At 37.9% G+C, this 115,343-nt stretch carries 101 protein-coding genes; 62 read left to right on the forward strand and 39 right to left on the reverse strand.

All coding sequences use genetic code 11. From position 1 onward, the window contains the following. Nucleotides 1-44 precede the first annotated feature (44 nt). The 7 genes from H6607_11090 (at nucleotide 45) to H6607_11120 (ending at nucleotide 6,895) form a co-directional block, all read left to right on the forward strand. Nucleotides 45-1,805, forward strand: a complete 1,761-nt coding sequence (locus tag H6607_11090) for a hypothetical protein (protein MCB9262907.1) — start codon at nucleotides 45-47, stop codon at nucleotides 1,803-1,805. Continuing rightward, a complete protein-coding gene (locus H6607_11095; GenBank protein ID MCB9262908.1) occupies nucleotides 1,802-2,356 on the forward strand; it encodes a sigma-70 family RNA polymerase sigma factor in 555 nt (184 codons plus the stop codon). The genes H6607_11090 and H6607_11095 overlap by 4 nt, the downstream gene beginning before the upstream one ends. Further along, nucleotides 2,353-3,609, forward strand: coding sequence for a hypothetical protein (locus H6607_11100; GenBank protein MCB9262909.1), 1,257 nt, complete (start codon nucleotides 2,353-2,355; stop codon nucleotides 3,607-3,609). The genes H6607_11095 and H6607_11100 overlap by 4 nt, the downstream gene beginning before the upstream one ends. Nucleotides 3,610-3,689: 80 nt before the next feature. Continuing rightward, the gene (locus H6607_11105) at nucleotides 3,690-4,748 is read left to right on the forward strand and encodes an endonuclease/exonuclease/phosphatase family protein (GenBank protein MCB9262910.1); all 1,059 of its coding nucleotides are present in this window, start codon (nucleotides 3,690-3,692) and stop codon (nucleotides 4,746-4,748) included. Then, nucleotides 4,749-5,558, forward strand: coding sequence for a VanW family protein (locus tag H6607_11110; GenBank protein ID MCB9262911.1), 810 nt, complete (start codon nucleotides 4,749-4,751; stop codon nucleotides 5,556-5,558). A gap of 61 nt (nucleotides 5,559-5,619) precedes the next feature. Further along, the gene (locus H6607_11115; GenBank protein MCB9262912.1) at nucleotides 5,620-6,006 is read left to right on the forward strand and encodes a hypothetical protein; all 387 of its coding nucleotides are present in this window, start codon (nucleotides 5,620-5,622) and stop codon (nucleotides 6,004-6,006) included. A 52-nt stretch (nucleotides 6,007-6,058) separates the two neighbouring features. Beyond that, complete coding sequence (locus H6607_11120; GenBank protein ID MCB9262913.1) at nucleotides 6,059-6,895, forward strand: rhomboid family intramembrane serine protease; 837 nt, start codon at nucleotides 6,059-6,061, stop codon at nucleotides 6,893-6,895. Here the strand turns inward: H6607_11120 and H6607_11125 are convergent. Both H6607_11125 and H6607_11130 read right to left on the reverse strand, forming a co-directional pair. Next, nucleotides 6,892-7,413: a hypothetical protein gene (locus tag H6607_11125; GenBank protein MCB9262914.1), complete on the reverse strand. Its 522-nt coding sequence runs from the start codon at nucleotides 7,411-7,413 to the stop codon at nucleotides 6,892-6,894. The genes H6607_11120 and H6607_11125 overlap by 4 nt on opposite strands. Nucleotides 7,414-7,442: 29 nt before the next feature. Then, complete coding sequence (locus tag H6607_11130; protein MCB9262915.1) at nucleotides 7,443-7,940, reverse strand: nucleoside deaminase; 498 nt, start codon at nucleotides 7,938-7,940, stop codon at nucleotides 7,443-7,445. Between the two features lie 74 nt (nucleotides 7,941-8,014). Here H6607_11130 and H6607_11135 point away from each other — a divergent pair, with 74 nt between their 5' ends. From H6607_11135 to H6607_11145, 3 genes are all read left to right on the forward strand, one after another. After that, nucleotides 8,015-8,401 (forward strand): group III truncated hemoglobin, encoded by a 387-nt coding sequence (locus H6607_11135; GenBank protein MCB9262916.1) that lies wholly within the window; start codon nucleotides 8,015-8,017, stop codon nucleotides 8,399-8,401. A gap of 68 nt (nucleotides 8,402-8,469) precedes the next feature. Next, nucleotides 8,470-8,940: a DinB family protein gene (locus H6607_11140; GenBank protein MCB9262917.1), complete on the forward strand. Its 471-nt coding sequence runs from the start codon at nucleotides 8,470-8,472 to the stop codon at nucleotides 8,938-8,940. After that, the gene (locus H6607_11145) at nucleotides 8,940-9,128 is read left to right on the forward strand and encodes an RNA-binding protein (protein MCB9262918.1); all 189 of its coding nucleotides are present in this window, start codon (nucleotides 8,940-8,942) and stop codon (nucleotides 9,126-9,128) included. The genes H6607_11140 and H6607_11145 overlap by 1 nt, the downstream gene beginning before the upstream one ends. Before the next feature lies 1 nt (nucleotide 9,129). Here the strand turns inward: H6607_11145 and H6607_11150 are convergent, their stop codons facing one another. Then, nucleotides 9,130-10,119: a hypothetical protein gene (locus H6607_11150; GenBank protein ID MCB9262919.1), complete on the reverse strand. Its 990-nt coding sequence runs from the start codon at nucleotides 10,117-10,119 to the stop codon at nucleotides 9,130-9,132. A gap of 220 nt (nucleotides 10,120-10,339) precedes the next feature. On the opposite strand from H6607_11150, the gene H6607_11155 reads away from it, so the two are divergent. From H6607_11155 to H6607_11210, 12 genes are all read left to right on the forward strand, one after another. Then, nucleotides 10,340-10,984 (forward strand): outer membrane beta-barrel protein, encoded by a 645-nt coding sequence (locus H6607_11155; protein MCB9262920.1) that lies wholly within the window; start codon nucleotides 10,340-10,342, stop codon nucleotides 10,982-10,984. A gap of 18 nt (nucleotides 10,985-11,002) precedes the next feature. After that, the gene (locus H6607_11160) at nucleotides 11,003-11,572 is read left to right on the forward strand and encodes a CDP-alcohol phosphatidyltransferase family protein (GenBank protein ID MCB9262921.1); all 570 of its coding nucleotides are present in this window, start codon (nucleotides 11,003-11,005) and stop codon (nucleotides 11,570-11,572) included. 16 nt (nucleotides 11,573-11,588) lie between these two features. Beyond that, entirely contained in the window at nucleotides 11,589-12,278 is a 690-nt protein-coding gene (locus tag H6607_11165) for a phosphatidate cytidylyltransferase (protein MCB9262922.1), read from the forward strand. A 9-nt stretch (nucleotides 12,279-12,287) separates the two neighbouring features. Continuing rightward, nucleotides 12,288-13,550 carry a hydroxymethylglutaryl-CoA reductase gene (locus tag H6607_11170; GenBank protein MCB9262923.1) on the forward strand — a complete coding sequence of 421 codons (1,263 nt, stop codon included), beginning with the start codon at nucleotides 12,288-12,290 and terminating at the stop codon, nucleotides 13,548-13,550. Beyond that, nucleotides 13,547-14,443, forward strand: coding sequence for a UbiA family prenyltransferase (locus H6607_11175; protein ID MCB9262924.1), 897 nt, complete (start codon nucleotides 13,547-13,549; stop codon nucleotides 14,441-14,443). Before H6607_11170 ends, H6607_11175 begins: the two co-directional genes overlap by 4 nt. Further along, nucleotides 14,443-16,878 (forward strand): phosphoenolpyruvate synthase, encoded by a 2,436-nt coding sequence (locus H6607_11180; GenBank protein MCB9262925.1) that lies wholly within the window; start codon nucleotides 14,443-14,445, stop codon nucleotides 16,876-16,878. The genes H6607_11175 and H6607_11180 overlap by 1 nt, the downstream gene beginning before the upstream one ends. Beyond that, a complete protein-coding gene (locus H6607_11185) occupies nucleotides 16,875-17,918 on the forward strand; it encodes a DUF3419 family protein (protein ID MCB9262926.1) in 1,044 nt (347 codons plus the stop codon). Before H6607_11180 ends, H6607_11185 begins: the two co-directional genes overlap by 4 nt. Next, nucleotides 17,915-18,556, forward strand: coding sequence for a phosphatidate cytidylyltransferase (locus H6607_11190; protein MCB9262927.1), 642 nt, complete (start codon nucleotides 17,915-17,917; stop codon nucleotides 18,554-18,556). Before H6607_11185 ends, H6607_11190 begins: the two co-directional genes overlap by 4 nt. Further along, complete coding sequence (locus tag H6607_11195) at nucleotides 18,557-19,120, forward strand: SRPBCC family protein (protein ID MCB9262928.1); 564 nt, start codon at nucleotides 18,557-18,559, stop codon at nucleotides 19,118-19,120. Next, on the forward strand, nucleotides 19,117-20,082 hold the full coding sequence (locus tag H6607_11200) for a hypothetical protein (protein MCB9262929.1): 966 nt from the start codon (nucleotides 19,117-19,119) through the stop codon (nucleotides 20,080-20,082). Before H6607_11195 ends, H6607_11200 begins: the two co-directional genes overlap by 4 nt. Then, nucleotides 20,079-21,515: an AMP-binding protein gene (locus tag H6607_11205; protein MCB9262930.1), complete on the forward strand. Its 1,437-nt coding sequence runs from the start codon at nucleotides 20,079-20,081 to the stop codon at nucleotides 21,513-21,515. Before H6607_11200 ends, H6607_11205 begins: the two co-directional genes overlap by 4 nt. 539 nt (nucleotides 21,516-22,054) lie before the next feature. Then, complete coding sequence (locus H6607_11210) at nucleotides 22,055-25,651, forward strand: T9SS type A sorting domain-containing protein (protein MCB9262931.1); 3,597 nt, start codon at nucleotides 22,055-22,057, stop codon at nucleotides 25,649-25,651. Between the two features lie 103 nt (nucleotides 25,652-25,754). On the opposite strand, the gene H6607_11215 is transcribed toward H6607_11210, so the two are convergent. Continuing rightward, a complete protein-coding gene (locus H6607_11215; GenBank protein ID MCB9262932.1) occupies nucleotides 25,755-26,516 on the reverse strand; it encodes a response regulator transcription factor in 762 nt (253 codons plus the stop codon). Nucleotides 26,517-26,521: 5 nt separating this feature from the next. Here H6607_11215 and H6607_11220 point away from each other — a divergent pair, with 5 nt between their 5' ends. Continuing rightward, complete coding sequence (locus H6607_11220; protein MCB9262933.1) at nucleotides 26,522-28,348, forward strand: histidine kinase; 1,827 nt, start codon at nucleotides 26,522-26,524, stop codon at nucleotides 28,346-28,348. Between the two features lie 260 nt (nucleotides 28,349-28,608). Here H6607_11220 and H6607_11225 read toward each other — a convergent pair whose 3' ends face one another. From H6607_11225 to H6607_11240, 4 genes are read right to left on the reverse strand one after another with little or no spacing between them, the layout of a single operon-like run. Then, complete coding sequence (locus H6607_11225; protein MCB9262934.1) at nucleotides 28,609-32,091, reverse strand: efflux RND transporter permease subunit; 3,483 nt, start codon at nucleotides 32,089-32,091, stop codon at nucleotides 28,609-28,611. 37 nt (nucleotides 32,092-32,128) lie between these two features. Then, nucleotides 32,129-33,286 carry an efflux RND transporter periplasmic adaptor subunit gene (locus H6607_11230; GenBank protein ID MCB9262935.1) on the reverse strand — a complete coding sequence of 386 codons (1,158 nt, stop codon included), beginning with the start codon at nucleotides 33,284-33,286 and terminating at the stop codon, nucleotides 32,129-32,131. Nucleotides 33,287-33,308: 22 nt separating this feature from the next. Continuing rightward, entirely contained in the window at nucleotides 33,309-34,676 is a 1,368-nt protein-coding gene (locus H6607_11235; GenBank protein ID MCB9262936.1) for a TolC family protein, read from the reverse strand. A 1-nt stretch (nucleotide 34,677) separates the two neighbouring features. Beyond that, nucleotides 34,678-35,289 (reverse strand): TetR/AcrR family transcriptional regulator, encoded by a 612-nt coding sequence (locus H6607_11240; protein ID MCB9262937.1) that lies wholly within the window; start codon nucleotides 35,287-35,289, stop codon nucleotides 34,678-34,680. A gap of 170 nt (nucleotides 35,290-35,459) precedes the next feature. Between H6607_11240 and H6607_11245 the strand changes: the two genes are divergently transcribed. Next, the gene (locus tag H6607_11245) at nucleotides 35,460-36,086 is read left to right on the forward strand and encodes an AAA family ATPase (GenBank protein ID MCB9262938.1); all 627 of its coding nucleotides are present in this window, start codon (nucleotides 35,460-35,462) and stop codon (nucleotides 36,084-36,086) included. A 91-nt stretch (nucleotides 36,087-36,177) separates the two neighbouring features. Continuing rightward, nucleotides 36,178-39,189: a protein translocase subunit SecDF gene (gene secDF, locus H6607_11250; protein ID MCB9262939.1), complete on the forward strand. Its 3,012-nt coding sequence runs from the start codon at nucleotides 36,178-36,180 to the stop codon at nucleotides 39,187-39,189. Between the two features lie 48 nt (nucleotides 39,190-39,237). Here secDF and H6607_11255 read toward each other — a convergent pair whose 3' ends face one another. The 7 genes from H6607_11255 to H6607_11285 form a co-directional block, all read right to left on the reverse strand. Next, on the reverse strand, nucleotides 39,238-39,915 hold the full coding sequence (locus tag H6607_11255; protein MCB9262940.1) for a TrkA family potassium uptake protein: 678 nt from the start codon (nucleotides 39,913-39,915) through the stop codon (nucleotides 39,238-39,240). A gap of 6 nt (nucleotides 39,916-39,921) precedes the next feature. Further along, nucleotides 39,922-41,601, reverse strand: a complete 1,680-nt coding sequence (locus H6607_11260; GenBank protein MCB9262941.1) for an ATPase — start codon at nucleotides 41,599-41,601, stop codon at nucleotides 39,922-39,924. 90 nt (nucleotides 41,602-41,691) lie between these two features. Next, nucleotides 41,692-42,531, reverse strand: a complete 840-nt coding sequence (locus H6607_11265) for a hypothetical protein (GenBank protein MCB9262942.1) — start codon at nucleotides 42,529-42,531, stop codon at nucleotides 41,692-41,694. Nucleotides 42,532-42,658: 127 nt separating this feature from the next. Next, the gene (gene dnaA, locus H6607_11270; protein ID MCB9262943.1) at nucleotides 42,659-44,101 is read right to left on the reverse strand and encodes a chromosomal replication initiator protein DnaA; all 1,443 of its coding nucleotides are present in this window, start codon (nucleotides 44,099-44,101) and stop codon (nucleotides 42,659-42,661) included. 118 nt (nucleotides 44,102-44,219) lie between these two features. Then, nucleotides 44,220-45,143 (reverse strand): metallophosphatase, encoded by a 924-nt coding sequence (locus H6607_11275; protein MCB9262944.1) that lies wholly within the window; start codon nucleotides 45,141-45,143, stop codon nucleotides 44,220-44,222. Between the two features lie 2 nt (nucleotides 45,144-45,145). Beyond that, a complete protein-coding gene (locus H6607_11280) occupies nucleotides 45,146-45,907 on the reverse strand; it encodes a 5'-nucleotidase C-terminal domain-containing protein (GenBank protein ID MCB9262945.1) in 762 nt (253 codons plus the stop codon). Beyond that, nucleotides 45,897-46,451, reverse strand: a complete 555-nt coding sequence (locus tag H6607_11285) for a hypothetical protein (protein MCB9262946.1) — start codon at nucleotides 46,449-46,451, stop codon at nucleotides 45,897-45,899. Before H6607_11285 ends, H6607_11280 begins: the two co-directional genes overlap by 11 nt. A gap of 79 nt (nucleotides 46,452-46,530) precedes the next feature. On the opposite strand from H6607_11285, the gene H6607_11290 reads away from it, so the two are divergent. Together H6607_11290 and H6607_11295 are read left to right on the forward strand one after the other, a co-directional pair. Further along, nucleotides 46,531-46,872, forward strand: coding sequence for an iron-sulfur cluster assembly accessory protein (locus H6607_11290; protein MCB9262947.1), 342 nt, complete (start codon nucleotides 46,531-46,533; stop codon nucleotides 46,870-46,872). A 139-nt stretch (nucleotides 46,873-47,011) separates the two neighbouring features. Then, a complete protein-coding gene (locus H6607_11295) occupies nucleotides 47,012-48,922 on the forward strand; it encodes a hypothetical protein (protein MCB9262948.1) in 1,911 nt (636 codons plus the stop codon). Nucleotides 48,923-49,000: 78 nt separating this feature from the next. On the opposite strand, the gene H6607_11300 is transcribed toward H6607_11295, so the two are convergent. The 3 genes from H6607_11300 to H6607_11310 are packed head-to-tail and all read right to left on the reverse strand — an operon-like array spanning nucleotide 49,001 to nucleotide 50,112. Then, complete coding sequence (locus H6607_11300) at nucleotides 49,001-49,444, reverse strand: 50S ribosomal protein L9 (GenBank protein MCB9262949.1); 444 nt, start codon at nucleotides 49,442-49,444, stop codon at nucleotides 49,001-49,003. Nucleotides 49,445-49,471: 27 nt separating this feature from the next. Continuing rightward, nucleotides 49,472-49,741, reverse strand: coding sequence for a 30S ribosomal protein S18 (locus H6607_11305; protein MCB9262950.1), 270 nt, complete (start codon nucleotides 49,739-49,741; stop codon nucleotides 49,472-49,474). Then, a complete protein-coding gene (locus H6607_11310; protein MCB9262951.1) occupies nucleotides 49,738-50,112 on the reverse strand; it encodes a 30S ribosomal protein S6 in 375 nt (124 codons plus the stop codon). Before H6607_11310 ends, H6607_11305 begins: the two co-directional genes overlap by 4 nt. Nucleotides 50,113-50,342: 230 nt before the next feature. On the opposite strand from H6607_11310, the gene tnpA reads away from it, so the two are divergent. Then, nucleotides 50,343-50,798 carry an IS200/IS605 family transposase gene (gene tnpA / locus H6607_11315; protein MCB9262952.1) on the forward strand — a complete coding sequence of 152 codons (456 nt, stop codon included), beginning with the start codon at nucleotides 50,343-50,345 and terminating at the stop codon, nucleotides 50,796-50,798. A gap of 200 nt (nucleotides 50,799-50,998) precedes the next feature. On the opposite strand, the gene ung is transcribed toward tnpA, so the two are convergent. Together ung and H6607_11325 are read right to left on the reverse strand one after the other, a co-directional pair. After that, nucleotides 50,999-51,676 (reverse strand): uracil-DNA glycosylase, encoded by a 678-nt coding sequence (ung, locus tag H6607_11320; protein MCB9262953.1) that lies wholly within the window; start codon nucleotides 51,674-51,676, stop codon nucleotides 50,999-51,001. A gap of 184 nt (nucleotides 51,677-51,860) precedes the next feature. After that, entirely contained in the window at nucleotides 51,861-53,936 is a 2,076-nt protein-coding gene (locus H6607_11325; protein MCB9262954.1) for a dihydrofolate reductase, read from the reverse strand. A gap of 150 nt (nucleotides 53,937-54,086) precedes the next feature. Here H6607_11325 and H6607_11330 point away from each other — a divergent pair, with 150 nt between their 5' ends. After that, on the forward strand, nucleotides 54,087-55,355 hold the full coding sequence (locus H6607_11330) for a 1-acyl-sn-glycerol-3-phosphate acyltransferase (protein MCB9262955.1): 1,269 nt from the start codon (nucleotides 54,087-54,089) through the stop codon (nucleotides 55,353-55,355). On the opposite strand, the gene H6607_11335 is transcribed toward H6607_11330, so the two are convergent. Genes H6607_11335 through H6607_11350 form a run of 4 tightly spaced genes read right to left on the reverse strand, consistent with a single transcriptional unit; the run spans nucleotide 55,324 to nucleotide 59,198 of the window. Further along, nucleotides 55,324-56,205, reverse strand: a complete 882-nt coding sequence (locus H6607_11335; GenBank protein MCB9262956.1) for a metal ABC transporter permease — start codon at nucleotides 56,203-56,205, stop codon at nucleotides 55,324-55,326. The genes H6607_11330 and H6607_11335 overlap by 32 nt on opposite strands. Further along, the gene (locus H6607_11340; protein MCB9262957.1) at nucleotides 56,205-57,503 is read right to left on the reverse strand and encodes a metal ABC transporter permease; all 1,299 of its coding nucleotides are present in this window, start codon (nucleotides 57,501-57,503) and stop codon (nucleotides 56,205-56,207) included. The genes H6607_11335 and H6607_11340 overlap by 1 nt, the downstream gene beginning before the upstream one ends. After that, the gene (locus H6607_11345; GenBank protein MCB9262958.1) at nucleotides 57,500-58,273 is read right to left on the reverse strand and encodes a metal ABC transporter ATP-binding protein; all 774 of its coding nucleotides are present in this window, start codon (nucleotides 58,271-58,273) and stop codon (nucleotides 57,500-57,502) included. Before H6607_11345 ends, H6607_11340 begins: the two co-directional genes overlap by 4 nt. A gap of 4 nt (nucleotides 58,274-58,277) precedes the next feature. After that, on the reverse strand, nucleotides 58,278-59,198 hold the full coding sequence (locus H6607_11350; GenBank protein ID MCB9262959.1) for a zinc ABC transporter substrate-binding protein: 921 nt from the start codon (nucleotides 59,196-59,198) through the stop codon (nucleotides 58,278-58,280). Nucleotides 59,199-59,481: 283 nt separating this feature from the next. On the opposite strand from H6607_11350, the gene H6607_11355 reads away from it, so the two are divergent. Beyond that, nucleotides 59,482-60,036: a hypothetical protein gene (locus H6607_11355; GenBank protein ID MCB9262960.1), complete on the forward strand. Its 555-nt coding sequence runs from the start codon at nucleotides 59,482-59,484 to the stop codon at nucleotides 60,034-60,036. 2 nt (nucleotides 60,037-60,038) lie between these two features. Here the strand turns inward: H6607_11355 and H6607_11360 are convergent, their stop codons facing one another. Beyond that, nucleotides 60,039-60,269 carry a hypothetical protein gene (locus tag H6607_11360; GenBank protein MCB9262961.1) on the reverse strand — a complete coding sequence of 77 codons (231 nt, stop codon included), beginning with the start codon at nucleotides 60,267-60,269 and terminating at the stop codon, nucleotides 60,039-60,041. 79 nt (nucleotides 60,270-60,348) lie between these two features. On the opposite strand from H6607_11360, the gene H6607_11365 reads away from it, so the two are divergent. Beyond that, a complete protein-coding gene (locus H6607_11365; GenBank protein MCB9262962.1) occupies nucleotides 60,349-61,683 on the forward strand; it encodes a peptidoglycan synthetase in 1,335 nt (444 codons plus the stop codon). Here H6607_11365 and H6607_11370 read toward each other — a convergent pair whose 3' ends face one another. Then, nucleotides 61,684-62,631: a PhoH family protein gene (locus H6607_11370; protein ID MCB9262963.1), complete on the reverse strand. Its 948-nt coding sequence runs from the start codon at nucleotides 62,629-62,631 to the stop codon at nucleotides 61,684-61,686. 66 nt (nucleotides 62,632-62,697) lie between these two features. Between H6607_11370 and H6607_11375 the strand changes: the two genes are divergently transcribed. From H6607_11375 to H6607_11400, 6 genes are all read left to right on the forward strand, one after another. After that, entirely contained in the window at nucleotides 62,698-63,474 is a 777-nt protein-coding gene (locus H6607_11375) for an SAM-dependent chlorinase/fluorinase (GenBank protein ID MCB9262964.1), read from the forward strand. After that, nucleotides 63,471-63,776 (forward strand): antibiotic biosynthesis monooxygenase, encoded by a 306-nt coding sequence (locus H6607_11380; protein MCB9262965.1) that lies wholly within the window; start codon nucleotides 63,471-63,473, stop codon nucleotides 63,774-63,776. Before H6607_11375 ends, H6607_11380 begins: the two co-directional genes overlap by 4 nt. Nucleotides 63,777-63,830: 54 nt before the next feature. Further along, nucleotides 63,831-66,128 (forward strand): CAP domain-containing protein, encoded by a 2,298-nt coding sequence (locus H6607_11385; protein ID MCB9262966.1) that lies wholly within the window; start codon nucleotides 63,831-63,833, stop codon nucleotides 66,126-66,128. A gap of 76 nt (nucleotides 66,129-66,204) precedes the next feature. Then, nucleotides 66,205-69,930, forward strand: coding sequence for a gliding motility-associated C-terminal domain-containing protein (locus H6607_11390; GenBank protein MCB9262967.1), 3,726 nt, complete (start codon nucleotides 66,205-66,207; stop codon nucleotides 69,928-69,930). 111 nt (nucleotides 69,931-70,041) lie between these two features. After that, a complete protein-coding gene (locus H6607_11395) occupies nucleotides 70,042-71,955 on the forward strand; it encodes a polysaccharide biosynthesis protein (GenBank protein MCB9262968.1) in 1,914 nt (637 codons plus the stop codon). A gap of 42 nt (nucleotides 71,956-71,997) precedes the next feature. Continuing rightward, nucleotides 71,998-72,789, forward strand: a complete 792-nt coding sequence (locus H6607_11400; protein ID MCB9262969.1) for a methyltransferase domain-containing protein — start codon at nucleotides 71,998-72,000, stop codon at nucleotides 72,787-72,789. Here H6607_11400 and H6607_11405 read toward each other — a convergent pair whose 3' ends face one another. From H6607_11405 to H6607_11415, 3 genes are all read right to left on the reverse strand, one after another. Beyond that, nucleotides 72,790-73,428, reverse strand: coding sequence for an SIMPL domain-containing protein (locus H6607_11405; GenBank protein MCB9262970.1), 639 nt, complete (start codon nucleotides 73,426-73,428; stop codon nucleotides 72,790-72,792). A gap of 139 nt (nucleotides 73,429-73,567) precedes the next feature. Further along, nucleotides 73,568-75,358: an elongation factor 4 gene (gene lepA, locus H6607_11410; protein ID MCB9262971.1), complete on the reverse strand. Its 1,791-nt coding sequence runs from the start codon at nucleotides 75,356-75,358 to the stop codon at nucleotides 73,568-73,570. 83 nt (nucleotides 75,359-75,441) lie between these two features. Continuing rightward, nucleotides 75,442-76,542 carry a Glu/Leu/Phe/Val dehydrogenase gene (locus H6607_11415; GenBank protein MCB9262972.1) on the reverse strand — a complete coding sequence of 367 codons (1,101 nt, stop codon included), beginning with the start codon at nucleotides 76,540-76,542 and terminating at the stop codon, nucleotides 75,442-75,444. 85 nt (nucleotides 76,543-76,627) lie between these two features. Between H6607_11415 and H6607_11420 the strand changes: the two genes are divergently transcribed. From H6607_11420 to H6607_11450, 7 genes are all read left to right on the forward strand, one after another. Further along, a complete protein-coding gene (locus H6607_11420; protein ID MCB9262973.1) occupies nucleotides 76,628-78,403 on the forward strand; it encodes an ABC transporter ATP-binding protein in 1,776 nt (591 codons plus the stop codon). Between the two features lie 62 nt (nucleotides 78,404-78,465). After that, nucleotides 78,466-78,750, forward strand: a complete 285-nt coding sequence (locus tag H6607_11425) for a DUF3276 family protein (protein ID MCB9262974.1) — start codon at nucleotides 78,466-78,468, stop codon at nucleotides 78,748-78,750. Between the two features lie 26 nt (nucleotides 78,751-78,776). Continuing rightward, nucleotides 78,777-79,286 carry a DUF4199 domain-containing protein gene (locus H6607_11430; protein ID MCB9262975.1) on the forward strand — a complete coding sequence of 170 codons (510 nt, stop codon included), beginning with the start codon at nucleotides 78,777-78,779 and terminating at the stop codon, nucleotides 79,284-79,286. 10 nt (nucleotides 79,287-79,296) lie between these two features. Continuing rightward, a complete protein-coding gene (locus H6607_11435) occupies nucleotides 79,297-79,707 on the forward strand; it encodes a hypothetical protein (protein MCB9262976.1) in 411 nt (136 codons plus the stop codon). 9 nt (nucleotides 79,708-79,716) lie between these two features. Next, nucleotides 79,717-80,475: a 1-acyl-sn-glycerol-3-phosphate acyltransferase gene (locus H6607_11440; protein ID MCB9262977.1), complete on the forward strand. Its 759-nt coding sequence runs from the start codon at nucleotides 79,717-79,719 to the stop codon at nucleotides 80,473-80,475. Continuing rightward, nucleotides 80,459-80,749: an Asp-tRNA(Asn)/Glu-tRNA(Gln) amidotransferase subunit GatC gene (gene gatC / locus H6607_11445; GenBank protein ID MCB9262978.1), complete on the forward strand. Its 291-nt coding sequence runs from the start codon at nucleotides 80,459-80,461 to the stop codon at nucleotides 80,747-80,749. The genes H6607_11440 and gatC overlap by 17 nt, the downstream gene beginning before the upstream one ends. After that, nucleotides 80,746-81,300 carry a cob(I)yrinic acid a,c-diamide adenosyltransferase gene (locus H6607_11450; GenBank protein MCB9262979.1) on the forward strand — a complete coding sequence of 185 codons (555 nt, stop codon included), beginning with the start codon at nucleotides 80,746-80,748 and terminating at the stop codon, nucleotides 81,298-81,300. Before gatC ends, H6607_11450 begins: the two co-directional genes overlap by 4 nt. Nucleotides 81,301-81,303: 3 nt before the next feature. Here the strand turns inward: H6607_11450 and H6607_11455 are convergent, their stop codons facing one another. Continuing rightward, nucleotides 81,304-82,122, reverse strand: coding sequence for a hypothetical protein (locus H6607_11455; GenBank protein ID MCB9262980.1), 819 nt, complete (start codon nucleotides 82,120-82,122; stop codon nucleotides 81,304-81,306). A 155-nt stretch (nucleotides 82,123-82,277) separates the two neighbouring features. On the opposite strand from H6607_11455, the gene H6607_11460 reads away from it, so the two are divergent. From H6607_11460 to H6607_11480, 5 genes are all read left to right on the forward strand, one after another. After that, nucleotides 82,278-87,107: a gliding motility-associated C-terminal domain-containing protein gene (locus H6607_11460; GenBank protein MCB9262981.1), complete on the forward strand. Its 4,830-nt coding sequence runs from the start codon at nucleotides 82,278-82,280 to the stop codon at nucleotides 87,105-87,107. 76 nt (nucleotides 87,108-87,183) lie between these two features. Next, the gene (ffh, locus tag H6607_11465; protein MCB9262982.1) at nucleotides 87,184-88,512 is read left to right on the forward strand and encodes a signal recognition particle protein; all 1,329 of its coding nucleotides are present in this window, start codon (nucleotides 87,184-87,186) and stop codon (nucleotides 88,510-88,512) included. Then, on the forward strand, nucleotides 88,512-89,141 hold the full coding sequence (pdxH, locus tag H6607_11470) for a pyridoxamine 5'-phosphate oxidase (protein ID MCB9262983.1): 630 nt from the start codon (nucleotides 88,512-88,514) through the stop codon (nucleotides 89,139-89,141). The genes ffh and pdxH overlap by 1 nt, the downstream gene beginning before the upstream one ends. Further along, nucleotides 89,138-90,274 (forward strand): glycosyltransferase, encoded by a 1,137-nt coding sequence (locus H6607_11475; GenBank protein ID MCB9262984.1) that lies wholly within the window; start codon nucleotides 89,138-89,140, stop codon nucleotides 90,272-90,274. Before pdxH ends, H6607_11475 begins: the two co-directional genes overlap by 4 nt. A gap of 48 nt (nucleotides 90,275-90,322) precedes the next feature. Continuing rightward, the gene (locus H6607_11480) at nucleotides 90,323-91,276 is read left to right on the forward strand and encodes a Fic family protein (GenBank protein MCB9262985.1); all 954 of its coding nucleotides are present in this window, start codon (nucleotides 90,323-90,325) and stop codon (nucleotides 91,274-91,276) included. Between the two features lie 37 nt (nucleotides 91,277-91,313). Here the strand turns inward: H6607_11480 and yidC are convergent, their stop codons facing one another. The 3 genes from yidC to pckA all read right to left on the reverse strand — a co-directional run bounded on the left by yidC (nucleotide 91,314) and on the right by pckA (nucleotide 95,443). Continuing rightward, nucleotides 91,314-93,134 carry a membrane protein insertase YidC gene (yidC, locus tag H6607_11485; protein ID MCB9262986.1) on the reverse strand — a complete coding sequence of 607 codons (1,821 nt, stop codon included), beginning with the start codon at nucleotides 93,132-93,134 and terminating at the stop codon, nucleotides 91,314-91,316. Between the two features lie 91 nt (nucleotides 93,135-93,225). Beyond that, on the reverse strand, nucleotides 93,226-93,756 hold the full coding sequence (locus tag H6607_11490; GenBank protein MCB9262987.1) for a hypothetical protein: 531 nt from the start codon (nucleotides 93,754-93,756) through the stop codon (nucleotides 93,226-93,228). A gap of 94 nt (nucleotides 93,757-93,850) precedes the next feature. Continuing rightward, entirely contained in the window at nucleotides 93,851-95,443 is a 1,593-nt protein-coding gene (gene pckA, locus H6607_11495; protein MCB9262988.1) for a phosphoenolpyruvate carboxykinase (ATP), read from the reverse strand. A gap of 197 nt (nucleotides 95,444-95,640) precedes the next feature. Between pckA and H6607_11500 the strand changes: the two genes are divergently transcribed. After that, nucleotides 95,641-96,735 carry a hypothetical protein gene (locus H6607_11500; protein ID MCB9262989.1) on the forward strand — a complete coding sequence of 365 codons (1,095 nt, stop codon included), beginning with the start codon at nucleotides 95,641-95,643 and terminating at the stop codon, nucleotides 96,733-96,735. A 197-nt stretch (nucleotides 96,736-96,932) separates the two neighbouring features. Here H6607_11500 and H6607_11505 read toward each other — a convergent pair whose 3' ends face one another. After that, nucleotides 96,933-97,289, reverse strand: a complete 357-nt coding sequence (locus H6607_11505; GenBank protein MCB9262990.1) for a translation initiation factor — start codon at nucleotides 97,287-97,289, stop codon at nucleotides 96,933-96,935. Then, on the reverse strand, nucleotides 97,289-98,068 hold the full coding sequence (gene folP, locus H6607_11510; GenBank protein ID MCB9262991.1) for a dihydropteroate synthase: 780 nt from the start codon (nucleotides 98,066-98,068) through the stop codon (nucleotides 97,289-97,291). Before folP ends, H6607_11505 begins: the two co-directional genes overlap by 1 nt. A 209-nt stretch (nucleotides 98,069-98,277) precedes the next feature. On the opposite strand from folP, the gene H6607_11515 reads away from it, so the two are divergent. The 4 genes from H6607_11515 to H6607_11530 all read left to right on the forward strand — a co-directional run bounded on the left by H6607_11515 (nucleotide 98,278) and on the right by H6607_11530 (nucleotide 101,771). Beyond that, complete coding sequence (locus tag H6607_11515; protein ID MCB9262992.1) at nucleotides 98,278-99,807, forward strand: DoxX family protein; 1,530 nt, start codon at nucleotides 98,278-98,280, stop codon at nucleotides 99,805-99,807. Continuing rightward, a complete protein-coding gene (locus tag H6607_11520; GenBank protein ID MCB9262993.1) occupies nucleotides 99,804-100,850 on the forward strand; it encodes an ABC transporter permease in 1,047 nt (348 codons plus the stop codon). The genes H6607_11515 and H6607_11520 overlap by 4 nt, the downstream gene beginning before the upstream one ends. Further along, nucleotides 100,847-101,392 (forward strand): shikimate kinase, encoded by a 546-nt coding sequence (locus tag H6607_11525; GenBank protein ID MCB9262994.1) that lies wholly within the window; start codon nucleotides 100,847-100,849, stop codon nucleotides 101,390-101,392. The genes H6607_11520 and H6607_11525 overlap by 4 nt, the downstream gene beginning before the upstream one ends. Nucleotides 101,393-101,498: 106 nt before the next feature. Next, a complete protein-coding gene (locus H6607_11530; GenBank protein MCB9262995.1) occupies nucleotides 101,499-101,771 on the forward strand; it encodes an HU family DNA-binding protein in 273 nt (90 codons plus the stop codon). A 68-nt stretch (nucleotides 101,772-101,839) separates the two neighbouring features. On the opposite strand, the gene H6607_11535 is transcribed toward H6607_11530, so the two are convergent. Then, nucleotides 101,840-102,418: a PorT family protein gene (locus tag H6607_11535; GenBank protein MCB9262996.1), complete on the reverse strand. Its 579-nt coding sequence runs from the start codon at nucleotides 102,416-102,418 to the stop codon at nucleotides 101,840-101,842. A 764-nt stretch (nucleotides 102,419-103,182) separates the two neighbouring features. On the opposite strand from H6607_11535, the gene H6607_11540 reads away from it, so the two are divergent. The 8 genes from H6607_11540 to gwsS (H6607_11575) all read left to right on the forward strand — a co-directional run bounded on the left by H6607_11540 (nucleotide 103,183) and on the right by gwsS (H6607_11575) (nucleotide 111,719). Continuing rightward, a complete protein-coding gene (locus H6607_11540; protein ID MCB9262997.1) occupies nucleotides 103,183-103,371 on the forward strand; it encodes a hypothetical protein in 189 nt (62 codons plus the stop codon). 98 nt (nucleotides 103,372-103,469) lie between these two features. Beyond that, a complete protein-coding gene (gene gwsG, locus H6607_11545) occupies nucleotides 103,470-104,429 on the forward strand; it encodes a grasp-with-spasm system ATP-grasp peptide maturase (GenBank protein ID MCB9262998.1) in 960 nt (319 codons plus the stop codon). Between the two features lie 203 nt (nucleotides 104,430-104,632). Then, on the forward strand, nucleotides 104,633-105,670 hold the full coding sequence (gene gwsS, locus H6607_11550; protein MCB9262999.1) for a grasp-with-spasm system SPASM domain peptide maturase: 1,038 nt from the start codon (nucleotides 104,633-104,635) through the stop codon (nucleotides 105,668-105,670). Next, nucleotides 105,667-107,853 carry a peptidase domain-containing ABC transporter gene (locus tag H6607_11555; protein ID MCB9263000.1) on the forward strand — a complete coding sequence of 729 codons (2,187 nt, stop codon included), beginning with the start codon at nucleotides 105,667-105,669 and terminating at the stop codon, nucleotides 107,851-107,853. Before gwsS (H6607_11550) ends, H6607_11555 begins: the two co-directional genes overlap by 4 nt. After that, nucleotides 107,853-109,142 carry an HlyD family efflux transporter periplasmic adaptor subunit gene (locus tag H6607_11560; protein ID MCB9263001.1) on the forward strand — a complete coding sequence of 430 codons (1,290 nt, stop codon included), beginning with the start codon at nucleotides 107,853-107,855 and terminating at the stop codon, nucleotides 109,140-109,142. Before H6607_11555 ends, H6607_11560 begins: the two co-directional genes overlap by 1 nt. A gap of 125 nt (nucleotides 109,143-109,267) precedes the next feature. Then, a complete protein-coding gene (locus tag H6607_11565; GenBank protein ID MCB9263002.1) occupies nucleotides 109,268-109,504 on the forward strand; it encodes a hypothetical protein in 237 nt (78 codons plus the stop codon). An 11-nt stretch (nucleotides 109,505-109,515) separates the two neighbouring features. Further along, nucleotides 109,516-110,478 carry a grasp-with-spasm system ATP-grasp peptide maturase gene (gene gwsG, locus H6607_11570; GenBank protein MCB9263003.1) on the forward strand — a complete coding sequence of 321 codons (963 nt, stop codon included), beginning with the start codon at nucleotides 109,516-109,518 and terminating at the stop codon, nucleotides 110,476-110,478. Between the two features lie 224 nt (nucleotides 110,479-110,702). Next, entirely contained in the window at nucleotides 110,703-111,719 is a 1,017-nt protein-coding gene (gene gwsS, locus H6607_11575; GenBank protein ID MCB9263004.1) for a grasp-with-spasm system SPASM domain peptide maturase, read from the forward strand. 31 nt (nucleotides 111,720-111,750) lie between these two features. On the opposite strand, the gene H6607_11580 is transcribed toward gwsS (H6607_11575), so the two are convergent. The 3 genes from H6607_11580 to H6607_11590 all read right to left on the reverse strand — a co-directional run bounded on the left by H6607_11580 (nucleotide 111,751) and on the right by H6607_11590 (nucleotide 115,316). Continuing rightward, on the reverse strand, nucleotides 111,751-112,119 hold the full coding sequence (locus tag H6607_11580) for a hypothetical protein (protein ID MCB9263005.1): 369 nt from the start codon (nucleotides 112,117-112,119) through the stop codon (nucleotides 111,751-111,753). A gap of 81 nt (nucleotides 112,120-112,200) precedes the next feature. Further along, the gene (locus H6607_11585; protein MCB9263006.1) at nucleotides 112,201-112,707 is read right to left on the reverse strand and encodes a hypothetical protein; all 507 of its coding nucleotides are present in this window, start codon (nucleotides 112,705-112,707) and stop codon (nucleotides 112,201-112,203) included. A 2-nt stretch (nucleotides 112,708-112,709) separates the two neighbouring features. Continuing rightward, a complete protein-coding gene (locus H6607_11590; GenBank protein ID MCB9263007.1) occupies nucleotides 112,710-115,316 on the reverse strand; it encodes a T9SS type A sorting domain-containing protein in 2,607 nt (868 codons plus the stop codon). Nucleotides 115,317-115,343 lie beyond the last annotated feature (27 nt).

A 115,343-nucleotide genomic window follows, 5' to 3' on the forward strand; every position in this document is an offset into this window, starting at 1 on the left:
AGAACATACGTTCACTCACTCATAAGAAAAAAAAGACAAAAATTATGAGTTCAAAAATAAAATATAGCGTTTCAATCTGGTTGCTTTTGGTGCTATTGGTAGCAGGATGTAAAAAAGATACTGAAGAGTTTATTTATGATGATGAAACAAAGTACAGCACCACGATTAGAGGTGTGGTGCTCGACAATCAAAACAATCCGATTATGGGTGCAGTTGCCTCTTTTAATGGCAAGAAAGCTTCAACCGACGAATACGGAGTATATGAATTTGCCAATGAAAAGGTGGGTAGTCAACACAATTTTATTACAATAAATAAGGCGGGGTATTTTGAAACCTGTCGGACTTTTAGAACAGATAAAACGGGTGTAATAAATCTGCAGACAAAATTAATCCAGGCTTTTTTCAACAACAGCTTTGTGGCCACCAACTCATCAACGCTGACGGCGGGTGCAGTAACCCTTGATTTTCCGGCAAATGCTATTGTTACCGAAAACGACAATCAACCATATAGCGGAACAGTGCTGGTGGCCATTGCACATATAGACCCAACCACCATAGATGGCACGTATCAAATGCCCGGCGATTTGTCTGGGTTGAATGCCAATGACCAACTGTTGGCACTAAACAGTTATGGAATGGTGTATGTTGAAATGCAAACCCCGCAAGGTTTAAAACTCCAAATAAAACCCGGCTCCACCGTAAAAATGACTACCGAAATTCCACCATTAGCACTTGGCGAAGCACCATCAAATGTGCCTATGTGGCATTTTGATATGTCTGCTGGCCTTTGGAAACAAGAAGGTGAAGCCACAAAAAATGGCACCTCTTATAGTGCCGAAATTCCGCACTTTAGCTGTTGGAATTATGATGCCCGAGAAGAATCGGTTGTGGTATGTGGCCGCTTGGTAGATGAAAACGGCAACCCTATAACCGGTATTCACTTATTGCTTTCTGCCATTGATGCCAATTGGGGAGGTCACGGTTTTGTTAATGCCGATGGAACCTTTTGCGGAAGAGTTACCAAAGGTAAAGTGTTGAATGTAAAAATTCAGGAATCAACCATCTGCTCGGGTGGTAAAGGTTTTGAAATTTTTGGTCAAATTGGCCCATTTTATTCAGAAACAAAGTTGGGCGATATAGTAATAAAACTGCAAGGTACTTCTATAAAAAAGCTAAAAGTAAAAGCCCAATTTGAGGATTGTAATGGCAACAAGGTAACAAATGGTTATGCTTTAATAAATCATGAATTGGTATGGATAAATCAAAATGGTGAGGCAAATGCCATAATCCAGTATTGCATTAACAGACCAAGTCAAATAACATTATATGCCTTAGACAGAGGCAATAAAAAATATGTTCGCGATTCGTTTGCTGTTACATCTGACGATATAGATTTAGGGTTAATCACAATTTGCCAAGACATTGTCGATTTTATTGAAATAAAAAGTTCGGGTTTAAATACAGATACCGTTGCCTACGACGAAATGTATGCATCTAACAAAGACACCAACATTATCCTGAGCGGGTACATTTTTCATTCAAAAACATACATTAATTTCAGTTTTAACCCCGGTACCAACACCAGTGGCACGTTCCCGATTGGTCGCACAAACATTGCCATAGATTCCAGCCAAAGCAATGCTTCTACCAATTTATTCTTCTCTGCCAACCCCATTGGTTCGGTAACCTTTACAAATAATACAACAAAAAAATACTATTCCGGAAATTATTCTGTAACATTGAGTACGGAGAACAACTCCCGAACTGAAACCTTTACAGGAAATTTTAAGGTATCGTATAAGTGACAATAGATGAATGCCTTTCAGGGTGTATCAAGCACGACATAAAGAGTCAGAAATTTCTTTATGAAACCTACCGCAGGCAAATGCATGGCATTTGCCTGCGGTATTGTAAGAATGAAGATGATGCCGCAGATGTTTTGCAGGAAGGATTTATAAAAGTTTTTAAAAATATCGGACAATACCGAAACGATGGAGAACTTGCAGCTTGGATTAGAATGATTATGATACGAACTGCATTGGCATCGCTCAAAAAACAAAAGGACTTTTTGCCTATTGAGGAACACATAAAAGAAGCCGGAGAATATGAAATGAACATAAATTTTGATTCATTTACATTCGACAAATTGGTTTTGCATTTAAGGTCTTTGCCCACCGGCTATCAAGCTGTTTTCAACCTTTTTGTTTTTGAAGAACTTAATCATCAGGAAATAGCAGACATATTAAACTGCTCGGAAGCCACTTCAAGATCTCAACTATTTAAAGCCCGCAAAGCCATGCAAAAACTGATAATGCACGACCAACAATTAAACAAATTAGTAGCACACAGGTTATGAAAAACAAACACACAGACAATCGTTTTCGTCAAGTAGCAGAATCATACAGCGGTAATTCTCCCGAATTTGTGTGGGACAACATTGAGGCACAATTACAACCTGCCCGAAAAAAAACTATCTTTTTTTGGCTTTTCGCCTCAATTTCGATTTTGGGCATTGCCGGTTTTTTCTTTTTTAAAGGAGCAAAAAATCAGGAAACGGAAGTTGCCAAATCGGAGACAGAATGGAGCAGTTACAACAATCAAATGCCAATAAAACCAACTAAAAATACCGAGAAAACGGTAACAACCGAATCCGCCAATATTGGTTCATTTACAAAATCGGCACAACTCATTCTTGAGCCAAAACCATTATCTCCCGAAGAAAAACCATTATCATCCGGTTCGTTGAAAATTGAAAGTGACAAGCCAGAACGATTTATTGAAAAGGAGAAAAATGAAGATTACCCGATTGAATCATTAAGCTCTGCTGATGATTCAAAAACATTGATGATTGAAGAGGAAGAAGCAGAAAATATAAATGACTTTAAAAAATCTGATGAAGAATGTCCCGTTTTTACAAAAAAGAGAAAGGCCAGATTCTTTGTCGGACTCTCAGGATTAGCTGGACTTCATAACACGACCATGACGGGCGGAGAACTGGCGGAAGTAAGAAATTCGACCGAAAATGAATGGTACACTTGGGGTGTGAGAGGCAAAATAGGTATTATGATTACCAATTCCTTTTACACGGGAGTTGGGGCAAATTTTATACAACAAAAAGACAAATTTTATTACGCACAAGAGGCCGTAACAAGACTCATTGTTGACATTGACCCAGTAACAGGAGAACCAACAAACAGCTACACCGTAAGCGGAAAATTTGTAAGCGAAGGAGAAATAAAATACAAAACATTCGACCTCGGCATTTTTGCCGGATACCGAAAGGCCATCAATGCCAACCTAAACAAACCCTGGTATATTGGCATTGAACCCATGTTGGTTTTTAACACAAAACTTGGCGTAAACGGAAAAACGATGGCCACAAATGGCGAAATATCAAGAGCAGAAAACAACACCAATATGTATAAAAAATCGCTCGGATTTGGTGCTTTTTTAAAATTATCTCTCGAAAAACAACTTACAAACAAATTGAGTTTTATGGCATCTCCATACTACCGAACCTATTTTAAAAATTGGAATGCTTCAGGCTATCCGGTATCTATAAATTCATCCGGATTTGGTATTGAATTGGGGGTTAGAAAAATTTTGTAAGACATACAAATATTAAAAATATCTTCACCATTGAAAGGATAATGGGTTACTTTTGAGAAGATTCTCTCAAAAAAACGCCGATGCCCGATTATTCAAAACTCAGAAAAACGAATAATGATACCAACGACCAGTTGAAACACAAAAAGCGGGTTTTGCAGAATATTCAACATTTAAGAACCCAACTTGATGATGTTCCGCAAAGCAAGCTCAACTACAACCTTCTCATTGCCACTTGGAATATTCGCGAATTTGACTCACCAAAATATGGCGACCGCATTGAAGAAGCCAACTATTACATTGCGGAAATAATCGAACGTTTTGACGTGGTGGCCATTCAGGAAGTACACCGAAATTTGGAAGGCTTGAACCGAGTGCTGAACCTGATGGGCAGCCATTGGAAATACATCGTTTCCGACACCAACGAGGGGTCGCCCGGAAATGATGAACGCATAGCCTTTGTTTACAATTCTCGCAAAATTGAGTTTGGCGGATTGGCCGGAGAGTTGGTCATTCCTCCAAAAGAAGAAAAAATAAAGGTTAATGGTAAAAACAAAACCATTTACAAACCCGTAAATCAGCTTTGGAGAACACCACTAATTGGCGGTTTTAAAGCCGGATGGGCCAAGTTCATGCTTTGCAGTGTTCATATTCAATGGGGCGAAAGTGAACTATCCCGAAAGGAAGAAATAGATTATTTGGCCGAATTTCTTAAAAAGAGGACGGAAGACCCCGCATCGTGGGCTCGAAAACTAATTTTGATTGGCGATTTTAACATCGAAAAAGTAAGTAGTCCACATTACAAAATGCTTGATGAAGCGGGCTACAGAAGTCACCCGGCACATGATAAAATAACCACTACTACCAGCAACAAAAAAGCACAATACGACCGCATGTTTATTAGAGAGAGAGATGAAGGCTTTAAAGTGCTAAGTGGTGGCACCATTGAATTGTTCAAACACCTCTTTACCGATGCCGACGAGCAGACATACAAACCCTTTATGAAACTGCAAAGTGGCGTTGCTGCAAAAAACTATAATGATTGGAGAACATACCAACTCTCCGACCACCAGCCGCTTTGGATGGAATTTAGGATTGAGTATGACGACGAGTTTTTGACCAAAATTTCGAATGAGTTTTGAATGAAAGAAAGAAAACTGCTATCACAAAGACACCCTATTTTCTACTTTTTGTCTGTATGGGAAAAACGCATTCGCAGAACGGCATATTGGCATTTTTCCGGAATAAAATATACCAAAACAAAAAGCATTGAAAAACTTCCGTATCGGGTTTTTAAACATCAATCAAAACTGCTGAAAAAATTGGGCGAGAGTGACATGATTTTGCAATACAACAAAATTGAGAACCTGAAACTGGTAGTCGAAAAAATTAACGGAACCCTGCTTCATCCCGGTGAGTCGTTTTCTTTTTGCAAAACGGTTGGCAGACCCACAAAACGAAAAGGTTTCAAGCTGGGTATGGAACTTTCTTTTGGCGAAGCCCGAGCGGGCATTGGAGGAGGTATCTGCCAGAGCAGTAATCTTTTGCATTGGCTTGCCCTACATTCTCCACTCACCGTTTTAGAAAGACATCATCATAGTTTTGACCCATTTCCTGACGATGGGAGAATACTGCCATTTGCCAGTGGAGCCACCGTTTTTTACAACTATCTCGATTTTCAATTGACCAATAACACACCGTGGACTTTCCAAATAAACTTGTGGATGACAGATAAATTGCTGGAAGGTGAGTTGCGAATTGACACCGAGCTTGATTTCAATTACCATGTATTCGAAAAAAAACACGCATTCATAAAAGACGACGAAAAATATTTCAGAACCAATGAGATTTGGAGAACCAAAAATGCCAAATTTAAAGCCGGGGCTTTGATAGAAGAAGAATTTTTATTTAAGAATTATTGTAAGGTTAAATATACTCCACAAGAATTATGATATACTTAGAGTCAAAAAAAAAATAAAAACGTTTACCTTCGATTTCCGTTAACAAAACTGTATGAATTCATTTAAGACTGTATTCCTTCCCATCGTTTTAACAACTCTCTGGATAAGTATTTCAGAGTTTATACGCAATACTTTTTTGATTCACGACCACTGGGTAAATCATTACACCTCGTTGGGTCAAGTTTTTCCTGAACAACCCGCTAATGGGGTAGTTTGGGGCATTTGGTCACTTTGTTTTGCTGTGATTATTTTTATTATTTCAAAAAAGTTCAATTTTCTTCAAACAGCTCTTTTATCTTGGTTTATAGGTTTTGTTTTGATGTGGTTGGTCATTGGCAACATGGGCGTGATGCCGTTTGGAATTTTGCCTTTGGCCATACCCTTAAGTTTGTTAGAGACCTTTTTTGCGAGCTATATTGTGCATCGATTGAAATCCTAAAAAATCATTTTTTGCAAAATCATCTATCAAAAAATAATCTCATTTTTGCCAAATGTCGGATATTGGAGTGGTTGGCTTAGTGCTTATTCTGGCCAACGGAATTATAAGTTACAAAGGTTTTGAGGATTACGATTGGTTTAACAGTCTCAAATTTGAGGTAGAACCAATTTTGGGTCAAAAAGACTACAAAAGGCTTATAAGTTCTGGCTTTTTGCACGTCAATTGGACGCATCTTCTGTTCAACATGTTTTCGCTGTATGCCTTTGCAGGAATGTTGGAACACGGCTTAGGCAGCCTAAATTTTGCCATCATCTATTTTGCCAGTTTAATAGGCGGAAATTTATTAGCTCTTTACATCCACCGACATCATGGCCGATATAGTGCCGTTGGAGCATCTGGGGCGGTATCAGGAATCATTTTCGCGTCCATAGCTCTGATGCCTGGCATGAATCTCTTTTTAATGTTTATCCCTATACCCATTCCAAGCTGGATTTTCGGTTTGGCGTATGTAGGCTACTCTATATACGGCATACGCTCAAACCACGACAACATTGGCCATGAGGCTCATTTGGGTGGAGCTATTATAGGTATGCTCATCAGCATTTTGCTCTACCCCCAAAGTGTAACCGTTAATTATTTGCCCATTTTGGCTACTGCCATTCCCACAGTCATTTTCATCTATTTGATACTGTACAAACCGCATGTGCTAAACATCGAAAATCCGTACAAACTTGAACAAAGAAATCATTTAACCCTCGATGATAGATACAACGAACGCCGAGCTGAAAGGCAAAAAGAACTGAACGAGCTATTGGAAAAAGTGAAGAGGCATGGGCTTGATAGTCTGTCTGAGTACGAACGAAAAAGGCTGGAAGATTTGTCGAATTAATTCGTTTTGGTTCTTATCCATTGCTTATTGGGCGTGGTGCAATCATACACCTCCACATCAAGGTAATTCCCTATGGCTAAAGCCTTTTCCACACCTTCTTCCGAATCATACATAAAAATTCGCTCTGGCTTTCGGGAGTTTACAAAAACAAATTGCAAATAGCATGTTCCTCGATGTTTGTTGTCTGAAATATTCATGGCTCCCATTATAGTAGGTACACGCAAATTACTTCCACGAACCACGCCCACCACTGAGATATAATCCAGATTTTCCAACGATTGCCAATCGCCCGATTTCCAACCTAAAAATGAACGGACATACCGCCATTTTAATCGTTTGCCATCTATTTCATAGCCATACCTAAACAATGCTAAAAAAATGGAAAATGCCATCAGGATCAAACCAAAAGTAACCGCATGATTGTAAAAAGCCAATAAACCAAAAATGCCAAGCAACCCAGCCACAAGCATGGTGGATTGTTTCCATTCTGTTTCGCAAAAAGTGATTGATTTTTCCATATTCTTCATACATCTGAGCTATTTATTTGTTACTGTTTATTACGAACATTGCTACCGAACATCCAAAAAATAGTTTTTTCCATAACGGCTTTGGCCTCCTTTTCTAAAAAACCACCAACCACAATAGGCGGTTTTCCAAAGAAAGGCCTAAACCGTTCCAGTTCATCATCTTGCAGTATTGGCCATTTTGTATGGCCGCCCATAAATGGCGAGGGCAATGCATAAACCACACGGCTTATTTTATACTCACGAATCATAAAAGAACACATGGGGCAAGGTTCGCAACTGGTATAAAGTGTGCAGCCACTCAAATCAGAAGTGCCCAAATGCTGGTGGGCGTTGTGCAATGCAATCACCTCTGCATGTTCAGATACCTTACTTTGAGCATCGTTTAAACCTTCAGCAATTAAATCATTGCCTTTGGCCACCAAACTTCCAAATGGGGCATCACCCCTATCCACACTTTGCTGTGCCAATTCTATGCATCGAAGCATAAAGCCTTTGTCTAATTCTTCTGTATTATGCATTAAGCAAAACAACGTATTTTTTTGATTTTATTTTTTAGCTTCGCAGCCGCTTATTTTTAGCTAAAAAATAACACATGAAATATGATATAAATACTTCTCAAGACGTTAAAAAACTGGTTGATTCGTTTTATGACAAGGTTAAAACCGATGATTTAATTGGTCATATCTTCACAAAAGTTGCCAGCGTAAACTGGGAAGTTCATTTACCCAGAATGTACACTTTTTGGGAAGCGATGGTTTTAGGAACCATAGCCTACACCGGAAACGCAATGGATCAACATTATATTTTGAGCAAAAAAACACCCCTCGAAAAAGAGCATTTTGATCGTTGGATGCACCTTTGGATTGATAATGCCAACAATCTTTTTTTTGGTCCAAACACCGACAAAGCCATCGAAAAAGCTCAGCAAGTTGCCGACTTAATGGTTTTTAAAATAGCTCAAATCAATTCAAAGCCTTAGCTTTGTTCAAAGATTGTATAAAGTGTTTTCCTCTTATTTGTGTCTAAATTTTCATTTCTTTGTTTAAGATGGCCTTAGCCCCTCAGCTTGCCCATAGATTTCGTGAGGTAATTTTGGATGGAACATGGATTGCTAACACCAATTTTAAACACCAAATTTCTGAACTTAGCGTCGTGCAAGCCACCACAAAAATTGGCAACTTCAACACCATTGCTTTACTCACTTTTCATGTAAATTATTATACATCTGGTTTGGTTCAAGTGTTTAAAGGCGGAACGTTAGATATTCGGGACAAATTCAGCTTTGATGCCCCCGAATTAAAATCGGAAAATGATTGGATAGAGTTGAAAGAAACACTTTTTAAAAATGCGGAAAGATTTGCTGAATTTGTCGAACAAATGACTGATAATGAATTAAATGCAGATTTTATTGACCCAAAATACGGCAGCTATTATCGCAATATTGAGGCTCTGATTGAGCATGCCTATTATCACTTAGGGCAAGTGTCGTTATTGAAAAAAATGATTGTTAACTCTTAATGGAGATGGTCATACAGAAATTAAAAGATGGTGCATTTTGCAATGTTATTGGTGGAACGCATAAAGGAAAAAGTGGAATTGTTCGAGATATCAATACCAGCAAAGCCGGGCATATTACCATTACAGTTGTTCAGGAAAGTGGGGTTCGTTTTAAAACTTTAGCCGAAAACATTGAAATAATAAGCTAAATCAACGACCCAATGAAGTTTCTTGAATCACCATCAATTTTTTGCGGAGCGACTGAAAAAATTGGTATCGCAATTTTTCCGACACCTCGCTGAGCAAAATAGACTTTAAACGAATTTGCTCAATCCAGCGGTCGCACTCTTCCGAAAAATGGGGGGTAAAGGTCATGAGTGAGTTGAATGAATTGAAGCTGACATACGTAAATGTTTTGTCCTCCCGATGAGCCTGAATGAGGTTGTTGCTCAAAAAAATATCGGATTGATACATGGCCAACGTACTTGAAATGACCCCGTCCGGTGTCTGAATCAATTTTCTTCCGGTCTCTGCCTCTCGTTCCAATTTATTGAGCAATGCAAACAAATCTTCCATAATCATTTCAAAAGTTTCGTTATCAACAAAAAGTCCCGAATCTATGTAATATTGAATTTGCTTTATGGTGCTGTCCAATGTTTCTGGTGCCCAAATTTCGGTAGAAGCTACCCCATGATAGTTTTTATAAATTCGTTCGGTAATTTCCTCATATTCAGATATTTCTTCATTAGCATCAAACCTTTTGAGACGATATTCCTCCAAATTTAGCACCGAGCGTTGCCAAAAAAACAGTTTAAACCTTCGTAAACTTTTAAACCCAAATTGTCTAAAATAGGGCAAGTCCATGGCCGTAATGGTCATTTTAGAATGGGGAACTTTCGATATTTCTTTTAACTCAAATTCGATGGTTTTCAGATATTCCACAATGCGAAATTTGTCCTGAAACATGGCATTGAATTGAAATGGCACCAATCGGCCACCATATTGAATGACCGAATCAAACGAAATATTGAAATGCAAGCAAATTTTCCGTATCTCGTCAAAAGTCAATGCAGTGGTGCCACGCATTCGTCTGTAGGCCGCATCAACGTTTACACCAAGTAATTCGGCCAATTCATTTGCCAAATTTTTCTCTCCCACCCCTTCTCTGCACTGCTCAATCAAGTCAATCTGCTCAGTCATTATTTTATTTTAATAAATAAAAACACAATTTTAACAATAAATATTATTTTACACTAATAACTTGCTCCATATTAAACATAAATAACACATATTAATTTAATATTTCAACAAAATTATTTAATTATTATACAAAATACTCAAAAACAGGAATGTTCCAAAATATTAAATTATTTATACCTAAAAGAACAATACAACTTTGCTTCAACAAAAAATCATTTTTATGAAAAAGTTCATTATATCCATGGTCATTTCTTCACTTAGTGTGTTGCAGGTTTATGCTCAAAGTGGTTCATTTTATTCCAACATTGCAGTATTGCAAACCAACCCAAAAGTGGAAGATTTAAAAGGAAAGTTTATCGACAAATCACTATCGGGTGTTGGTTTGATTGTTGGTTACGAGCTAAATGTAAACGAAAAGACACAACCTTATTTTGAATATCGACAAATGCGAACAGGGCATCAATTCTATTCCCATTCTTCTGGTGGAGCCCCGATATTACTTTGGCTTTTGGGCTTTGATGCAGATTATTCTCCCAAAGTAACAACCGAGATTAGTGCCATAAATCAATCAAATGCCGTATGTTTTGGTTTACGAACCGATTTGGGCAAAAAACCGGATGCCGGACTTTTCCTCAATTATGGCATGGGGGTTAGATTTGACAAAGTGCAGCAAACCACCACCAAACGCACCGATGGAAACCCAACCGAAATAAAAACGAAGGAATACGCTAACTCCAACTTTTTCTTTCAATTTTCCATAGGTAGCAGAATAAAACTCAACGAACAGATTGGGCTGAATGGAGAATTGGGCATATCAAACATGCCATTTGTTGTCGGGCTTGATTATAAACTCAATAAAAAATAATCGAAATTGCATCAAAAAATGATACAAAGAGAACACATAAACGTACCCAATTTGCTGTCGGGCTACCGATTGGTCCTGTTTCCGGTATTGGTTTATCTGTTGCTTACCGACAACTACAAACCGTTTCAAATCTTATTCATTATCAATCTGATAACTGATATTTTGGACGGATTTATTGCCCGCAGGTTTAATCTACAAACGGCTTTTGGAGCCCGGCTCGACTCGCTGGCCGATATGGGAAGTTATGCGGTGGCCATTGCCGCCATGTTTTTGTGGTATTTCGATTCATTCGGCAATTTGCTTTGGTTGTTTATTTTTTTCCTTGCCGCTTATGCTGCGGCCATGCTTTTCTCTATGGTCAAATTTGGTCAATTTCCGAGTTTGCATTTGTATAGTTGCAAAACTGCCGGCTATGTGCAAGGCATCTTCTTTTTCGTTTTATTTACCTACGGGTTTGTTCGTTGGCTGTTTATTTTGGGCATGATTGTGGGCTGTTTGGCATATCTCGAAGAGTTGGCGGTTTTGATAAAATTATCCGAATTAAAATCGAATGTAAAATCCATCTTCAAGTTAAAAAACAATGCCTAACCATTTGAAAACCATATTGATATTATATCCAACATTTTTGTTGGTAGCTCTGATTTTGCAACAAAAATTGCATATCAAAAACAAAGAAAACCCAGCCATTGGTTGGAAAAAATTTTTGTTTTTCAACCTTATTATGCTGTCTGCCATTTGTTTGATGACACTTTTTTCTCCGTCTGTTATTTTGCTGCACGCCATCATTTCCGTTGTGGGTTTTATAGAAATATGTCGTCACTCCAGCAAGTTGGCAACCAATCAAAAATTATGGATTTTGGCATTGATGCCATTCATTTTTGGAACATTTATTTACGCCTCCCTGGTGTTGAAGCAAGCCCTTATTATACCGCTGGTGGCCACCGCCATTTTTGATGGGTTTTCGCAGCTTACCGGCAAAATGTTTGGCATCAAAAAAATTGTGCCAACCATTAGTCCAAACAAAACTGTTGCAGGTTTTGCAGGTGGTTTGGCGTTTTGCTGGCTGTTTTGCGTACTGTATATCCAATTTTTCAACACTTCTTCAAAGCCAAATGTTTCCCTATTTTTTATCCCTATTCTTGCCTTTGCAGGCGATATATTTTTCTCAAAATTGAAACGAGTAATGCACATTAAAGATTTTGCAGACAGCCTTCCGGGGCAGGGCGGCATTCTGGATCGTTTCGACAGTTATATTTTTACAGCCATTGGGCTGCTATTGCTCCATCAATTTTAAAAAAAAGTTATGTCTATCAACATCGATAAAGCAAAAAAAATATTTGAAAACCTCAATGAAATAACGGGGTTAGAAAAGCTTATTTCTAATTTAAGTCCTAATTTTTCTAACATCGATTTTGGATTGCCAAAAGATAATTCTGTGACCTCCACCAACATCCGATTGGAATATTTAAAAAACAATACCAATCTCGGAAGCAATGCTTCTATATCAGAAATAAATCTTTCTGATATAGAAAAACTGGATGGAAGCATAGAAAATTTTATTGGCTTTGCCACTATTCCAATGGGTGTAGCCGGTCCGCTTCGTGTAAATGGCTCGGAAGCAAAAGGCGAATTTTTTATACCGTTGGCCACCACCGAAGGTGCGTTGGTTGCATCCTACCATAGAGGAGCCAAAGCAGTGAGCCTGAGCGGAGGCGTGACCAGTATTTGCCTGACCGAAGGTGTTCGGCGAAGTCCACTTTTTGGTTTTGAGGATATGCAGAAAGCTATTAATTTCCTGATTTGGGTAACAGAGCAAAAAGAAAAATTTAAGGAAATAGCCAAAAGCAAAACCAACCACGGTAGGCTGATTGATGTGCAGTTGAACATGGAAGGAAACCACGTTATTTTGACCTTCGAATATTACACAGGTGATGCTTCCGGCCAAAATATGGTAACCATTTGCACCGATGCCATTTGCCAATATATTGAGCAAACCTGCCCCATTACAGCCAAATATTGGTATGTTGAGGGCAACTATTCGGGTGATAAAAAGGCCAGTGCCATATCCTTTACCACGGTGAGAGGCAAAAAAGTGACCGCAGAATGTGTGGTAAAAGCAAATGTGTTAGCGTCGGTATTAAAAACTACGGCCAACGCCGTTGAAACTTACTGGCGAAGCAGCACCGTATCGGTTATTCAGAGCGGCAGTATTGGTGCACAAGGGCATTTTGCCAATGGCTTGGCAGCACTATTTTTAGCCACGGGTCAAGATGTGGCATGTGTTGCCGAGGCCGCGGTGGGGGTTACACGTATGGAGGTTGTAAACGAAAGTGATTTGTATGTTTCGGTTACTCTTCCAAACCTCATTGTGGGTACTGTGGGTGGTGGAACCAAATTTTCCAGCCAACAAAACTGCCTACAAATGATGGATTGCTCCGGCCAAGGTAAAGCCCGAAAACTCGCTGAAATTGCAGGTGCATTGTTGCTTTGTGGCGAATTGTCGATAGCCTCCGCTTTGGCAGAAGGACATTTCACATCCGCACATCAAAATTTGGGAAGAAAATGAAATACTTAACCTATTTAAACGAACGATTTCCGTTGCAATCGCATGTTCCGCTGATTGCAGCTTTCTCCTTTTCGGCCATCTGTTTTTCGCTATCTGCCAGTGGCGAAACCCAATTTATTGATTGGAAAAACTATGCCGCAGCATTCTATTTGGTCATAACCACTTTCTTTTTACTGAGAATTTCGGACGAATTTAAAGACCATGAGGATGACATGAAATATCGAAAATACCTGCCTGTTCCAAGAGGTTTAATCTCATTGGCAGAGCTACGAAACATTGGCATTGTAGTATTCGTCACCCAAATAATAACCCTTTGGTTTTTCCCGCATTTTGGTTGGATATATGCCGTGGCCATGTTATACATGGCACTGATGTTTAAAGAATTTTTTATGGCTGATTGGCTAAAAAAACACCAATTGGCCTATGTATTTTCGCACATGGCCATTATACCGTTGGTAGATTTAGTGGCCAGTGCCGCCCATTGGTCGTTTGCCGAAATAATGCCCCCAAAGGCATTGCTTTGGTTCTTTTTTGTCTCCTTTTTTAACGGAATGGTTTTAGAATTTGGCCGAAAAATAAAAACACCCGCCATGGAGGAAGAAGGTGTGGTATCCTACACAAAACTCTATGGAGTGACGGGAGGAACTTGGCTTTGGCTGGGCATTTTAACCATTACCTACATACTGGCGTTGTTTGCCTCAGCCCATATCAATAGCCCCGTTTGGGTATATATTGTTTTGACTATTTTTTTTGTGGCGGCCTTTATTTCCGGTATTCTTTTTCTAAAAAATCCCACAAAAAAAAGCAGCAAAATGATTGAAATTTTCAGTGGGATTTGGACTATGGGCATGTATTTAAACATCGGAGCTCTACCTTTTCTTTTGAGCAATTAATGGCGACAAAAACTCATATCGGTGGCAAAGCAACCTCGTTGCATTTTTTAACCAAAAATGGTTTTAACGTACCGCCATTTGTGGTTTTCAATGAAACCGAAATAAAGAATCTTACCGAACAAAAGCTGAACGAAAAAATGGTTTCAATGCATTCTGTTGAGCATTTTGCCGTTCGTTCATCCGCCAATGTGGAAGATGGTTTGCGGCATAGTTTTGCCGGTCAATTTGAGACTAAATTGTATGTAAAAAGAACTGACTTATTAAAAACCATTCAGGAAGTTCATCAATCCAAATTTTCAGAGAGAGTTCAAACCTATTTGGCCAAAACAGACATTAGTACGAAGGATTTGGAGTTGGCAATTATTGTTCAAGAAATGATTGAGTCCGACTTTAGCGGTGTTGGCTTCAGCAAAAATCCCACAAAACCGTATAAAAATGAGCAGGTCATTTCAAGTGTTTTTGGACTTGGTGAAGGCCTTGTTTCGGGTGCTTTGGCTGCTGACACCTTTATAAGGAAAAACAATGGCCATTGGCAAAAAACCATTGCCCATAAAAACGAAATGTTCATCATTCTCAACCATGAGGTTGCTCATTTTTCAGTGCCAGATGAAATGAGAGATAAAAGTAGCATGAACGATACTGAATTGAATGAGGTATCGGCTATTCTGTCGAAACTCGAAAAACTATATGGCTGCCCGCAAGACATAGAATTTTGCTACCAAAACAACCAACTTTATCTGCTTCAAAGCCGCCCCATAACGACCATCGACAAAAACAAGCAACACATTATTTGGGATAACAGCAACATTGTTGAGTCATATCCGGGCATTACATTGCCCTTCACGTTCTCGTTTATTTTGGAAATTTACGAGTCGGTTTATTTCAATTTTGGCAAAATGCTCGGAGTTCCTAAAACGCAGTTAGAGGCCAACAAAGAAGTATTTGCCGAGATGTTAGGACACATAAAAGGCCGCGTTTATTATCATCTTATCAATTGGTATAAGGCATTGGCCATGCTGCCAGCCTATCAATTAAATGCCCAATATATGGAAAAAATGATGGGCGTTTCAGAGCCTTTGGGTGTTGAATTTACGCTAAAGAAGCAACCAACCAAAGCTCAGTCCTATCTCCATTTGGCAAAAATGGTTTTCAATTTATTGAAGACAAATTGGCAGTTGCCAAAACGAAAAAAGGAGTTTACAAAAAAGATAAACCATATAATTTCTGACTACAAAAAACAAGATTACGGCAAAAAAAAGGCATCTGAAATTTGGGCGGATTATGGTCAGTTCAAAAAACTTTTGGTCAACGAGTGGACACCTCCATTGGCCAATGATTTATTTGCCATGATTTATTTTGGTACGCTCGAAAAATTATCGGACAAGTGGCTGCACCAACCGGGTTTGCACACAGATTTGGTTATTGGCAAATACCCATTAAAATCAGTAGAACCGGCCAAAATGGTCAATCAGATTATTGAAACGGCAATTGACGAGGACAAACTAAATCAATTAAAAACCTCCTCAGAAAAAGCTATTTGGTTGCTTTGTCAAACAGGGCAATTTGGCCAGACAGGTACTTTAATAATGGAGTACATTCAGCAATATGGCGACCGCAGCATTGGCGAGTTAAAACTTGAAAATGAAACCTTTACACAAAATCCTGAATCGTTTATTGCTGTATTAAAATCGTACAACAAAGCCGCAGAAGGGCAAAAAGTGGTTGCACAAAATGCCGAGGAAGTTTCGAAACACCTTCCTTTTTGGAAACGAAAAATATTCTGCTATGTAGCAAACAAAGCCGCCGAAACAGTAAGTGACCGAGAAAATTTGAGATTTGACCGGACATTTGGTTTTGGCACCGTTCGCATGTTTCTTTGGGAGATGGGCAAAAAATGGCAAGAACAAGAAATTTTGAATCATCACTCGGATATTTTTTATCTTTCAGAAAAAGAAATTGATTTGTTTTTGGGGGATAAATTGACCACAGTAAGGCTGCAAAAAACAATATCCGACCGCAAAAAAGAATTTGCCGAATATTCTAAAATCGAATCACTTCCTGCCAGAATCCATGAGTATGGGGAGGAGTTTGATTTGGATGATGACAGCAACTCAACCGAGGGGCAATTGCACGGAATACCCTGCTGTGCCGGAGAGTTAGAAGCCGCTGTAAGCATTTTGAGCCAGCCAAACGAAGTGAAAAGTTTGAACGGAAATATTTTGGTAACCACCAGCACCGACCCGGGTTGGATAACCATTTTTCAATCTGCATCCGGCATTGTAGTAGAACGGGGCAGCACCCTAAGCCATGCTGCCATTGTAAGCCGCGAGTTGGGCATACCGTGCATTGTTGGGGTAAAAGGCATAACCAAATTGCTAAAAAACGGCGATTTGATAAAAATGAATGGAAAAACGGGAGTTATAGAGCAAAAATGAACAATCCGTTGAAATACAGCAACTGTTGGGAAGATGCCTTTTTGTTGGGCAACCACCTCAATGTGCATGCCGAAAGCAGGGTTATGTCTGTGGCTTCGGGTGGAGACAACAGTCTTTATCTCTTACAGTATGCTCCCGCCGAGATGTTGTGCATCGACCTGAATGAAATTCAACTGTTTGTAACCCAATTCAAAGAATCGGCCATACGAATGTTGGAATATTCAGATTTTTTGGCTCTTCTGGGATTTGTAGAACACCCAAACCGTCAGGCACTCTATCAAAAAATAAAACCAGATTTGCCACAAAAAGCACAAGATTTTTTTGAGAGCCATTTTTACTTGATAGACAACAAAATCATACATCAAGGCAAGTTTGAGCATTACTTTCAACTGTTTTCAGGCCGAATTTTGCCATTGATACACAACTCAAAAAAAGTGGCACAACTATTTAAAAACAAATCAGAACAAGAGCAAAACGATTTTTATAAAAACCTTTGGGATACATGGCGTTGGCGGCTGCTTTTTAAGATTTTTTTCAGTCGGTTTGTAATGGGCAAATGGGGAAGAGAACCTGAAAAATTGAAACATGTAAAAGGAACTGTTGGCAACAAAATATACCAAATGGCCGGAAGACATTTGGCCGACAGACATTGTCAGCACAACTACATTTTAACCTACTGCCTTACCGGGAATTTTGGCAACAATTTACCTCCTTATGCAAGACCTGAAATATTCGAAAAAACAAAAAATTGGCTGTCTGAAAACCGCATAAAATACAGTCTTTGCTCATTGCAAGAGGCTGTTGCCAATTATCCAAACTACACCCGATTTAACCTATCAAATATTTTTGAATATATGACAGATGATGAGTTCAATCAAAATATCCAAACACTGACTAAACATTCGGCAAGCGGCTCTATTATTTGTTATTGGAATCTAATGGTAGAGCGGATTATCTCTCATACTGAATGGAAGGAAAAAGAACATTTGGGCAACGATTTAGGCTTTTTTTATCAAAAATTTAATGTGTTCGAAAAATGAAAGAAATTGTCATTTATTCTGGTATCTACTTGGCTCTGTTTGGTATAACGGAGTGGCTCTATCACAAACAAAAATTTCAGGCTGAAACCACTCGAAAAATTGTACACATCTGCACCGGAATCATTGCCTTGACCTTTCCTTCCTACCTTCTACATTTATGGCAAACCGCCCTTTTGTGCGGGTCATTTCTATTGCTCATGTTTGTCAGCGAACGCTATCGATGGTTCAAGTCCATCACTGCCGTTGAGCGAAAATCGTATGGAAGTTGGCTGTTTGCCGTGGTGGTTTTGCTCTGCTTTTTCATCCAACAAAAGTTAGATAATACCACCCTGTATTTTGCACCCATTTTAGTGCTTTCTCTGGCCGACCCAATGGCAGCTTTTATTGGCAAAAAGCTGCATTTCAAACCATTTACCGTGTGGGGTCAAACAAAAACCCTGGGTGGCACTCTGGCATTTATGGCCACCTGTTTTGTTATTTTGTTGATTTTGAATACTGGAGAAATAACTTTTAGTAAACTTTTGAAACTACTGCTTATTTCAGGTATTACTGCCGTTGTAGAGGCCATTTCTACCAAAGGTTGGGATAATTTGACCATACCTATTTCGATAATTGTTTTACTTTATTTTTTTAATTAGATGAAAAAAGTCAGGGTTATACTCCTAGTTTTATTGGCTGTCCTATTGGTATTGGTCATTTTTAGCCCATTCAAAAAAAACGCTGCAACCAACGAATATAGGCTCGAAACAAAGGTAACTATTCATGCACCTGTCGAGAAAACTTTCGGCTATTTGGGCAACTCCGACAACGCAAAAAAGTGGTCTGTTTATGTTGACCACATTACTTCGCTAAACCCCGAAAAACACCCTGATGGGACGCTGCTTTCTACCCGAAGATGCTTTAAAAATGCCAACGAAAAAGGGATTCAATGGGATGAAGACATTGTAAAAATCGAACCAAATGTGATGCGAGAATTGACTATTTACAACATGAAGAATTTCCCTCTCAAAACTGACAACCTTGTTACCCGACAGCTATACAAACCCGCTGATAGCCAAACCACTGAGTTGATTTTTGGGCTATATAAAAATGTCGAAAAATGCACCTTTTGGGATATTATAAAAATGAAATTGACCGGATATGTGGTTGCTAAGATTTTTAAAGGAAATCTAAAAAACATCAAACAGGAGGTGGAAAAATGAAGGTTGAAATCATTGCCCCCAATCCAAAAATTTTGGATGAATTAAACACATTTTGTGGGATGTTGTATCAACCTCGGCAACATGTTCAAGTTGGCAATTGGAAAAATGTAGAGCACGTTATTCTTGTTCGGAAAAACCATGAATTGATGGGATTTCTAACCACTTTTAGCAATCCTTATTTGTCAAAATACCTGATTGCGGGAAACTATCAATGTGTTCCGAACCCCGAAGTTTCAACTCAACTTTTTGATGCACTAAAATCACTCGCAATCCAAACAGACATAACTTCCATTATTGGCCCAATGAATGGCTCTACATGGCACAGCTATCGGTATAGCAATTACATTTCTAATCCATTTTTCATGGAATATGTGCATAAAGATTATTACGTAGAACAATGGAAAAATGCAGGCTTTTTGGTGTGCGAAACGTATTGTTCAAACACCGAACAGTTTGACCCTCTAAAACAATTTTTGGGTATGGACGAGTTTTTGACTGAAAAAGAATTGACAACCAAAAAATTTGGTCAAGAGCAACTCATAGATATACATGGCTTTTGCAACCAGGTTTTCTCAAAGAATCCGCTGTTTTCTCCAATTTCTTTGAATGAGTTTTTGGAACTATACACCCCCCTTTTACCTTATTTCGACCCCAATTTAATTGACTTAATATACGATCAAAATCAATTGGTTGGCCTGTTGCTGGCCATTGCCGACCCAAAAGACCCATCGACTGTTATTGTAAAAACCATTGCCCGACACCCCGATAAAAAGTACAACGGGTTGGCCACCGTTTTGTCCAATCGATTTTACAAAAAGGCCGTTGAAATGCACTTTCAAACTATGATACACGCCTATATGCACCTTGAAAACAGTTCCACTTTTGTCTCGAAAAAATATGGTGGTTCGGTATTTAAAGAACATATTTTGTTTGAATACGACCTAAAAAGAATTGAACCATGAATATTGTAAACCACTTTTTTGAAGCTGCAAAGCAGCACCCATTGGCCACAGCCATGGTAGAAAAACAAAGGGTTTTGAGCTTCTCGGACATGCAAAAACAAGTGGAACAAACGGCTTTCTCGCTTTCTAAAAAGGGAATAAAATCCAACCAAAATATACTGGTAATGATGCCCGTGGGAATTGACCTTTACGTGCACATTTTGGCTATTTTCCAAATAGGTGCCCGTGTGGTGCTGGTGGATCAAATTTTTCCAAAAAAAGGAGTGTTATATGCTTTCAAAAAAGCTGAGTGTACGGCCATCGTAACGAATCATTTCTTATCCGTTTTTAGATTGTTCTTTTTCAGTTCAGGTTTGTTTGGCAACGTTTTTTCCATCAAAAAAAACCCTGAACGATTAAAACAAATTTCACAAAAAACGAGGGATGATGAAGCCTTAATCACTTTTACAAGTGGCAGCACCGGAAATGCCAAAGCTGCCAACCGAACCCATGGCTTTTTGGATATACAATTGCAAACCATTATTCAAAAAACAGGGCTTTCACCCGGCGATTGTCATCTCACTTCGTTTCCGGTGGTAACGATGTGCAATTTGGCCGTAGGAGCCACCTCTGTAATGTTTGCCAAACGATTGAATTTAAAAGATCGACAACTTATAAAAAATCATTTTTGCCCCAATATTGTATCTGCCTCGGTAGAATATTTCAATCAGTTTTCGGCAATTATTGACCACTCAAAATTGAAAAAACTCGTTGTCGGCGGCTCTACCCTTTTACCACATCTGGTGGCCAAATGCACGGCCAAATTTGACCCCAAAAAGACCGAATTAGTCTATGGTAGCACAGAGGCTGAACCTATTGCAACCCTTACAGCTGCCAAATATTTCGATATATATTCAACAGAGGAAAAAGGAATTCCGGTGGGTGTAAAACACCCGAATATTGAGGTAAAAATTATTCAGCCAAATACCGACAAAGTAATAGAATGTAGCGAATCATACATTGGTGAAATCATCGTATCGGGCAATCATGTTTTAAAAACATATTACAAAGACGAAAATGCTTACCGTGAAAACAAAATGGAATGGCAACAAACCATTTGGCACCGCACCGGAGATGCGGGATATATCAAACATGGCATACTCTATTTTTTTGGTAGAATGAAGTGGTGTTGGCAGGAAAATGGCGAGTGGTTTTCTCCTGTGACATGCGAAAAATTCTGTTCTGAAAACAATTTGGCTTTGGAGGCTACCTGGCTGCGAATTGAAAATGAAAATATGCTATTTTATTCCGGGAAAAAGGCAGCGAAAAACGACTTATTACAGAGTTTCCCTCACACAGTTTCCAAAATCATTTCACTGAAAAAATTGCCAAAAGACAAGCGACATGCCAGCAGAATAGACTATGAGAAACTGATTGGATTGGGATTGAAATAAATATCCATAAATTTACCTCTACCTCCAAATATTTTTCAGAAGTCCTTCTAACCCCTTATTAATTCGCACGTTGACCTCTCACGTTCAAATGTCTAAAATTTAGAATAAATACATACCAAATTCTCAAATACCAAAACCTCATGAGTAAATTCAAATCTCTTCGACCAAATTATCATACACAAGTAGAATGATGGGGATATAATTACATCTCATTATCAATGACTTCCATCTACAATTAGAATTTTTTTTTCCAAAAATGGGAAAATATCTATACCAAATTATCATTAATATTTTACAGGAATTTCGGTTTGATAATTGAAAAACTATTTTCATACTTCAGAAGTCCATTTTGGTTTAATCAACCTGTCTTTGGTATTGCGTTTGAAGTTTTGGAGTTAAAATTATGAATTTCACTTATGAAGCATTTTACAACACAAATTCGATTATTTAACCCAGTAAATAGGCAAATAATAATAAGGAAGCCACGATTATATTTTCTTTTACTAATCATTTTGGGCAGTCAATTGGCAGAAGGAAAGATGTATATATATGACGGGCAAACACACGATGCCAATGCCTCCCTCCTTTCAACATGGCTGTCGGATATAAATGACGGCGGAAGTGCGGATTATTTTTTAAACTTTGATGGATACAGTTCTTATCCTCAAAATATAAATGGGGTAACCCAAGCAGGAGGTTTAAAAATAACTAGGAACCCTACCAATGCCACCGTGAGCGACATAACCTCGAAAATGGATCCTGAATCAAGCAGATATGGTTTATATGCCTCAGGCGACAATCAAGAATATATTTTTGACTTTAGTTCTGCCACCATTAATTATTTTTCCATCTACCTTACAGACATGGACCAAGCCCCATCTGCCGAAAAAAATGTTACAGTTACTATAACTTTTGATGATAATAGTACGGAAACATATATCACAGATTATACCAAAGGGGGTACATCAAACGACAATGAATTTTTTGGAATAATCAGTTGGGATAAAAAAATCAAAAAAGTATCAATAAAACCAGAGAAAGGTAGTGAACATGGTTATGATAACTTGCGATACGGTTCAAGTTCTCAACCATCAGGTTGTTTTATTGGAGTACGCTCCGTTACACCTCCAACTTGTTCCTATGTTAGCAACGATATAGGATATTATGACCTCTCGGTTCGAGTATCTTATCAAAACATCTCATCCGGATCAACCATAAACATCAATGGCACTAATTTTACAGCTAACGGTTCGGGCGATCAAACATTTGTATTAACCAATTTGCCAATTACCGGTAACGGCCCAGATTATGTAGATGTTGTCATCACAACATCCTCTTGTTCAAAAACTATCTCGGAAGCATACGTAAAACCCGCTTGGGTAAGTTTTAGTAGTTACCTCTTATCGAATTGTTATCAGGTATCAGGTAATGATGTGGTTGACATTTCAATGACCGTAAAATACCACTCTACCGTGGTGGATAACGGATACATTCTTTCTGGAGATTATTCAGGTTCATCTGATGTAAACGTTAAGACGTGGAATGTGAGTGCCGTACCCGCCAATGGCAGTTTGTTTGAAGTTTTTGCAAAGGTTGATAAATACGCGACACGGGCTTGCTACGATACCCTTTCCCTTAACCCTTCTTGCACACCACCTGATTCTTCAACAATATGCGGTGATGTTTTTTTCGATGAAAATGGCAATGGAGTTTTTGATGGCACCGATGCCTATCAAGCAAACATTGGAATAGAAATTTATGAAGATGACAATTGTAATGGCGTTATAGATGCCTCGGATGCACTCCTGACAACTGAGTTAACCGGGGTGAGTGGGGCGTTTAGCACTAAAGTTCCCTATATATCTGGCACTCAATGTTATACGGGCAAAATTAAAACTTCTGCTTTGCCAAGTTCGTTTATCTTGACACTTCCTGCTACTGATACGGTTCAAATAAAAATGAAAAATGAAAGTCGATGCGTATTGCATTTTGCCTACGACACTTTGTTGGTAAACAAATTATGCGGAAAACTTTTTGAAGACCTCAATCAAAATACTGTTTTTGATAGCTCTGATATGGGATTGGGCAATGTAACCGTTAAATTATTCCGTGATGCCGATTGCAATTCATCAACCTCTGGATCAAACGACACATTAATTGCATCGACACTAACAAATTCGGCGGGAGACTATGAGTTTTTCACTCAATATCTTGGTGGAACGCAATGTTATAAAATAACCTATGACACCACTCAACTACCGAGTTCAGCTATTCCCACAAGTTCAACGAAACTATTTGTTAGCCTTTCATCTGGAGGCAATGTAAACTGCGACAACAACTTTACATACGAAAAAACAGATTGTAGTGGATTGAGCAGCATTACCGGAACAGTTTTTATTGATGCAAACGTGGATGGAACCATGCAACCAAACGAAAATGGCCAATACAATGTGTTGGTTAATCTATACGAGGACGTAAACAAAAATGGCTCTTTCGATGCAGGTACAGATACTTTCTTGAATTCGACAAGAACAGATGCAAACGGGGAATATGCATTTTATCCATACTTCAATCCTGTGCAAGCAACTTCCGACTGCTACATGGTTTCCAGTTCTACTGACGATGCAGAAGAAACATCGAGTGGCTCAATGGATTTGACAAGTAACCAGCTACAGGTGGCCAACAAATGGTGCTCAATGAGATTTCAGAATGTGGCCATTGCCAAAGGAACTACCATAGACAGTGCCACTATAAAATTCTCAGCTTATGCCAGCGATGCCACCTCCATTTCGGTAAATATTTTTGGTGAAGACACCGCAAATTCTTTAACATACACAAGTACAAACGGCAACATTTCTGTAAGAAATTTAACCTCAAACTCCGTTAGTTGGACACCCACAGCTTGGACAACAGATGACATACATTACACACCAAATATTGGAACTGTTTTGACAGAAATTCTTTCAAATAGTTCTTGGTCGAGCGGAAATTCTTTAAGCATTATTATGGAAAGAATGGGTACGACAGATCAGCGGCAAGCCAGAACCTACGACAACAGCACCACTCTGGCTCCAGAGCTTTGCCTGTATTACAATCAAAATTCTGAAAAACGATACTTAATTATTGTTGACTCCACCACCATGCCCGCCGGAAAAACAATGACTACTTCGGCAGTACAGACTGCAACGTTTACGTGCAAAAATCAGGTGGATTCGTTGAATAATTTCGGTTTCAAATTAGACACTTCAGGCATTAATATGATAATTGGAAATGTATTTGAAGATGCCAACAACAATGGTGTGAATAACAGTGGAGAAGATTCCGTATCAAACATTAGAATCTACCTTTATGCTGACAATAATTGCGATGGAGTAATTGACAATTTGGCCACGCCACTCGACAGCTCTATTACCGACAAAGATGGTATGTTCAGATTTTATCTTGGTAATGGTGTTTTAGGTTGCTTTATATCCGCACTTGATTATACAACCTTGCCCCCAAGCTATACGGTAACAACCCAGGATACATCCAGATTTCAATTTTCTACCTATGGAAATATCAAGACATACCCATCTTATGGCATCTATACCCCACCGCTACCAGTAACTTTTATTTTCGTACATGCCTCAATCATACAAAACAATGGTTGTGAGGTTTCTTGGGCAACAGCAATGGAGGAGAATACACAATATTTTGAGATTCAAAGAGCTATTGAATCTGATGAATTTGAAATAGTGAACACCATAGGTGCTTCATTTTACTCCACCCAACTTACGAATTATTCTTACTTGGATGAAACAATACCGCCTTTTGCAAAAAACATCAGCTATAGAATTTGTGCTGTTGATGTGGACGGTTCTGTTATGTATAGCAATATTGTGTATGCATCTGTTTCTAACAAAAACGACAATATAAAAATATGGCCGAATCCGGTTACTGATTATATAATGATAGAACCTGGGAACAAGCGAAGAGGTACTCTTGAAATCGTTGATTTATCGGGAAGAATAATCGCAAAATATACTATTGAAAATAGCTTCAACACACTTGATTTAACTTCCCTCCCAACCGGAAGTTATACAGCAAGTTTTATTGACAATTTTGGAAATCAACAAACTTTTAAATTCATAAAGTAATTATCATTAATTTTTTTTTCGAGAAGAGGGGAGTTTTGCTCCCCTTTTCTTGTTTGGGTAAATCCGAGGTCAGAAAATCGTTTTGGCTCTAAACCCATTTTTTTTACGAAGATTTATCTATACCAAGCAATACTTCCAACGCATGTCTCTTGTTTGTAGAAACAGGAATTCGTTCATCGTCAATCATAATGAGAGAACAAGATGCTTTAATCTCCAGCTCACTTACATAATTCAAATTGACAATATGTGATTTATGCACTCTTAAAAAATTGGATAAAAATTCCTTCGACTCAAAATAACCAAGGTTCTTGGATGAAACAATTAGTTTTCCATCTCTAAGGTGAATATTTGAATAATTGCGATCAGCACTAATCCTTACAACGTCATTTTGATTTAAGAAAACAAATCCGCTAATGGCTGGTACGGCAAGTTTATCATTGACAAAATTGGATTGGTTCAATTTTGGATTCTCTTTATTTATCGTTTCAATTATGGCCGAACAAAGCTGCGTTTCGGAAAAAGGTTTCAGTAAATAATCGGACACTTTATGCTTATAAGCATCCGAGGCATAGTTGTTATAAGCTGAAGTAATGATTGTTTTACTACCCACATCAGGTTTTACATTGAGCAACGAAATACCGTTTTGTTTACCCAATTGAATGTCTAAAAAAATCAAATCATAATCGACTTGCAACAGATTGGCACAGGCACTTTCAATATTGTCCGAAATATCAACATCGGCCGGACTAAAACCAAAACCAACGAGTCTAGTTTTTAACGACTCCGAGGCATTTATCTCATCTTCAACAATTAAAACTTTTAAAGTATTGGCCTGAATTAGATTTTTATTAATATTGGAGTTCATACAGTATGTTGTGCAAATATATGGGTTATTCGCTCTATCGAAGAATTGCTTTTATCCTATTGCTAAGCTTTTTTAACATTGCTTGTAATAATTCTGCCTCAGATTCAACAGAATTGGAGGTTTTACCTAAAAAGTATTTTGGCAATGGAGATAGTGCATCTTTTAACACATTAGATTCATTAAAACGGAGCTTCATAATACAAGGAAAAACGAAGTATCTGATAGAAACCTATTTGGTTTTGGCCAACAATTATTTCTTGGTAGGTAGGGTATATGATGCTTTGGAGCAATTGCACACTTTGGAGGATTTTTACTTCAATGAGATGAATGACGAACAAATGTCAAAGCTGTATATGCTGCACTCTTTATGTACCGCAAACTTGGTGGATTTGGAAATGGATAATTACTGTACTGCACTTGACTATGCAACCAAGAGTGTGAGTTATCTCAAAAAAAGTGGCAAACCTATAAACCCCAATGAGGCAAGCAAACAATATACAGTGGCCATCAGTGCAGCACTTAAATGTGATTTGGCAAAAGCTGAATCTCTATTGGAAGAAGCAAGAAAAAGATGCTATAAAACAGAGGGTGTTTGGTGTTATTTGGAGGCTCTTATAGAACGAGAAAGGAAAAATTATGCTCGGGAAAAAGATTTAATGTTTCGAGCAATTGAACTTTCAGATGAAAACTATAAAAAAGATTTAAAACATGAACTTTCGGTAACCTATAGAAAGCTCAAAGAATTTGAGAAATCGGATAGTTTGATTTTAGAATATCGGAACGAGAACGCTGAAAACAGAACAAAGTATTGGATTATCCCGAACATTAATTTAGGCAACAATGCCTTTGAGCAGCAGAACTTTGAAAAAGCTACGAAATACTATGACATAGTTTTAAACGAATGCTATAGGCTCAAGATAAATAGACTTGCCTCCGAAATTTTTACAAATTATCAAGTTGCACTTCAAAAACTATCTCAAAACGAAAAACTTATTGATTTGCAAAGAGTTCATCTCGACTTTATCAAGTCGGAGCTAAAAACAAAAAAAAATGCCGAGGTTTTGTGGCATCAAAAAAACTTAAAAATTTTTAATTTGGACAACCAGTTGCGAATGGAGCATTTTAAACGTAAAAACAACTTTCAACTTTTTGCACTGGCCATTTTAATTCTCATTATCATTTTTGGCTTGCTTTTCTACAGGCAAAAGAAAAAAAACTATTCGCTTAAAATAGAGCAAAGTCAAACCAAAATTCAAATGTTAAACAGCCAATTTACCCCTCACTTTACCTTTAATGCCCTCAACACCATTGTAAGCCTTATAACCCTAAAAAAATATGACCAAGCCATTGACTGTACGGAGAAATTTGCCAACCTAACGAGAACATTTTTACACAACATCCAGTTTCAGTTTGTTGACCTTGATTCGGAAATTAACTCAATAAAAAATTACTATAATATCGAAAAAATAAGACTTGGATTTAAATCTGATTTGATTGTTAAAGGCATTGAAACACCGGAAATAAAAAACTGGCTCGTGCCTCCAGGTATATTCCAACCAATTGTTGAAAATAGTGTTCTTCATTCCCTTCCCCAAAACTTAGAAACTCAAATAAGCGTAGAATGTTTAAATCATGGTTCATACCTTGAAGTAACTATTTCCGATAATGGCGAGGGGTTTGATTTGCAACACGCAAAATATGGATTAGGTATTAATATGGTTAAGAATAAAATGCAGCAATATGCCAAATTATATCATTTGCCGTATGATTTTAGAGTTACATCCGAAATTTCAAATGGAACTAAAGCGATTTTTAAATTTCCAAAAAAATAGATGCTTCCTGAATTGGAGATATGATAATCTGTTGAACTGAATTGATATACCCCTGCTTGATAGAAGTTCGCAAATAATAAACATCAACAACTTTTAGGAACAAAAATACCCAACGGATACCAGCCAAAGCCATCATCGAATCCAACAAACAAAAGCCTAACACTCCTATTTATGTCTCGAATTCAGCAAAGTGAATTTCATTCTTTCCAAAAAATGCACAAAGCCAAAAAAGACCCATTTGTCTTTTTTATCAAACTTCTTTATTCCGAAATCAAAGACTCCGAATCGTCTTTAGCATAGTCGGCTGTCTTTAAATCTTTGCCAAACATTTGTTTAAACTTAATAGTAGCACTATCACTCAAATAGTACATAACCGGAACGATAATAAGTGTTAAGAACGTGGCGAAAACCAAACCAAATATGATTGTCCAAGCCATTGGAGCCCAAAAGTCGGCATTTTGACCACCTAAATAAAACTGTGGGTCAAAGGTGGTGAGCAATGATTGAAAATCAATGTTCATACCAACGGCTAATGGAATTAGACCTAAAACCGTTGTGATTGCCGTTAACAACACAGGGCGAAGCCTTGTTCTTCCACCTTCTACAATCGTTTCTACAATATCCTCTTTCGACAGCAATTCGTTTGGCCCGATGCCATAGGCTGCACGTTTTCTCTCTCTTAAAAGTATGGTGTAATCTACTAAAACGATGGCGTTGTTTACCACAATTCCGGCCAACGAAACAATACCAATTCCACTCATAAGAATACTAAATGGCATGTGTGTAAGGCCAAAACCGAGGAAAACCCCAATGGTGCTAAAAAGAACCGAGAACATGATAATGGCCGGCCCAATGATGGAGTTGAACTGCGTAACAATAATCAAGAAGATTAAGAAAACCGCCAACAACAACGCACCCACCAAAAAGCTCGAAGTATCCTCCTGCTCCGCCTGCTGACCTGTAAATTTGTAGGTATATCCTTCGGGCATGTCGTAATCAGCCAACAGTTTTTCAAATTCGGCCACAATTTCGTTGGCATTTGCACCCTCCTCTACCTCCGAGAAAATGGAGATTACTCGTCGGGTGTCTTTTCGCTTAACCGAACCATAGGTAGAATTATAGCTGATGTTGGCCACCGCCGAAATAGGAACCTGCACAATTTTTCCATCCGCCATGTTTCGGAAAGTGATTTTGGTGTTCATCAAATCACCCAAATTGTATCTATAATCTTCCGTAAATCTCAGGTTTATTTCAAAATCGTCTTCTCCATCTTTGTATTTGCTGATTTCTTTTCCCAAAAGAGCTGTACGGATGGTTCCGGCAATGTTGTATGTACTCAAGCCAAAACGACGGGCAGCCTCGCGGTCTATATGCACTTCGAGCATGGGTTTGCCCAACTCCAAATCGGTCTGCAACTGGTCAACACCTTTTATGTCCTCATCTTCCATCCGCTTTTTCACATCTTCCACCAGTTCAATAAGTTTAAGGTAATCATTGCCCATAATTTCTAAGTTAATGGGTTTACCCATTGGTGGCCCGTTGGCATCTTTGGCAAAAGTCAACCGCACTTCAGGAGGATTTCCGCACGCATCTTTTATTATTTTCATCAATTCGCTTGAGCTTGGAATATCTTTCATGAATACACGATTTTTAAACTCAATAAAAGACACCACAATTTTTGCTTTGTGTGGCGATGGTCCCATTTCGGGTGAGCCACTGTTGGGGTCGCTGGTTTTTTCACCAACTTGTGCCAAAACAGCTTCTACACCTGCCCGATAGGGTTTTAATGCTTCCGATACTTTATGTTCTAAAATTTTGGTAATCGAATCTGTTTTTTCGATGTCTGTACCCAGTGGTGCTTCAATAAAAATGTTTACATACCGAGGTTGATTATCCGGAAAGAATACAATTTGGGGATTGCTCATTCCAAAAAATATTATTGAAAGAATCATCAGAAAACATGTTCCTAAAAAGAAAAACACTGGGTTTCGTTTTCTCAATGCAAATCGGGCAGACCGGGCATAAAAATCTTCCAACCGCGGCATAATATTGGCCATAAAATAATCGCCCCCGGGTTTTAACACATATCGGTTTAACACAGAAAGCACAAATCCGGTAATGAAAAGCCCACCAATAAGCCTTGATTTTGGCGATAATGCGAATAAAATTCCCAACACCAAAATAACGGCCATTCTTATCCAGAATTTCTTTTCAGTTCCTTTTTTTCCGGGTGTGTTGTCTTTCATCAAATTGGCCGTAAGCACTGGGTTAATAACCAATGCCACAAACAAGGATGAAGCCAATACAATGATGAGTGTTAGGGGCAAAAACTTCATAAACTCGCCCATCATGCCAGGCCATATCAGCAATGGCAAAAACGCTGCAAGCGTGGTGGCAGTAGAGGCTATGATTGGAATAGCCACCTCTCCTACCCCTCTTACAGAGGCCGTTTCGTTGTCTTTTCCTTCTTCGGTTCGCAAACGATAGATGTTCTCAACCACCACAATGCCGTTATCCACCAACATACCCAAAGCCAGAATGAGCGAGAAAAGAACCATCATATTGAGCGTATTACCCCCAAAATTGAGAATGGCTATACCCAAAAGCATGGAAATAGGTATAGCTATCCCCACAAACATTGAGTTTCGCAAACCGAGGAAAAATATAAGAACCAACACCACCAAAATAACCCCCATTATAATGCTGTTTTCTAACTCGCTAACCAATGAGCGGGTATCTTTCGATTGGTCATTTGTTACCGTTACCTTTAAATCAGAAGGAAACGAATGTTTCATGTTATGCTTTATAATGGCATTTATTTTATCAGCTGCCGAAAGCAAGTTTGCCCCATTGGCTTTTACCACATCGAGCGTCACTACTGGGTTTCCGTCCAAACGTGCATAACTCGTTGGCTCTTTTTGTCCAAAACTTACCTCGCCAATATCTCGGAGGTAAACAATGTTCTGAAATTCATTTTTAATTATAACATCCTTAATTTCATTCCAGCTTTTAAACTCGCCATCAATACGAATGTTTCTACGTGTCCTATCATCCCCGCTAATGCTTAGAATATCGCCACCACTCATGGTTACATTCTCACCCCGTATGGCATTTTCCACATCTCCCAGCGTTATTTCCAGAGCTTCCATTTTAACTCTGTCAATAGAAATTTGCACTTCCTCGTCGGTCAATCCGGTCAAATCTACTTTGGAAACTTCGGGGATATTTTCTATATCATCCTGCAATTTTTCGGCATATTCCTTTAACTCTTCTTGCGAATAATTTCCAGAAACGTTGACATTCATAACTGGGAAATCGGAGAAATTCAACTCCATAACATTCGGGTCGGCTGGCAAATCGCTGGGCAACTCGGCTTTCGCTCTATCCACAGCATCTTTTACTTTTTGCAATGCCTCCGACGATTCGATATCAAAATTGAACTCAGCAATGATGATGGAAAAATCCTGTATCGAGGTGGAGGTAAGTTTTGTTATACCATTGATACCATTCACTTCCTTTTCAATGGGTCTGGTCACGAGGTTTTCCATATCCAGCGGCGAGTTGCCAGGATATGCCACGTTGATATACATAGTGGGGAGTTTAACTTCCGGAAAACTCTCTTTGGGCATAGTTTTGTAGGCCACCATACCCAACACCACCACAATAACCACCATTACATAAACGCTGATTTTGTTTTTAACCGACCATGTCGATAGTTTAAACTCTTTTGCTACTTCACTCATTTTTAATTCATTATGAATTTTTTGACTCAAAAAAGTCTCACTTAGTTCCGTTGGCAACTTTCACTTCATCGCCCTCTATCACGTTGCTGAATCCTTCTACAATTATTTCATCGCCATCGGCCAAGCCTTCGGTAACAACGGTTTTTGCAGCATCTTGCAACCCAATTTTTATCGCACGTTTTTCAACCGTTTTTTTGCTTCCGTTTGATTTAACCACCATTATGTAATCGCCTTTTCCATCGTTTCGTATCAATTTTGTTGGCACGCTTATCACGTTGCTTTGTTGTTTGTTTGAAACGGTAAGCATGGATAACAAATTGGGGCGTAATTGATTTTGATATTTCGTTGGTTTCACAATGACCGTAAACGTTCTATTGTTGGGGTCAACCACGTTTCCAATCGACGATATTTTTTCTTTCCAAGTAAGATTTAACGATGGAAAATTTACTTCAATTTCTTGACCTACTTTCAAATCTGTAACATACACCTCCGAAACTTTGGCAATAATTTTCACATCACTCAAGTCAACAATTCTGGCTATTGGCCCACCAGTCATGCTACCGGCTAACTCGCCTTCGTTGGCCATAATTTGATCAACGGTTCCATTAATGGGAGATCGCAGGGTAAACTTGGCCAATTGAGCATTGGCTGTGGCCAAGCTTTTCTGCAAGTTTTCGTATTGATTTTTTGCCTGCAAATACTGCATTTCGCTACCTATTTTTTGGCTCCACAATCGTTGTTGCTTCTCAAAATTAATTTTAGCCAAACTCATGGCATTTTCCAATTCTGCAATTTGCGAATGTGCCGTAGAAGCATCTAATGTGGCAATTGCTTGCCCTTTTGAAACACGTTGCCCCTCTTTAACATAAATTTTTGTGATGTTGCCTGGCACCTCGGCACTTACAAACACATCGTGGTTGCTCTCTACCAAGCCTTGCACTTTAAACGCCTCGTTATAGCTGCCTTTGCCCACGGCTGATACAGTAACGGCAATGGCCTTGTCTTTGGCCGTAGTATCAAGTTTTTCAATTTCCTGTTTTAAGGTGGAAATTTCACCCTTTAGAGTCATCAATTCCTTTTCCTTTTTGGATAATTCCGCTCTCTTTTTGTCTAAATCCGTTGAGGCTTTTTTTCCGCAAGAAACTACTGCCATGGCCATTGCCAAAAGCAACGCAATATTTTTTAACAATTTCATTTTTAAACGATTACACTAAATTTTATTTATTAATTCCCAACGCAGTTTGCAATTCTATCTTAGCTACAACCAACTCATAAAGAGCCTGAGTGTAGGCCATATCTGCCCTAATTTTATCGTTTTCGGCACTTATTAACTCAAAGGACGAACCGATTCCTTCGTCAAATTTTATTTTAATGGTATGGTAAATGGAAGCTGCCAAATCCTTGTTTTTCTTTTGATTATCAAGATTTAGCGATTTCATTTCCAGATTCATTTTGGCCTGTTCTACCTGAAATTTCAATTGATTTTGCACATTTTGAAACGAGTTTTGATCTTGCATCAACTGAATTTTAGCCTGCTCCATTTTGGCCTTTTTATAAAATCCATCAAAAACAGGGATATTCAGGTTAAAACCATACATAGTTCCCGGATTCCATGAGCTGCCCAGCCCTTTAAAAGCCGCCTCGTTGGCAAACGAATTTTGCTGGTGCGATGCATTAAAAGTTAAAGACGGATAATAACCGACCTTATATCTCTTTATCTGCATACTATCCAGCACAAGTTGCTGAGCCATAATCTTAGTTTCTATTCTATTGGCCACATTACTGTTGAAATTGCCAATTTCGACAACGGGTGATATTAAATCGCCCAAAAGTTCGAGTTCGGTTTCTATGGGCATTCCCATAGCCACTTTTAAAACATACACCAAAATATCTTGTTGGGTAGTTAAATTATTTATTTGTGTTTGCAAATTGGATTTTGCAAAAACCAACCTATCAACATCGAGTTTTTCGGCAAATCCGGTGTTATACAATTCGGTGGTTTCTTGCAAAGTTTTATCCAAATTGACCAAGCTCGAGTTCAATAATTTGGCATTTTCTTGAGCCATAAGTGCTGCATAAAATGCCTTTTGAACATTTTCTACGGCAGCAATTTCGCTACTTTCGGCCATTAGTTCAGAAACCCGAACGTATTGTTTAGCAGCCTTTAAGCCCAAAAGATACGTGCCGTCAAAAACCAATTGATTCACACGAACCGACCCCGTGAGAGAGCTTGGTGCCCCAAAAGCCACTGTTTGCGGCTGTCCTGCTCTAAATTTATCGGCACTTAGCAAACCCTCCTGAATAAGCACTCCATAAATAGCCGGAGATAAAAAATCGGGCATTTGCATGGCGGCAATTTGCACGTTGTGCGTAAAATTGCCGTTTACCGAAACCTGCGGCAAACCACTGGCTACAACGCTTTTTACCTCCTGCCGACTTTCGTCTATGGCAAGTTTTGCGTTTTGAATTTCGGTATTATGCTGTTTTGCATAATCAATGGCCTGATCAAGAGTTAAACTTTGTTTTTGTTGGCCAATGGCAAAATTTGCCCAAAAACAGAGTAGTAAAATTGTGATTTGTCTCATTTTATGTCAACAAAGTTTTTTTGTGTATTTCGTAATATTCACGGCCTTTATCGCTCATAATGGCATGCAGGTGGTAGGCCATAATTTGCATATACACATCCACCTGATTAAATAATTTTGACGGAAAAGTCTGCAAGTTTACTGAAGCATCTATCAATGAAATGTATATGCGTGAAACCATTTCGGGGTTAATTTCTTTGCGGTATAAACCTGACTTTATGCCTCTTTCTAAATTTCTTGAAACCTGATTTAAAATGAATCCTTCTCGGTGTTCGTGAAACAATTTCCAGCAAGAAGGGTAATATTTTTGAATGTCATAGATGGTGCTTGGGTTCAGTTCTTTAAAATGCATGGCCAAATGCCGAGCCAAATCCAACAGTTGCTGAATGGCATTTTCGGTAGATTCCATTACGCTGCTGCATACTTCCGAATCAGATTCTAAATGATGCTGCAAAGACAACCTCACCAACTCCTTTTTGTCTGCAACATATTGATATAGCGTCTTTTTACTGATACCCAATTCTTGCGAAATATCATCCATGCTAACGCTCTTAATGCCAAATCGCATAAACATTTGCAGTGATTTTTCGACTATTTGAGTTTTTACATCCATTCGCTAAAACGGGGCAAAAATATTTTGGAAACTTTAATAGTTCTCTAAGTTTCCAAAGTTTTTTATCGAAAGAAATATGCGATTAATGGATACTGTAGAACATTTTTTTGATGAAATAAAGCAAAAGGTTTGTAGAATCTGGTTTCGGCATCCACTATTTTTGTCGCCCAATGGGGTTTCAAAAACCATATATAATAGGCATTGCCGGAGGAAGTGCATCGGGCAAAACAACCTTTATCAAAAATCTTCAGAAAAAATATGGAGAAAAAGAGATTTGTGTCATCTCGCAAGATCACTATTACAGGCCACTGAGCGAACAAATTGTGGACGACAATGGAGAAATCAATTTTGATGTGCCCGAGGGCATAGACTTTGGAAGATTAATCAAAGATTTGAAGACTTTGCAAAAAGGCAAGAATGTAAAAATAGTTGAATATACCTTTAACAACCCCAATGTTTTTCCAAAACAAATCATTTTTAAACCTGCTCCTATTGTGGTGGTTGAAGGTCTTTTTATTTATTGGGCAGCAAAACTGGCACAGCTCTTTGATTTAAAGGTATATATAGACGCAAACCCCGAGATAATGTTGAAACGCAGACTAAACAGAGACAAAACCGAGCGAGGCATGACCACGGCTCAAATAGAATATCAGTGGAAAGAACATGTGATGCCCGCGTATGAAAACTATTTGCTACCGCACCGAGACAATGTAGATATTGTGGTAATAAACAACACCCATTTTAAGAAAAGTTTTGAAGTGTTATCGCACCATTTCGACCGAATATTAAACCCTTAAAAAGCCGTTTTGAGAATAAAAGAAAACCGTTACTTTTGCAGACTTCAAAAAATTGAAGCAGAAAATAACAAAAATTATTGATTTATAACGAATGAAAAACAAAAGTCTTGTTCAGGTTTTAGTGTGGGTGTTGGTGATTGTTTGTCTTTATCAGTTGTCGTTTACGGTGGTTAGCCGAAGGACGGAGAGCAAACTTCACACTCAGGCAGAAACAATTGCAAAGAGAGACAACAAATCAGAGAGTGCTGTTTACAAGCAACTTATTGATTCTATCAGACATTTGGAGATTTATCCAGTTTTAGGATATAGCTACCAAAAATGTAAAGAACGATCAATAGATCTTGGTCTTGACCTTCAGGGTGGTATGAACATCACACTGGAAATTTCTTCTGCCAAAATGATAATGGCCTTGGCCAACGATAAAGATGATGCAAAACTAAATGAGGCTTTAACCAAAGCTCAAAAATCATTTTTAGGACAGGGCAGTTTCATCGATTATTTTGCTGATGAGTATGAAAAACTGAGTGCTAACACTGGTTTAGGTTTGTTATTTTACAACGATGCACATTCAGACGATTTGCCAAAACGCATGAATTCTACGAACAAAGACGTTTATGCTTGGTTAAAGAAACAAGAAAAATCAAAAATTGATGAGAATTTTAAGGTTTTAAGCACCCGTATCGACCAATTCAACGTTACACAACCAAATATTCAAAAACTCGACAATGGTCGTATTTTGGTTGAATTGCCTGGTGTTGACGACCCCAAACGTGCTACCGACTTGATTACAAAGTCAGCTAAATTAGAATTTTGGGAAGTTTATAGAAACGACGAGGTGTTAAAAACCTTTTATGAGGCAGATAGCTTATTGGGACTAAAACTGAATGGCGACATCACAGCAGAAGCGGCAAAAGCGGATTCGAACAGTACATCTTTAAAAAGTGTAGATGTAAACAATGCTTTGAAACCAGCAACAGCCAATCCTGATTCGAGTAGTTTGGCTCTACTTGATTCAAACAAAAACAAAGATTCGGCTGCCGACAAAAACCAGCTTACTCAAGAGCAATTGACACTAAAATATCCGTTGATGGCTGGTGGAAAATTCATACCTCCATTTGACCAAAGCGGAAAATTATACACCAACACTGCCGTTGGTTATGCCAATGAAAAAAACAAAGCCTTTATTGATGAAAAATTTTTAGGTGACAAAGATATTATGTCCACCTTCCCATCGGATATGGTTTTCCGATGGTCGCACAAAGGCGATGAAAATGGCAACTACACCCTTTACGCCTTGAGAGCCTCTGGAGATGGTCCCGTTTTGGATGGCGATGGAGTGGAATCGGCAAGAAAAGACATCGGCCAAAATGGTCAGTTTGAAGTTACCATGAAAATGAACATTGACGCATCCAATGAGTGGGAACAAATAACCCAAGCTGCTTCAAACAAAACAGATGGAAGCCCAAAAGATGCGATTGCCATTGTGCTTGACGACAGAGTTTATAGTGCTCCTGTGGTACAAAATACTATTCCAAACGGAATTTCAAACATTACCGGAAACTTTACCTCAGAAGAAGCCGAAGACTTAGCAAACGTATTGAACGCCGGTAGATTGCAGGTGCCAATGGCCGTAGCAGAAAACACCGTTGTTGGACCTACTTTGGGTAAAAAATCCATTAAATCAGGTTTAACCTCATTGGTTATTGGATTTCTTTCGGTTATCGCCTTTATGGTGGCCTACTACAGCCGTGCCGGTGTATATGCGGTTATTGCGTTGCTTGCCAACTTATTCTTTATTCTTGGCGTTCTTGCAGGTATGGGCACTGCTCTAACCCTTCCGGGTATGGCAGGTTTGGTACTTACCATTGGTATGGCGGTTGATGCAAACGTGCTGATATTTGAACGTGTCAAGGAAGAATTGAAAGAAGGTAAAACCTTTAAAGCGGCTATTAAAAACGGTTATAATGCCGCTCTTTCTTCTATTATTGATGCCAACGTTACCACATTGATTGCAGCTATATTGCTTTACAGCTTGGGTAAAGGTCCTGTTGCCGGATTTGGTATCATCCTTTTGATTGGTATTCTTTCTTCCTTGTTCACATCCATTTTGTTGACACGATTGTTTGTTGAAAGAGATATTGCCAAAGGAAGAGAAACTTCATTCTTTACCTCATTCTCTAAAGACAAATTGAGCGGATTCAATTACAATTTTATTGAAAACAGAAAAAAATTCTATGTTATTTCAGGTGCGGTAATCATTTTAGGTATAGCATCGTTTTTTGTGAATGGATTTAGCTCTGGTGTAGATTTTAAAGGTGGTTGGAGCTACGTTGTTGACATTGAAGGTGCATCAAACACACAAGAAATTAAAAATGCTATTGCAGCCAACCTAAAAGATAAAAGTAGTGTTGAGGTTAAAACCTATGGCGAGGTTAACCGATACAGAATAACAACTGCTTATAGAATTAATGACCGCGACTCAGGAATTGAAAATGAAGTGCGAAATACAGTAATTGGAGCTTTGGGCAATAAATACAAAGTTGACATTCAATCAGAAAGCAAAATTGGTCCCACAATAGCCGAAGATACTAAACGTGCGTCCACTTCAGCCATTATTTTATCACTCATTGGTATGTTTATTTACATTGCCATCCGATTTAGAAAATGGGTATATGGTTTGGGTGCCACCGTGGCTCTTTTCCATGACGTGCTAATTGTTTTTGCTATTTACTCTATCTTCTATAAAATATCTCCATTTGCCATGGATATTGACCAGGCATTTATTGCCGCCATTTTGACTGTTGTGGGTTATTCTATCAACGACACGGTGGTGGTGTTTGACAGGGTACGGGAGTTTTTGGGTAGCCACAAATACGAAACCAATACCGCGGGAGTAATTAATGATGCTATCAATCAAACGTTGAGTAGAACATTGGTAACATCGTTCACTACTTGGATTGTGGTTTTGATTCTTTTCCTAATTGGTGGAGAAGGCTTGAAAGGTTTCACATTTGCATTGTTGGTGGGTATTGGAGTAGGAACCTACTCTTCTATTTGCATTGCAACACCTATTGTGGTTGACTTTTTGAAAAGAAATAAATAGAGAATAAAAAAGATTCGTAAAAAAAGGCCGGAAATTCCGGCCTTTTTTTTATTGTTTTCCGGCAAACTTCTTTAAATCTTTGTTTGCACCATACATAACAAGAATATCCCCTTTTTGTAATATCATTTTACCATGAGCCACACCTTGCACTTTCGATGAACCTTTGATTTTGGAAGCATCATTTTCTGCTCTTATACATGTCAAAATCATTACGTTATATCTCGACTCTAAGTTGGTTTCTTCAATAGTTTTGTTTTCAAACTCCACAGGCAAAACAACTTCCACAATGCTGTAATCGTCTCCAATATCAAAAGACTCAACCAAACCTTTTAAAGAAAGTTTTTTTGCCCATCTTTCGGCAGTTTCTTCTTCTGGATGTATAATATCATCCAACCCAATAGCCATCAAAACCTTTTCATGCACCGGATTTAAGGCACGTCCAATCAATCGTTTTACATTCAAATTTTTGAATATGGCCGTGGCCATAACATTGGCTCCCTGGTTTTCTCCAATAGCAATAATAACTACATCCGTATCTCTCAATGGCAAACCTGCCACCGTGTATTCATCTGTGGCATCCATACAAATAGTATGAGAAATTTTCTCTTTCAAGGCATCCACTTTATTCATTCGATTATCGATGCCAATTACCTCATTACCTTGTATGGTTAATCGCTCTGCTAATGATGCCCCAAAACTCCCTAAGCCGGCAATAATGTATTTCATATCCTATTAATTAATTGTAACTTCTTCGCTTGGATACCTATAATTCTTGTATTTCTCTCTTCTAAATATGGCGGCCAGAACCGAGAGAACGCTCACCCTTCCAATAAACATTAGAAAGATAATTACCACTTTGGCCGTTGCACTTAATTGGGATGTTAAACCCAAACTAAGCCCCACTGTGCTATATGCAGAAAAACACTCGAACGTAATTTTCAAAACGTCTAAATCTTTATCAGAAATAGAAATTATAACAATGCCGCACCCTATCGTGAATAAGGATAAAGTAATAACCGCAAACGCACGCCCAACCGATAAGTTTGAAATCTCTCTGCGATAAACCTCAATTCTATTTTTTCCCTTTGCCAAACTAAAAATATTGAGAACAGCTACGGCAATGGTACTCGTTTTTATTCCCCCTCCGGTTGAAGCAGGTGAAGCCCCAATCCACATTAAAATAATTGTTACTAAAATGGCCGGAAAACTCAACTGCAACATATCAATAGTATTGAATCCGGCGGTTCGTGGTGTTGTCGCCTCAAACAACGCAGTTACTATTTTACCAAAATTATTGTGTGGTTTTAGGGTGGTGTTATATTCTAATAAGAAGAATACAACGAAACCAAAAACAATCAAAACCAAAGTGGTAATAAGGGTTATTCGGCTATTAATATTTAAAACCCAGGGCTGATATTTCTTCCTTTTTTGGTTGAAGGTAAACGTTCGGATTAGTGAATATTTGAAGAAATTTACCAAATTTACAACAATTGGAAAACCTAAACCACCCAATACCAATGTAAAAATAATGATTAATTGTAAACCGTAATTGAATTGGAAACCCTCTTCATACAAGCCATTGCTCAACGTAGAAAACCCTGCATTGCAAAATGCCGAAACAGCATGAAAAACAGAAAAGAAAACTCGGTCGTATAAGCTTTGGAAGGAGCCTGAATTTAGAGTCGAAAAAATGGAAATGGCAGATATTGTTTCGATAAGAAAGGTAATAATAAGGATGTTTTTGAGTGTAGAAAATACCTCCCCCAATTTTCCGGTACTTGTCATATCTCCCATCGTTATTTGATTTTCGTAGGTAACTTCGCCTTTAAAGAAATAACTGAAATAGGTTGCAAATGTGAGTATTCCGATACCCCCAATTTGAATAAGAATTAAAATTAAACCTTGACCAAAAGGTGTAAAGTATGTTGCCGTGTCAACCACTATTAGCCCTGTTACGCAAACTGCACTGGTTGAAGTGAAGAGTGCATCAATTATTCCGATTCCGTCATGACTTGAATTTGGGAGCATTAAACCTAACATTCCCAAAAAAATAATGGTCAGGAAACTCAAGATAAAAAACTGAGCCGGGTTCAGCACTTTTCTTTTTAAAACAAGTTTTCTCTCGGAAAATTCTCGGATAAACGAAATTGTTAAGGACAGTTTGACCAAACCAAAACTATGGTAGTCATCAAAATTTGGGCAGGTAAAGAAATAGTAAATAGCCCAAACAGCCAACAAAAAACTGAGTGCATCAAAGAATAATACTTTGGGTCGGAAGCTTTTTTTTCGGAGGAAATACCTAATGATGGTATTGGCGACACCAAAAAGAAGTGCCACAAAATATACAAGGCTTATCCAAATATGACTGTTGACCGAATGACTGAACCCAAAATCTATCAGAAGACTCATCATTCCAATTAAATTGAATGCAAAACCTAATTTGAAGAGTCGGTCAAAATTTTTACTCAACTTTTTGAAAAATAAAGGCAAAAGTAAATTGATTTATTTTTGATTCATCCGAGAATTTCTTTTTTGTTTTTGCACCAAACGGCCATGTTTAAAAACCAGTTCAATTACAATATACTCGGCAGGTTTATAAAAACCCGTTTCCTCATTAAAGGCATACTGTTTGTAGGTAATTGACTTCTTTTTCTCATCGAAATAAAACCATAAATCCATGCCTCTGTTTCCGAAATTGACTAGCTTAGAATGATTCGGATAAGCATCAAAAACTTCGACCAATGAATCATTTTGAGGGGTAAAAATTCGGACGATACGATGACTACCCATGCCACATGTCAATCCAGAACCAAAAAGAAAATAGTAGGTTTTTCGATTTGACTTAATCATTTCTATTTGATGATAGCCAAACATGACATCATCAAATTCCATATTTTTTAGGAAATTGATATACCTTCCTTTAGAATTTTTGTACACAGCATAGTTGAAACTTACATGATTGCATCCGCCATTAAACCCGTCCCAAGAATACAGTTTAACCCTTTCTTCAGCAGACATATTTAGGGTAATTGGCGAGGTTGATTTATATCTATTAAATGTTCTTAGACTATCTACCGGATTGTATTCATGCCAAACGAAATGATAATATTTTGCGGTATCTATTGGTGATGAGTGAAACTCTTGAATTAATAAAAGATTAGTCCAAGCTGAGTCGAAAAGTTTAAAAACAGAATCCCGCTTTTCAGTAAAATAGTTTTCAACCCTAAGCTGTTGAAAGTCATGAACTCTATGTGTGAGAGAATCAATGTTTTGGGCAAACATAAATGTATAGCAACTTGTAAATAATAGAAGCAGCGAGAATCGAAGTCTAATGTAATTCATTTTGTAAAGATTAGAAAAATAAACACCAATCATCAAATTTTAGTACCACTGAAGGTCATCAACAACAAAAAAAAAGCCTTCCGCTGTAGTGGAAGGCTTTGAAAACATTGAATCAAATGCGACTTGATTAAAATGTATTGATCTTTATTCTTTTTGAAATTTCTTCCACATCGCTTTTAAATTTTCTATCGGTATCCATCAAATCGCTTACCGTTTGGCAGGCATGAATAACCGTTGAGTGGTCGCGGCCACCAAAGTGCATACCAATTTTTTTGAGTGGTGCTTTTGTAAGTTGCTTTGCAAAATACATCGATATTTGACGGGCTTGAACAATTTCTCTTTTTCTGGTTTTCGACTTCAACTGGTCGATAGACAATGAGTAAAAATCGGAAACCAATTTCTGGATGTACTCAATTGAAATTTCTCTCGAAGCATTTTTAACAAAGTTTTTAACCATTTTCTTGGCCAAATCCAAGTCAATATCTTTTCTGTTAAGCGACGCTTGTGCCAATAATGAAATCAAGGCACCTTCCAATTCTCTGATATTCGAATCAATATTGTGAGCCACATATTCAACAACTTCTGGATTTAATCGAATACCGTCTTCATACATTTTATGCTCCAAAATAGACATTCTTGTTTCCAAATCTGGGGTCTGCAAATCAGCCGACAATCCCCATTTGAAACGAGAAAGCAATCGTTCGTCAACATCTTTTAAATCTCTTGGAGCTCTATCAGATGTCAAGATAATTTGTTTTCCGTTTTGATGAAGGTGGTTAAAAATCTGAAAGAAAATTTCTTGGGTTTTTTCTTTTTTGGCAAAAAACTGTACATCATCAACAATCAAAACATCTAACAACTGATAAAAATTAAGAAAATCGTTGTTGTTACCGTTTTTGCATGAGTCAACGTATTGGTTCACAAACTTTTCGCTGCTCACAAAAAGCACCGATTTATTTGGCGAAACCTCCTTAATGCGGTTGCCAATGGCATGCACCAAATGGGTTTTTCCTAAACCTACAGATCCAAAAATCATGAGCGGATTAAAGGCAGTGCCGCCCGGTTTGTTGGCCACGGCATATCCTGCCGAACGAGCCAAACGGTTACATTCGCCCTCTATGTAATTATCGAATGTGTAATTTGGATTTAATTGGCTATCAATGTTCAGTTTTTTCAACCCGGGAATGATAAACGGATTGTGAATATTTGCGTTTACATTGAGCGGAATACCCACTTCATTTTTATTGTTATACCCAGCATTTCGGGTTGGCATATTTATGGTGTATGCGTGCGGATTTCGCGTATTGTGATTGCTATTATCAACAATAATGCTGTATTCTAATTTGGCTCCAACTCCTAACTCTTTTTCTAAGGCCTTTTTCAACAATGTCACATAATGTTCCTCTAACCATTCATAAAAAAACTGGCTAGGAACCTGTATGGTTAACACATTGTCTTCCACCTTTAATGGCTTTATTGGCTCAAACCACGTTTTAAAACTTTGTGGATTAACATTGTCTTTAATCAATGTTAGACAATTCTTCCATACCAATTCACACTCTGCTGTCATTACAAGTTTTTAGTTATGTATCAATTAAACGAACCGACCAATAAAAAGCACATCGGCTTCAAATCGGGTGTAAAATTGTTTAATTTTTTTTTAGAAAAAAAACTTAAAAAACTTGGTTTTAAGAAATTTTTAGCAGGCAATTTTTAGATTGGGAGGTCATCAAATTGCTATCTTGTTCATAATCAATTTTTCCCAAATTTATCCCCGCCCAACCTGTTTGTAAAATGTTAACAACTACATCTCTTTTGTTGATAACCCTAACTGGTGTTTCTAAAAAGGTGTGGGTATGCCCTCCCAAGATTAAATCAATATTTTCAGATTGTTTTGCCAATGTTATGTCAGAAACCTTATCATTGCTATATTCATACCCTAAATGCGAGAGACAAATTATCAAATCGCATCGTTCTTTTTCTTTCAGAATTTTGGCTGTTTGGTTTGCTGTCACAATTGGGTCATTATACACAATTCCTCCGTATAACTTATCAGATACCAAGCCTTTAAGTTCAATACCAACACCTAAAACTCCGATACGGGTTCCGCCCTTTTTAAAAATTTTATAGGGTGCTATTTTATTTTTTAAAATGGTTGACGAAAAATCGTAGTTACAATTTATAAATGGAAATTTTGCATGCGGCATTTGCTTTACCAAACCGTCAATGCCATTATCAAAATCATGGTTGCCAAGAGTTGCGGCATCATAGCCCATTTCGGTCATGAGTTTAAACTCCAATTCGCCACCAAAAAAATTAAAATAAGGTGTCCCCTGAAAAATATCGCCCGAATCGAGCAAAAGCACATTTTTGTTTTCGTTTCTTATTTTGGCAATTGCGGCGGCTCTTTTGGCCGCTCCGCCAAGTCCCTGATATTTACCTCCATCCATTGGAAAAGGTTCGATGCGGCTATGCCAGTCGTTTGTAAACAAAACAGATAGAGAAGCTCGATTTTTGCCAACTGCTATCATTGGTGTTGAGACCAAAGCCACGCCAGTCAAGGCTTTGACACTTGTAAGCAGAAAACTTCGTCTATTTAAATTGTTCTCCATTTTTATTGATTCAAAATTACTTTACCTTCAATTTTTGCTTCCAATGGTTTGCTTTCAGACGAATACGTTTGAAAACCAAAAATTAAAGCATCTCTTATCAACACATTCAATTCTGTTCGTTGGGTGGCCTTGGTCAAAACTTCATATCCATCTCCACCATTGGCCAAATAATCAGAAGTCAGGATTTTAATATGACTTCGCTTGGCATACATATCTGAAGCAAACGAAAATTTAGCCTCGTTCCCTTCTTGTATCAGCTGCACTTTTTCAAATCCACAAAATGGTTCACCCCCCTTATTCAATATGTGTTTTGCCAAATTTGGAAGTTCAGCATAAGGTAAATCTACAACAACCAGCATATTATCAAAAGGCATCAACTCAAAAATTTTTCCCTTCGTAATAGCCCCTTTTGGCAATGGGGTTCGCAGCCCACCATTATTCATAATACACAAATCGGCACCCACCCCAAGTTCATCTTTAGCATAATCCAAAAGCAATTTTGAAACTGCATTGCCAAGCAAGCCTTCGGGTTTCGCTTTATCCATTTCTAAAGCTGTAAATCCAACAACCACGGCCATTTGACTGTCTATTTGCATCTTATATGGGTTTATCAACTCATTTATTTTCGAGCTGGTTTCGGTGGTGGTTGAGTCAAATTTTGTAAGGCCAGCCGTTTTAAGCTGATTAAACGGAGAACGGTAGCATGAGGCAAGAAGCAGCAGACCAACCCAAAACGCGAAAGGTTTAATTCTCTTAAAAAACAAGGTCAATTTCTTTTTTTAGAAACGCAATTGACAATAACGTATAATCTGCTTTTTGAGCCGACACTTCTTCTAAAATGGCCTTACCCAAATCTGTGGCCTTAGCAAATTCGGACAGTTCATTATAGCTATTGTTAATGATGTTAAGTGTATTCTCTTTGGCGGCCTTAATCATGTTCCAAGCTTGGTCGCTTACATAAATTTGCTGCGATACGTTGTGATTAAATTCGTCATTTACTGTTTGTATGAGTACATGTTTAAATTCGGTGGCAGAAAGCGATGGAGATACGGTACGCATTACTAAATTATCCATTTTAATGCGTTCTAACAGAATGGTTAATCGTTCGTAGGCCTGCAACTTGGTGGGCAAAATTGCATTGTTCAATTTCGATTTTACGCTAAGCTCTTTTCTTTTAAAATCTTCGTCAAGCATTTTTTTCATGGTAAAATAGGATACCCAAAAAACAATTACTGAAGGCAACAAAATTTGAACAAACTGAACAAACATTTGCCAAGAATCTACTGCTAAAAACAATTTGTAAATCATAAAACTGGGTGTAAAATTAATGGTAAAACGAAGTTTGATGAATTTTTGATGTTAAAAATTAGATATTTTTGCTTGCAACATGGAAACATTAACCCCCAATCCTGTAAGATTTTCAAAAGGAGCCATTCAAAAACTTGAGGAGATACGAAAAGAAAACAAAGGAAAAAGCCCTTTTTTGAGAATTGGCGTAAAAGGCGGCGGTTGCTCTGGCTTATCATATCTTTTGGCCTTTGATGAAAAAACTGACAAAGACAATGTTTATGCAATAGACGGTTTCAAAATTATCATCAACAAGGCTCATGTAATGTATGTTTTGGGCATGGAAATAGATTATGAACATGGCCTTAAATCGAGAGGTTTTACATTTAACAATCCAAATGCAAAAGAAACCTGTGGCTGCGGAGAGAGTTTTTCGACCTAAAACCGCTACATAATGTGACACTGGGGCGACAAATGTTTGACACAAACAATCCAAAAGCAATGTAGCTTCGTGTGAACGTTGGCTCTATTCCCCGTTGTTTTTTATGAAATACATTTTACTTTTTGCCCCTTTGTTTTTATTGAGTTTATTATCGGATGCACAATGCACTGGCACGTTTAACTCACATTTGGCTTTTTCTGATTCTTGCAACAAGTATCAATTTGAGGTAACTCATACTGTTGACACTTGCAATAAGCATGATATTAAGGTGTTTAAAAATGGTTCTACTACCCCCTATTACACAACCACCAGCAGAAATTTTAAGGTAACATTTGCCGATACTGGTACTTACATTGTTCGGGTTTCGATAAAAAATACCTGCACAAAATGCGACACTTTATTTTATAACACCATTCACGTTACGTGTGGTTCATCAAGTTCATCTACAAGCTGTAATTGGAGCAAAGCCAAAATTCAATATTCCGCAAAATGCAAGAATTACACCTTCGAAATGGGTTCTATTGATACGTGCCTGCAATACACAACGGCAGTCATTAAAGCCGGAACCTCCACTTGGGACACCGTTTCGCACAACCGTGTTTTTAACTACACTTTTGCTTCGACAGGTTTGTATTATATTAAAACAACATTTTACAACAAATGCCACCAATGCGATACGTTTATTGCCCAACCAATCAATGTGACTTGCGATACTACCAAAACGTGCAATTGGAGCAAGGCCAAAATTCAATACTCGGCAAAATGCAAGAATTACACTTTTGAAATGGGTTCTATTGATACATGCCTGCAATACACAACTACGGTTATTAAAGCCGGAACTTCCACTTGGGACACCATTTCGCATAGCAGAGTTTTTAACTACACCTTTGCCAGCACGGGTTTGTATTACATAAAAACAAAGTTTTACAACAAATGCCATCAATGCGATACGGCCATCGTTCAATCAATAAACGTAACCTGCGATACCACCAAAACATGCGATTGGAGCAAAGCCAAAATTCAATACTCGGCAAAATGCAGGAATTACACCTTCGAAATGGGTTCTATTGATACATGCCTGCAATACACAACTACGGTCATCAAAGCCGGAACTTCTACTTGGGATACCATTTCGCACAATAGAGTTTTTAACTACACCTTTGCCAGCACGGGCTTGTATTACATAAAAACAAAGTTTTACAACAAATGCCACCAATGCGATACGGCCATCGTTCAATCGCTAAACGTAACCTGTGACACCACCAAAACGTGCGATTGGAGCAAAGCCAAAATTCAATTTTCGGCAAAATGCAAGAATTACACCTTCGAAATGGGCGGTTATATAGATACCTGTGTTAAATATACAACTGCTACCATTAAGGCCGGAAGCTCCACTTATGATACAATTTCCAACAGTCGTGTATTTAATTACACCTTCCCTTCGACCGGTTTGTATTATGTTGTTACCCATTTCTACAACAAGTGCCATAATTGCGATACCGTAATCTATCGTCCGATTCAGGTAAACTGCGACTCCACCTATTCCTGCAATTTTAGCAAGGCAAAAATTCAATATTCAGCAAAATGCAATAAATATACCTTCGAAATGGGTTCTATAGACACTTGTTTGCAGTATTCAACAGTTTTATATACACCTGGTACAAATCAATTTACCACTTTGTCGAGCAGCAGGGTTTTTAGCTATACATTTCCATCGAAAGGAACTTACCAAATAGCTACTTTGTTTCACGACAAATGCCATAATTGCGACACGCTGCTTTACACTCAAATAAATGTTTCATGCGACAGTATTAGCGGGATTTACCAACCGAATATGGCCAATTTTTATGTGGTTCCGAATCCTGCCGACAATTATTTAAGGGTTGATTTTGCCGGAAGTACTACCGAAATTGTGTTGCAAGATTTAAAGGGCGTTGTTATATACCGAGGCAACACGATCAATCCGGTTATCAATACCTCCGAAATACAAAATGGTATTTACTTTTTGAGAATCGGGTTTCAAACCGCCAGAGTAGAGATTATTCATTAGATGCAGTTTTGAAAAAAAACAGCTTAAATAAAAAGCCCCGCTGATTGGCGGGGCTTTTTATTTATTCAGTTTTTTAATTTATTCACTGATAACGCTAAGGTTGATGGCGGCTTCAACACCTCTGTGCAAATATACTTTTGCGGTGTAGTCGCCCAATTCCTTAATGTCGTTGGCAATAGCAATTTTCTTTCTATCAATGTCATGACCTTTTTCTTTCAAAGCATGTGCAATTTGAATGGTAGTAACCGATCCAAAAATTTTGCCATTGCTTCCGGCTTTAGTTCCAATAGTCAATGTCATTCCTTCAAGAGCTTTTGCTGTATCCTCGGCGGCAGCCAAAATAGCAGCTTGTTTACGCTGAGTTTGTTTGATGTTTTCAGCCAAAACTTTCAAGTTTGAACTGGTTGCCAAAACAGCTATTCCCTGTGGAATAAGGTAGTTTCGACCGTAGCCATTTCTTACCTCAACCACCTCGTTTTTATATCCGAGTTTTGATACGTCTTCTTTTAAAATTACTTTCATTTCTTGTGTTTTAAAATTTGATTAGACTTATTTTAAACCATCGGCAACGAATGGAAGAACTGCAATATGACGAGCTCTTTTAACTGCCTGAGCTATTTTTCGTTGATACTTCAACGAAGTTCCTGTAAGACGACGAGGTAAAATTTTACCTTGCTCATTTACAAATTTCAACAAAAACTCAGGGTTTTTATAGTCAATGTATTTTATGCCGCTTTTCTTAAATCGACAGTATTTCTTTTGTCCTTGATTGATTGGACGGTTAGAAAACACGAAATTTTTTGCTCCTTTTTTGCTCATGCTGTTACTTCTTTTTCGGTTTCAACTGCTTTTTTCTTAAAATCACCGTTTCTTCTTCGGTCGTTATACTTGATTGCGTGTTTGTTTAACGCAGTTGTCAGATAACGCATTACTTGCTCATCACGTCTGTAAGCCAACTCCAATTTGGCAACCAAATCGCCAGGAGCTTTAAACTCAAAAATGTGATAAAAGCCTGTAACTTTCTTTTGAATCGGGTACGCAAGTTTGGTGAGTCCCCAATTTTCTTCGTGGACAATCTCACCATCGTTTTCTGTGATTAACTGTCTGAAACTTGCGATAGCATCTTCCATTTGCTTATCAGACAGCACGGGTGTTAAAATAATCACAGATTCATACTGTTTCTTTTCCATTTTTTTAACTAAAAAAGTGCTTTTTAAATTTAAAAGTCGGCAAAGGTAAGATTTATGATGTAAAATAAAAAGTGAATAGTGCAGAAATGTGACTGTTTGAGCCGCCCCGAAGGGGCAGCTCAAAGATACCCGCGGCAACGCCTCGGGCAGCATAAAGTAAATCAAAACCTTGCAACTAGCTCAAAAACAAAAAAATAGGAAGATTATCAATATTTCGTTTCATTTGTATTATGTCTCAATCACTAACAAAACTATACGTTCACATTATTTTTCATACCAAGTACAGTCAACCCCTTATTCGTAAACAAGACAAAGAAAAATTATACGCCTACATTGGTTCGGTCCTGAATACAAATAAATCAACACCTATTAAAATTAATGGCATCGAAAACCACATTCATATTTTTTGCCTACTGTCAAAAAATATTGCCTTATCCAAATTAGTTGAAGAAATAAAACGACACAGCAGCAGATGGATAAAAACCATTGACCCTCATTATAAGAACTTTGCTTGGCAGGGTGGATACGGTGCATTTTCGGTATGTCCATCAAAATTTGATGCAGTAAAAAAATACATCGAAAATCAAGAAGAACACCATAAGAAAAAAGATGCCAGAAAAGAATACATTCAATTCCTTGAAAAACACCAAATCGAATTTGACGAAAACTATTTGTGGACTGACTAATTTTTCTGAGGCGTTGCCTCAGGCCATGATAAGCTGCCCCTTCGGGGCGAGCCTATCCCATCCCATCGCCCTGAAAGGGCAACCCACGATAACCCGTGGCATCGCCTCGGGAGTTAGTGACACCATCTCGGGAGTTGGCAGCACCATCTCGGGAGTTGGCAGCATCGCCTCGGGAGCGGTGGTGAAATCGCCACCATAAGCTAAACGCTCCAGTCTATCTCTCCGAATCCTTTACCTCTCAAAAAAGAATTACAGCTTGAAAAATGTTTATTGCCAAACCAATGGCCTTTGTTTGCACTCAGCGGACTGGGATGCCCGCTAAGCAACACCAAATGTTTTTGACTGTCAATGTGTTTACCTTTCTGTTTGGCGTAGCCACCCCACAACATAAAAACCAGATCTTTCCGCTTTTCATTGAGAAGCTCAATTATCTTATCCGTAAATATCTCCCAGCCTTTGTTTTGATGCGAACCCGCTTTATGTGCCTCAACGGTTAAAGTAGCGTTTAGAAGCAGCACACCCTGTTCAGCCCAACAACTTAAATCACCGTGAGTTGGGGGGGCAATATCCAAATCCGATTTAATTTCTTTGAAAATATTAATCAGCGATGGTGGTTGCTCCACTCCCCTATTTACCGAAAAACACAAGCCGTGTGCCTGCCCCACCCCATGATATGGGTCTTGCCCAATAATGACCACTTTTACCCGATGAAAAGGACACGCATCAAGAGCTGCAAAGATTTTATTTCCGGGTGGAAAAATAATCTTCCCTAATTGCTTTTGGCTTACAAGAAATTCCTTTAATTTTTTAAAATAGTCCTTCTCAAACTCAGGTTGCAGCACCTCCAACCATGATTTTTCGAGCGATACACTACTCATCTGTTTCCTGATTTTTGGGGTAATACTGGCTTTTTTTTACGTACTTATTAATCATAAAAAAAGAGGTAATCAACAGCAAGAGTATGAACCCTGCAAAAACCAATATTTTCTTTTTTTGAGTGTTATCCATTTTTAAGATATAAGCCTGTCAGGTTTAAAACCTGACAGGCTAACAGTTTCTTTATCAGTTTCCGTCGTTGCCCAAAAAACTATAGTTTTTGCTGTAATAGAGCATTTGTTCTATAAAGTTTTGGCTGTGCGATACTTTCAAATCTTTAAATGCATCACCATTCATTACGGGGGTTAATGTAGGCTGAACAAAGCCACTATAGGGTGCAATGTTAAATTGCTCGTAACGCTGTTTCACTTCTTTCATCAATTCTTGGTCAGCTTTTATACCATAACCTTCAACCAATTTTTCGGCAGCGGCAAAATCTCCTTCCGACTTAATTCGTTGAATTTCGCGAAGCAAATCACCAAAAAGTACTTTCAATTTGGCATAATCATTTATCACAAAATAGGTTTTCCCGTTAACCACTTTTTTCTCAATTACGTTTTCGGCAGCACCTTTTTCCATGCACCACTTGGCCACCAACTGACGGTTTCTCATGTGGTCTTCTTCCACATTTTCGCCAGCTTCCAATCTTCTCAACTGAAGCATTAACCCATTGGTTATGTACCCATCGTATTGAGCTTTGCCTACATCAAGGCTTTCCATCAAACCAAGATCCACCAATTTTTGGTCGTATATGTAATACAATCCCACCAAATCAGCACGGGCTTCTTCAAGCGTATTGGAATAGTTTTTAAGAGTTTCTTTTGGCGTGCCTATTCCATCATTGATTCTGCCAGAGGCATGTCCGATAACCTCGTGCATGGCGGTGTGAAGTTTTCCACCCAATTTACTATATTTTTTTACTCGTTCTCTTACCGCCTCATCCAAGTAAAATTCATCCACCGAACCACTACCAGCCGCATCTTCATAAGCCTGAACAATATTGCCCAAACTCACTGATTTTGAACCATGAGTAGCTCGAATCCAATTGCTGTTTGGCAGATTTATTCCGATTGGAGTTGATGGTGCGGCATCACCACTTTCCATGGCCACATTCACTACTTTATAGCTCACACCCACCACATTTGGTTTTTTGTGCTCTTTCATTATCGGCGAGTTATCTTCAAACCATTGAGCATTTTCGCTCATTGTCTGCATACGTTTCGAAGCTTCGAAATCTTTAATTTGAACCACTCCTTCAAAGGCACCTTTGTAGCCAATGGCATCTCCATATACCTCAATAAAACCAAGTATAAAATCAATATCCCCTTCGGTTGATTTTACCCATTCAAGATTTGTTTTGTCCCAAACGCTCAAATCTCCAGTTCTGAAATATTCAATCAACATTCCAATATGTTTGGCTTGCTGGTCATTCTCGGCCACGCCTTTGGCTTTTTCGAGCCAATAAATCATTTTATCCATTGCCGCTCCATACAAGCCACCTGATTTATAGGTCAAATCTATTAGCTTGCCATTTTCTTTTACCAACCTTGAGTTTAGGCCATATTCTATTGGCTCTTTCTCATCCTTTTTCATTTGATTTTTGTAATGAGCAATTGCCTCGGTTTCACTTATTCCATCGCCATAATAGTTGTTGGCAGAAGAAACAATTCCGTCAAAACCCTTTTCTTTAACCACTTTTTTAGCATCTACCTTTGGGTCGAACAAAATGGTTTTTAATTTTGCGTAAAGAGATTCTTTTGTCTCATTTCCAACTAAAGGCCACGTTGCTTTTGGCGAATTATTCATCAGGGTTAAAAAGTAATCAGCCGAAAATTCGGGCATAATTTTTTTCTCAGAATAGTGATGATGGATGCCGTTGCTAAACCAAATTCTTTTGAGGTAAACCACAAAATTATCCCAATCTTTTCCAGACTTTTCGCCTTCGTAATTCTCATAAATTTGCTCTAATGTTCTGCGAATCTGAATGTTGTGTTTATAATTGCTCGCATAAATTATATCTCTACCACACAAAGAGGCCTGAGATAAATAATATACCAATTCCTTTTGTTTGGCCGATAAATTTTCAAAACCCGGCACTTGGTATCGCAACACCTGAATATCGGCAAAACGGTCAACTTTTACATCAAATGTCGATGTATCTTGGGTTGCTTCTGTAACTTTTGTTTCTTTCTTCTTTGTATTTTTACAGGAGACAACCAAAAAAAACAATGCGGCCAATCCCCAAATCAATTTATTTTTCATATTTCTTATTTTCTTTTTGAGTAATGCAAATCAATGATTTTTTTAGAACTATTGCCAGCGAAAATAAAAATGAAGCAGCTATAACCAATCTTCTCATTACTCAATGCGTTGCAAAAATCAAAAAATAAACAAATCAACTAATTTTGCCCGATGCTTTACTACTTTGTAAAAATTATCATGCTGCTTTATCAGCGTGTTTATTTCAAACGAATATATATTTCGGGAGTTAAACATATACCCAAAAATCAGCCGGTTTTTTTAGCCGCTAATCATACCAATGGTTTTTTGGACGGGGTTATGGTAAGTGAACTGCTCTGGAAACCAACCTACATTTTTGTGAGAGGGGATGTTTTTAAAAAAAAATGGGCTAATTTTTTATTAAGAAGTTTGAAATTGATACCCATTTTTCGGTCGAGGGATGGTGAAGATGCCCGAGAAAATCTGTCAAATAATAATTCGAGTTTCGACCAACTTTACCAAGAATTTAAAAAAAACAAAGTCGTTTTGATTTTTCCTGAAGCCGATGCCATTATTGAAAAACGACTCCGGCCATTAAAAAAAGGAATGGCACGAATTGTGGCTGACATGGAAAGCAGAGAAGATGGAAATATGAAAGTGGCTATTGTTCCTACATCAATCAATTATCTGCACTATAAAAAATATCGAAATGAAATAATGATTCAATTTTCGGAACCCATTTATCTTTCTGATTACAAAACAGAAGATGGTAACGACCGAAAAGCCCAAAACCGCTTAACCTCTGATTTAGAAAATCGGATAAAAAAAATGATGGTGGATATAAACCCGGGCGACGACGAAATAACAGAGACAGCCCTGAACATTTACCGAAACAGTTTGCCACACAACATTTGGCAATTTTGGCACCGCAAAAACACCAGAATTTATACTGAAATTGGCATTGCCGACGGAATAAAAAATGAAAAACCTGACTCTATACTTCGACAACAGTTGAAAGAATATGCCACTTTGTTGAAAGAAAATGATTTGACAGAACTTGGCTTTAACCCTCTAAAAATATGGCAATGGATATTTTTATTGATTTTTTCTATTCCATCTTTTCTTTCATGGATGGTTTATAAATGGGGATTGGTTTACGGCAAAAAAGTGGTAAATACCAAAATAAAAAAAGATGAGCTATACGAAAGCGTTTACTGTGGCATCGGGCTTTCATGGTTTTTAATTCTTACCCTAATTGGTTACCCAATAGCAGCCATCTTTTTGGGTTGGTCGGGTGTTATGTTCTGGTTCATATTTTCATTATTTTCCATCAGCTATCAGCATTGCAGAGATTTTTGGTTGCAATTTGTGGAACATCGAAAATGGAACAAATCCGCTGCAAAAGTTTCTAACCTTCGGGTTGATTTAATTAAGAAATTGGAAGTTTTTCGGGCGTTGTAACCTCTCCTGCCCTTTTTTTGAAACGAACGATGGCAAACACCACCGCAAATTGCAAACCAATCACTGCGGCAATGGCTCCGGCAATGGAGCCATCAATCCAAACGGCGAAATAATATCCAAATACAGAGGCCGAAGTTCCAAAAATGATGGCATACATCAGCAAATCTCTAAATCGGGTTGTGATTAAATAAGCGGTGGCCGGAGGACCAACTAAAAAGGCAATGACCAAAACAGCCCCCACCGATTGAAAGCTCACCACTGTGGTAATGCTAACCCCTGCCATTAAATAATATTGCCACAAAACCACGTTTAAACCGAGTGCCGCCGCAAACGACTCATCGAAGGTTGTGATGATTAATTTGTGATACGCCAACACAACTGCCAACACCACCAACACCAAATTGGCCGCCAAAATCCAAACTTGATTTGGCCCCAATGAAAGTTGACCAACAATCAGTTCTGCACCTTGCGAAACCTGAGCAATATCACCATGAAGCACGCAATCCTGATCAAGATCCACGTCGTTTGAAAACACGGATATTAATATGATGCCTATGGAGAATAAAAAAGTATATGAAATACCAATACTGGCATCTTGCTGAAGTTTTACTTTCTTATTAAAAAATTGAATGAAAGCCGTAACCAAAAGTCCGCTGGCAGCAGCCCCGATTAAAATTGGAAAAGAAGCCCTACTTTGGGTAAGCCAATAGGCAATAACTATACCTGGCAACACGGCATGAGAAATGGCATCTCCTACCATAGCCATTTTTCGCATAATCAAAAATGAGCCCAAAATGGCTGAACTGGTGGCCACCAAAATGGCCGTCAATATGGTCCAAAAATCAAGCATCAATATGGGATATCGCTGTCATGTGGATCCTTTTTCGGAAAGTTAAGCTCCTTTTCAAGTTCTTTCTCTATTTCCGGAGTAATAATGTGTTCTATTCCTTCTGCGTCATCATGAACGTGGTCGGGGTCTAAGTTCATAAACTTTGAAATATATAATTCCCAAAGTCTATGTTTTCTAACGATGGCCTTGGCTTCGTTAAATCCTGAAGGGGTAATTAAATATTGATTTCCAGACAAGGTAATATACCTATGTTTTAGAAGCAGATTCAAACCATTTTTTAAAGTGCCAACTTTCATATTTCCGGCATTCAAAATGTCTTCAAACAAAAATGTTTTTGTCAACTTATTTCCTGCATCAGTGAGTCCATAAAAAAGTTTTATCGTATTCTCAATCAATATTTTACGGTCGTTTTGCTTACGTTGCAGAAAAGAACGGGTCATGCCGGTTTTTGAACCAAAAAATGCACTAAATAAAGCTATTAATGATATTACAACCACTATCCATGGCCCTGTGGGCATGCCATTGTAGGTATATGAAATTGCAGCCCCAAACACACCAGAAAACCCTGCAAAAAGTACAGACAATAAAGCCAAAACCCCTATTTTGTTTGTCCAAAACCGAGCCGCGGCAGCAGGCGTTATGAGCAACGCCGACATAAGCACCACCCCAACCGCCTGCACGCCCATGGCCACAGTAGCAACGGTGGCAATGGCTAAAACAAATCGCAGAAAGTCTAATGGAAATCCAATGCTTTGAGCAAATGCCTCATCAAATGAAATGGTTGAAAACCCGCGAAAGAAAATCAAAATTACACTTATTATGACACTTCCTGCAAGTGCAAATAGCCAAACATCGGCCTTGGTCATGGCGGATGCTTTTCCAAAAATAAAATTATCCAAACCGCTTTGCGAACCACTGCCCGAGTGCTGAATATGCACAAGAAGCATAACGCCAATACCAAAAAACACACTCAAAACAAGTGCAATGGCTGTGTCGTTCTTAATTTTAGAATTTTTTGTAATGTAATCTACCAAAAAAGTTGAAACCCAGCCTGTTATTACAGCCCCGATAATTAAATACATTGGATTTTTTTGATGACTAATCATGTATGCCAAAGCAATTCCGGGCAAAACGGAGTGCGAAATAACATCGCCCATTAGAGCTCGCTTTCTTAAGAAAGTGAAGGTGCCAACCAAACCTGAAACACTACACAGAATTAGACTACCCCAAAAAACCACCCGCACATTGGGTTCGGTGAGGCCAAAGAAAGACGCTATACCATGCACAAAATCGTTCATTTGTGCCGCATTGGAAAGTTTTTCTCTTGCAACATATTGGCCACTTTGCTCAGTGTTGTCAAGGTTCCGCCATAGGTCTCAACAAGATTTTTTTCGTTAAAAACATCCTCCGTTGACCCCGCGGCCACCAATCGGGTATTTAGCAAAACCAAATGTTCAAAATATTCCTGAGCCGTGTGCAAATCATGATGCACCACCAAAAGGGTTTTGCCATTATCACGCATGGTTTTGAGCAAAGTTATAATAGCCTGCTCCGTGGCTGCATCTACACCCACAAATGGCTCATCCATTAAATATAAATCGGCTTGTTGGGCAAGTGCCCGAGCCAAAAATACGCGTTGCTGTTGGCCTCCACTAAGTTGCGAAATCTGTCGATTGCCAAAGGCGGACATTTTCACTTTCAGCAAGCTGTCGTTTATAATTTCTTTATCCTCGGCCGAAAGTCGTTTAAACAGACCCTTTTGTGCATATCTACCCATAGCAACCACATCAAAAACGCTGGCCGGAAAATCCCAATCAACCGATTGACGTTGAGGCACATAAGAAATTTTATTACGCACCTCATCCAATTCTTTATCAAATAATTTGGCGTACCCAATGTTCGGTTCGATAATGCCCATAATGGCTTTTAACAGCGTTGATTTTCCGCTACCATTTGGCCCCATTATTCCGATAATTTTTCCGGTGGGCAGCGAAAAATCAATATTCCACACCGCCGGCTTTTTGTTGTAAATTACCGTTAGATTATGCGTTTCAACAGATACAGTCATAAGGCTATTTTAGTGCTTTTACGATGGTTTCTACGTTATATTTTACCATTCCCAAATAGGTTCCTTCGGGTGTTCTTTCAGCCCCTAATGCATCCGAAAAAAGCTCCCCACCAATTATTACCTTATGTCCTTTTTGAGTACAACTTTCTATGACCGAAAGCAGTGCCTTTTGAGGAACCGAATTTTCGACAAAAATGGCTTTAATTTGATGTTGGATAATATAATTTATCATGTCTTGAACATCTTTAAGTCCTGATTCTGAGATGGTTGAAATGCCTTGCAAACCCTTTACCTCAAAATTAAAACTTCTGCCAAAATACTCAAAAGCATCGTGCGAGGTAATTAGAATCCGATTTTGCTGAGCAACACCTTCAATCAAAGATTGACAATGGGTATAAACCGAATCTATCTCGAGTAAATAATGTGAGGCATTCGAGTCAATTTTGGGGGCAAATTGGGGAAATTTACTTTTCAATTGCTCGGCAACGTATTTCACTCCATCTGCCCAAAGTTTCATATCAAACCAAATATGCGGATCATGCACATTGGCTTGTTCGTTTATCGTTCGTATATTTTTTGTTTCCAACCCATCAGAAACGGCAATGGCTCTTCCTTTTTTTTGAAAATTTTCGAGCATCTCAGTCATTTTTCCTTCCAAATGCAATCCGTTGAAAATGATAACATCGGCTTCGTCCAATTTTTTAATATCGCCATGAGAAGCCTTGTAAAGATGAGGGTCAACCCCAGGTCCCATCAAGGAATTAACTTCCATAAAATCCCCGCACAAATTCTTGACCACATCGGCAACTATGTTGGTGGTGGCCAACACGTTTATTTTTTGCTCTTTTTCTTCCGTCTGATTTTTGCATCCAGAAAATATCAAAGCGAAAATCGATAGAGCAACATATATTTTATTAAAATTCATTAAGGCAAAAATAACTGATTTGAATGTGTTTGGTTTTGAAAACGGCCATAAACAGAACAGCCGACTCTCGTCGGCTGCCTTAGATGTCGTAAAACCAATTAATCTTCGTTGTAAGAAAACTTATTGACTAAATAATAGATACAATTTTAACGGTATTGGTCGAGGATAAGTTTATTTACATTGTCAGATAAATGTCATCTAAATTTCATTTTTTCATTTTCCCATAGTTTTGCACTTACTCCATAGAGAAATAATTATCCCGTATTTTCGTTGGCAAATAGTATTGAAAAAACTCCTCATCATATCTCTTCTATTCACATTGTTTGCCCATGCAAAGGGTCAAGACACTATTAGTCGTGACACTGTATCAAGTCCTAAAACAATGCAAATTGATAGCGTTGAACTTCGGTTTGGCATGCTTTTGTGCGATAGTTTAAGCGAATTGGCCGATTCAATTTTTTCTGCATTAAAAACCAAAAAATTCGAGGCCTTAATGCCTTACATACCCACCACCGATATTTTAAAAGAGCATTTTGACACCATTGAGCTTAATCAGTTGCAACGTTTGGCAGATATAAAATATCAGGTAATGGTTCGCAGCCTGCAAAAAGACCATTTCAAAATGAATAAGTATGCCAAGGCCATGCACTATAACCTAAAAACAATGGAGCTAATAAAAAGGCGTATAAGCACTAAAAAAGGTGAAAGTGGCACCGAATATGCCGAAATTACCTACCTCTGCAAGAGCGGGAAATATACATTTTACATTACCTTTTTGGCTGTTGAAATGGTAAACAGATGGTTTATTGCCGACCAATTGCAAATTGTTGAATTATAAATCTAAATGCTGGGCTTAACCCGCGGATATACCTCATAATGATCTTCGAACATTATAATTACATCCTCTTCGGTAAAAATAATGTTTTGCTTTACTGGCTTGGCTTCCAAACCAATAGTTGAAGATTCTGATACGTTCGATTTTGGCAGAAATACATGATTTAGTGCTACATATTGCAATATCAAAAGCGACCAAAACAAAACTGCACAAACAAAGACTACTTTTTTTCTCATAAAAATACTTTTGTTGGTAAACTTAACGCACGAATATCGGGCTTTGTTGTAATCTTGTGTTTCATACAATTGTCAAGAAATGAAAATTCATTTAATATCAATAGGTGGAGCGGTAATGCACAATTTGGCTCTTGAGTTGCAACGTCAGGGGCATGACATAACTGGCAGCGATGATGAAGTTTTTGAGCCATCAAATACCCGTTTGCTTAATGCCGGATTGTTGCCAAAAAAAATGGGTTGGCATGCCGAAAGTATAACCAACGATATTGATATTGTGATATTGGGAATGCACGCAAAAAGCGATAATCCGGAACTAATTGAAGCCCAAAAATTAGGTCTGAACATCCAATCATTTCCCGAATTTGTTTACAACCAAAGCAAAAACAAAACCCGGATAGTGGTGGCCGGAAGCCACGGAAAAACGAGCACTACAGCCATGATTATGCACATTTTAAAAAATCAAAACATTGATTTTGATTATTTGGTTGGCTCCAAGTTGGAGGGTTTTGAGCTGATGGTAAAGTTGAGCGATGCTCCCTATATTATTCTAGAAGGCGATGAATATTTAAGCTCGGCCATTGATTTAAGGCCCAAATTTTTGTGGTACAAACCCCATATTGCCATCATTACCGGCGTGGCTTGGGATCATATCAATGTTTTCCCAACTTTTGAAAATTATGTAGAACAATTCAAATTATTTTCCGAAACTATTCTGCAAAACGGAAGCCTGATATATTACAAAAATGATGAACCTTTGGCACATATTGCCCAGGACATAACACACGCAAAAACCATTGCCTATCAAGGGCTTAACACTATCATTGGTAAAGATTCAGTGTCCGTAGATTTTAATCAAAAATTGTTTGTAATGAAAGTTTTTGGTGAGCACAATTTTCAAAATATGGAAGCCGCAGTTTTGGCTTGCAAACAAATGGGTATATCAGAAGAAGAAAGTTTAAAAGCAATGCAATCATTTGTTGGCACGGCCCGAAGGCTCGAAGAGGTTTACAACAAAAACAATATCATTATTTACAGAGATTTTGCTCATTCTCCGAGCAAAGTAAAGGCCACCGTTGACGCGGTGAAAAATAGGTTTCGAACACAAAAAGTCATTGCTGTTTTAGAGTTACATACCTATAGCAGTTTAAACAAAGATTTTATGCCGCTTTATAAAAATACGATGAAAATGGCCGATGTAGCTTTTGTGCATTACAACGAACATGTTTTTGAAATGAAACGCATGGAAGTTTTGGATGAAATGTATGTTAAATCTCAATTTGGAAATGTTGAGGTAGAAACAAATATTGACCAACTTTGGCAAAAATTGCACAATCTTGTGGACGAAAACACCATTTTTCTGATGATGAGTTCTGGTAATTTTGGTGGCAAAGACGTGTTAGAATTGGTACACTAATTATCCGGCATGTCGGTCGTACGCCTTAATAATTTCTTTTACCAATTTGTGCCGCACCACATCTAAAACGGTAAGTTCTACAATAGAAACGCCTTTAATATCTTTTAAAATATCAATGGCTTTTCTCAAACCTGATTGTTGGTGCTTGGGCAAATCAATTTGACTCAAATCGCCATTAATAATCATTTTGGCATTTGGCCCCATTCGGGTCAAAAACATTTTTAGTTGCACCGAGGTTGCATTTTGTGCTTCATCCAAAATAACGAAGCAATTATCTAACGTTCGGCCACGCATAAAGGCCAACGGAATAACCTCCAACGTGCCATTTTCGATATATTTATTGTATTTATCCGTCGGAATCATATCGAGCAACGAGTCATACAACGGTTTTAAATATGGATCGATTTTTTCTTTTAAATCGCCGGGCAAAAAGCCTAAACTTTCTCCAGCCTCTACGGCAGGTCTTGCCAAAATTATTTTCTTTATCTCCTTTCTCTTCAAGGCTCTAACGGCCAATGCCACACCTGTGTAGGTTTTGCCGGTTCCGGCAGGACCAATGGCAAAAACAATATCATTATTTTCTACGGCCTGCACCAGTGCCTTTTGATTTTCGGTTCTGGGTTTTATTATTTTCCCTTTATTGCCATATACCAGCACGTCCGAGTTAAAATAATTTTGACTGTCGGTTGGCTCAAAATTATTTTGCAAAATTCCTTCCACTTCGCCCTCCGTTATATTTGGATTATTCAACAATTGGGCAATTAATAGACCTAATTTTTTTTCAAATTCTTCAATTTCTTCCTTCGCACCATTAGCTTTTATCTCATCTCCACGCGAGGTGATTTTAAGTTTTGGAAAATGCTTTTTCAAAAGCACCATGTTTTGATTAGAAGTCCCGAAAAAAACACTCGGATTAATCTTTTCGATTCGTATAATTTTTTCTGTCAAATGAATTTCGTTTTTAAACCTAAATACTAATTTCGTTCCAAATTTAATTTACTTTTTCCCAAATATTTGAGTCTAATAAGTTTAATAACAGATTTTGGCGAAGGGTCGATATATGCGGCCCAATCAAAGCTTTGGTTATACGCCAATCTGCCCGATGTTAAATTGGTAGAAATAAGCCATACCATTGACCCATCTGATGTACACAACGGTGCTTATGCGTTTGAATTATTGCTTAGCCACCACACCGAATCAACGATTCACATTATAGCAATTGATTTTGATGAAAGAGTTCATCATCAAGAAATACTTATTGCAAAACATCAAAACCAATACATTATAACATACAACAGTGGTTTTTTACCCCTTTTGGGTATAGACTGTCTCAACTCAGAAATTTGGATGGCCAAAACATACTCTGGCAATCATTTTTTAAGTATTGTTGAATGTTTTGGACATTTGGCAAAAGATATTTTGAATAAAAATTTGAACAATTATTCAAAACTCGACCATCAAAAATTAAGACTTCTAAATGCTCAAAAACCCACCTTTGCCGACAATCTTCTTCGAGGAAAAATAATATTCGTTGATAGTAGAGAATATGCATATACGAACATCCACCAAACTGATTTTGACGAATTTAAGGGTTCAAAAGATTTCAATATTTTGTTGGGAAGACATGTAAAAATAAATCACATAAACCAATCTACCGAACTAATGGCCGGTGGCAAAACCTATTGTTTTTTTAATTCGGCAGGATATTTGACCATTGGGGTGTATAGAGACAGCACAAAAAAAATGTATAATTTGCAAAAAGACAGTATAATTTTAATTGAAAAAGAATGATTGTCAGACTTGTAAAAATGACTTTTCGGGCAAACGAAACATCCAATTTTGAGCAGCTTTTTACCAAAGTGCAACCCTTAATTTCAGGCTTTGAGGGCTGTCTTGGAGTGGAATTATTGAAAGGTACAACCTCCGAAAATAAGGCCTGCGTTTACTTTACAAGAAGTTTGTGGATGGAGGAAAAAAATTTGGAAGCCTATCGAGCCTCTGGCCTATTTGCCGAAACATGGAACGCCACGAAAGCCATGTTTGCAGAAAAAGCAGAAGCTTGGTCAACAAAAATAGTTTCCAATGAAATTTAGATATTAAATATTAACAGTGTATAATTGTTCGTTCAAGAAAACATGGTAGCAAAAGTGAAGGCAAACATCAAATTCGTATTAGGCGTAGTAGCGTTATTTCTTTTTTCGGCATATCAATCAAACGCACAAGATTGTGCCGACAATATTGCATCGGCCATAGATGGCAACTTGATAAAACGGGCACTAAAACTGGCTGATGATGCCATGGAAGATGAGGCTTGTAAGAAAGATCCCGAAGTTTATTTTTTGCGTGCCGAAGTGCTTTACCTCGTGTCGAAAGATGAATTTTTAAAAACAAAATATCCGGATGCCATAAAGGATGCCATCAAATCCATTGACAAAGGAATGGCAAAAAACAACAATCAGATACCTTCATCAAAAGACGAATTGATAAACAAACTGGTTGAGGAAAATAATCTTTTAGGTGAGTATCAATATAAAATAAACAAATACACCCAGGCCGTAAAAATTTATGAAAAAAGCTACGAGCTAAATGGTGACGAAAAGGCATTGTATTGGATTGGGAAAAGCTACTTGCAAGCCACTGACACAGTATTGGGCGAGCAGACCTACAAACAACTGCTGTATTCATTGGACGAACAAATTTTCTCGGAAAAAAAGGTGGACAAACTCTTTGCTGATGCCTACATCTATTATGCCGACAAGCATTGGAGATTGAAACAATATGACTCTGCCAATTTTTATTTAGAAAATGCAAAAAAAGCATTTAAGGATAATGCCAGAGTGGACTATTTCTTGAAAGAGGTTGCCAAACAACAAATAAACGAATTACCTCCTTCGAGTCTCATGATGCTAAAAATCAACAACATGATGAAATATTTTCCGACAGACTCCTTTTTTATAAAAAAACAAAATGCCCTTTATTTATACCTACTTCGAAATCATTTTGACCACAATAATTTGTCGGAAATAGACACGATGCTCAAATACATTTCTGCCGAAAAAGTGGCCAAAATGGCCTCAAAAGATGTCGAGTTAATAAAAAAATCAGATCAATTTATTGAATCAAAGCCTGAAAATGTATTGTGGGATTTTGTAAAATACTATTCAAAATTCGACTACCCGAACATCTCTAACTACATTGCTCAACTCTATATCGAGATGACTGCCACAGGAAAAACGCCTGCTGATTTAAAACAACGTTACAATATTATAATTGATTTTGCAGCCAAAAATCACTCATTGGCATTGGCTAATCAGCTGCTCGAGTTTGCTTCGGCCAAATATGGCGATGCTGATTTTGTTGCCACCCGAACTTCTCTTATTTCAAAATATAAAGCCAATGATTTGTCAACCGCTGACCAAGGTGCTTTGTATGCTATGTTGGTAAAGGCAAACCCAAATTTATCCAAAATGTCGGATGAATTAAAAGAGGTTGCTGAAAAATACATAAACAGCTTGGTAAAAGACAAAGAATACGTCAAGGCTAAACCCATTATTAATCAACTCATTAAGGCCCAACCAGATGTTACACTTTGGCAGGATAAGCTGAGCTATTTGGCAAAAGAAGATTTCTATTACAACTACTACATGACCCGTGTAATGGATGAAACCACCGCCGGAATTTTAGTTAAAGGTTATGAATGGAATGGTTCTGTAGCGGGTTGCAACCCCGGAACCATTGACCCAAAAATTCAACAAAAAGTAGAGGATAGAATAAACTATTTTAGACGGCAGACCGGCTTAAAATCTGTTTATCTTGATGCCCAACTGAATGACTGGTGTCAAAAAGCGGCTCTAATGATGGAGGTGAATAAAACATTGGATCATTCTCCAACAACAAAGTGGAGCTGCTTCAGCGATGACGGTGCGGAAGCCGCAAAATATAGCATGCTTACAAAAGGAGTTACTACAGCTATTGCCGTTACCTCCTTTATGGCAGACAACCAGAATCCAAGTGTGGCTACAAGAAGGTGGCTACTCTACCCCAATGCTTTGGCCATTGGGCATGGTTCAACCGAAAATGTGTGTGTAATATGGGCAATGGACGACAGCGGCAGTGTAGATACCAATGTCTATAAAGAAAAATTTGTTGCCTGGCCGCCGGAAGGAAATTTGCCTAAAATGTTGGTTTTTGATTATTGGTCGTTCTCCACAAAACAAGATTTGAAAGGAGCCACCGTGACCATGAAAAAAGGAAATGAAAATATTCCATTAAAAACTCAGGAATTGGTGGATGGCTACGGCCTGCCTACATTGGTGTGGAAGCCCGAATTCAATGCTAAAGACATAACAGAGGATACTGTTGTGGCAGTTTCTGTTCAATTAAGAAACGGAAGAAAATATGATTACAAAGTAAAAGTAATGAATTTTGACGCGGTTGGATACTAAGTGCTTGCAACTTTTGGGTTCAATTAATCGTCATATTTAAACTACCGCACAAAATTGCGGCATCATGTTTGTATTTTTGAGACAAACATCGGTTGACAGAACAATAATTTTGCGTCTCTATTTGTCCTTTATCCTGCTTATTGGGTTATATGTTTCGGCATATAGTCAGCAGTATTTTACCCAAAACAAGGGTCAATGGAATTCAGAAGTTTTATTTAAAAAACAAGCCAACGGAGCCGTTTTATATTTAAAACCTCAAAGTATTTCCGTATTGCTTTACAACGACCAACAATGGTCCGAATTGGTCAGTCATCCTAAACACAACGAAAGAAAGTTGTTTAAAAACAACACTAATTCAAATACAGTTGATTACCATCACTACATAATGTACTTCGAAAATTCGAACAATGTTGTACCTCAAGGTGAACAACCCAGCAGTTACGTTATCAATTATTTTTTAGGAAATGACAGCACCAAATGGGCTTCCGGCGTTCGAGACTTTGGATTTGTTCGATACGAAAATTTGTATGACAACATTGATTTACTTGTCTATGGCCACGGAACCTCGCTGAAATATGATTTTGTGCTGAAAGCAGGAGCTGATATTTCACAAATAAAAATTCGGTATGATTACGTCGATAATCTGGATTTGCAAGGCGATTCGCTCATCATAAAAACTTCGCTGGGAAGCTTTTCAGAAAAAATACCTATCAGTTTTATTGAAGAAAATGATTATAGAACAGAAGTTTCTGTTCGATTTACTCTATCCGAAAATACGGTTCAATTCGTATCAGAAACTACCCCTACCCTGAATCAAACAATGATTATAGACCCCCAAGTGGTTTTTGCAACCTATGCAGGAAACAGCGTTGACAATTTTGGCTTTACGGCAACTTATGACGAACAAGGCAATTTATACTCCGGAGGCATAGCCACTGCACCCGATTTTAGTTTCAACAAAAATGGCTATTACCCCACAACCGTTGGAGCTTTTAGCACGACCTACAGTGGTGGAGATGAACAAGGAATCTATAGTTTTAAGTGTGACATAACCCTCAATAAGTATAGTAACGACGGCAAAAAATTAATCTCTGCCACCTATTTGGGTGGAGAAAGCAACGAATATCCGCACAGCATTGTGGTGGACAAAAACAATGAGTTGGTGGTTTTTGGTACCACATTTAGTGACGCATTTCCAGTTTCGGCAAATGCTTTTCAAAAAAACAACAAAGGTTTAAGCGATTTAATAATAACCAGATTTACCGCCGACTTTTCTAACCTTGTAGGAAGCACCTATTTGGGTGGCGATAGCAAAGACGGGTTGAATGAAGAACCGGTACTCAATTATTTCTATGCCGACAATTTCAGAGGAGAAGTTCAAATTGACAAAACCGGCAATATTTGCGTAAGTAGCTCTACATATTCTGATAATTTTCCGACCGTTTCGGCATTTCAATCAAAAATTGCGGGACGACAAGATGGGGTGTTTGTTCAACTAAAATCAGACTTGAGTCAATTGTTTTGGAGCACCTATTTAGGGGGTAACAGCGGAGATGCGTTATACTCGGTAGATTTTGATACAGCCGGAATTATTTATTTGAGTGGTGGTACAAAAAGCAGCGATCTTACAAATTCTACAGCAGGTATCGGTACCAAATTTAATGGTGGTGTGTGCGATGGTTTTATTGCAATGCTCAACCCATCTACTAAAGCCTTGATAAAAACAGCCTATTGGGGAACTAATAGCTACGACCAAATATTTCATCTCGAAATTGATTATGAAAATAAAATATATGTGGTAGGCCAGAGTCAAGGCAATATGCCAATTGTGGGCAATGTGTACAACAACCCAAGCAGTGGCCAATTTATTTCAAAATTTGACGACCAACTGAACAACTTGGAACTTTCAACAGTTTTTGGATCTGGCAATGGAGCCATTGATATAACCATTAATGCCTTTTTGGTTGATGAATGTCGAAAAATATTTATTAGCGGTTGGGGTGGCGAGACAAGTCAAAAATCCTTTAGTTCTACGAGTAAATTGACCATAACACCAGACGCTTATCAGAAAACAACCGATGGCAGTGATTTCTATTTGGTTGTATTTAGCAAACAGGCCAAACACTTGCTTTATGCCACTTGGTTTGGTGGATATAAAACCCATGACCATGTAGATGGCGGCACCAGCAGATTTGACAAAAAAGGAGTTATCTACCAATCGGTTTGTGCAAGCTGCCCAATGGATAATTTTACACATGCCATCAGCGATTTTCCAACAACAAAAGGAGCTTATGCCGAAAAAAATGTTAGCCCACGATGCAGCAATGCGGCATTTAAAATTGCTTTCGGAAACCTGAATAGGCCGCCTTATTTGTCAAACCAATTATTTCATGTAAAAGCACTTGACACTCTAAATTTCTTGTATTCCATAACTGATGTGGATGAAGACTCCATTTTTGTAACCCTAAGCCCAGATGCAAAGACGGCATCTCAACTAATAAATTTCAAAGCACAATCAAAAGCATTAGAAAAATGGCAACAAAACATTGCTTTTACTGCAGCATGTGGCAGTATTGGAGACACCCTATCCATCAAGGTTTATGCCATTGACCAAGGCTGCCCGGGAGTATTAGATAGCTCTGCAACAATTAAAATAGTGGTTGACCCACCACCAATTCTCGACCCGCCACAAACAATATGTTTAAATTTTGTGGGAGATGACGCAATAATTATTGAGTGGGACAGTATTTCGTTTTCTAAATATTATCAAAGCACAACCCTCTATCGAATAGACCCCAGCGGAAAAACAACGAAACTAACAACCGCGAATAATATAGCAGGGGGAAAATATCAAGACAACAACTTAATTAAACCAAAACAAAATGAATACCGCTATTTTTTGGTGGTAACCAACAAGTGCAACGTTGATGGTCCCTCGTCATACGAGGTTTCTACTACCAAAGAGTTTTTATTTCCAATAGAAACCACTTATATAAAAACTGCCACCGTAACAGATGACGACCACATCCAAGTTGTTTGGTTGCAAACTACTGAGGCTGATTTTGGATACTATGAAATATTAAGAAAAAGAAATGGAGACAACCAAGCCTTCGAATATTTTGCATCTACTTTTAATAGAGAAGACACCTTTTTTATTGATAATCAAGCCAATGTAAATGAACAATCATACTGTTACGTTATTGTGGTGCATGACAAATGTGGTCATTTTAGCAAACAAAGCAATGAGGGTTGTACCATTGTTTTGGAGGGAGTAAGTGTCCCATTCAAACATACTATTTGGTGGAACGATTATACTGATTGGCCAAACGATGTGAATGATTATTCCATCAGCAGATGCGTTGATACCGGACAACTTGCACTTTATGACCTTGTTGATGGCACAACCACAACCTTGGTTGATACTACTTGGGATTATTGCTGGGGTGGCTATTGGTATAGAGTAACGGCATACGAAAATGGAGGCTTAGGTGCCGAAAGCCAATCGAATCGTATCTATTTGGTGCAACCTCCGCTGCTGCATGTCCCGAATGCATTTACGCCAAACGGCGACAATCTAAACGAGACTTGGGGCATTGTTCCAGTATTTGTAAAAGAATATGAAATAGAAGTATTTAATAGGTGGGGAGAAAGAGTTTACTCCAGCGAAAACGTAAAAGAGGATTGGGCCGGATTTTACAAAGATTTGCAGCCCGGACAAACCGTATATATTTACAAAATAAGATATACCGGCTGGGACAGAAGCGTTCATCATCGCACCGGAACTGTAACCGTAATTAAATAATGCACAACTGTTAAAATACTATTTACTGACAATTTTGTAACTTTACCTTTTCAATAATTCCAAAAATTAAATATATTTTTGCACCTCACTTAAATTACTGCTTAAAAAACGATGACTGTGCAATTAATAAAAAAGTTATCCAACCATCACATACCAAGATGGGTGGTTTTGAGCATAGACATGATACTTGTTTCTTGTTCATTTCTTGTCTCTTTTGGCATAATCCACAATCTTAAACTTGAAAGTTTTACCTATAAACAGCTTGCTGCTCCATTTGCTTTAACCCTTATTCTTCGGGCATCGGCAATCATGTTAACGAAATCTTACAAAGGAATAATACGATACACAAGCATTCAAGATGCAAGTCGAATTTTCATCGCAATGATAGTCAGCTCGTTGGCCTTTATTGCTATTCGGCAGTATTTTTTGTATGTGCAAGGAGTGTTTATTCTCGAAAGATCCATTATAGTTATGGATTTTTTTATCTCGCTTGTGGCACTCATATCTATGCGGGTTTTTTACAAAGTAGCCTTTAAAAGAATTACTCAACAAAATTCAACCAACATACGTAATGTTATTATATATGGTGCAGGTCATACCGGATTAATGGCAAAAAGAACCATTGAAAGCACACAAAACAGCAACTTAAAAGTGGTTGCTTTTTTGGATGACGATAGAAAACTTTCCGACAAATCTGCTGAGGGAATACCCATTTTCTTTTTCAACAAAAAATTTGACTATGTTTTAGAAAAATACAAACCCAAAGAAATAATTATTGCAGTTCCCAACATACAAAGTCAGCGAAAAAAGAAAGTAATAGAGCTTGGTTTAAAACATGATTTGGTGATTAAAAACGTACCACCTATTGAGAATTGGATTAACGGAGAATTTACGTTTAAACAAATAAAAAATGTGAGTGTTGACGACCTTTTAGGTCGCGAACCTATAAACCTCGAAAATAAAAATATAAAATCTGAAATAAGTGGCAAGGTGGTATTGGTTACCGGAGCAGCCGGCTCCATTGGTAGCGAACTTGCAAAGCAATGCAAAGCCTATAACCCCAAATATTTGATTTTGCTTGATCAAGCAGAAACCCCGCTCTACGAAATCGAATATCAGCTGGCATCAAAAAACGTAGAGGTTGTCATTGGTGATGTTTCCAATGAAGGTAGAATGCAGCGTGTGTTTGAAGCTTTCAAGCCAGATGTTGTTTTTCATGCAGCTGCCTACAAGCATGTTCCGCTTATGGAAGACAATCCGTACGAAGCATTGAATACCAACGTTTTTGGCACACGGCTAATGGCCAATTTGGCGGTTAAGTATGGAGTAGAAAAGTTTGTTCTAGTATCTACCGACAAGGCCGTAAACCCAACAAATATTATGGGTGCCAGCAAGCGAACCGCCGAAATATATGTTCAATCTCTCAATAACTTATTAGAGTTGAAAGACGACCACCATACCAAATTTATCACCACACGTTTTGGCAATGTTTTGGGTTCTAATGGGTCGGTAATTCCCCGATTTAAAGAACAAATAGAAAAAGGTGGCCCCATTACTGTTACTCATCCCGATATTACCCGATATTTTATGACCATACCTGAGGCTTGTCAGCTTGTGCTTGAAGCCGGGGCTATGGGCAGAGGCGGCGAAATTTATATTTTTGACATGGGAGAATCGGTTAAAATTATTGATTTGGCCAAAAAAATGATAAAACTAAGCGGCTTTGAAGAAGGTCGTGACATCGAAATAGTTTATACAGGCCTGCGTCCGGGAGAAAAATTAACCGAAGAACTTCTCAACGATCGGGAAATGACCATTGGCACCCATCATCCAAAAATAATGGTGGCCAAAGTGCAGGAACACAACTTTAACGAAGTTGAAGAACTCATCGAATCGTTATACCTTCAAAAAGACAGAATCACTAATAAGTTGATTGTTTCGGCCATGAAACAGCTAATTCCGGAGTATATAAGCAACAATTCTATTTACGAAGAGTTGGACAAAAAAGCCTCTTTAAAAAACTAAAAACGGGCCGTTTGAATAACTAAAAAGGGCTAACATTGCACCATGTTTGAGTTTCATGGCGATATGCAACGGTATCACGACATTACTCGTGAGGTAACCGAAAATTATGTGATTCCCTTTATTCAAAAATCTACCGATTTTTCCGGCAAATTACATGTACTCGAAATTGGCAGCGGCGAGGCCGGGGTGCTGAATGCTTTTACAAAATTGGGGCATCAATGCGTGGGAATTGAACTTAGCCCAGAACGAGTGCAGAGAGCCGAAAATCTTATGAAAACCGAAATAGAATCAGGCCAGATACGATTTATTGCCAAAAATATTTACGACATAAATCCAAATGATTTTAATCCAAAATTTAACATCATTATTTTGAAAGATGTGATTGAGCATATCCATGAACAGGAAAAAATAATGATTCGATTAAAGGAATTTTTGGCCACAGACGGACTAATTTTCTTTGGTTTTCCGCCATGGTATATGCCGTTTGGTGGACATCAACAAGTGGCAAAATCAAAATTAGGAAGCAAATTGCCCTATTACCACCTGCTGCCCATGCCCTTATTCAAATTTGCACTCAAACTGTTTGGCGAAAAACCCGCCATGATAGAAGGTTTGGTAGAAATAAAAGAAACCGGCATTTCCATCGAACGATTTGAACGAATTGCCAAAAACGCAGGATTCAAAATTGACCAAAAACTATTTTATCTGTTTAACCCAATTTATCAATACAAATTTGGGGTAAAACCAAGACAGCAATCGGCACTGATAAACCACATCCCATTTTTAAGAAATTTTGTGACAACTTGCGTGTATTACAACTTAAAAATCAAGTAATTAGTAGAAGATATACTCTACATATATAGGTCTTACCACCCGCATTGTTCCATTATTTATCTGAAGTTTTTGTTTTGAAACATTGTCATTTGTTTCTATTTCAAAATTGCCGGCCACTTTTTTATCAAACTCATCATTGGCATATCCCTGTGGTAGCTCAATGTTTCCAATTTTGATGATTTCTTTTGATTTCGCATTTAGCTTTTGAAGCAACCCATTTGCAAGTTTGTCAGCCTTATTTAAAGCTTCGCCATAGGCCAAATTACTCAAGCTGTCGTAGTCAGAAACATCAAATTGAAGCAACCCAACCGAAAATTCACTGTTGCTCAAAAGCAATGGATACAGCTCCTCCAATTTTTTTAAATTTCGAGCTGTCACATGGGTTGTCATGCTCGATTCGTACCCCGAAAAAATGTATGAATTCTTTATCCAATCATAATCCTTTTGCTGAGTGATGGCCGTTGTGAGCATATCTTTTGGGGCAATTTCGTATGTAGATAACAATTCATTTAGTTGTTTTGATTTCTCAACCAGACAATTTTTGCTTTTAACAACATCTATATCCTTGCACGAAATTGTAACCGAAAAAGTGGCTACATCTGGCCTTATTTCTACCTCTCCAGTAGTTTTGAAGTGCATGGTTTTCATAAGTTTCGTTGATTTTGTGGAACATGAGGCTGCCAAAAATGTGACACAACACAAAATATAAATAGATGATTTCATAAACATAACATTAAGTTGGGCTTAATGCATGTCTATGCACAAAGGTAAACGAGAACTAATCGTTGATTTTTAGAACGGCCATAAATGCTGATTGCGGAATCTCTACGTTTCCAACTTGACGCATTCTTTTTTTACCAGCCTTTTGTTTTTCAAGAAGTTTTCTTTTTCGGGTAATATCACCTCCGTAACATTTTGCCGTAACGTCTTTTCGCATGGCATTAATGGTTTCTCGTGCAATAATTTTGGCTCCAATACCTGCCTGAATGGCAATAACAAATTGCTGTTTTGGTATCAGTTCCTTTAATTTTAGGCAAATCTTTTTGCCATAATCATAAGCTTTATCCCTATGAATAATGGCCGAAAGTGCATCAACCTGTTTGCCATTAAGCAATATATCTAGTTTTACCAATTGCGATTCGCGATAATCTATTGGATGATAATCGAAACTGGCATAACCTCTGGAAATAGATTTTAACTTATCGTAAAAGTCGAAAACCACCTCTGCCATTGGCATTTCAAAGGTTAACTCAACTCTATTTGTAGTGAGATAAACCTGATTTTTGAGCAGCCCGCGTTTATCCATGCACAAACTCATGATGGCTCCTACATAATCGGCAGAAGTAATAATTTGGGCATTTATGTAAGGTTCTTCCACATAGTTCAAATGATTTCCTTCTGGCAAATCGGTGGGATTGTTTACAATAATTTGCTCATCCTTTTTGTCAAATGCATGATACGAAACGTTTGGAACCGTGGTAATTACAGTCATGCCAAACTCTCTTTCCAACCGCTCTTGGATAATTTCCATGTGCAACATTCCTAAAAATCCGCATCTAAAACCAAAACCCAAAGCTGCAGAAGATTCCGGTTCAAAAACCAATGAAGCATCGTTCAATTGAAGCTTGCCCATGCTTTCTCTCAACTCCTCAAAATCCTCGGTATCAACAGGATAAATTCCTGCAAAAACCATAGGTTTTACATCTTCAAAACCTCTAACTGCACTGTTTGTAGGATTCTCCACATGGGTAATTGTATCACCAACTTTTACTTCTTTGGCCTGCTTTATGCCCGAAATAATATAACCCACATCCCCGGTTTTTACCACTTCACGTGGTTCGGGGGTTAGTTTTAAAACACCAATTTCATCGGCATGATATTGTTTGGCCGTGTTTATAAACTTTACATGGTCGTTTTTTTTAATTTGGCCATCTATTACTTTGAAATAGGCTATAATTCCGCGAAAGGAGTTGAACACCGAATCAAAAATCAATGCTTTTAATGGAGCATCGGGGTTTCCTTTTGGGGCAGGAATTCTATCAACAATAGCTTTCAAAATTTTATCAACCCCCAATCCGGTTTTACCGCTGGCAGGTATAATGTCATCCCTATCGCACAAAATCAGCTCTTCAATTTGGTCTTTAACCTCTTCTGGCATTGCCCCCGGCAAATCCATTTTATTAAGTATTGGGATAATAATCAAATCATGCTCAAGAGCCAAATATAAATTACTAATGGTTTGAGCCTGAATACCTTGGGCGGCATCAACAATGAGCAAAGCTCCTTCGCAAGCTGCAATAGAGCGAGAAACCTCGTATGAAAAATCAACGTGTCCAGGAGTGTCAATCAGGTTAAGTGTATATTCTTCGCCGTCATGCACATGTTTCATTTGAATGGCGTGAGACTTGATCGTAATACCCCGCTCACGCTCCAAATCCATATCATCCAGCACCTGTTCTTTTAAATCTCTGTCAGATACCGTCTTGGTTTCCTGCAAAAGTCTATCGGCCAAGGTGCTTTTACCATGGTCGATATGTGCAATAATGCAGAAATTGCGAATGTTCTTCATTTATAATTTTCCCAAAGAAATGAGGCAAATAATTTTATCTTTTCTCCTCGTGCCTCGAGGCACGAGGCTACAATCTCCTAAAACTAAATAGTTGATTGAACCTGAATCATATCATCCACGCGTTTTTTCGCCAAAGCTGTAGCGGCAGCCTGCGTGTGAATGTTATTTGCATCAGCATATTTGAAAATACTATTCAAGGTATCATAGATGTGCTCTGTATCACGCAAGGCATTTTCTCTATTGTATCCTGTGTATTCTGAATATACATTTATCAAACCGCCAGCATTTATCAAGAAGTCTGGAGCATAAATAATTCCTTTTTTAACCAACATATCTCCATGTACATTTTCGTCTTCCAACTGATTGTTGGCTGCACCGGCAATGATGTTGCATTTTAATCTATTGATAGTATCTGTGTTAATTATAGCCCCTAAAGCACATGGTGCAAAAATTTGAGCATCGGTGTCGTAGATTTCTTCATTGCTAACAACAGTAGCACCAAACTCTGAAGCAGCCTTTTTCAAAATGTCATTGTTTATATCGGCGATATAGAATTTTGCACCTTCTTTGTGCATATATTCTAATAAATGCCAACCTACTTTTCCAATGCCTTGCACAGCAACGGTTTTGCCGCTCAAGCTATCGTTACCCCATTGCTTTTTGGCTGATGCTTTCATACCCACGTAAACACCATAAGCCGTTACTGGACTTGGGTCTCCGCCACCACCTCTGGTTTCTGGCAAACCCACCACATGGTCGGTTTCCATGTTTACATACTCCATATCTTTGGTGGTGGTACCCACATCTTCGGCAGTAATATATTTACCTCCAAGATTGTTTACAAAACGCCCAAACTTACGCATCAAAGCTTCACTTTTTTGAGTTTTTGCATCCCCAATTATTACAGCCTTTGCCCCCCCCAAATTCAAGCCAGAAATAGCGGCTTTATAGGTCATACCTCTACTTAATCTCAGCACATCTCTCATTGCTTCTGATTCGTTGTTGTAATTCCACATACGTGTGCCTCCTAAACCGGGGCCCAATACCGTGTTATGAATAGCGATGATTGCTTTTAATCCTGTATGATTATCATTGCAAACCAGTATTTGTTCATGGTTATACTCACCAAGATTTGCAAACAAATTGGTGCTTAATGGGTTCTGAATTTGTGATACTTCAATCATTTTTAATAAACTTTACGATTATGAATATCGGCTTAACTTTGCCGCTGCGAAATTAGTCCTTTTTTTAAATGAAAAAACAGTTGGATTGAAACCATTATTTTATCTCAATAAATATCTGTACAAATATCGTTTGTATCTGATTGGCGGCATTGTTTTCATCATTTGCTCCAACATTTTTTCGTTGCTTATTGCACCGATTGTCCGCACGGCCATTGATAGCATGATAAGCAATATTCAAATTTATACCTTGTTGAATTTCAGCAAAACCGAGATTGCAAAACATGTTTCTAAACTTGCTTTGTTTTTTGGAAGTTTGGTATTGGCCAGTGCTCTTATAAAGGGGGTTTTCATGTTTTTTATGCGTCAAACTATCATTGTAATGTCAAGGCACATTGAGTTTGACTTGAAAAACGAAATATTTGCCCATTACCAAAAACTGGATGCATCCTTTTATGGAAAGAACTACACCGGCGATTTGATGAACAGAATCAGCGAAGATGTTAGTCAGGTTCGAATGTATTTGGGCCCTGCCATTATGTACACCATCAATCTGGTTTGTATGTTTATCTTGGTAGTGTCTGTTATGGTTTCCATAAATCCTACCATCACGTTTTATGTTTTGCTACCGCTACCTATTCTTTCCCTCTCTATTTATTATGTGAGCGACATAATGAACAAGCGGAGTACGGTGGTTCAGGGTAAACTCTCCCAATTAACCACTTTTGTTCAAGAATCTTTCTCGGGCATATTGGTTTTGAAAGCCTTTGCCGCCGAAAATCATTTTTCAAAAAAATTTGGCGATGAAAGCGAGGAATACAAACATCACTATATGAATCTTGTAAAGGTAAATGCTCTTTTCTTTCCTTTAATGATGATGTTGGTTGGCCTAAGCGTAATCATTACCATTTATTTTGGAGGCAAACAAGTCATTAATGGAACTTTCTCTTTTGGAAACATTGCTGAATATGTGATTTATGTAAACATGCTTACCTGGCCGGTGGCCTCGCTGGGTTGGGTAACCAGCATTATTCAACGGGCTTCGGCATCGCAGACACGCATCAATGCTTTTTTGCAAGAAAAACCAGAAAACCGAAGCGGAAAAAAATTAGAAACTTTTGACAAAACCATTGAATTTAAAGACATTAGCTTTGGCTACGACCAAAAATTAATTTTAGAAAACATTAGTTTTAAAATAGAAAAGGGTAAGACTCTCGGAATAATTGGAACTACCGGAAGCGGAAAATCATCACTGGCTGCACTTTTGATGAGAATGTATTCACCAAAATCGGGTTCTATTACCATTGACGGTCAATCGGTTTCTGATTTTGAATTATCTTCTTACCGCAACCTATTTGGCTATGTGCCTCAAGATATTTTTCTTTTTTCTGAAAGCATTAAAGAAAACATATTGTTTGGCACAGATAATCAGAAAAGTGATGACCAAATAAAACAATTCGCACAAATGGCCGATGTTTGGAAAGACATCGAATCATTCCCAAAACAACTTGAAACTATTTTGGGAGAACGCGGCATAACCCTTAGCGGCGGACAAAAACAACGGGTAGCCATTACCCGTGCCTTGATTAGAGAACCCGAAATATTGGTATTTGACGACTCTTTGTCGGCCATAGACACGCACACAGAAAAAACGATTAAGTCGAACCTAAAAAAAACAGATAAACATCAAACAAAAATTTTAATATCTCATAGAGTGAGTACGGTGGAAGATGCACATCACATAATTGTGCTTGATAATGGCAAAATTGTGGAGCAGGGAAATCCTCAGCAACTAATTGTCCAAAAGGGCTTGTTTGCCGAAATGGTGAAAAATCAAAACGCCCAAAGTGTGGAGGTTGTGTAAAATGACTTGCACAAACGACGAATATTGCTTTTTTTTGATGAATATTTTATAAAAAGAAGCAGATGGAAGACAATCGCGAGGTATTTTCAAAACGCGTTAGAGCAGGGAAGAGAACGTATTTTTTCGATGTAAAATCAACAAAGTCAAATGATTACTACATTACCATAACCGAAAGTAAAAAAAGTAGGTTTGATGATGGACAATTCACAAAACATAAAATATTTCTTTATAAAGAAGACTTTAACAAGTTTATGGATGCATTTACTGAAACCATAAACCATGTAAAGTCAGATCTTATGCCTGAATACGATTTTGACGAATTCCAAAATTCTGACGACGAAGAATAGTCAATTTATACATTCGGAAACATTCAATGAGCAAATACTATTTGATATTTGGTGGCGTTGCAGGAGCCATTTGCATTGCCATAGATTATTTGGTTTTTTCACAATCAATTCCATTCTCAAAAGGGCTGATTAGTCTGCCTTCAAAAGTGGCAGTTTTAATGATATCCATTGCTTTCTGCACCATTTTAATAAAAAAAATCCATGGAAAAATTAGCTTTTTACGCACCACCTTCGGGGGGGTAATGATTGCCCTAATTTGCTCATCGGTTTCGGGCATGGGCTACTCTTTTATGCATTACCCTGACGGTAAATTTTTAGAACCTATAAAAGAATATTCGCTTCAACAGTGGCAAGAGCAAAACAAAGACAAGCCCAACGAATTGGCCAAAATAGAGGGTCAAAAACTGGCAATAGACAAGCAATTTAGTGTTTTGCGATATAGCATTATGCACTTGGGGTTGTATTTCTTTATGGGCATTTTAATATCGGCATTTATGGCCGCCATTATTGGAGATAAAACAAGTTTTAAAGGCTAATTAATAATTTATGACCGAAATTGAAAGCGAAGAACTTATTGTAAGTCGAAAAAGCGAAAAGGTTTACCATTTTTTAAAAGACCTAAGAAACTACGCCAAATTGTTGCCCAGCGATGCAACACTCATTTATGCCGAAGAAAAAGAAGCAGAAATACATCTTTCTGGGTTAGGAAAATTTAAAGTATCTGTAATAGATTCAAAACCAAACAATTGGCTAAAGCTAAAACCCCAAGGAAAACTCCCTTTTAGTTTTGATATTGAGTGGCACATAAAAGATATTGCCGACCATTGCACCGTAAAAGGAAAAATTAATGCCCAGCTAAACATGTTTATTAAAATGATTGCCGAACCCAAACTTAAAGATTTTGTAAAAAGTCAGGCATACAAACTCAAAGATTTCATCGAAAATGAGGTTGAATAACTCTGGTGAATGAAAAAAATAATTCGATTTATCTGGGCCATTTACTTCTTCTTGTGGTTTTTAGCCATTTTTATTCTTTTCTATCCTTTATTTTTATTCTTTCTTAGTGATAAAAAGCATTACCCTAAAGCTCACAAACTGAGAGCAATTTGGGGCAGAATCATTATGTTTTTTTCGGGTTTAATACCAAAAACTCAATTTGAAGAACCACTAAACCGAAACGGCCAATATATTTTTGTAGCCAACCATTTTAGTTATCTCGATATACTGAGCTTAAATGTTCAATGCGGGCAATATTTCCGATTTTTGGCGAAGGCCGAGCTCGGCAAATTCCCCCTTTTTGGACTGTTTTTTAGAACCATCGACATTTCTGTAAACCGTAAAAGTGTAAAAGATTCTGTTACCTCATTCAATTTGTGCAACGACGCACTAAAATCAGGCGATAGTTTGGGCATTTTTCCGGAAGGTGGCATCCACCCCACTGCACCCAAATTGAGTGCTTTTAAATCGGGTGCCTTTAGGTTGGCTATCGAAAACAAAGTGGCCATCGTTCCCGTTACGATTATCGACAATTGGAAAAGATTGCCCGGTGGAGGATTAGACAATGGTGGAACACCCGGACTGATGCGAATGGTGGTACACAAACCCATTGAAACAGCCTCTTTATCAGAAGCTGATTTATACAAATTGATTGAACAAACCCGAAACATCATTAAAAATACTTTCGACAAGTTTAATTTTGAAACCGAAAATGGAAATAACAGATAAAAAAATTGACGAACTGGCTCATTTGGCTCGATTGTCTTTTAAAAACGAAGACAAGCAAGAAATTAAAAAAGATTTGGAGCGAATACTTGATTTCTGCAACAAGTTGAACGAGCTGGACACCACAAACGTTGAACCCTTGGTGTATATGTCTGACCGCGTAAACCATTTAAGAAATGATATAGTTGAACCATCGTTAGACAAAAAAGAGGCATTAAAAAATGCTCCGGTGGCAGATTCTGATTTCTTTAAAGTGCCTAAAGTGATAAACAAATGAAAGTTTACACAAAAAAAGGAGACAAAGGCACAACATCTATTTTGGGGCAAAACAATGTTGACAAAGATGACCTTCGGATAGAAGCCTACGGAACCGTGGACGAACTCAATACATTGATTGGACAATTAGGTTGCCTGACAAATATGGATGAATTAAAAACTCAATTTTTTATCATCCAAAACAGCCTATTTACCGTTGGGTCGGAGTTGGCTTCAACGCCCGAAACCTTTTTAAAACTAAAACTCGATGCCATTGATTCGGAAGAAATTAAACAATTGGAGCAATGGATTGACGAACAAACCATGCATTTGCCTGAACTGAAATCATTTATTTTGCCTGGAGGATGCGTATCAAATAGTATTGCCCACCAAGCCAGAACCGTTTGCCGAAGGGCAGAAAGAAGATGCGTTAGCCTTAATAAAACAGAACCCCTGCGAGAAGAAGTGATACAATATTTAAATCGTCTTTCTGACTATTTATTTACCGTTGCCCGATTTTTGAGCTATTCAGAAAAAGCAACCGAAATAGAATGGAGGCCAAAGAAGAAATAAACCTTATTTCATTCCTTGTCTTCGTTTCCATTCTTCATATCCCTCATTAAAACCACCAGTTGATGGTGTATTGCCAACGCTTGGCTGCATTTGTCTCGGTGCAGGAGCAGTTTTTGATTGATTCAAAGCCGCTTTTAGTTGTTCTTTAAGATATAAAGCTGCCTGAAAATCGGGTGCTACCGCCAATGATTTATTAATAAAATTCTGAGCTCCATTATAATTTTGTTTACTTGCTTCCCATTGTGCCTTTAAAAGCAGAGCGGCTGCACGAACATTCACATTTTGCACTCCGCCGTCTGCTGTTGGTCCCGCTATTGTTGCGGTAATAGATTGGTCACCTATTATTTGATCCAATTGACTCAAACCATCATTTGTTTTACCTAAATTTATATTGGCCTTTGCCATTTCATATAAGTATTTTGCATCTTTGGTTTCCTCATACAAACTCTTAAATGATTGATATGAACCACTTAAATCGTTGGTGTAGGTTTGCCCCATGGCATAAAGTTCTTTCAATTTATAGTTTTTAGGATTTTTGTCGAGAACCTTTTTGGCCAACTTCATGCCGGGCTCTAACATTTCATTCAGGATATAAATTCTTGCTAAAGAATCTGTATAATCCATATTGTTCGAATCTTCTGCCAACAGATAATTGAGTGCAACTATCGAGGTATAAATATCCCTATTTTTATGGGCAGTCTCATACACCAACTTATGATTATTTATTTGGTTTTCCCCTGTATTATTGGTAGAAACTCCCCCTTTTTGGTTGCAAGCAAAAAGTGATACAATTATCAGACATGCAAGAATGTATTGTTTCATATTTTAATTTTTTCGTGCAAAGCAACTAAATTTTTACAACCAACCGCAATAAAATTTTGTTGAAAGGGCGTAAAAATTCTATCGAAAAATTTAACTTTTTTATTTCCGAGTTTATTATATACTTTTGTGGCTGCTACTACTACTATTATTAAATAATGATGAAAATAAGGATTTCTATTTTCTGTCTATTAATGTTTTGTGTCGGTTTTGTTCCGGACGCATTTTCTCAGTGTTCAAGCCTCAAATTAGTTTCTGACAAGAGTATAATATGTGCTCCAGGCATTGTACATTATTCGATTATTGGTGCCCCTACCGGTTCGTCCTTTTTATGGGATTTTGGAAGCGGTTATAGTTCACACACCGACACGGTTCATCAGTTTTATTTGAGTCCGCAAATTGTGGATGTTTCAGTAAAAGTAACCTTTCCTGATGGTACTAAATGCAACATTTCGAAAAGCGGAATTGCTGAAATAAAAAGCAAACCAACGCCAAGCTACCAGATTTCTCGAACCATTTTGTGTGATGGACCCGACACCATAACGCTGCTCAATACAACTCCAAAAACCAAAGATATTAGCTGGGTTGTGGACGGCACTAATTATTTTAATAGCACCAACCAACTCATACATCGATTTAAAACCGAGGGCATAAAAAATCTAAACATGGTAGTAACCGATTCTTTTGGATGCCGAAATGTTCAGGAATTCACCAAAATAGCCATTGTATATCCCGATGTTGATGTAGATTTTGAGGCAAACAACACATCTGGTTGCATTACCCAAAGTGTACAATTTACCCCAAAAATTAATAATAAAGGCGAAGAAATACAGGCCATAAATTGGAAATTTAACGGGGCTAATATTTCAAATTACAACAGCCTAAATCCCCCAAAACTTACTTACGCAAAATCCGGAAATTTTGATGTTTCTCTATCTGTTACCACGGATAAAGGCTGCGTTCATACAGTGATCAAAAAAAATTATCTCCAATTTGGCGACTCCATTGAGGTAGAACTGCAACCCTTCGACACCTTATTGTGCCTTAAAAATGAGCTTCAACTAAAAATCAAAAATCAACTAAATGGAAAATACACTTGGATTTTGGGAGGCACGCCCGATACCTCGCAGCTATCAAATTCAGAACTTAAGTTAAAATACAATCAACCCGGAAATTTTGATGTGCTTGTTTCAGTGGATTATAATGGATGTCATTCTCAATCATCAATCCAGACCATTCATGTGAAAGATGTAAAAGCTGATTTTAGCAGCTCTGACAATTATCATTGCTACATTCCTCACACCACCACCCTAAAGAATCTATCCTACTCGAGCGATAGTTCTGCAATGACTTACCAATGGAAATACACCGATGCCGGAGGAAACGTTTTGGCAAAAAGCACGAATAAAAATGGTTCGTTTTATACGGCCAATTGGGGTAAATATGATGTGCAACTGATTGTAAAAGATGCCTATGGTTGCACAGACACCATGAAAAAAGGAAGTTTTATTCGTGTGGATTCAATTCGACCATTGTTCAGTAGCTTAGAGCAAATAGCCTGCATTAATCAAACCGTAAAAATAATCAGTACTACTCCACCCAGTTCTTATCTTTCGGCAGATACGTTTTATTGGATAATTTATGATTTGGATAAAAAAACGATTTATAACAGTGGAAAAGGTCGTGAAATATCACAATCTTTTAGCAAACCCGGATTTTATGATGTAAAGCTACAGGCTGGAAACACCATTGGCTGCAAAGACACGCTAAAAAAAGAGCAATATATACAAATTGTGGAGCCTATAAAGGGCATTAGGCTTGTTGATACGGTGGTGTGTTTAGGTAGCGAAATAAAGTTGGAAGCCACTACAAAACCGATTTTTGCTCCATTTAAACACGAATGGATTTTAACCAACAAAACAAGTTCGAAAGTAGTTACGTTAAAAACCGACACAGTTAGACTTGGCAAAACGGTTTTGCCCGAACCGGGAGATTATTGGTTAAAATACCGTCACCAAATTAGCGATGGATGCCTTGATTCTATTGAACGGCCTAACTCTATTCATATCAATGCAATTACAGGAAACATTGTTTTAGACCATTCGGATGGTTGCCTGCCCATGAAGGTAAATCCCACGTTTAAAAAAGAAATTAACTATCACTATGGTCAAAATTCGGATGATTTACAATTTGAGTGGTCTGTGCAGCCCGCCGCAGGAGTCAATATAGACAATATTCATACAAGCAATCCGAAAATAACCATTACCGAAAAAGGAATGTACCGAGTTTATGTTCGAGTATTTAACTCCACAAATTGCACCTACAGTGCGTCGAGTGAAATGATTTACGCTGGTGTTTCTGCCAGTTTTTCCAGTAGTCATGAAACCATTTGTGCCGGACAAGAGGCGACTCTACGCAATGAATCAAGTTTAAACCCCACGGCCTTTGAGTGGAGTGTTTTTTCGACCGGAACCTATAAGATTGATGCTACCTCAAACCCCATTATATTTGAACCCAACAGTGATGCCCATTATTTGATAAGGCTGGTTGCCAATAAAAATAATGAATGTTATGATACCACCGAAAAGTCAATAAACGCCATAAAGGTAACGAGCCATTTTGTTAGCACCGACACCAATTTGTTTTGTGCCCCAGCTTATGCCCAATTTAAGGCTTTGAGCCAAAATGCAGATACATTCTTTTGGAATTTTGGTGATGGCAACAAAATAGCAACCACCGACACTTTCGTTGCAAATATTTATTCCAGAAACAGCGGTTTTAAAAAAGGATTTAACGTAGAGCTTATTTCAAAGAACAAACTTGGATGTGCCGATACAACTACCAGAAAAAATGAAATTAAAGTATTTGGGCCAATTCCAGAATTTGAAATCAGCAATTATGAGGGTTGCGAGCCACTAAATGTCAGTTTCATAAACAAAAGCGAAAGTGTTCAACGCTTTTATTTGAATTTTGATGATAACTCGGAACTCGACTCCACCTATTTTAGCCAACACAGCTATCGCGTTTTGAACAACCAAATGCAGCAAAAGTATCTACCCAACTTATACGTTATAGACAGTTTAGGATGTGCTGCTGTTTATGAAAGTGCCGACACCATTCGGGTATTAAAAAGCCCTGTGGCAGTACTTTCAACAACCCAATCGGTAGGCTGCTCTCCTGTCAAAATTTTGGTAAGCAATTTGAGTCAAAACATTACTGAGCATTTTTGGCAAATGGATGATACTACCTTTTCTACCGCCTCGGTTATAGACACTGCCATTTCATCTTTTGGTTCTCATCAATTGGCGTTGATTGTAAAAAACAGTAATATGTGTGCAGACACCGCCAATTTTGACATTTTATCGCACGCTAATCCATCTGTATCAATCCATTACGATACGATTCCTTGTTTTGGATTTCCGGTTGATTTTTGGGCTACAAATAATTCATCTCAAACCATCCAAAAATATTATTGGCAAATGGAAAACCGAACCGACAGCGTTTCAACAGCCAATTATTCGCGACTTTTTGCAAGCACCGGATTTCATTCTATTGAACTTTTTGCCATAGATTCAAACGGTTGCAGTGCCAAAGTGGATTCGAGCATAACCATAAAAGGAGTAAATGATATACCTCCCGGAAATATAAACTATGTTACCATTACTTCGGATAACCAAATAGAAATACATTGGTCGCCTGTTAACACAGATTTTTTGGCTAAAACCACCGTTGTGAACAATGCAAACGGCGATACGGTTTACAATGGTTCCATTAATTCGGCCAGCAAAACCACATACACCACCAATGACATTAAGAACAATTGTTTTGGTCTTTATCACAGTAATAAATGCAACGAAAATGGAAAAATTTCGGTCTCCCATTGCCCCATCATATTGTCTGTTGCAAAAGGCGATTATTTCGAGTTAAATCTCTCATGGTCGGCCTATAGCGGGTGGAACAACTTGCAGAATTATACCATCTATCGAGCCATAAATGGGGGCAACTTTGAGGTTCTGTCTATGGTAGATGCCTACACGCTGAGTTATACAGATTCGGGGCTTTGCAACAACCAATACTCCTATTATGTGGAGGCAACCAACGGCAACTTTTGGAGCAAATCAAATAAAGAAACAGATCAGCCTTTGTATTTAAAAAACACAGCACCTTTAGATGTAAAAGTGGCCACAGTTAAAGACAATAGTTTTGTTTTAGTAACTTGGAATGCTGATACTTTTCCATACAACAGCCAATATTTTGTAACCAAATACGACACCACTGGCACAATAATATTGGAAGAGCAGTTTACACCAACAACTGAATTTATCGACAATCGAGTTAGTGTCATTTCCGAGAACTTTTTGTATCGGGTTCAATCAGTGGATAAGTGCCAAGAAAAAGGTGTGGCAGGAAATTTTGGTAAACCCATGATATTGACCGGAGAATACCGCAATAATGCCGCTCATTTAAACTGGACGGCCTACGAACAATGGCAAGCTGGCGTAAATTACTACAACATCGAACTTTTGTTTGAAGATGGTTTTAAATCCGTTGGCACAGTTTCAGGAACTACACATTTTGTAGATTCGGCAGTACACGAAGCAATAAGGGGAGAATATATTTACAGAGTTTCGGCAGTTTCATACATTGCCGAAGTACAAAGTTTGTCCAACAACGTTCATTTGCATGGCTCTTCTATTATTTGGATTCCGAATGTTTTTAGCCCCAACGAAGACATACACAACCCCATTTTTAAACCAACTTTACAATTTATGTATTTAGGATATGACGGAAACTATCGAGATTATAGCATGAGAATATATAGTCGCTGGGGAGAGTTGATTTTTGAAACGAATGATGTTGATGAAGGCTGGGATGGAACATATATGGGCAAACCTTGCCAAGCCGGTTCTTATCTCTACCACATACAGGTTACAGGTTTAGATAGGTTCATTTACGATAAAAAAGGTCTTGTTAGGCTAATGCGATAACGTTCTTATTGCGAGAAAAAAGGGCTGCCAATGGCAGCCTTTTTTCGTTAAGTTTGCACCAAAATATCTTTGCGACATGTTCGAAAATTTATCGGTTAAATTAGAAAAAGCATTCAAAACCCTAAAAGGTCAGGGCAAAATATCTGAGATAAATGTTGCCGAAACGGTAAAAGAAATCAGAAGAGCTTTGATTGATGCAGACGTTCATTACAACATTGCTAAAGATTTCACAAATAGGGTAAAAGATAAAGCCATTGGACAAAATGTGCTGACCAGCGTATCGCCCGGCCAGCTTTTAACCAAAATTGTAAACGATGAATTGGTTGAACTTTTAGGTGGGCAAACTTCTGAGGCAAACCTCAACGGAAGTCCGGCTATAGTATTGATTGCAGGTTTGCAAGGTTCGGGTAAAACCACTTTTTCGGGCAAGTTTGCAAAATATGTAAAAAGCAAAGGCAAAAACCCTCTGTTGGTGGCCGGAGACGTTTATAGACCCGCGGCTATTGACCAATTAAAAGTTCTTGGTGAGCAAATAGGTGTGCAGGTTTATACCGAAGAAGGAAACAAAAATCCGGTGGACATTGCTCAAAATGCCATAAAATTTGCCAAACTACATCAACACAACTTGGTTATCATCGACACCGCTGGTAGGTTGAGCGTTGATCAAGAAATGATGGACGAAATTAGCAATGTTAAAAAAGCAGTTTCGCCCAACGAAATACTGTTTGTGGTTGATTCCATGACAGGGCAAGATGCGGTAAACACCGCCAAAGCATTCAACGATGTACTTGATTTTAGTGGTGTGGTTTTAACCAAACTTGACGGCGATACACGTGGTGGTGCGGCTTTATCCATAAAAAGTGTTGTAAACAAACCCATAAAATTTGTTAGCAACGGAGAAAAAATGGATGCTTTATCTGTTTTTCACCCCGACAGGATGGCTACCCGAATTTTGGGTATGGGCGACATCGTTTCACTGGTAGAGCGGGCTCAAGACACCTACGACAAGGAAGAGGCCGAGCGACTGAACAAAAAAATCAGAAAAAACCAATTCAATTTTGACGACTTCTACGGACAGTTGCAGCAAATCAAAAAAATGGGAAATATTAAAGATTTGATGGGCATGATACCTGGTGTGGGCAAAGCCATAAAAGACATTGATATTTCGGACGATGCTTTCAAAAACGTGGAAGCCATCATTCAATCCATGACCAAAAAAGAAAGAGAATTTCCTGAAATTATCGATGGCTCAAGAAGAAAAAGAATTGCCTCTGGTAGCGGCAACTCTATAACCGAGGTAAACAAATTGATGAAACAATTTGATGAAATGAAAAAAATGATGAGAAGTTTCAACAAAATGAAGCCAAACAGCCGATTTGGCCAAATGCCAAAAATAGGCAAGTAATGGATTTACGCAATCAACGAACCGATTACTCTAAAGGCATTTTATCTGAAGAGAATGCAGGAAATAACCCATTTGATTTGTTCAGAAACTGGTTTGAAAATGCCAACCAAACCGAGGCGGAGGCCAATGCTATGGTTTTATCCACCATTTTCGAAAATCAGCCTCATTCAAGAATTGTTTTACTCAAAGAATTGATTGACGATACCTTTGTTTTTTACACAAACTATTTGAGTGATAAAGGAAAAGCCATAACTCAAAACAACAATGTTTCTTTGCTTTTTTTCTGGCAACAAAATCAGCAACAAGTGCGAATTGAAGGAATAGCAGAAAAGGTAAGCAGCAGTACTTCTGACGAATATTTTTACAGCAGGCCCATTGAAAGCCAAATTGGAGCCATTGCCTCCATGCAAAGCTCGGTTTTAACCAACCGTGAGTGGCTTGAAAAAAAAGTAGAAGAATTATCCGAATATTATAAAACGCACAAAATCATTCGCCCTGAGCATTGGGGTGGGTATGCCGTTTTTCCTTCAAAAATTGAATTTTGGCAAGGCCGCAGCAGCCGATTGCACGACAGAATTGTATTTGAAAAAATAAACAACGAGTGGTCGAAAAAAAGACTTAGTCCGTGAGTTTAAATCTTGCTGTTTGCATTCCGGCATACAACGAACCCAACATTACTGATTGCCTAAATAGTTTGGCTAAATGCCAAAAACCATCGAACAATTTGCTGATTGTTTTGGTGGTAAACAGTGGCGAAAACGAGTCAGACAACATTCTTTCTCAAAACAACGAAACCATTTTAGAAGCGAAAAATTGGATACCGAATAAACCTGACTGGATTGACATTGAAACAATTAACCTCACCAGTGTGGATAGAAAAATTGCCGGTGTAGGCAATGCACGAAAGGTGGCCATGGATGCCGCTTCTAAAAAATTTACCGACAAAAAAAATACCGTTTTAATTTGTTTTGATGCCGACTGCACGTGCTCCGAAAACTATCTTACCGAAATTGAACGGACTTTTTCAAAACCCAAGATAGATGCCGCAAGCATTTACTTTGAACATGAAATAAATGCAACACTCCATGAAATAATAGATTACGAATTATTTCTGCGATACCATATTCAAAGTTTGAAACATATAAACTACCCGTATGCCATACACACCATTGGCAGCAGCATGGCCATTCGAGCGAATACCTACCATGCTTTTGGAGGAATGAACCAACGCAAAGCCGGAGAAGATTTTTATTTTCTTCACAAAATTATTCCCTATCGAAATGTGGCGGAGATAACAAAATGTACCGTTTATGCCAGCAACCGCAGTTCCGACCGAGTGCCTTTTGGAACAGGCCATGCGGTGGAAAAACACAAACAATCCGTTTGCAAAACATACTACACCTACCATCCAAATCTTTATCTGTACGCGGGGCGGTTGGTTGAGCTATTTCGCGACATGAACAGTTCTAAAATTGATACGCTTCCGAAACCATTGAAGAGCTTTCTCGATAATGAACAATTTGATTCAGTGTTATCAAACTTTAAGAAACAATGCAAAACTCCTGAGCAGTTGAAACAATTTTTAATGCGTTGGCTAAACGGTTTCAGAATGCTCAAACTCATTCATTATCTAAGAGATACCGAACAAATAAACGTCCCCATAAACGAAGCTGTTACTTTATTTTGGCAGCATAAATTTCATCAAAAGTTAAACTTGTCGAATTATGAATGGTTGTTGAAGTTCAGGAAATTGGAAAAATAAATATCGGCAAATTCGCATTTTAAACAAAAACGATATTAAATTTGAGGTGTGGAAAAAATAAAACAACATATTGCCGAGGTACAGAAAAATTTGGAAAGGCTAACAGAAAAAAAAATAGAACTCCAAAAACATCGACCATTTTCATCCAATTCCCTTTCACGACTTCGGGATGAATTGGCACTGGAATGGACATATAACAGCAACGCCATTGAAGGAAATACGTTGACCCTACAAGAAACCCGATTGGTTTTGGAAGATGGAATGACCGTTGGCGGAAAGTCCTTGCGAGAGCATTTTGAAGCAGTTAATCATAAAGAAGCAATTGATTTTCTTCAGGGTTTAATCGCTGATAATTTTTTATTGACCGACCGAATTATATCTGACATCCATTTTATTGTCTTAAAAAATATTCTGCCCGATTATTCGGGAAGGTATCGCACTATGGGTGTACGTATAGGCGGAGCCAATTTTACTCCTCCCAATGCTTTAAAAGTTGATGAATTAATGGGTGAATTAATTTCTGAATTTAATTCTAATTTCAACTCACTTCATCCTGTGGTAATGGCCACATGGCTGCATCATCGCTTTGTTTGGATTCATCCCTTTGCCGATGGAAACGGCAGAACCATTCGATTGGTTTACAATCTTTTTCTGATGAGCATGGGCTATCCACCAGCCATAATATTAAAAGCCGACCGCAAAAAATATTATGCCGCCCTAAATGCCGCCAACGAGGGCAACTATTCAAAACTGTTGCTCTTGATGTGTCAGGCTTCTGAGCGAAGTTTGGATATTTATTTAAGCAATTTGAATAATTATTCGGATGAATACAAACCTATAGGCAGCATTGTGGAGGAAGAAAACCTACCCTACGGTCAAGAATACCTCAGCCTATTGGCTCGTCAAGGAAAACTTTCGGCCTACAAAGAAGGTCATTTGTGGCACACCAGACCCACCGAGGTTAAAAACTATATAGAGAGCCGAAAAAGAAAAAGAAAATAGAAATAACGGCAGATTTAAGTCCTCCGTTATTTCATTTTTATCGTCTTAAATTCTTAGGATCAATGCCTCGTTTCTTGGCATATTCTTCCATTCGTTTTTGGAAACGAGAAGTTTTTACAGTCACCTTTTTGCGTTTGTTTTCTTCAATTTGGGCTCTAATTTTATCCTCGTCAACAATGAATTTTTGGAAAATAATGTTTTGACCAAACGTAATCAAGTTGGCCAACAAATAGTAATAACTCAATCCGGCTGAATAATTATTGAACCAGAAAAACAACATTACCGGCATAAAATACATGATGTATTTCATTTGATTATTTACCCCGGCAGTACTTTGTGCGTTGTAGATTATAGACAAAAACGAGGAAGCCGCCATGAGCAGACAGAACAAGCTGATGTGGTCGCCAATAGGCCAAAAATCGCCGCTCCAACGTATGGGGTCGTCAAACGTACTCAAATCTTTTGCCCACAAAAAGCTTTTTTGTCGTAGCTCAATGCTGCTGGGGAAAAAGCGAAACAAGGCAATCAAGATGGGCAACTGCACCAACTGTGGCAAACAACCACCCAGCGGGCTCGCCCCTGCCCTTTTGTATAGCTTCATTTGCTCTTGCTGAGCTTTGGCCAAATCACCTCCGGTTTTTTCTTTTATTTCATCGAGTTCCGGCTTTAAAATTCGCATTTTGGCGGATGAAACGTAACTCTTATACATCGGCACCACCAAAACCAATTTGATTATCAGGGTTAATAGCAAAATAATCAAACCGTAGCTTTTGATGTATTTACTAAGCCAGTTAAAAATAGGAATAACCGCCCATTTATTAACCCATCTAAATATTTTTGGTCCTAGGTCAATGGTTCTTTCAAGTCCTACATCCAATTTCTTTAAGGTTTGATAATGATTTGGCCCAAAATAAAATTGCATTTTATGCTCATCAGATTGGGCAAAACCATATTGCAACGCCACCAGAGCCGACATCGATTTTACTATTTCGTTCGTTTCAGGTTCGCGAACACTTATTTTCGCCCCAGACCGTTCAAGTCCATTCGGAAAGATAAGCGTTGACATAAAGAATTTTTGCTTAAAACTGAGCCACCAAACTCCCTTTTGCAATTGATCTTCATCGTCTTTTGATGCACTTAAATCATCGTAGCCTTTGTCGTCTTTGTATTTATAACATACCGTAGCCACATTACGCTCGTCATCAATAATTTTTTCTTGTAGAACCAGGTCAGATTCCCAATTCATATCGATTCCCGTAACGTTTTTATGAATGCTGTTTTGCAAATCAACCAACCGAAATGAGTAATCAACCAAAAAGTTATCTCCAAGTTTATACTCTTGTTCAATAGCACCACCACCTGCAAATCGGTGAATAAGCACCATTGATTTTTCGTCCATCGATTTTAACTCAAAGTCAAGCTCATTCGTTTGGACTACCCCTGATTTCATAGGAATGCTGTAATTCATCCGATTTTTGCCCTTTTCTAACAAAACCAAATCAGAAGAATCGGAACGTTTGTAATTAAGCAACTGTACCTTACTAACCGTTCCGCCTTTTGAGCTAAGCTCAATGCTAAGGTCGTTGTTTTTCAGAACAAATGTTTTTTCAGGCACGGCCATCACCGGAGGAATTAAACTATCTGGCGTGGCAATGTTTGTATCCTTGGCCTCCGTGTGTGCCGTTAACTTTCCGGCAATAGAGTCGGCAACAAACTGTGCATGTGCAATTGAATCTTGCTTTGACTGCTCAATTTTTTGAGCTTCCAATTCTTCTGCCTTTTGGTAGGAATCAAACAAAATCCATCCAACAAAAATTAGAAAAATCAATACATATCCAATAATCGAATTTCTATCCATTCACTTTCGCTTTTGGGGGCTGCAAAGGTAAAATAATTAACAAGGTTAACTAATAGATTGAAGAAGTGGTTTTGAAAAAAGGATAAATGAGCTAAGGAAGCAGACGAAATGAATTGAAGAATTTGTCTATATCGCGATTGCCTTTGTTTTCTGTCGGATAAATCACCTGTAGCAGATACATCTTGCTCTCCACCAAAAACATTTTTGAATGTATGATTGCAAATCCGTTTCTAAAATCAATTTTTGTCTCATTTCCGGGAAATGAATCAATGGTAATTCTATTTTCCTCAATTATCTGGCCATTCAATCCTTTAGCTGCTTTTCTAGCCCCTTCATGCAATGCAGAGTCTATTACTTCGGCTTGTTTTAGAATATTCATTGTATCAATAATTACAAAGTTAATTACACTGTAAGCCAAATTGCTATCATATTCTGATAGTGATGTTTTGTATAAATAAGTATGTACTTCTTCATTAAATTCACCTCCAGGATTTATTGTGTAAATTGGCGAACCCGGAAATGTTATTGAAAATCCCAAATCTTTTCTAACAATGGTTGTGTCCTGACTCCAAGCGGCAAACGAAGATGTAAATACAAAAATTAGAATTAGATATTTTTTCATAGAAGAACTATTTATTGCTCGAATGTATCTAAAGTTCACTTAATAAAAAAGCCCCCGCCTTTGGCGGGGGCTTTTTTTATTAAATAAGTATGTTTTACGAAGCTGAAATAGCTTTTGGAGCAGCCGATTTAATTTCATCGTTTGCACCTTCTTCGTATTTTTTAAAGTTCTCATTGAACAATCCTGCCAAGTGATTGGCTTTTGCGTCATAAGCCGCTTTGTCTGACCAAGTGTTTCTTGGACTCAATACCTCGGTGGGAACATTTGGGCAAGAAGTTGGCATTTGCAAACCAAACACTCGGTGTGTATCGAACTCAACATTGTCTAATTCGCCGTTCAAAGCTGCCGTAATCATCGCACGGGTATGTTTCAAACTCATTCGGCTGCCTACTCCATAAGGGCCGCCGCTCCAGCCTGTGTTTATCAACCAAACATTTACGTTTGAGGCTCTCATTTTGTTGCCCAACATAGCTGCATATTTGGCAGGATGCAACGGCAAAAAGGCTGCACCAAAACATGCACTAAACGTGGCTTGAGGCTCGGTAACACCGGCTTCTGTTCCGGCAACTTTTGCTGTATATCCACTAATAAAGTGGTATCCGGCTTGTCCGGGTGTCAATCTTGAAATAGGAGGCAAAACCCCAAAGGCATCCGCTGTTAGGAAGAAAATATTTTTTGGTTCGCCACCGATAGATGGAACTGCGATATTGTCGATGTGGTTTATCGGGTAGGCCACACGTGTGTTTTCTGTAACCGAAATGTCTTCGTAATTCACCCGATTTGTTCCGGGGAAAAATCGAACGTTTTCAACCAACGCACCACGCTTGATAGCATTCCAAATTTGTGGTTCTTTTTCTTCGGTCAAATCCACACATTTTGCATAGCAACCACCTTCAAAGTTAAAAACAGTTCCTTCTGCCCAACCATGCTCATCATCACCAATCAATCTTCTCTCTGGGTCGGCACTTAGTGTTGTTTTTCCTGTTCCAGAAAGGCCAAAGAAAATAGCTGTATCATCATTTTTGCCAATGTTTGCTGAGCAGTGCATCGACAAAACACCATCGTTTTCGGGCAACGTATAGTTCAGCACTGAGAAAATACCTTTTTTCAACTCCCCGGTATATCCGCTACCACCTATCAAAATAATTTTTTGAGTAAAGTTTACAATGGTAAAATTGTGCTGACGTGTTCCGTCAACCTCAGCAACAGCTTTAAAACTTGGAGCTGCCACTACCAACCACTCAGGAGTTTGATTGGCCGCTTCTTCTGCCGTAGGGCGAAGAAACAAGTTGTTGGCAAATAGGTTTTGGTAGGCCGATTCGGTCACCACACCAATATTCATTCGGTAGGTTGGGTCGGCACAGGCATACGCATCTCTAATATACAGTCTTTTGCCTTTGTAGTGGTTTACCACTTTTTCGAGCAATGCATCAAATTTTGCCGGCTCAAACGGTTGGTTGATATTGCCCCACCAAACGGTGTTTTCGGTGATGGCATCTTTAACCACAAATTTATCTTTTGGCGAGCGACCAGTGAACTCGCCTGTATCGGCCGCCAAAGCACCGTTGTCGGTAAGCTGGCCTTCGTTGTTTTTTAGTGCATGATCAATTAGTTGGTCGGGAGTAAGATTGACAAAACATTCGCCTGCATTGGCCATGATTCTGTCGATTAACGGATGATTTTTCATAAAATCTATTTTTGTATAACCTTAAATTAGGGCTGCAAAGGTAAAATTCTATTGAAAATTACAAATTTTCTATTGTCAAACTGTGAATGATTTTTTACGGTTTTCTTAAACAATTCGTAAGGAAGATTAATATTGTATCTTTTATGCACCATTAAAAATGCAACTTCTTTTTTAACCATACAATCTTATCACACTCAATGGAAAATGTTAGTTATACCGAATACAAAGAATTAATAGAACAGGACCTTTTAGTAGCTGGTAGTTCTACTTGTGGCATACCCGTGTCCGAAGAGTGGTTTAATACCGAATTAGATAGTTTTGAGACTTATAACCCCAATTATTCACTACCCCCAACCATAATTTATTATTTGTTGAAAAAAAAATTGGTAGACGATGGGTCTCTGAAGGAATATATTCTCAGTACAATTTTAAAACCGGCTCTTGTTACATCTCGTTTGGGTGAAACTACAGTTTATAATGATGTTGCCCCATACGGTGAAATTTTATACATGATTTTCACCTTTTCAAAAGTTATGAATCAAGATAATTTGGTAATGAACACGCTTAGAAACCAAATTGACTTTATTAGTACATGGTTTATCCCACCCGAGATGGAGTACTTTAGGGAGGATGTCAAAATATTTAATTACTATAACCCTAACTCGAAAATCATCCCGAGATTTGGCTGCATTTCTGAAAAATATGTAAGGCTTCAAGAGGTTTTTATCCATTTTATGTGGATTACGCAAGTTAAAGATATGAGCTATGAACTTGAAGAACCTTTTAAGTGTAATTTTAGACAGAGGGAGTTAAATTACTATCGATATTTGGTCTATATGTTGGAAAATGGAAAGGCGTATGAACTTTTCAACTATTCTTCACCTTTTACATTTGTGGAATACTACCCTCAATTTAGAGATAGAGAATGGATACATTCTTATCAATTTGATGGATTACTCAATATTTATGTTCTGAATTTTCTGTCCTTTGTAAAGGAACATGCTCCTGAAATTGAAATCTGGAAAGAACAGTTTTATGCACTTTATGAGATGGAAGAAACTCTTCCTGAGTATTGCAACTGGCTTATTGCTCACCTGCTCTCGTTGGCCATATACCCCAGTAGATGTGAAAAACCATTTATTGATGAAAACAGGATGGTTAATTTTATCCGAAAATCGAAAGACAACTTTTTAGGGTCGAAAAAATATTCGGAAGAATTAAAAAAGTTATTGATTGAAAAAATAAAGTCTATTAACAAACATAGTTTAAAACATCACATCTATCTAAAATAGTAAAACACACATTGCTTTGAGCTCCCTTCACATCATTCAATTTTAAAATTCAAACAAGTTACACAAGAATTTTTGCGTGCTTTCAGAAAGATATGCAGTGGCTAGCCGCTGCAAGCCGACAAATACAACCCATCACCCGATAGCTATCGGGTCAGAGCAACGGAGCCTACCCGCCGAGGCAGGAAGTATCTAAACCCCTACCCTCCTTTTCTCTTCACTTTAAATCCGTCGGCTTTTAGTATGTCCATGACTTTATCCACAAAATTGCCTTGCACAATGATTTCGCCATCTTTAACGCTGCCGCCTGCTCCGCATTTGCTTTTTAGTTTTTTGCCTAATTCGATCAATACCTCATCGCTGCCTTCAAACCCTTCTATTAAGGTAACTACTTTGCCTTTTCGCTGCTTTTTATCGGCACTCACATAAAGTGTTTGTTGGTCGTTGGCCAATTCTTCGTACTGCTCTTGTGCGTCGTCAAACGAAAAATCGGGGTTGGTGCTATAAACCATGCCACCCAAATCGCTCAAACTGTTGCTCTTCTTATTTTTTGCCATTATGAGTTTTTTAATTTTTCAAACAATTGCACAACCTGCCTTGCTTCTTTTACATCGTGCACCCTCAATATATTTGCTCCATTGAGCAAGGCAACCATATTTAATGCCGTGGTGCCATTTAACGATTCGTTGGGAGTGGTATTTAGCACTTTATTTATCATCGATTTTCGGGAGAGTCCAGCCAAAATGGGCACATTTAGCACCTCTGAGAATACGTTCAAATGCTTTAACAACAGATAGTTGTGTTCCACTGTTTTGCCAAATCCAAATCCAGGGTCGATGATTAAATCAATAATTCCATGCTTTCTACATTCATCCACTTTTTGGATAAAATAATCAAGCACCTCTTGCACCACATCTTCATATTGTGGGTTTTTCTGCATGGTTTTTGGCGAACCTTTTTTGTGCATAGCCACAAAAGGAACTCTCAATTTTGACACGGTTTCCAGCATGTGTTTATCATCGTCTCCTGCACTAATATCGTTTACTATACTCGCCCCTATGTGTACCGCTTGCCTTGCTACCTCGGCTTTGTTGGTATCAATAGAAATGGGAATATTCAGAAATTTTTTACTGAGCATTTCAATAACAGGAATCACTCTTTTTAGCTCTTCTTCCAAAGAAACTTCATCTGCTCCGGGTCGTGAACTAGCACCACCCACATCAATAATGTTTACCCCTTCGTCAATCATTTTTTTCGCCTGCTGCATGGCCAAATCTGTGGATGAATACACCCCTCCATCGAAAAATGAATCTTTGGTAACATTTAATATGCCCATTACAAGCGGTTCTTCAACCAAAAGAAGTGTGCCTTTTATGTTTATACTAAATTCTTTCATTCAAGTTATACCATCTTGCGGAAACATATTTTTGCAAAAGAAAGCAGCCCTGCTCAAAAAAGCGGCATCCACTTTTCAAAAAAGCAACTATTTGTCTATTTTGATGCCGTTGTTATCTTTGTCAGGCTCGGTTATAACCCTTTTTTTGAATGAAACATATTGTTACTTTTTGCCGAATACTCATAGGTTTACTCTTTATCTATGGCGGACTTACCAAACTTGACGACCCAACGGGTTTTCAATACAAATTGGAGGAATATTTCACTGTTTTTAGTAGTGATGTTGCCCCTACACAAGATTCCATTATCACGGATTTTACTATTGGCGACAAGAAGGAGATCGTTACTACCCTACTAACCCAATTTGACAAAAACTTCAGTTTAACCATTACACAAGATGATTGGAAAGAGGATGCTGCGGGACGATTGGCCTCCGAAATTCACGTATATAACGATGGTAATTTAGCTTTTAGCCATACACTAACCTCATTAGACAGCCAGGTGGCCGCACAAAATCTGACCATAAACAGCAACATTTCCGGCAAAAATATCCTTTCAAAAAAAGTGAGTTTGGGAATGCCTGCCAGCGAATCGCAGAGTGCTGAAGCTGATGTTCAATCATACATCAAACCAAAAAACGGATTGATGAAATTGTTTGAAAAAATGCATAAAAATGCGTTGTATCTATCCATTTTTATGAGCTGGCTTGAAGCCATTTTAGGTTTTGCATTGTTGATTGGTTGGCAACCAAAATTTACCGTTTGGTCACTTACTGCACTCATCTTATTTTTCACCTTTTTAACCTATTACTCTTGGACATACAATAAAGTGACAGATTGCGGTTGTTTTGGTGATGCACTAAAAATGACACCCAAAGAATCCTTCTTTAAGAACCTCATAACCATTGCTTTAATAATTGTTTTAATTGTTTGGAATAAACATATCAAACCCATTTTTTCTAATCCGTTTGGAGCCAAAATTCTAACAATTCTTACCATTTTATTATTGGGATTTGCGGCCTATTGCAAACATTATCTGCCGGTGGTCGATTTTTTGCATTATGCCGAAGGAACCGACCTAAGAAAAGGCATGGAAATTCCGGAAGGCGAACGCAGTGTGCCGCACACCCGCACCGTTTGGCTATACAAAGCCAAAGATGGCAGCGATAAAACAATCCATGTAAAATACGACAGCGATACAAAAGTTTTCGACCCTGTCATTGATTATTCAAAATGGATTTTTGTAAAAGTGTTAGAAGAAAACACCATCGAAGAGGCTTACGAACCGCCCATTCACGACTTTGTTTTTAATGATGCTGACGGAAACGATCACATTGAGGAGTTTTGGACATCGAAAGACAAACTTTTAATTGTTTCTCCCGACCTTTCAAAAAGTAATGAAAAGGCATTTAAAAAACTACAAGAAATAGCCAAGGCTTGGAAAAAAAGCGGCAAAGAAGTTTGGGCATTGGCGGCAGCCACCAAAGAAGAGGCCGATGCCTTTAGGCACGAGTTGCAGCTATCAGACATTCAATTTTATTATGGCGACAAAACCAATATTAAATCCATTATTCGGTCAAACCCGGGCCTTTTGCTCATTGGCGATACGTCGGTGGTGGTAAAGGTTTGGCCATCTACACGACTTCCATCGGCAGAAAAGCTACTTAAAATGGCCGAATGATAGGATTTATAGCAAAAAAACTGGGCTATGCACTACTCATTTTGTTTAGTGTGGCTACCGTTGTTTTTTGGCTCTTCAGTTTTTCCTTTCCCAATCCGGAAGATATTTTGGTGACCGACCGAACGGATGAATCTACGCTCAATGCCATAAAAAAAGAGTTAAAATTAGACGAAAGTCTATCCAATCAATACATTTCATTTATCAATGATTTATCGCCTTTGTCGATATACAAAACCGATGCGGCCATACCCTCGGGCATATCACTTTTCCATTTTTCCGACAAAAAGGTTATGCTTAAATTGCCCTATTTGCGTAGAAGTTTTCAAAATGGTTTACCCATTTCGCAGCTCATAAAAAGTGCTTTTATCGGCACCTTTATTTTGGCACTGGTAGCCATGATTTTTGCATCAGTTTTTGGCTTATTTTTTGGTGTTTTATCGAGCATCAATCCCGGCAGTTGGCTCGACAGAAGTTTATTGTTTATAAGCACGCTGGGCATTTCTGTTCCTTCATTTTTCTCGGCCATTTTATTCAGTTGGCTGTTTGGCTATGTTTTGCACAACATTACCGGATTGGAGGTAACAGGCAGTTTGTTTGAAATAGACCCATTTGACGGTAAAAAATTGGCACTAAAAAACATCATTCTTCCGGCATTGGCATTGGGCATAAGACCGTTGGCCATTATTACACAACTCAGCCGAAACAGCATGTTAGATGCTTTAGGCAAAGACTACATACGTACCGCCAAAAGCAAAGGGCTGAGCAACAAAACCATTTACTTTAAACACGCCTTAAAAAGTGCATTAAACCCAGTGATAACCTCCATATCCGGATGGTTTGCATCTCTATTGGCAGGTGCTTTTTTTGTAGAATTTATATTTAGCTGGAAAGGTTTGGGAAGCCTCACCATTCATGCACTCGAAACCAGCGACTTGCCCGTTGTCATGGGGTGTATTGTTTTTATTGCAGCTCTTTTCGTTTTTATTAATATGCTGGTGGACATAGCCTACACCATGCTCGACCCAAGAGTTGGCATCGAATGAAAAACATTTTTTTTATAGGATTGCCGGGGGTAGGCAAAAGTTTTTGGGCAAAAAAAATTGCCGATTGGTATGGTGTAAACTTCGCCGATTTAGATACAGAAATTGAACTACGATTGGGGCGACCCATTTTCAATCTGTTTGAAACCCAGGGCGAACATATCTTTCGGGAAATAGAAAAAGACATACTCATAGAATTTGCTCAAAAATCAAATGTGGTAATTTCGGTTGGTGGCGGCACTCCATGCTATTTTGAGAACTTATCAGTTATGAAACAGAACGGCGTATGTGTTTATATAAAAGACCATATCGAGAGCATTGGCAATCGCTTGTTTCTTGACAAAACAAATAGACCGCTCTTTAAAGACTGCCAAACGGTGCCCAAAATTGTCCTAAAACTGCATGAACTGCACTTGAAACGACATCCCATTTATAGCCAAAGTCACGTTATTATTGACGTTGAAAGCCTTCAAAAGCCGCATTTATTCACAAAACGTCTTGAATTATTCACAAAACCCGACTTTTGGTTGAATGAAGCGAAGTAAATATTTAAAATTGCTCGACAAAAATTGGCAAACCCCTTATCATTAAAGGGATTGCCGATGATTGAAGTTTAGTTTTTAATATTAATAATTTAATTTTCTATTACACATGAACAAGTCGGAGTTAATCTCTCAAATGGCAGGTGATGCAGGAATCACAAAAGCACAAGCACAAACTGCTTTAAATTCTTTTCTTGATGCTTCATCAGGTGCGTTGAAAAAAGGTGACAAGGTTATCTTGGTAGGTTTTGGAACTTTCTCAGTATCTAAAAGAGCTGCAAGAACAGGTAGAAACCCACAAACCGGAAAAGAAATTAAAATTGCCGCTAAAAAAGTGGTTAAATTTAAAGCCGGTTCTGAGCTATCAGGAAAAGTAAACTAAGAAATTTCTTTTCGAAGAAAAAACCCGGCCAATGGTCGGGTTTTTTTATGTTTTGCAAAAAATAATTTTTAATCTTTAGGTTTAAAATAACCTACATATAAGGTAAATAATTGGTTGTATGCAGGGTCTCCACTTCCTTTGTTCCAACGAGTGACGGCGGCATACGAGTTGGCACCGACCTGAAAATTATTGAACCGATAGCCCACTCCGAGGTTTACACCGAAGTCGGTACTATTCATGTCATCTCCCGCTTTAATGTCAACAGATGTACTTCCAGACTTCAGTTTCCCTCCTAGGCTAAACGACATAGTGGGTCCGTAATTAATAAAAAAGCCATTTGCCTTGTCGCCAAAATTAAATTTATAATTAAGTGGCAGGTCAATATAATTGAATCTAACAAAGGCATTGTTGGAATTATTGATTGAGTAGCCTTTTTGAGAAAAATAAAGCCCCGTTGACCAATGTTCTGTCTGGTAAGAAGGGCCAATAAACACCCCATTTAATCGGGTAATATCACTCGATTTATTCTTTACAAAAATGGAACCCGAATTGCCCCCTAAAACCACGCCCAAGCCCTGAGCCGAAACGGTTAAACTTCCAGTGGCAACAATGGCCAACAACAGCATTTTCTTTTTAAAATTTTTCATATTTACAACATCTTTTAAAATTCAAAATTAGTTCAATTTGTTATGTAATAGATAGATATACAATACTTTACAAAAGTATGATAATTAAATCCCTGCTGCTGATTGCCGCTTAATTAAAAAAATTGGGTTGATAAATAGAAATAGCCACATTTCACAATGGCTCATTTCATACAATATATTTCAGTGTACGCTACAGTTTTGGATGTAAAATCTAAGCGACTTTTTGTTCATTTTGAATTATTGCTCGTTAAAATATTTTCGAATATAAAAATTAATAAGACAGTTATCAATTGAAATTGTTATTTCGTAAGATGTGTCCGTCAACCAAATTATGCAGATATTATGTTTGTTTTCAGTTGTATGAAATTGAGGAATATGAAAATGGATACTTTACCAGATGAATATCACTATATTAACCTTTACCACTTTGGATACATTGAATTTATATGTCCGAGGTGATAGGATGGCTATTTTTTGTAAGTGAAGAAATTGCTTCTATCAGCTCGAGAAGTTCTTTGAATAAAGTAGTTGATTATTAATGGATTTATTACAGTAATGAAAAATCAACATACGTTTTGTAAAGAAATGTATATGTCAGATTCTTAGAAAATAAGATTTTAAGGTTTGTGTATTGGTAAATAATGAACACTGTGAAAAGATAAGATTAAATAAGAGATAGCGAAATTCCGAAAACGCTTAATCAAGGTAGGGCCGGGAAACTGAAAACGGGATAGAGTAAGTCATTAGTCTAATTATTAATTATTATGAGTGACAAATTAATGGAGTCTTTTAAAGACTTTGAGCTTTCAAACGAGATGCAAAATCAAAATGTAACAGGAGGAATTAGTCATCAGGGCGGGGTTACATTTGGTGATGACAGCACAGGGGCGGTAACTGACATTGGCAATTGGTCAATCAGTTGGCATACGGATCTGGATGAATGCCAGGATTGACCCAGTATCACTTCCAATGAAAACTTGTCTCTTACGAGACAAGTTTTTCAACATCCATTGGTTAATTATATGATTGTTTTTTTTAACGAGTATCACAAATGAAAGTTGTCATTTTTTCATCGGATTATGAAAAATCTACTAATCAGGTTATTGACTGGTTGGCAAATTATCATATTGATACAATTAGATTGAATTGTTATGATGATTTTTTCAAACTGTTTGGCGGTATAACCTTGAATGAAGAAGGGATTAGAATTAAGAATGAAACGGAAGAATTTGTAGGAATTTGGTATAGAAGGCAAGGAGTGACTTATGTTTCGAGCGAACTAAATTCTTCCGATATATCTTATCAGGTTAAACGGCATTTAAAAGAAGAACTAGATACATTATTTCAATTCTGTTTCGACCAACTTTCACTTTACTCAAAGAAAAAACTTGGCTCGACAAAAGGCAGCAGACTAAATAAATTGAACGTATTATTGGCTGCAAAAAAGGTCGGTTTATTGTTTCCGAAGACCATGATCACAATGAATAAGAGATTATTATCACCGTTTTTAGCCGAGGAAAATGAACTAATTACAAAACCCATTTCTGAGGCAGCTCATTTCACTGGAAAAAACAAGCAACCTTATGCCATTTATACCGAAAAATATACTCATAACATGAATGAAACAAATACACCAAATTTTTTTCCTTCTCTTTTTCAAAAAAATATTAAAAAGGAGTACGAGATAAGGACATATTATATGAAAGGTAATTGCTATTCCATGGCCATTTTCTCACAGCAATCCGAAATGTCGAAAACAGACTTTAGAGTATATGATACTGAAAGCCAGGTTAGATATGTTCCATACATTCTACCTGAAAATATTGAAAAAAAAGTATTCGCGTTAATGAGTCTCTTGGAATTGGATGAAGGATCTCTTGATTTTATCAAAACAGTGGATGGGAAAATAGTTTTTCTCGAAGTCAATCCTGCCGGTCAATTTGGCATGGTAAGCCGACCATGTAATTACTATCTTGAAGAAAAAATTGCAAGGTATTTTGCTCAACCTTAAAATATTGACAATGGGAGTAAATAACGAATCACAACTTTTTGAAGAAAACCTAAGGGGATTATTGCCTGTAAATTATTTTAAATTAAAAAAGCCTCCAATTATTAGTATGGGTAAGATTTGTTTAGCCAATAGCACTTTTCACAACGAAAACAGCTTCACTGTAGGCAATACCTATAAACCTATTTCAAATGTAATATAGCTGTATGATAGATAAAACGCACTTCAAATTTTTTGCATCCTGTATACCTGTAAAAGGGTATAAAGAATCAGTAATATTGGATATTGAGAGGGGTAATATTTTTCCAATTCCTAATCTGCTATTTGATGTTCTAGAAAAAAATAAAGTATTAACTATTGACGACTTAAAGGCACATTACAATGGAGAATGGAACAAAGGTATTGATCATTACTTTGACTACTTTAATGAGAAGAATATTGGTTTTTTTACCAATGAACCCTCTTCCTTTCCCGATTTATCCCCAACATGGAAGAACCCGCTTAAAATAATTAATGCAATTATTGAGTATTCTATGACATCTGATTATTCACTCAAAGAGGTAATCCAACAATTGAGTGCCATTGGTTGCGAGGCAATTCAAATTAGATTGTTTCACCATTTAGAGGTTGCCGTTTTATTAAATGAACTAGAGGCTATTAAAAATTCAAGAATTAGGTATTGTGAATTGTTTGTTCCCTATACAGATAACCTCAACAGAGTAGACTTATATAAGATCCGAGATTTTGACGCAAGAGTAGCTAAAATAATAATCCATTCATCTCCTTGGAACAAATGTCTTAAACATAAAAAAAGATACTATAATGATATATTCTATTTTAGCCAGAAGGTAATAGATCAAACCTATGTTGAACAATATTCTATTCAGAATATGGTAGCCAATGTGTATTCATATACTGAGGCTTTCTCTCATAATCTTGGACTAAACAGAAAAGTTTCAATAGCCCGAAATGGAGATATAAAGAACTACCCCACACATAAATCATGCTTTGGAAACGTAATACAGGACAGAATCGAAGATATTATTGAAAAAGAGAGCTTTAAGAAAAAGTGGTATGTTTCGAACGATAATATTGAAAAATGCAGAGACTGTCAGTATAGATATGCTTGTGTGAGTAACAGTGATATTGAAGAAACAGACGGGAGGTATTACAAAAAAGAACTATGCAACTTTGACCCCTATATGAATGAATGGAACTTGGATTCAAATTACCAGTCAAAATGAAACAATTCCCCTATTACAAGCAATTGGATCAAATGGACTGCGGTCCAACTTGTCTAAAAATCGTTGCAAAGCACTATGGCAGGGTTTATTCGTTAGATTATCTTCGTGATATATGTTACATTAATAGGATTGGTGTTACAATCAGTGGTATTGCCGACGGAGCTGAAGCCATTGGATTAAGAACCTTGGCGGTTAAGTTGCCCTTTGAGAAATTAATAAATGAAGTACCCCTGCCCTGTATAGCTTATTGGAATGAAAAGCACTTTGTGGTAATATACAAGGTGGAGAAAAATAAAATTTACATTTCTGATCCTGCTCACGGTTTAATAGTTTATTCCAAAGTAGATTTTCTAAAAAGTTGGTCTTCAGAAAATAATGAAGAGGGAATACTATTGCTCTTGGAGAAAACACCCGATTTTGAACGATCGGATGTTGGACTTGAAAAAAAGAAGTTAGGCTTTCGGTTTTTAGTTCATTACTTAATACCTTTCAAAAGATACATCATTCAATTGATATTAGGTCTAGTTGCAGCAAGTATTTTACAATTAGTATTCCCTTTTCTAACCCAATCCATTATTGATTATGGAATTACCAATCAAAATTTGGGATTCATAACTCTCATATTAATTGCTCAGCTTGTTCTGTTTATATCCCAAACTGCCTTTGTCGTTGTCCGAAGATGGCTGCTCTTGCACATGGGTACGCGAATCAACATAGCCATTGCTTCCGATTTTTTGGCCAAACTAATGCGTTTACCTGTTAATTTTTTTGAAGCCAAACACGCAGGCGATATAATGCAACGGATTCATGATAATCAGAGAGTAGAAAATTTCTTATCCACCTCCACACTCTCCGTCATGTTCTCTTTCTTTAACTTGTTGATTTTTAGCATTGTACTTGCCTATTATAATTTCAAAATACTCCTTATATTTCTTTTTGGATCCACTCTTTACGTAATCTGGACCTTGTTCTTTATGAAGAAGAGAAAAGAACTTGATTACCTACGTTTCAACCAAATGGGTGAAGACAATCAAAATGTTATGGAATTGGTATATGGCATGCAAGAAATTAAACTAAACAATTCTGAAAAACGAAGACGCTGGAAGTGGGAAGATATTCGAATTCGATTGTTTAAAATATCCATCAAATCATTGACACTGGATCAGTTACAAAATACTGGAGGAAGTTTTATAAACGAACTAAAAAACATCATCATCTCATTTGTAGCCGCATATTCGGTTATATCGGGAGAAATTACACTGGGAATGATGTTTGCCATTCAATATATAATCGGTCAATTAAATAGCCCAATATCAAGTTTCATTTCGTTTATTCAAACAGCTCAGGATGCAAAAATCAGCATTGAACGCTTAGAAGAAATCCATGATAAGGAGGATGAAGACAATTTGTCTGAAAAGATCAACCTCCTACCAGAAAATCGATCAATAACCCTGAAACAAGTGGGGTTTCGATATGGTGGTCCATCCAGCCCATTGGTTCTTGATGATGTTAATCTTAACATTCCTGAGGGAAAAGTAACAGCAATTGTTGGAGTGAGCGGGAGTGGTAAGACCACCTTGATAAAGTTATTACTCAAATTTTACGATCCGGAAAATGGGGAAATCAATGTTGGAAATATCAGGTTAAAACACCTTAATGCACAGTTGTGGAGGAGCAAATGCGGAGTGGTTATGCAAGATGGATTTATTTTTGGGGACACCATCGCCCAAAACATTGCTGAGTCCGACTCAAATGGAAGAATTAATAAAGAAAAACTTGTTCAAGCGGCAATAACCGCCAACATAGAGGAATTTATTGAAGGCCTACCAAATGGGTACAATACGAAAGTTGGATCATCCGGTATTGCCCTAAGCGGCGGGCAAAAACAGCGGTTGCTTATTGCCAGAGCTGTATATAAAAACCCTGAATATTTATTTTTTGACGAAGCAACAAGTTCGTTAGATGCCAACAATGAGAAAATCATCCTTGAAAATTTGCAGGATTTTTACAAAAATAAAACCGTGATAGTCGTTGCACACAGATTGAGTACCGTAAAAAATGCTGACCAGATTGTTGTATTAAACAAAGGCAAAGTTGTTGAGATTGGAACTCATTTGGAGTTAACAGCGACAAAAGGCTATTATTATACTTTAGTTAAAAATCAGTTGGAACTTGGAAAGTAATGCAAAGAGAAATTAACAAAATAGACCTGGTCTCGGATAAAAGCGAACACACACAAGAGATTCTTGAAAGAGCCCCCAATTGGGTAATTCGATGGGGCAATACCTTTTTATTTTCTGCACTCTTGATATTATTTCTTCTGAGCGGGTTGGTAAAGTACCCAGATATAATTAAAGGGAGATTGAAAATTACATCCAATATGGCTCCGCAACGAATACTAACTCGAACAGAGGGATATTTAGAAAAAGTATTTGTAAAGGATGGGGATATAGTTAACACTGCAACACCATTGGCTCTAATTAAAAACACATGTAACTATGACGACTATCTCCTGCTTAAAAAACAACTAACAGAAATAGAAATAAAGCATAAGTCAATTGCCGAAATTGAGCCTATTTCCTCACCCCAACTGGGCGAAATCCAACGATCATATTTGGAATTAACTCAATGGATAAAACAATATAAAAAGTTCATAATTCAAAACTCTTTTTCAGCTCAAATAGCCTCAAAAAAGGCTGTTATTCCTGAGTACCAAATGCTATTAAAACAGTTACAAAGCAAAAAATCCCTAAAAACGGAGGAACTTATTTTGGCCGAAAGAGATTATGAAAGAAATGTTGCCCTATTCAAAACGAATACAATTTCATCTCAGTCACTCGATGAAAGTCACGCAAAATTTATAGCTGTTCAGAGTTCTTATGAAGATTTATTATCAAGTATTTCTCGAACAATTATACAGATTGATGAAAAACAAAATGAAATCCGACAATTGGAAGTTCAGGAGGAAGAAAAGAATGCAGATTTATCAATAAGTCTATCCAATGCTTTCAATACACTTTCGGTGGCAGTAGAACAATGGGAAGAAAAATACCTGCTACAATCTGATGTAGAGGGAAAAGTTAGTTTTTCTGATCATTTGACAACAACAAAATATGTTTCATCCGGGGTTCAACTTATGGCCATCGTGCAAAATGTTTCATCCAAACTTATTGGCCAAACAACCATTCCTGTAAGCAATTCTGGAAAGGTTAAAGTTGGGCAAAAAGTATATGTTAGATTCGACAATTTTAATTACATGGAATATGGTATGGCTGAGGGAAAAATTGGTAGTATTTCATCAATACCTGTTGAAGAAACATACAATGTAATGGTTGAATTTAATAAAGGATTGGAAACAAAATATGGTATCATACCCTTTAGGCCAGAGATGGAAGGTACTGCAGAAATAATTACGGAAGACATTAGCATTTTAACACGTATATTCCACAAAATGAGATTCTACATTATGTAATAATTTATTGCAGATATTAACTCAAAAACAACAACTGTTAAATTAATAACACAATTATTAATTGATTTTGGCAAGCTACAAATTAGACACGAATAGAAACAAATAATGCCGCCAAATTTGTGTTTATGAAAGACTCACTCAAAGAATTGTTCAATACACAAGGTGTAGTTGAGCTGTCAAAAGAATCGCAATGTTTTGTAACCGGCGGGGAGGATCCCGTTGTGTATTCACATAGATTAACAAAAAGTGTAAATTGGACACATGAAGGTTGTACAGATGGAGATATTGGATGTTGTGATGATGACAAATCATTAGAGACAGACGTGAATGGCGGCCGTTATTACGGTGATATTGGTTGTTGATATAAAATTTTATGCACATAACAATTGCCAGTATTCCAAATGACAACTCTACTTGCCGGGTTATGGAGTGGCTAAGATGCTATGGAGCCTCTGTTGACAGGATTCATAGTCTTAGCCCATCCAATTTTCAAGTTTCCATTTCAAATTCAGAAAAATTAAGCAATTCTGAGAAACCCCATGGGTTATGGCTTAGGCGACCCGATGTGGCACACAGAGAAAAGCCACAACTTGATGCAGAAGACCTTACACATTCAGATGATAAAGAAATGATAACCCGGCAATTAGAACAAGACAGAAGGTCATATTACAAATCATTTTGGGACAATATTGAGGCAAAAAATACTATTGGCACTATTTACGACTTGGGGCCGGACAAATTGAGACAACTGAAATTAGCAAAAGAATCGGGTTTAGATATACCGCACACATTAATAACTTCTTCCAAAAAAAAGTTGCTTACATTTTGGGAGTTATGCCAATCAACCGGAGGTATAATATCGAAGTGCATTACCGATGGGTTCATGGTTAAACGTGAAGGATATTTTCACAGCATGTTTACCGAAGAAATTGATAAAATCGAAATTGATGAGTTGCCAGACACTTTCGGAACTACCTTGTTTCAAGAAAAGTTGAACAAAGATTATGAGATAAGAACTTTTTTCCTGAAAGACATGTACTACTCAATGGCTATTTTTTCGCAAAAGGATGATAAAACTTCTGTCGATTTTAGGAAATACAATACTGAAAAGCCGAATAGAATAGCTCCTTATAAATTGCCTGAGACTGTAGAAAAAAACACCAAATCACTTATGTATAAACTGGGTTTGGATACAGGTTCGATTGATTTTGTAAAAACAAAATGCGGCAGATGGGTTTATTTGGAAGTAAATCCGGTCGGACAATTCGGTATGGTTTCAGAACCCTGTAATTATTTTTTAGAAAGAGAAATTGCAAGAGAACTGATAAAACAATAAATGCAAATCAATGACGAAAGACTTTATTTCAATAATAAAAAAAGAGAGTCAGAATAAATACCCTTTAAATTATTCAAAAATGTCTCCTTTGAGCTTTTCCAGCGGTTCAAAAAAGCTCAGAATTACTTATGAAGAATCCGATTTTCACCAAACTGATCACACAACGATTGGTGTTTTTTACAAACCCTGTGCCTACCCTTTAATCCATAAAGCAAGCGTAGATAATGGATAAGCAGTATATGCGGTTTTTTGGAGGGGTAGAGCCCGTTCGTGGCATTAATAAATCGTTGATTTATGATCTACACAGAGAGGCTGTCTATGAAATTCCCACTCTGTTATTCGATGTAATCGAAAAAAGAGAGAATATGACAATTGAGGAAATTAAATCTTATTACAACCACGTTTATGATGAAGGAATCAACTTATACCTTAACCAATTATTCGATTTGGAATTGGTGTTTTTTACCCAAGAGAAGGAACAGTTTCCAAGAACAGATTACAGTTGGGATAGCCCTTTGCATGTAACCAATACTACTTTGGAAGTTGTAAATAAGACCAATTACAATGTCAAAGAGGTCTTATCACAATTAGACCACTTGGGTTGTGCATGGCTACAATTCCGCTTTTTGAGTGAAGAATTTAAGATGGCAGACATCAAAGATATTCTTAACCAACTTAAAAGAAGCAGATTAAAAATAGTTGACTTTTACATCCCATATACATTGTACAATGAGCAGGAGTTTAACAATCTATTTAACGAACATTTAAGACTTAATAAAACAATTTTTTATGGAGCACCAGAGGATAGGCCTTATAAAAACGAAGAAGAAATGGCGGACATGCGAATCATTTTCCTAAAAAATATTCTTTCTGACTGTGAAGAAGACTTTATTTCTAAAGACATGTTCGTTTACAACATAAAGTTCTTTTCTGAAGCCCAACAACACAACGTTGCCTTAAACCGAAGCATCTCAATTGATCAATTTGGAAACTTTAAAAATTATTTGTCTCACAATAAACAATTTGGAAACGCAAATAACCTTTCAATTCATGAATTGCTAAAACTGGAATCCTTTAAACAAAAATGGTTTATCAAAAATGACGACATTGAGAAATGTAAAGATTGTCAAAATAGATACGCTTGCTTATTTGCCTCAGATATTAAAGTTGAAGATGGAAAATATGTCAAAACTCAAGATTGTGGTTATGACCCTTATAAAAATATTTGGAAGGAGTTATGAGATTAGTGCGATATAGTTTCAATTTGGTCAATCATTTTGAATTATTCCAACCTTTTATTATCAGTGCCAAACCCGCCCCCATCAAACCATAAGCTACAATATAGCTACTGTTGTGGTAATACATGTATAGCATTAAAAAAATGCTTCCAAACAACATGACTGCACCAGAAATCATATCAAAAAGTCCGTTCGACCTTCTGTGCATTTTCAGTTCATTTCTGGTTGGTCTTCTTCTTAATTCACCCAAAATAATATTGTCCACCCGCCGAATAATCAGCGAAGTAGTTGCCGAGTCCAGATTATGAGATTCTAATTCTTTTCGCATTTGGGTTATCTCCATGCCATTTTCTCTTTTTTCAAGATAGTGCTGCACAAGCTCCTCGATGTTTTCATCATTCATATTTTCAATTTTTGCTGTTTTACAAATATTACAAAAAGAAATGTTGCTCCATTAGATGAAGATTTAATAAAGTCTCTCGAGTTATTGGTACTCCAAATTCCAACAATTTAATTCAAAAATTTCTTCTTCCGTTAAGCCATAACCATTACAAATATGCCTACTCCATTCACTATTAAGAAGCCTATTTGGGGCGACAAAATGATTCACTTCAAATTTTGGTTCATTCACCAAGCCGCTATTTATCACATTCATTTCATAAACACCCACTCCCGTGAAATGTAGGAAAAAGTGACTTAATGAGTACATGCCCTGGTGTCTATTATAGTTCATGTTTTGAATTACTTCGATGGTTTCTACAGAGGTAATTGTTCTTAAACTTTTCCAACATTTCAGCATAAAAAATGTGGTGAAACGACCACCTCCATAATATTCAAGGACGTAGGTCAATAAGTTAAGAAGTTCCTTCCTTGGAAGTTCATTTATTGAGTCAAGAATCTTTGTCGTTGGGTTTGTTAATGACTCTTCACAGGACTTTTGAACCAAGTCAATATTCTTTTTAGGAATATAGATTAACGTTGGTTGATTCATACCTAATACTTCACGAAACGTTGAACTTCTCTGTGGTGAAAATTCCCCAATTTAAACGTTGCCACAACAAAGTATTCGCCCGACAACAAATGACTTACATCAACTTTTTGAGTCGAATCATTTCTATCATTGCTTTCTGCAAAAACAACTTTTCCGGTTATATCAACAATTTTCAACTCCACATTTTTCCTTCGCAAATCGGCAAATTCAATATACAAAACCTCTTTTACCGGATTGGGGTAAAGTTGAATAACGGAGGTCACATTTTCTATTGTTGTAACTCCATCCTTTTTAGGAGTATAGGGCAACAAGCCCACTTCCCATAGACCTCGGCCAAAAGTGGCCGCCACCAAAGTTTTGTTGGTTGTATCTACTTCCAACTCCGAAACAATAACTGGAGGCAGACCGTTATTGTAAGGTTGCCAGACATTGGTATCTTTCAGCAGATAGAACACACCCATATCGGTACCCACATAAATATTTCCGCTGCCATCGGGCTGCAAGGTCACGCAGTTTACCGATGTATTCGGCAAATTGTAGGTAATGTTCTGCCAATTTTGTCCTGCATCTTTGCTAAAAAACACCTTGTTGGCCGAATCGAATCCTGCAAAGGTTATCCAAACTTGGTTACCTGTATCTTGATTCATTTCCAAATAACTTGGATACAGGTTATCAGGCAGTCCCGAGCCAATATTGTCCCATTTTTGGCCAGAATTGGGCGATGTATAAATACTGTTTTTTATGCCCTGACTGGCATAGCCACGTTTTGCAAAATACATTCGGTTTGCATTGCTTTTTTCGATGGCCAATGCAGTGCCTGGTGCCGGAACACCACTACTGGTAGTTATTCCGGTATAGTTTTTATCTAAAAATGTAAAATAGGTATCGTAGAGATTGCCATATAAAACAAACATTTTCCCATCTGCTTCTACAAAAGGTGTAGTCCACTCACCAATCTCATTCTGTGGTGGGCCAATTCTTCCTTCGTAAAACATATCCGAACCTATTACAGAAAAAACCTCAATGTTTCCGTTTTGTGATGATGAATATCGGTAGCCGGCATCATCCATAAAAAGGCACTCCATACCGTCTCCGCCACTCACATTTACAAACTCTTTTCCATCGCCAAAAACAGTGGAATTATCCTGAGCTCCGGCCATTATTTCGTTGGGTTTTAACTGATTTACACTCAACCGATAAAAAGAGGTAATATTGAGGCCTTTGGTATAATTGACCCACTCGGTTTGTGCCTCAAAGTTGGTAGTCATATCGGCCACATTATCATCTTCAATAGAAAAACTGCGAGAAATGCCTCCATCGTGACAAGCAAAAACAGAAGTACCCGTTGGATGCTGAACAATTTCATGTATATCGGCGTGCATACTGGTGTGATAATAGTTTAGCAACCACCACGTTACGGGTATGAACGAGCTGCCACCATCTTTGGTTTGCCACATATTTATGCCGCCAATAAATACTCGGTTTTTGTCGGATTTATCAACACAAATTGCCAAATCGTATCTACCCTGTCCTCCTTTTTCGTCATCCAACGAATTGTTTAGAATATTGTATTGGTAGGTATTATCTTTGCGTAATGACCATGAGTTTCCGGCATTGGTGGAGCGATAAAATCCATAAAAACCGCCGTCATTGTCGCAGGCAATGGCGTAGATGTAGTTGCTATCGCTTGGGGCTATGGCCAGCTCAATTCGTTGAACAATTCCCACTTTTGGTATATTCGAAGAAAGTTCGACCCACGTTTCGCCAAAATCATACGATTTTAAAATATTTGCCTCGCCATATTGGTAGGTGTGCACATATCCGGTGGTAGCATAAAGCACATCGGGGTTTTGACTGTTCATTTCCAAATCCCAGAACAATTTATTGTGGGTTTTAGTCCAGCTTTGTCCACCGTCATGGCTAAGAAATGCCCCTGTTTGCCCAACGGCAATAACGGTATCTGTGTGCAAAGGATGGATAAAAACTTTGGCCATTAACGAACCTTCAAAATCCGTTTGAGCAAACGAAAGTCCTGTTGCACTCCAGCTATTCCCACCATCAGTGGTTTTATAAATACCCAGTCCGTAGTGGCTATTTCTTTTGTTTTCGTTGGCTTGCAGGTTGTGACCCAAATAGGCAAAATCGCCCAAAGCCACGTACATTTCGTCGGGATTTTTGGGGTTTATTGTTAAATATGAAATCCGCAAAATGGGCAGATTACCGGAAATAGAAATCCAACTTTGGCCGGCATTAGTGGTTTTCCAAAGCCCGCCTTGTGCCACACAAATAAACCATGTATTGGTATCGGTTGGGTGGAATTGCATGGAGTTTATGCGGCCAATTCCGGCCAAATCATCGTTGCCAAACGGCCCACGAGGAGTCCAAGTGGCTTCTGCTTTTGCATGATTTTTTGGTTGCATGCTCTGCATTTGTTTGTGTGCCGAAAAATAATTTTTGGCAAAATTGTCGTCATCTGAAGTTTGGCGTTGGTCAATAAAGTATTGGTTTCGGGCTTCCCAAGCAGGTTGACCTTCGTTTTCAGGAACTATGTGCTGACCAGAAACACAAACAAAAGTAAAAACAGAAAAAAGTAGAAGTTGGATTCTCATGTTATGCCAAATAAAACGGCAAGTTAC

Source organism: Flavobacteriales bacterium (genome assembly GCA_020635395.1).
In the GTDB taxonomy this organism is placed as follows: Bacteria; Bacteroidota; Bacteroidia; order NS11-12g; family UBA9320; genus UBA987.

What these genes read in the sequence shown, in the direction of transcription:
- tnpA (MCB9262952.1), top strand. Translation starts at nt 50,343, where the DNA reads ATGTCTCAATCACTAACAAAACTATACGTTCACATTATTTTTCATACC.
- H6607_11335 (MCB9262956.1), bottom strand. Translation starts at nt 56,205, where the DNA reads ATGCTTGATTTTTGGACCATATTGACGGCCATTTTGGTGGCCACCAGT.
- H6607_11405 (MCB9262970.1), bottom strand. Translation starts at nt 73,428, where the DNA reads ATGCACTTCAAAACTACTGGAGAGGTAGAAATAAGGCCAGATGTAGCC.
- H6607_11430 (MCB9262975.1), top strand. Translation starts at nt 78,777, where the DNA reads ATGAGCAAATACTATTTGATATTTGGTGGCGTTGCAGGAGCCATTTGC.
- H6607_11215 (MCB9262932.1), bottom strand. Translation starts at nt 26,516, where the DNA reads ATGAACTCCAATATTAATAAAAATCTAATTCAGGCCAATACTTTAAAA.
- H6607_11120 (MCB9262913.1), top strand. Translation starts at nt 6,059, where the DNA reads ATGTCGGATATTGGAGTGGTTGGCTTAGTGCTTATTCTGGCCAACGGA.
- H6607_11175 (MCB9262924.1), top strand. Translation starts at nt 13,547, where the DNA reads ATGAAATACTTAACCTATTTAAACGAACGATTTCCGTTGCAATCGCAT.
- H6607_11145 (MCB9262918.1), top strand. Translation starts at nt 8,940, where the DNA reads ATGGAGATGGTCATACAGAAATTAAAAGATGGTGCATTTTGCAATGTT.
- gwsS (MCB9262999.1), top strand. Translation starts at nt 104,633, where the DNA reads ATGATAGATAAAACGCACTTCAAATTTTTTGCATCCTGTATACCTGTA.
- H6607_11525 (MCB9262994.1), top strand. Translation starts at nt 100,847, where the DNA reads ATGAAAAACATTTTTTTTATAGGATTGCCGGGGGTAGGCAAAAGTTTT.
- H6607_11130 (MCB9262915.1), bottom strand. Translation starts at nt 7,940, where the DNA reads ATGCATAATACAGAAGAATTAGACAAAGGCTTTATGCTTCGATGCATA.
- H6607_11365 (MCB9262962.1), top strand. Translation starts at nt 60,349, where the DNA reads ATGAAAATTCATTTAATATCAATAGGTGGAGCGGTAATGCACAATTTG.
- H6607_11460 (MCB9262981.1), top strand. Translation starts at nt 82,278, where the DNA reads ATGATGAAAATAAGGATTTCTATTTTCTGTCTATTAATGTTTTGTGTC.
- H6607_11135 (MCB9262916.1), top strand. Translation starts at nt 8,015, where the DNA reads ATGAAATATGATATAAATACTTCTCAAGACGTTAAAAAACTGGTTGAT.
- H6607_11240 (MCB9262937.1), bottom strand. Translation starts at nt 35,289, where the DNA reads ATGGATGTAAAAACTCAAATAGTCGAAAAATCACTGCAAATGTTTATG.
- H6607_11225 (MCB9262934.1), bottom strand. Translation starts at nt 32,091, where the DNA reads ATGAGTGAAGTAGCAAAAGAGTTTAAACTATCGACATGGTCGGTTAAA.
- H6607_11560 (MCB9263001.1), top strand. Translation starts at nt 107,853, where the DNA reads ATGCAAAGAGAAATTAACAAAATAGACCTGGTCTCGGATAAAAGCGAA.
- H6607_11395 (MCB9262968.1), top strand. Translation starts at nt 70,042, where the DNA reads ATGACTGTGCAATTAATAAAAAAGTTATCCAACCATCACATACCAAGA.
- H6607_11330 (MCB9262955.1), top strand. Translation starts at nt 54,087, where the DNA reads ATGCTTTACTACTTTGTAAAAATTATCATGCTGCTTTATCAGCGTGTT.
- ffh (MCB9262982.1), top strand. Translation starts at nt 87,184, where the DNA reads ATGTTCGAAAATTTATCGGTTAAATTAGAAAAAGCATTCAAAACCCTA.
- H6607_11500 (MCB9262989.1), top strand. Translation starts at nt 95,641, where the DNA reads ATGGAAAATGTTAGTTATACCGAATACAAAGAATTAATAGAACAGGAC.
- H6607_11455 (MCB9262980.1), bottom strand. Translation starts at nt 82,122, where the DNA reads ATGAAACAATACATTCTTGCATGTCTGATAATTGTATCACTTTTTGCT.
- H6607_11415 (MCB9262972.1), bottom strand. Translation starts at nt 76,542, where the DNA reads ATGATTGAAGTATCACAAATTCAGAACCCATTAAGCACCAATTTGTTT.
- H6607_11245 (MCB9262938.1), top strand. Translation starts at nt 35,460, where the DNA reads ATGGGGTTTCAAAAACCATATATAATAGGCATTGCCGGAGGAAGTGCA.
- yidC (MCB9262986.1), bottom strand. Translation starts at nt 93,134, where the DNA reads ATGGATAGAAATTCGATTATTGGATATGTATTGATTTTTCTAATTTTT.
- H6607_11265 (MCB9262942.1), bottom strand. Translation starts at nt 42,531, where the DNA reads ATGAATTACATTAGACTTCGATTCTCGCTGCTTCTATTATTTACAAGT.
- H6607_11110 (MCB9262911.1), top strand. Translation starts at nt 4,749, where the DNA reads ATGAAAGAAAGAAAACTGCTATCACAAAGACACCCTATTTTCTACTTT.
- H6607_11090 (MCB9262907.1), top strand. Translation starts at nt 45, where the DNA reads ATGAGTTCAAAAATAAAATATAGCGTTTCAATCTGGTTGCTTTTGGTG.
- H6607_11230 (MCB9262935.1), bottom strand. Translation starts at nt 33,286, where the DNA reads ATGAAATTGTTAAAAAATATTGCGTTGCTTTTGGCAATGGCCATGGCA.
- H6607_11590 (MCB9263007.1), bottom strand. Translation starts at nt 115,316, where the DNA reads ATGAGAATCCAACTTCTACTTTTTTCTGTTTTTACTTTTGTTTGTGTT.
- H6607_11555 (MCB9263000.1), top strand. Translation starts at nt 105,667, where the DNA reads ATGAAACAATTCCCCTATTACAAGCAATTGGATCAAATGGACTGCGGT.
- H6607_11305 (MCB9262950.1), bottom strand. Translation starts at nt 49,741, where the DNA reads ATGAGCAAAAAAGGAGCAAAAAATTTCGTGTTTTCTAACCGTCCAATC.
- H6607_11345 (MCB9262958.1), bottom strand. Translation starts at nt 58,273, where the DNA reads ATGACTGTATCTGTTGAAACGCATAATCTAACGGTAATTTACAACAAA.
- H6607_11300 (MCB9262949.1), bottom strand. Translation starts at nt 49,444, where the DNA reads ATGAAAGTAATTTTAAAAGAAGACGTATCAAAACTCGGATATAAAAAC.
- H6607_11150 (MCB9262919.1), bottom strand. Translation starts at nt 10,119, where the DNA reads ATGACTGAGCAGATTGACTTGATTGAGCAGTGCAGAGAAGGGGTGGGA.
- H6607_11535 (MCB9262996.1), bottom strand. Translation starts at nt 102,418, where the DNA reads ATGAAAAATTTTAAAAAGAAAATGCTGTTGTTGGCCATTGTTGCCACT.
- H6607_11540 (MCB9262997.1), top strand. Translation starts at nt 103,183, where the DNA reads ATGAGTGACAAATTAATGGAGTCTTTTAAAGACTTTGAGCTTTCAAAC.
- H6607_11100 (MCB9262909.1), top strand. Translation starts at nt 2,353, where the DNA reads ATGAAAAACAAACACACAGACAATCGTTTTCGTCAAGTAGCAGAATCA.
- H6607_11195 (MCB9262928.1), top strand. Translation starts at nt 18,557, where the DNA reads ATGAAAAAAGTCAGGGTTATACTCCTAGTTTTATTGGCTGTCCTATTG.
- pdxH (MCB9262983.1), top strand. Translation starts at nt 88,512, where the DNA reads ATGGATTTACGCAATCAACGAACCGATTACTCTAAAGGCATTTTATCT.
- H6607_11290 (MCB9262947.1), top strand. Translation starts at nt 46,531, where the DNA reads ATGGAAACATTAACCCCCAATCCTGTAAGATTTTCAAAAGGAGCCATT.
- H6607_11435 (MCB9262976.1), top strand. Translation starts at nt 79,297, where the DNA reads ATGACCGAAATTGAAAGCGAAGAACTTATTGTAAGTCGAAAAAGCGAA.
- H6607_11235 (MCB9262936.1), bottom strand. Translation starts at nt 34,676, where the DNA reads ATGAGACAAATCACAATTTTACTACTCTGTTTTTGGGCAAATTTTGCC.
- H6607_11160 (MCB9262921.1), top strand. Translation starts at nt 11,003, where the DNA reads ATGATACAAAGAGAACACATAAACGTACCCAATTTGCTGTCGGGCTAC.
- H6607_11350 (MCB9262959.1), bottom strand. Translation starts at nt 59,198, where the DNA reads ATGAATTTTAATAAAATATATGTTGCTCTATCGATTTTCGCTTTGATA.
- H6607_11310 (MCB9262951.1), bottom strand. Translation starts at nt 50,112, where the DNA reads ATGGAAAAGAAACAGTATGAATCTGTGATTATTTTAACACCCGTGCTG.
- pckA (MCB9262988.1), bottom strand. Translation starts at nt 95,443, where the DNA reads ATGAAAAATCATCCGTTAATCGACAGAATCATGGCCAATGCAGGCGAA.
- H6607_11105 (MCB9262910.1), top strand. Translation starts at nt 3,690, where the DNA reads ATGCCCGATTATTCAAAACTCAGAAAAACGAATAATGATACCAACGAC.
- H6607_11565 (MCB9263002.1), top strand. Translation starts at nt 109,268, where the DNA reads ATGAAAGACTCACTCAAAGAATTGTTCAATACACAAGGTGTAGTTGAG.
- H6607_11440 (MCB9262977.1), top strand. Translation starts at nt 79,717, where the DNA reads ATGAAAAAAATAATTCGATTTATCTGGGCCATTTACTTCTTCTTGTGG.
- H6607_11340 (MCB9262957.1), bottom strand. Translation starts at nt 57,503, where the DNA reads ATGAACGATTTTGTGCATGGTATAGCGTCTTTCTTTGGCCTCACCGAA.
- dnaA (MCB9262943.1), bottom strand. Translation starts at nt 44,101, where the DNA reads ATGACAGCAGAGTGTGAATTGGTATGGAAGAATTGTCTAACATTGATT.
- H6607_11180 (MCB9262925.1), top strand. Translation starts at nt 14,443, where the DNA reads ATGGCGACAAAAACTCATATCGGTGGCAAAGCAACCTCGTTGCATTTT.
- H6607_11520 (MCB9262993.1), top strand. Translation starts at nt 99,804, where the DNA reads ATGATAGGATTTATAGCAAAAAAACTGGGCTATGCACTACTCATTTTG.
- H6607_11115 (MCB9262912.1), top strand. Translation starts at nt 5,620, where the DNA reads ATGAATTCATTTAAGACTGTATTCCTTCCCATCGTTTTAACAACTCTC.
- gwsG (MCB9263003.1), top strand. Translation starts at nt 109,516, where the DNA reads ATGCACATAACAATTGCCAGTATTCCAAATGACAACTCTACTTGCCGG.
- H6607_11515 (MCB9262992.1), top strand. Translation starts at nt 98,278, where the DNA reads ATGAAACATATTGTTACTTTTTGCCGAATACTCATAGGTTTACTCTTT.
- H6607_11450 (MCB9262979.1), top strand. Translation starts at nt 80,746, where the DNA reads ATGAAAGTTTACACAAAAAAAGGAGACAAAGGCACAACATCTATTTTG.
- H6607_11490 (MCB9262987.1), bottom strand. Translation starts at nt 93,756, where the DNA reads ATGAAAAAATATCTAATTCTAATTTTTGTATTTACATCTTCGTTTGCC.
- H6607_11185 (MCB9262926.1), top strand. Translation starts at nt 16,875, where the DNA reads ATGAACAATCCGTTGAAATACAGCAACTGTTGGGAAGATGCCTTTTTG.
- lepA (MCB9262971.1), bottom strand. Translation starts at nt 75,358, where the DNA reads ATGAAGAACATTCGCAATTTCTGCATTATTGCACATATCGACCATGGT.
- H6607_11425 (MCB9262974.1), top strand. Translation starts at nt 78,466, where the DNA reads ATGGAAGACAATCGCGAGGTATTTTCAAAACGCGTTAGAGCAGGGAAG.
- H6607_11585 (MCB9263006.1), bottom strand. Translation starts at nt 112,707, where the DNA reads ATGAATCAACCAACGTTAATCTATATTCCTAAAAAGAATATTGACTTG.
- secDF (MCB9262939.1), top strand. Translation starts at nt 36,178, where the DNA reads ATGAAAAACAAAAGTCTTGTTCAGGTTTTAGTGTGGGTGTTGGTGATT.
- H6607_11155 (MCB9262920.1), top strand. Translation starts at nt 10,340, where the DNA reads ATGAAAAAGTTCATTATATCCATGGTCATTTCTTCACTTAGTGTGTTG.
- H6607_11285 (MCB9262946.1), bottom strand. Translation starts at nt 46,451, where the DNA reads ATGATTTACAAATTGTTTTTAGCAGTAGATTCTTGGCAAATGTTTGTT.
- H6607_11580 (MCB9263005.1), bottom strand. Translation starts at nt 112,119, where the DNA reads ATGAATGATGAAAACATCGAGGAGCTTGTGCAGCACTATCTTGAAAAA.
- H6607_11360 (MCB9262961.1), bottom strand. Translation starts at nt 60,269, where the DNA reads ATGAGAAAAAAAGTAGTCTTTGTTTGTGCAGTTTTGTTTTGGTCGCTT.
- ung (MCB9262953.1), bottom strand. Translation starts at nt 51,676, where the DNA reads ATGAGTAGTGTATCGCTCGAAAAATCATGGTTGGAGGTGCTGCAACCT.
- H6607_11125 (MCB9262914.1), bottom strand. Translation starts at nt 7,413, where the DNA reads ATGGAAAAATCAATCACTTTTTGCGAAACAGAATGGAAACAATCCACC.
- H6607_11255 (MCB9262940.1), bottom strand. Translation starts at nt 39,915, where the DNA reads ATGAAATACATTATTGCCGGCTTAGGGAGTTTTGGGGCATCATTAGCA.
- gwsG (MCB9262998.1), top strand. Translation starts at nt 103,470, where the DNA reads ATGAAAGTTGTCATTTTTTCATCGGATTATGAAAAATCTACTAATCAG.
- H6607_11190 (MCB9262927.1), top strand. Translation starts at nt 17,915, where the DNA reads ATGAAAGAAATTGTCATTTATTCTGGTATCTACTTGGCTCTGTTTGGT.
- H6607_11200 (MCB9262929.1), top strand. Translation starts at nt 19,117, where the DNA reads ATGAAGGTTGAAATCATTGCCCCCAATCCAAAAATTTTGGATGAATTA.
- H6607_11400 (MCB9262969.1), top strand. Translation starts at nt 71,998, where the DNA reads ATGTTTGAGTTTCATGGCGATATGCAACGGTATCACGACATTACTCGT.
- H6607_11380 (MCB9262965.1), top strand. Translation starts at nt 63,471, where the DNA reads ATGATTGTCAGACTTGTAAAAATGACTTTTCGGGCAAACGAAACATCC.
- H6607_11530 (MCB9262995.1), top strand. Translation starts at nt 101,499, where the DNA reads ATGAACAAGTCGGAGTTAATCTCTCAAATGGCAGGTGATGCAGGAATC.
- H6607_11505 (MCB9262990.1), bottom strand. Translation starts at nt 97,289, where the DNA reads ATGGCAAAAAATAAGAAGAGCAACAGTTTGAGCGATTTGGGTGGCATG.
- H6607_11205 (MCB9262930.1), top strand. Translation starts at nt 20,079, where the DNA reads ATGAATATTGTAAACCACTTTTTTGAAGCTGCAAAGCAGCACCCATTG.
- H6607_11275 (MCB9262944.1), bottom strand. Translation starts at nt 45,143, where the DNA reads ATGGAGAACAATTTAAATAGACGAAGTTTTCTGCTTACAAGTGTCAAA.
- H6607_11170 (MCB9262923.1), top strand. Translation starts at nt 12,288, where the DNA reads ATGTCTATCAACATCGATAAAGCAAAAAAAATATTTGAAAACCTCAAT.
- H6607_11325 (MCB9262954.1), bottom strand. Translation starts at nt 53,936, where the DNA reads ATGAAAAATAAATTGATTTGGGGATTGGCCGCATTGTTTTTTTTGGTT.
- folP (MCB9262991.1), bottom strand. Translation starts at nt 98,068, where the DNA reads ATGGGCATATTAAATGTTACCAAAGATTCATTTTTCGATGGAGGGGTG.
- H6607_11140 (MCB9262917.1), top strand. Translation starts at nt 8,470, where the DNA reads ATGGCCTTAGCCCCTCAGCTTGCCCATAGATTTCGTGAGGTAATTTTG.
- gatC (MCB9262978.1), top strand. Translation starts at nt 80,459, where the DNA reads ATGGAAATAACAGATAAAAAAATTGACGAACTGGCTCATTTGGCTCGA.
- gwsS (MCB9263004.1), top strand. Translation starts at nt 110,703, where the DNA reads ATGGATAAGCAGTATATGCGGTTTTTTGGAGGGGTAGAGCCCGTTCGT.
- H6607_11220 (MCB9262933.1), top strand. Translation starts at nt 26,522, where the DNA reads ATGTTGTGCAAATATATGGGTTATTCGCTCTATCGAAGAATTGCTTTT.
- H6607_11260 (MCB9262941.1), bottom strand. Translation starts at nt 41,601, where the DNA reads ATGATGAGTCTTCTGATAGATTTTGGGTTCAGTCATTCGGTCAACAGT.
- H6607_11210 (MCB9262931.1), top strand. Translation starts at nt 22,055, where the DNA reads ATGTATATATATGACGGGCAAACACACGATGCCAATGCCTCCCTCCTT.